Origin of the sequence: Curtobacterium sp. MCSS17_011 (genome assembly GCF_003224275.1) — a bacterium.
Taxonomy (GTDB): Bacteria; Actinomycetota; Actinomycetes; order Actinomycetales; family Microbacteriaceae; genus Curtobacterium.
On sequence record NZ_QKLE01000005.1, the window covers coordinates 52,912 to 166,530 of the forward strand.

The window sequence follows — 113,619 nt, forward strand, 5'->3', positions numbered from 1 at the left end:
CGTCGACGACCGGGAACGGGAGCGCGTCGAACGTCATCCCCCGACGCTACCGCCCGCGCCGTCGTGGCTAGGCTCGACCCGTGCAGCCCGTCACCCTCCGCACCGAACGACTGGTGCTCTCGGTCCCCGAGCTCGGCGACGCCGACGACGTGGTGGCCTACGCCAACGACCCGGACGTCATCGCGTCCACCCCGGTGCCGGTGCCGTACGGGCACGCCGAGGCACGGTACTGGATCACGGACGTCGTCGTGGCCGGCTGGGCGGCGGACAGCCGGTACGAGTTCGGGATCCGGCGCGCGGACGACCTCCGGCTGCTCGGCACGGTCGGTTTGTTCGCCTTCGCCGACGGGGCCGCCGAGATCGGGTACGCCATGCACCCGGACGGTCGTGGCTCCGGCATCATGACCGAGGCCGCCGAGCGCGTGCTGCAGTGGGCCTTCGCCGGTCCCCCCGAGGGACTCGGTCTCGTCCGGGTGCAGTGGCGCGCGATCGCCACGAACACCGCGTCGGCCGCGGTCGCCCAACGACTCGGTCTGCGGTTCGAAGGACGCACGCGGTCGAGCGTGCTGCACCGCGGCAGCCGGCACGACCAGCTGCTCGCCGCCGCGTTGCACGAAGACGACCGGTTGGACCCGACGGTCTGGCCGACGTCGTGACCGTCTCGTTCCGGGTCGTGACGGACCTGCCGGTGCCGCCGGAGCGCGCCTTCGCGCTGTCGCTCGACATCGGCGCGCACGAGCGATCGATGGCAGCGACCGACGAACGCGCCGTCGCTGGCACGACTGCCGGCATGATCGGCCTGGGCGAGACCGTCACCTGGCGTGCGCGGCACTTCGGGATCGTCTGGCGGATGACGAGCAGGATCACCGCCCTGGAGGCACCCCACCGGTTCGTCGACGAACAGGTGCGTGGGCCGTTCGCCCGGTTCCACCACGAGCACCGCTTCGAGCCGTCGGCCGACGGCACGCGCATGGTCGACACCATCACGTTCCGCGCTCCGCTCGGCCCGCTGGGCCGCCTGGCTGAGGTGCTCGCGCTGGCCAGGTACATGCCGCGGCTCATCGCCGACCGCAACGCCTCGCTCGCCGCCGAACTGCGTGCCGAGCTGCGCGCCGGGTCGGACGGCGATCAGGGCGCGGCGAGCTCCCCCAGCGCGTCGTAGGCGGCGGCGACGGCGTCGACCCGCACCCGGCCACCGGGACCCGAGGCGTCGTAGACGTCGTTCGTGATCGCGGCGACGACGGCGAACAGCGCGGCCATCGAGTCGAACGCCGACGGCGAGTCGACCGGGCAGAGGATCGCGGTGGTCGCGGGGGCGGCGATGACCGCGGCCGTCGGGTCGCCGAGGACGATGACGTCCGCCCCGGAGTCGACGCAGTGCCGGACGATCCGCTCGACCCCGGCGGTGTGCCGACGCACGGTCACCAGGACCACGAGGTCGTGCCGGTCGAGGTCGGCGACCTCTTCCCCGAGCCGCTGCCCGGGTGACGGACCGACCCGGACGTCGGACCGCACCTGCGCCAGCTGGGACCGCAGTTGCAGCGCGATCGGGTACGCGCCGCGTTCACCGAGGACGAGCACGCGGCGGGCGCGGACGATCCGACGGGCGAGCCGCGGGCGGTCCGCTCGGCCGAGCGACGCGAAGGCCGCGTCGAGGTTGCGCGCCTCGACCGCGCGCTGGTCGACGTGGGCGGCGTCCTCAGCGACCCACGGCAGGCCCGAGCCCCGTGCGGACATCAGGTTCTGACGGACCTCTGCCGCGTCCTGGAACCCCAGGGACCGCACGAGTCGCGAGACCGTTGCCTTCGAGGTGCCGGACTCGGCCGCGAGTTCGGCGGAGGTGCCGACGAGCAGGAGTTCCGGATCGTGCCGGACCATGGCGGCGACGCGTCGTTCGGCGGGCGAGAGCTGCTCCCAGACGGAGTCGATCCGGGCGCGGACGTCGGGGCCGGCGGTGCTCATGCGCGTGCCACCCGCTCGACGGCGACGGCCAGGGCGTCGAGGCCGAGGGCGATGTCCGGCGTCGACACGAACTCGTCGGGGTGGTGGCTGATGCCGTCGGGGTTGCGGAGGAACAGCATCGCCACGTCGGTCACGAGCCCGAGCGACATCGCGTCGTGGCCGGCCCGCGAGAACAGCTCCATGGGCGCTGTCTCGCCCGTCGAGACGATGCCGGCGCGGACGGCGTCCATCAGCCGGGGCGAACAGAACACCGCGGGCGCACGGTGCACTTCGGTCGGGGTGATGCTCACCCCGCGCCGTTCACCGATGAGTGTGAAGGCCTTGGTGAGTTCGTCCCAGACCTCGTCGCGCTCGTCGTCGAACTCGCCGCGCAGGTCGACGGAGAACCGCGCGAGCCCGGGGACGACGTTGACGGCTCCGGGTTCGACGGTCATCGTGCCGACGGTGCCGACCTGGTGCGAGGCCCGGCAGATGCGTTCCACCGCGAGCGCGGCCTCGGCGGCGGCGAGCAGGGCGTCGTGCCGGCGCTCGTAGGGGGTGCCGCCGGCGTGCCGGGCTTCGCCCACGGCCTCGACCGAAAACCGTCGGGCGCTCGCGATGCTCGTGACGACCCCGAGGGCCTGCCCGGCCTGTTCGAGGTACGGACCCTGCTCGATGTGCGCCTCGAGGTAGCCGACCACCGAGGCCCGGTCGACCGCGGCCTCGCCGACGCGGTCCGGGTCGAGGCCGAAGTCGGTGAAGGCCTGCCGGAGCGAGACACCGTCGCCGTCCGTCAGGTCCCACCAGGCGTCGTCCCACACCCCGGCGACGGCGGACGAACCGAGCAGGGCCTTGCCGAAGCGCGTGCCCTCTTCGTCGGAGAACGCGATGACCTCGAGCGCGACGGGCAGCGGACCGTCGGCGGTGAGCCGCGCGGCCGTGCGGATCGCCATGAGCACCCCGACGACGCCGTCGTACCGTCCGGCGTCCACCACGGTGTCCAGGTGCGAGCCGAGCAACAGCACCGGGGCGTCGGGCGTCGCGCCCGCCACCCGACCGCGCAGGTTGCCGGCGGCGTCCTGCCAGGTGGACAGTCCGGCGTCCTGCATCCAGCGCGCGACGAGGGCGTTCGCCCTGGCGTGCTCCGGCGACAGGTAGACGCGGGTGATGCGCCCCGGTTCGGCGCTGAGGGCGGCGAGCTCGTCGCACCAGCCGGCGACGAGCTGAGCGTCGGCGGTGGCCACGGCGGTCGCGCTCAGGACGGGCACGGCGCTCACGCGAGCACCTCGGCCCCGGCGGGAGCGACCGCGGCTGCGTCGTCGTGGAAGGCGTCGAGCGCTGCGTCGACCCCGCCGCCGTGCGGGACCGCGTGCCCGGCCCGACGCAGGGTGTGCTCGAGCGCGGCCAGGGTCGTGACGACGGTGTCCTTCCGGGCGTTGTGGCCCATGGTGCCGATTCGCCAGACCCGTCCGTGCAGCGGCCCGAACGAGGTGCCGATCTCGATCCCGTGGTCGTCGAGCATCGCACCGCGGACCTGGTCGCCGACGACGTCGGACGGGATCTCGACGGCGACGACGTTGTGCATCTTGTGGGCGACGTCACCGAAGACCCGGAGCCCGAGGGCCTGCACCCCGGCGAGCATCGCCCGCCCGGCGGTCTCGTGGCGGGCGACGACGACGTCGCGGCCTTCTTCGAGCAGGATGCGGGCGCACTCGTGGGCGGCGTAGAGCATCGACGCGGCCTCGGTGTGGTGGTTCAGGCGGCGGGGGCCCCAGTAGTCGAGGATCATCGCGAGGTCGAGGTAGTTCGACCGGATCGGTTCGTCAGCGACGTCGTCACCGGGTTCGCGGATGCCGGCCTCGACGCTCCGCCGCTCGTCGAGCACGGCCACGGCCCCCGGCGACAGCGTGACGGGTGCGCTGCCGGACGGGCCGCCGAGGCACTTCTGCAGCCCGGCGCTCACGGCGTCGATCCCCCAGGCGTCGACCTCGAGCGGGTTGCCGCCGACCGTGGCCGTGGCGTCGGTGTAGAGCAGGACGCCGTACCGCTCGCAGATCGCTCCGAGCTCGTCGAGCGGCTGGTTCATCGTGGTCGAGGTGTCGCCCTGCACGACCGCCAGCACCTTCGGACGGACGCGGGCGACCGCGGACTCGATGGCGGACGGCGTGAAGACCTGGCCCCAGTCGGTCTCGATGGTGTGGACCTCGGCACCCGCACGGCCGGCGATCTCGGCGAGCAGGTGCCCGAACCGGCCGAACACCGGCACGAGCACGCGGTCGCCCGGGGCGAGCAGCGACACCAGCACCGCTTCGATGCCCGCGCGCGACGTGCCGTCCACGAGCAGCGTCGCGTCGTTGCGGGTGCCGAACACGCGGCGGTAGAGCGCCTGCGTCTCGTTCATCGTGGCGGTCATCCACGGGTCGTACTGCCCGACGAGCGGCGTCGACAGTGCCCGGAGCACGCGCGGGTCGGCGTCGATCGGACCGGGCCCCATGAGGAGACGGGCGGGTGGGTTCACTGGGAGCATGCTGGTTCCTTCCGTTCCTGATCCGACGATACCGGAACGATCGTTACAGGGGTGTTTCCGCCGCGAGCACGGGCCGTCCGGCCAGCTGCCCCTCGACGCCGACCACACCGCCGTCCGCCGTGGCGATGCGACGGCCGCGGAGCCAGGTCTCGGTGACGCTGCCGCGCACGCGGAGCCCGTCGAACGCGGACACCGGGTTGCGGTGCTCGAGCCCGGCGACGTCGACGACGGACTCGGCGGACGGGTCGAACACGGCGAAGTGCGCCAGGGCAGCGGGAGCGATCACCCCGCGGTCGCGCAGCCCGACGAGGGCGGCCGGACCGGTCGTGAACAGCGGCAGCAGCGCCTCGAGCGGGATCCCTCGGCGCTCGGCCTCGGTCCACACCGCGCGGAACCCGACCTGCAGACCGGCGACCCCGCCCCAGGCCAGACCTCAGTCGTCGGTCTTCAGGTCGGCGGTGGAGGGCGAGTGGTCCGACACGACGAGGTCGATCGTGCCGTCGAGCACGCCCGCCCACAGCGCGTCGCGGTTGGCGTCGTCACGGATCGGTGGGCAGCACTTGTAGGCGGTCGCGCCGTCCGGGATCGTGCCCGCCTCGAACGACAGGTAGTGCGGACAGGTCTCGACCGTGATCCGGACGCCGTCGCCCTTCGCGGCACGGAGCATCGGCAGCGCGCCCGCGTCGGACAGGTGCAGCACGTGCACCCGCGCACCGGTCGCCCGCGCGCCGTCGATGACCTGCGCGATCGCGGACCGTTCGGCGGCGACGGGCCGGGTGGCCAGGAAGTCGGCGTAGCGGCCACCGAGCGCCCGGTGCGGCACGAGGTGCTCCGGGTCTTCGGCGTGCACGATCAACAGGGCGTCGATCCGGGCGACCTCGGCGATCGCGGCTCGGAGCTGCTCGGGGTCGAGGTGCGGGAACTCGTCGACACCGCTCGGCGCCGTGAAGCACTTGAACCCGAAGACGCCGGCGTCGTGCAGGGCGTCGAGCGACCCGAGACTCGCGGGGACCGCGCCACCCCAGAACCCGACGTCGACAGCCACCCGGCCCTCGGCACTCGCACGCTTGACGGCGAGCGCCTCGATCGTGGTCGTCGCGGGGATCGAGTTGAGCGGCATGTCGACGATCGTGGTGACCCCGCCCATCGCAGCGGCCCGGGTCGCGGACGCGAAGCCCTCCCACTCGGTGCGTCCGGGCTCGTTGACGTGCACGTGCGTGTCGACGAGCCCGGGCAGCAGCACCTGCCCGTCCGGCACGGTGTGCTCCTGCACCGTGTCGACGACAGCGTCGACCGGCAGGACGCCGGCGACCCGACCGTCGCGGACGACGACCGCGGCCGGGCGGAACGTGCCGTCGACCCAGGCGCGCTGCGCGCGGACGACCACGTCTGCCGTGTCGCCCGCCGGGAGGCCCGTCACGCGCCCGCCCCTGTGGTCGCGACCGCCGCCGAGTGGCGTTCGAAGCCCGCCAGCAGCCCCGACATCGCCTTCACCGGCGGCAGGGCGTACTCGCCGCGCTTGCCCGTGGACAACCCGAGCCGGACGAGCGACTCCGCCAGGACCGTGGCCGCCGCGACACCGTCGACGACCGGTGCCCCGATCGCCAGCGAGACCTCGGCGCAGAAGTCGGCCATGCCCGCGCACCCGAGCACGACGGCGTCGGCTCCCCCGTCGACGACCGCTCGGCACTCCTCGATCACGAGCGCACGGGCACCGGACTCGGGGTCGTCGAGCTCGAGCACCGGGATCTCGCACGCCCGGATCTCCGTGACGAGCGGGGCGAAGCCGTAGCGCTGGGCGAGCTCGTGGGCGCGGCCGGTCGTCCGCGCCAGGGTGGTGACGACGCCGAACCGGCGGCCGAGCATCGCGGCGGCGTGGAACCCGGCCTCGGCGATCCCGATCACCGGCACCGTCGCGAGCTCCCGCGCGGCGTCGAGCCCCGGGTCCCCGAAGCAGGCGACGACGAATGCGTCCACCCCGTCCTGCTCGCCGCGGGCGATCTGCTCGAGCAACCCGGGCACGGCCAGGGCCTCTTCGTAGTGGCTCTCGATCGAGGCCGGCCCCATGGTGGGCTCGACCGGTTCGATCAGCGTTCCGGGAGCGGCGACCGCACGGGCGGCGACGCCGATCGACCGCGTCATCGACGCGGTGGTGTTGGGGTTGACGACGCGGATGCGCATCGGGGTCCTTCCGGTGGAGCGAGTGGAGCCGTGGAACGGGTGACGCCGGGTGGTGACCATCGTGGCGGGGGCGGGGCGGGCCTCCCGGCCGTGGTGTGGATCTGTGGACGACCGAGCGCCGCGACCCGCCCTGTGGAGGACGGGCCGCGACGCCGGCGGTCAGGCGCGACCGACGGCCGCGCCGTCGTCGACCGAGGGGTCGTCCGCGTCGAGCACGGGCATGCTCGGCCGGGCACGCTCGAGCGCCCAGAAGACGACGAGGCCCAAGCCGCACCCGATGAACCAGCTGTAGCTCGCCAGCCACGGCAGCACGCCGAGTGCCGGGGGCAGGACCGCGCTCGCCACCGAGACCGCGCCGGTGACCACGAGGGTCCAGATGGCGTTCGGGTTGAACCCGCCGCGGTACCAGTACCGGGCGGTGCGGCTCGTGGAGTACATGTCGTCGATCGCGATGCGCTGCTTGCCGACGATGTAGTAGCCCGCGATGAGGATGCCGAACAGCGGGCCGATCAGCGCACCGAGCACCCCGAGCGTGTACAGGATCGCCTGGTCGTTGCCGTACCAGTTCCACGGGGTGAGGAGCACCGAGCCGACCGCGGCGATCATGCCACCGGCCCGCCACGAGATCTTCCGGGGTGCCACGTTCGAGAAGTCGAACGCGGGGCTGATGAAGTTCGCCACGATGTTGATGCCGACGGTCGCGGTGACGAACGTCAGGCCGCCGAGCAGGATCGCGAAGGGTGCTCCGATGGCCTGCACGGTCTCGATCGGGTCGGTGATGAGCTTGCCGAACACCGGCACCGTCGCACTGGCGCAGAGCACCGTCAGGACCGAGAAGAACAGGAAGTTGATCGGCAGCCCCCAGAAGTTGCCGCGCTTGACCGCACGGAACGACCGACCGTAGCGCGAGAAGTCACCGAAGTTCAGCATCGGGCCGGAGAAGTAGCTGACCACCAGGGCGACCGCGGACAGCATCACCGGGATCGATGCCCCGAACGACAGCGGCTCGCCGACCGACAGGGTGAACGAGATGTTGGCGATGCCCGCCTGGCTGACCAGGTAGACCGCGAGCGCGATCATCACCACGTAGACCGCCGGTCCGGCCCAGTCGATGAACCGCTTGATGGCCTCCATGCCCATCCAGAACAGCGCGCCCTGCGCCACCCAGAGGATCGCGTAGGAGATCCACCCCAGGGCCGACAGCCCGAGGAACGAGTGGTCGAGCAGCCCTGCGGACGCCGGGATGAACTTGAGGAAGATGATGTTCAGCGACTGGGCGGCGAGGAAGGTCTGCACGCCGTACCAGGCCATCGCGATGAGGCCGCGGATGATGGCGGGGACGTTCGCACCGAGCACACCGAACACCGCGCGGTTGATCACCGGGTACGGCACACCGGTGCGCTGCGACGGCTTCGCGACCAGGTTCGCGAACACCTGCACGATGAGGATGCCGACCACCAGGGCGATGAGCACCTGCCAGCTCGCGATGCCGAGGGCGAAGAGCGACCCGGCGGTGACGTAGCCGCCGACCGAGTGCACGTCGGACATCCAGAAGGCGAAGAAGTTGTAGCTCGTCCAGCGCTGCTCGCGCAGCGGGGCGAGGTCCTCGTTCGTGAGCGCCGGGTCGTACCCGGGCTTGACGACGCCGGCGCCCGCTGGGGCGGGAGCGGAGGTCGTGGTGGGGGCGTGGGGCGCGGCGACTGGTGTCGCGATGTCGGTAGCCATGGCGTCCTCCGAGGGAGTGGGAAGCGGGGCGGTGCGTGCTTGAGCACGAAGCTACGGAGCGACTTCGCCCCCGCCGTTTCCCTCGTGTAACGGTCGTGTGTCCCGCACCCCGTCCTGGAACGACCGTTCCGGAACCGGGCAGGAGACCCGCGCTGCGGCTTGCCGCATCGATGGGCACCGACCCCGCACGGACCCCGCCCCGACCCGAGCCGCGGGGACCGCCGGTGGTACGAATCGACCATGAGCAGGGGAATCAGGATCGACCACGTGGGCGTCACGGTGCCGGACATCGACGCAGCCACGCAGTTCTTCGAGGCGGCGTTCGACGCCGTCGTCCTGTACGACATGCGGCGTCGTGACGAGACGCCGAACAGCAGTTCCGAGGCGCACGGCTACCTCGGCATCCCGAGCACCATGGCGCAGGGGGCCATGCGGATGCTCGCGCTGCCGGAGGGGCCGGGGCTCGAGCTGTTCGAGTACCTGGGGCCCGAGCAGCGGAACGCCGCACACCCGTCCGACCTCGGGTGGCAGCACCTGGCGATGTACGCCGACGACCTGGACGAGACGCTCGCCCGGGTCGAGGCTGCCGGCGGTACCCGGAACTCCGACCCGCGCGACCTGCGCGGCGACGAGGCGGGGGCCGGCAACCGCTTCGTGTACACCCGCACGCCGTGGGGGTCGACGCTCGAGCTCGTCAGCTACCCGACGCCGCAGCCGTACCTGGTGTACGCGCCGCGGCCGAAGTGGGCGCCGTGGCCGATGCCGGACGACGTCTACCCGGTGCCGGCACCCGCCGTGCACTGACGACTCAGTGCCGGGGCACCTGCCCCGTCCGCCGCACGGCCCGTTCGAGCAGTTCGACGTCGATCCCGACGTGCTGCCGGGCGATCACGCCCGCCTCGGGCGCCCGCCCCGAGCACACCGCGTCCACCAGCGACTCGTGCTCGTGGAGCGCGCGGGTCTCCATCTCCGCCATGCCCTCGGCCGTGCCCCACAGGTGCGCCGGAGCGGCGATGGAGATCTGCGCCTCCAACCCGGCGAGCGCCGTCCGCAGGGCGTCGTTCCGCGCGGCGTCGATGATCGTCCGGTGCAGCACGGCGTCGGCCTGCTGCTTCTCGAGGCCAGAGGCGGCGTCGCGGAACACCTCGAGCCGTGCACGGATGAGGGCGGCGTCGTCCGGGGTGACCCGTTCCGCGGCGGCGGTCGCGAGCGCCCCGTGCAGCAGCGCGATGGCGTCGGCGGTGTCCTGGATCGCCTCCCACCGGGCGAGCAGCACCCGCCCGACGGTGTCCGAGGAGTCGTCCGGCCACTCGGTGCGGACGAACGTGCCGCCGCCCCGGCCACGACGGGTCTCGAGCAGTCCCCGTTCGACGAGCCGGGCGATCGCACCGCGCACGGTGACCCGGGCGACGCCCAGCAGGCCGGCGAGTTCGCGTTCCGGCGGCAGGTTCGCACCCGGCAGGTACTCACCCACGGCGACGGCCGTCACGAGGCGGTCCTCGACCTCGTCGACGCGCGTCTCGGTCGCACGATCGGACACACGGACCCCCTTCGCGGTGTTACGACCACGTTAAGGCAGCAGAAAAGGTATTGCGTGGGACCTTTTTCCGCTCCATGCTGACCCCCATGTCCAGCATCACCGAATCCACGATGCCGTTCCGTGACGGCGAGACCTGGTACCGGGTCACCACGCCCGACACCCCGGTCACCGGCGCGCTGCCCCTCGTCGTCCTGCACGGCGGGCCCGGCATGGCCCACGACTACCTCCGGAACCTCGCGGCCCTGGCCGACGAGACCGGCCGGACCGTCGTCCACCACGACCAGTTCGGCTGCGGCCGGAGCAGCCACCGCCCGGACGCCCCGGTCGACACCTGGCAGCCGCAGCTGTTCGTCGACGAGTACACCGCCCTGGTCGAGCACCTCGGGCTCGGCGACCACCACGTGCTCGGACAGTCGTGGGGCGGCATGCTCGGCGCCGAGATCGCGGTGCAGCAGCCCGCGGGCCTCCGGTCGCTGGCGATCTGCAACTCCCCCGCGTCGATGCAGCTCTGGGTCGACGGCGCCGCCGAGCTCCGCGCGCAGCTGCCCGCCGACGTGCAGGACGCCCTGACCCGGCACGAGACGGCCGGCACGGTCGACGACCCCGAGTACCTGGCGGCGACGCAGGTCTTCTACGAGCGGCACGTCTGCCGCGTGGTCCCGATGCCGCAAGACTTCGTCGACTCCGAGGAGCAGATGGAGCGCGAGCCGACGGTCTACCACACGATGAACGGCCCGAACGAGTTCCACGTCATCGGCACGATGCGCGACTGGACCATCGTCGACCGGCTCGACCGCGTCGCCGTGCCGACGCTCGTCGTCGCCGGCGAGCACGACGAGGCCACCCCCGCCACGTGGGCCCCGTTCGTCGAGCGGATCGCCGACGTCCGGCAGCACGTCTTCCCCGGTGCGAGCCACTGCTCGCACCTGGAGCAGCCGGCGGAGTTCCGCCGCGTCGTCGCGGCCTTCCTGGCCGCGCACGACGACGCCTGACCCGGCCACCACCTTCTCGGGAGGCGCGGGACGGACCCGCCCCGCGCCTCCAGACCGGAAGTCCCCACCCACAACGGCCGCACCCGCCTTCCCGACGACACCACCCGCTCCTCTTTCCCCAGCACCGCCCCCTGCACCCGTCCCTCCACCCGAAACGGAACCCGACATGTCGCAGCAGCACAGTGAGCTCTCCGCACAGCAGCAGCTCGAGGCCTACGGCTACAAGCAGGAGCTCAAGCGCTCCGTCTCCACCACCGACCTGCTCATCTACGGCCTGGTCTTCATGGTCCCGATCGCCCCGTGGGCGATCTTCGGCACCGTCTACAACGCCTCCAGCGGCATGGTGCCGCTGGTGTACCTGGTCGGCCTCGTCGCGATGATCTTCACCGCCCTGGCCTACGCGCAGATGGCGAAGTCGATCCCCCTCGCCGGCAGCGTCTTCTCGTACGTCGGCCGTGGCATCCACCCCACCGCCGGCTTCTTCGCCGGCTGGGCGATCCTGCTCGACTACCTGCTCGTCCCGACGCTGCTCTACGTGTTCGCCGCGGAGAGCATGGTCGGCATCTTCCCGGGCACGCCCCGCTGGCTGTGGGCGCTCGTGTTCGTCGCGATCAACACCGTCATCAACCTGGCCGGGGTGTCCTCACTCAAGCTCGCGAACCGCATCTTCCTGCTCATCGAGCTCGTCTTCGTCGCGATCTTCGTCGTCATCGCCATCGTCGCGCTGACCGGTGGCACGATCCCCGACGCGTCCTTCGGCACCGAGCAGATCTGGGACCCTGCCAAGGTGTCGGCGCCGCTCATCGCCTCGGCGCTGTCGATCGCGGTGCTGAGCTTCCTGGGCTTCGACGGCATCTCCACCCTGTCCGAGGAGTCGACCGGCCGTCGTGGCGGAGCCGGAACGGCGATGATCCTGGCGCTCGTCATCGTGGCGTTCCTGTTCATCCTGCAGACCTGGCTCGCATCCGCCCTGGCCGCGGGGCGGGACTCGTTCCCGGACAGCGAGGCCGGCAACGCCTTCTTCACCATCGTCGAGCAGGCCTCGTCGAGCGGCTGGGCGACCGCGTTCTTCGCCGTCAACGTGCTCGCCGTCGGCATCGCGAACGCCATGGCCGCACAGGCCGCGACGAGCCGTCTGCTCTTCTCGATGAGCCGCGACCGTCAGCTGCCCGCGTTCCTGCACAAGCTCAACGGCCGCCGGGTGCCGCAGAACGCGATCATCGTCGTGTCGGTGCTCTCCGCGATCCTCGTGCTGTTCTTCGTCGGGCAGATCAACACGATCTCGTCGCTCGTGAACTTCGGCGCGCTGTTCGGCTTCATGCTCCTGCACGTGTCCGTCTTCGTGCACCACGTCGTCAAGGGGAAGTCGCGCAACTGGCTGCTGCACCTGGTCGTGCCACTGATCGGGTTCCTGATCATCGGGTACGTCCTGCTGAACGCCGCGGTCGAGGCGAAGGTCGGCGGGATCATCTGGCTGATCGTCGGCGCGGCCGTGTTCCTGTACTACCGACGCACCGGCCGTTCCACCGAGGTCGGCTCCGAAGCAGAACCGACGACGGAGGACGCACGATGACCCCGGACCACCACCTGCCGAACACCCTGGGCGTCCCCGGGTTCGCAGCCGACCGCGAGCCGGTGCTGCGGATCCACCCCGGCACCGGCGAGACCATCGGCTTCGAGACCACCGACGCCGTCTACGCCGAGCTCGACCAGCACCACGACATGGCGCAGCTGCAGTCGCCGATCAACCCGGTGACCGGCCCGGTGTTCGTCGAGGGCGCCGAACCCGGCGACACCCTCGTGGTGACCATCCACGCCATCGAGCTGACCACGCACGGCTGGTCGGTGTCCCTGCCCGGCTCCGGCGCGCTGCAGCACGTGATGGGCGATCGCGTCTTCGCCCGCCGCTGTCCGGTCGTCGACGGCACGGTGCAGGTGTCCGACCGGCACCGGTTCCCCGTCCGGCCGATGATCGGGTGCATCGGGACGGCCCCGGCCGAGGGCGAGAACTCGACGATCATGCCGGCGCACCCGGAGGGCGGCAACATGGACGTCACCGAGGCCCGCCCCGGCTCGACCGTCTACCTGCCCGTCCGTGTCCCGGGCGCCCTGCTGTCGATCGGGGACATCCATGCGCTCATGGCCGAGGGCGAGTCCTCGTTCGTCGCCATCGAGGCCCAGGGCACTGCGATCGTCTCCGTCGACCTGGTCAAGGGCGGTCCGGCGCTCCGCGCACCCCGCATCGAGACCGACGACGCGTGGCTGTTCGTCGGCCTCGGCGACCCCGTGCAGGAGAGCGTCCGGCGCGGGTACGAGGACGCCTTCGCGTTCCTCGTCGACGAGCACGGCTGGATCGCCGAGGACGCCTACGCGGTGCTCAGCGCGGTCGGGGACTCGAAGCTCGGCGGGCCGACCGGCTCCACCGCCCCGGACCCGTTGCACCCCTTCGCCGCCGTCGGCGCCGTCACCCTGCACCGGGTGCCGAAGGCGGTGCTGTGAGGGTTCGCTGGGGGTGACGAGCCCTTTGTGAGCAGAAATGGTCGGGTGCCGAACGGCGACCCGACCATTTCTGCTCACGAAGCTCACGAAGCTCACGAAGCTCGCGCCGAGTGCCGAGTGCCGTGTGCCGTGTGCCGGGAACCTGCACAGGCGTGTGCACGATGATGGGCGCATGCACGACACCATCCGCTACGTCGCGATCGGCGACAGCTTCTCGGAGGGCATCGGCGACGCCGGACCCGCTCCGTTCCCCGGCTGGACCGGACGACTCGCGAGCGCGATGGCGGGAGCCTCGGACGCCCACGTCTCGTACGCGAACCTCGCGGTGCGCGGCCGACTGCTCGCCGGGGTCCTCGAGGGCCAGCTCGGGGCCGCCCTCGCGCTCGACCCGGCACCGACGCTGATCACCTTCTGCGCCGGCGGGAACGACCTGCTGCGCCCGCGCTTCGACGTGGACGCGCTCATCGGGCAGGTCGAGGCAGCCGCCGACCGCGTCGAGGCCACCGGGGCCCGCCTGGCGCTCCTCAGCCCGGCCGACCCGAGCGCCCGCCTGCCCCTCGGCTCCCTCATCAACCGCCGCGGTGACGCCTGGGCCGAAGCGCTCGGCACCCTCGCCCGACGCCGCGGTCTGCCGTTCGTCGACGTCTCCCGCGACCCGCACCTCGGCCGCGCGGAGTTCTGGTCGGACGACCGGCTGCACATGAACGCCACCGGGCACCAGCGCGTCGCCGACCTGGCGCTGCACGCGGTGCTCGACGGCCCCGCGCCGGTCGAGCCAGCGGACGCCGGTGCCGCCCGGGCCCGCCTGGGCGAGGAACTCCGCTACTACCGCGAGTACGTCCTGCCGTGGGTGCAGCGCCGGATCACCCGGACGTCGTCGGGCGACGGGCGCTCGGCGACCTACCCGACCTGGACGTCGGTGGCGTAGACCCGCGTCGTCCCACCGCTCAGCGCGTGCGCGAACTCGTCCCCCGTCGCCACGAAGCCACCCGCCTCGTACAGTCGCACCGCCCGGTCGTTGTCGCCGAGCACGTGCAGTACCACGCGTGGGTGTCCGGCAGCACGGGCGTCGTGCACGGCCTCGGACAGCAGCGACCGTCCGACCCCGCGGGCCTGCACCCCGGGGCGCACCGCGAGCAACGACAGGTAGGCGGCGTCCGCCGGGTCCGTCGACCGCCCGGTGCCGGGTGCCGTCACGAGCACGAAGCCGTCCACTGCACCGTCCGGGCCGGGAGCCACCAACCAGGCGACGTGCTCCGCCCCGAACTTCTGCCGCGCGCGCTCCCGCACAGCGGGGTCCTCGGCGGCGCCGTCACGGGCAGCCACGGCCGCGGCCCACAGGTCGATGCAGGTGTCGGTCTCGTCCGGGGTCGCAGGACGCACGACCACGGACGACTCGATCACCCGATCAGCCTACGACCGCCCGGCTCCCGATCCTGAACGACGCCCCACGGTGCTCGTCGGGCAGCCGGTCTCCGCGGCCGTGCAGCTTCTGCCGGAGCGACCCCGACCCGTACTCCTCCGGGTAGGCCCCACGGGCACGGAGCTCCGGGATCACGAACTCGATGACGTCCTCCCACGTGCCCGGGGTCACCGCGTACGCCAGGTTGAAGCCGTCGACGTCGGTCAGCTCCTGGATCTCCTGCAGCCGGTCGGCGATCGTCGCTCCCCCACCGACCGCCACCGGGCCGAGCCCGCCGATCGCCGTGTGCCGCGCCAGGTCGCGGATCGTCCACGTCGAGCCGTCCTCGCCCGTCGCCGCAGCGATGTTCGCCGCGGCGGACTGGATCGCGTTCGACTCGACGTCGCCGAGGGGCTCGTCGAGGTCCCACTGCGACAGGTCGACGCCCATCCACCCCGAGTTGAGCACCAGGGCGCCGAGCTCCGAGGCGTACGACAGGTAGTCCTCGTACTTCGCCTGGGCCAGCTCGTCGGTGGCGTCGGTGATCACGGTGAGCAGCGTGTAGACGCGGGCGGCGTACCGGTCGCGACCAGCTGCCTCCAGGGCGTCCCGGACCTTCGCGACGGTCGACGCGAGCTGCTCGAGCGTCGGTGCGCCCACGAAGACCGCTTCCGCGTTCTCCGCGGCGAAGCGGATGCCGCGCGGCGACGCGCCCGCCTGGTAGATGACGGGCGTGCGCTGCACGGACGGCTCGGACAGGTGGATGCCCGGCACGTCGAAGTGCGTGCCGTGGTGCTCGATCGGGTGCACCTTCGCCGGATCCGTGAAGACCCCCGCTTCGCGGTCGGCGACGACGGCGTCGTCCTCCCACGAGCCCTCCCACAGCTTGTAGAGGACCTCGAGGTACTCGTCCGCCACGTCGTACCGGTCGTCGTGCGACAGTTGGTCTGTCTGGCCCATGTTCCGCGCGGCACTCGGCAGGTACCCGGTGACGACGTTCCAACCGACCCGGCCCTTGGTCAGGTGGTCGAGCGTCGACATGCGTCGGGCGAACGGGTACGGGTGCTCGTACGCGGTGCCGGCCGTGATGCCGAAGCCCAGGTGCTCGGTCACCGACGCCATCGCCGACACGAGCAGGATCGGGTCGTTCACGGGCACCTGCGACCCGGTGCGGAGCGCGGCCTCGTTCGAGCCGCCGTACACGTCGTAGGTGCCCAGGACGTCGGCGATGAAGATGCCGTCGAACGCGCCCCGCTCGAGCGTCTTCGCCAGGTCCGTCCAGTAGGTCAGGTCGCGGTAGTCCCGCGATCGGTCACGGGGGTGCCGCCACAGTCCGGAGGACTGGTGCGCGACGCAGTTCATGTCGAACGCGTTGAAGCGGATCTGCCGGTGCTCGCTGCTGGTGGTCACGGGTCGAGACGCTACGTCGGACACCTCGGACCGTCACGGATCGTGACGAAGCGTGACGGTCGGCTCCGGCATCGGCCTGGAGGCCCGCCCCGCGCCCGGCGTGCCGCCCGCGCCGGGCGCGTGGCTGGTTCCAGGGCTCAGGCGCGGTCGTGGAGCGTGACGTGGTACCCGTCGGGGTCGGCGAACGTGAACGTCCGGCCGAAGGGGCCGTCGATCGGCGCCGAGACGATGCGGTGGCCGTCCGCGACCAGGGCGTCGTGGATCGCCTGCACCTCGGTCGCGTGCAACCAGATGGCGGCGCCGATGCCGGGTTGCGACACCGCGTCGAGGTCGGTGCCGGGCACCAGGTCGCGCAGGGCGAAGGCGATCGGCGTCGTCTCGAACACGACGGCGTGCGGCGGGCCGGCCTGCGAGCGGACGAGGCCGAGGTACCGCTCGTAGAACGCCTGTGAGGCATCGAGGTCGCGGGTCTGCAGTGAGATGAAGTCGGGGCCGGTGACGGGCATGGGTGCACTCCTTGATCTTCGTGTCAGTCTTCTGACACGCATCAACCTATGTCAGACTTCTGACATGCGTCAAGACGACACCGGCATCCACCTCGAGACGTCGATCGGCTACCTGCTCAAGGAGACCGCCAGCGCCCTCCGTGCGTCGATGGAGGCCGTGCTGCGCCCGCTCGGCATGACGGTGACGCACTACTCGTGCCTCGAACTGCTCGCACAGCGGCCCGGACTGTCGAACTCCGAACTCGCCCGCGGCACGTTCGTCACGAGGCAGTCCATGAACGTGCTGCTCCAGGCCCTGGAGCGGGACGGCTCCGTCACCCGGGCCACCGAGCCGTCGGTCGGCAAGGCGCTCCCGACACAGCTGACCGACACTGGGCGGCAGCGTCTGGCCCAGGCGAGTGCGGCGATCCGCGGGGTCGAACAGCGAATGCTCGCCGATCTGACCACCGACCAGCAGGCGGAGGCCCGCCAGACCTTGCGGAGCATGGTCGCATCGCTCCGGAGTGCGACCTGAGTGCTCGCGGTGTTCGTAGGCTGGGCGGATGGAAGTCGCTCTGCGGGACAGCACCCCCGAGGACCTCGAGTGGCTCGTCGAGCTCCGGGCCGTGGTGCTGCGCGACGACCTGACGCGCCTCGGGGTGTTCGACGAGACGCGTGTCCGGCAGCGGCTCCGCGACGCGTTCCAGCCGCAGCTGACCCGGGTCGTCGTGGTCGACGGCCGCGACGTCGGCTCGATCACCGTGCGGGTCGAGGACGACGTCCGCTGGGTCGAGCACTTCTACCTCGCGCCGGACATCCATGGCCGTGGAGTCGGGTCGACCGTGCTGCGCGCCGTCCTCGACGAGCCCCACGACGGCCCGACGCGGCTCAACGTGCTGGTGGGCAGCCCGCCCGTCGACTCTACGAACGACACGGCTTCGTGCTCGACACCGACGACGGCGTCGACGTCTTCATGACGCTGCGCGCGGCCGATCGAGCACCCCACGAAGTGCACTGAGCTGCTCGTCGACGACGTCGGCCATCCGGCGCTCGGCCGGTCCGGTGACCCAGGCCTCGAGGGCCAGGTGGAACAGCATCACGCACGTCTCGGCGATCACCGCCGCCTCGGACGGATCGAGCCCGCGAGCGACGAAGGCCTCGCGCGCCGCGTCCGTCAGGTCGGCACGCTTCCGGGCGTCGCGCTCCCGGAGCGAGGACTCGGACAGCACCAGTCGCCGCACCGAGCCGACCTCACCGTGCCGCCCCTCGAACCGCTCGTCGGCGACGGCGCGGAGGCCGTGCATCACGATGTCGAGCGGGTCGGTCCCGGCCGGTGCTCCCTCGATGGCAGCCCGGGCGAGATCGGGGATCTCGTCGCCGGCGAAGATCACCTCGCGCTTGTCGGCGAAGTACCGGAAGAAGGTGCGGGTCGTCAGGCCGGCCCGTGCGGTGATCTGCGGCACGGTCGTCGCCTGGTAACCCTGCTCGGCGAAGAGCTCGAACGCCGCTCGCTCGAGTCGCCCTCGGGCATCCGGAGACCAACGCATGGGTCCAGAGTACTGGTCATGACACGTCGTGTCATGGTTGTATGGGCGATGACACGTCGTGTCATGACTCACTTCGAGGAAGAGATCGGGGACACCATGTCGTCATCGGGCAACGCAGCACTCTGGACCACGTCGACCGGGCGGTTCACCGTCGGACCCGCGCCGGTCCCCCAGCCCGGCCCCGGCGAACTCGTCGTCCGTGCCGAGGCCGTCGCCGTCAACCCGGTCGACGCCGTCGGCGGGCTCTTCCGACACCTGGTGTTCCCGAGGCTGCGGTTCCCCGCGGTCCTCGGGTCGGACGTCGCCGGCACCGTGGTCGCGATCGGTGCCGGCGTCGATCGGTTCCGTGTGGGCGACCGGGTCGTCGGGCACGCGGCGGGGCAGGAGCAGCACCGGAACAGTGCTGCCGAAGGGGCCTTCCAGCACCTGGTCCTGCTGCTCGACCGGGTGACGACCCCCGTTCCGGATGCCCTGCCCGCCGAGCAGGCAGCGGTCCTGCCGCTCGCCGTCTCGACCGCCGCGGCAGGTCTCTTCGAACCGGACCAGCTCGCGCTGTCGCTCCCGACGGCCGATGCGGTCGACCGCGACGGGGTCGTCCTGGTGTGGGGTGCATCCACGAGCGTCGGCGCCAACGCCGTCCAGCTCGCCCGGGCCGCCGGGTACGCCGTGATCGGCACCGCATCGCCGAAGAACCACGCGTTCGTGCAGTCCCTCGGGGCCGAGGCCGTGTTCGACTACCGCGACGACGGTGCCGCACTCCGGATCCTCGACGCACTCGCCGACCGGGAGCTCGCCGGCACCCTCGCCTTCGGCCAGGGCTCGCTGACCCGCACGCTCCCGATCGTCCGGGCAGCCACCGGCTCCGGCCGACTCGCCTCGGCGTACCCGACGCCGGTGACGACGATCCGTGCGCGGCTCGAGCGCCGACACGGGGTCCACGTCACCGCGATCTGGGGCGGCCGCCCGACGGAGTCCGAGGTCGGCCCCGCGATCTACCGCGACTTCCTGCCCGAGGCGCTCCGCACCGGGAGGTACCGTGCCACCCCGACCGCATCCGTCGTCGGATCGGGACTCGCCACGATCCCGGACGCCCTCGCCGAGCTCCGCGCCGGCGTCTCCGCCCGGAAGCTCGTCGTCACGTTGCCCTGAGCCGCTAACGTCAGCGGTGTGACCAATGCCGACGTGCCCGACGACGAGACCTTCAGCTTCACGATGTCGAGCGGTGGCACGCCACGGGGACACCTGCAGGACCCGAGCGCCGTCACCCTGCATCTGGACCCTCGACTCCTCGGCGACGCCGCCAGGGGCAAGGAGATGTTCGCGGGGGCCGTCGAGCAGCAGCATGCGGCGCTGTTGACCTACGCCACGGCACTCCAGGTCGCCGACGGAGACGTGACGGCCCCGGCGGTGCAGGACGCGGCGACCGCGCTGCACGAGGCACTCCAGTTCCTGCCGATCGCGCACACCGTCTACGCGGGCGTCGGCTTCCCGACGGCGCGACACGACGACGCCGCGAAGGCGACGACGTCATCCTCCCCGGCCCGGGGCGAGCGCGGCTTCGGCGTCCACCCGGACATGCTCACGGCGATCCACGGGGACACCTCGCAGCGCTGGGAGCTCGCGTGCGAAGAGGACCTCCCCCTCGCCGTCGAGATCGCCGTCGCAACGGACCCGGACGCGAACATCCGGTCCGCCTTCCTGTCCGGGACCACCCGGTCGCGAACCGTCGTCCTGCTCATGGAACAGCGAGAAACCGACCCGGATGTGCTCGAACAGCTCGCGCAGCAGGGCTTCGCGAGCCCCGAACGGAAGTTCCCCCTGCCGCTCGCCGACCTCGTTCCCCGAGAGCTGGACGGCCTCTACGCGCTCCTCGGGCTCGACGACCAGGCCATCGCGCGCGCGGAGGCCCGCTGGGCACAGGCGCAGGATCGGAACGAGCGCATCAGCGTCGGTGACGCGCTGCGTGAGATCGGCGTCATCGCCTGATCGCTAGGTCGCAGCGATCGACTTGGCGTACCAGCGGTCGGAGTACGGGTCGTCGTTGAACGGGTCGACCCGGACGAAGCCGAGCCGTTCGTAGAGCGCACGGGCCTCGGCGAGCTCGGCCCGCGTGTCCAGCCGCAACGACGTCATCCCGCGTGCCCGGCAGACGTCCTCGACCTGGCGCAGGAGCGCCGAACCGACGCCCCGCCCGCGGTGTTCCGGCACCGTGAACACCTTCGTCAGCTCGCCGACGGTACCCACGAAGCGCACGCCGGCGCAGGCGACCGCGGCTCCCCCGTCGGCGGCGATGACGAACACGCCGGAGTCCCCCTGCAGGTCGTCGAAGGGCTCGTCGACCATCGCCCGGTCGACCTCGGCCGACGTCGCCGCTCGCCCGTACCACCGCGACGCGACCTCGGCCAGGTACGCCTGCACGATCGCGTCGGCCCGGGCTGCGCCGGGTCGCTCCGTCTCGAAGATCATCGCGCCCCTTGAATAGGCATACCATTCAAGCCTTCCGGGGGCCGGTCGGCGACCGACCGCTGACGGGAGGCGCGAGGCGGGCCCGCAACGGGCCTCCCGGCCGTCCGGTGCTTGCGATCGCAAGCGGCACCCGGCTCAGCGGGACGCGGTCGCCTCGCGCGCGGCGGCTTCCGCCGCGACCCAGGCGAGCATGCCGCACTTGACGCGCATGACGAACTTCGAGACGCCGTGGAAGGCGACGAGGTCCTTGAGGACGTCCTCGTCGGGCTCGCCCACGCCGCGCGATCGCATCATGGTGCGGAACTCCTCGGTCAGCGCGAGGAGCTCGGCCACGGTGCGGCCGACGGCCATGTCGGTGAGGACGGATGCCGAGGCCATCGAGATCGAGCAGCCGTCGCCCTGCCAGGCGAGCCCGGCGATGCGGTCGGTGCCGGGTTCGAGCCGCAGGCTGACGGTGATCTCGTCGCCGCACGTGGGGTTCCGCTCGAAGTGCGACGCGTCGGCGTCGGCCAGTTCGCCGTCACCGTGACGGGCCTTCGCGTGGTCGAGGATCACCTGCTGGTACAGGCTGTCGAGGGCGTTCACGCGGTCGCTCCGAAGTAGTCGCGGACCTCGGCGACGGCTGCGAGGAACCGGTCGACGTCGTGCTCGGTCGTGTAGACGTACGTGCTCGCCCGGCTCGTCGCGACGAGGCCGAGGCGGCGGTGCAGGGGCTGGGCGCAGTGGTGTCCGGAACGCACGGCGATGCCCTGCGCGTCGAGGAACTGCGAGACGTCGTGGGCGTGCACGCCGTCGACGTCGAACGACACCAGGCCGGAGCGTGGGACGCCGGCCGGCGGGCCGACCACCCGGATGCCGGGCACGGTGGCGAGGCCGTCGAGCATCCGACGGGCGAGGTGCTCCTCGTGGGCGCGGACCCGCTCCATGCCGATGCCCTGCAGGTACCGGACGGCTTCGGCGAGGGCGACGGCCTGCGACACGGGCTGGGTGCCGGCCTCGAACCGCTCGGGCGCCGGCATGAAGTCGGAGCCCTCCATCGTCACGGTCGTGATCATCGAGCCGCCGGTGCGGAACGGCGGCAGGGCGTCCAGCAGCTCGGCACGACCCCAGAGCACGCCGACGCCGTTCGGGCCGAGCATCTTGTGCCCGGAGAACGCGGCGAAGTCCACACCGAGCTGCTGCACGTCGAGGGGGCGGTGCGGCGCGGACTGGCAGGCGTCGAGCACCACGAGGGCACCGCGGGCGTGGGCGAGACCGACGACCTGCTCGACGGGTGCGATCATCCCGGTGACGTTCGAGACGTGCGAGAACGCGACGACCTTCGTGCGGTCGGTGATCAGCGCGGCGGCGTCGTCGGCGGTCCAGGTGCCGTCGTCGGCGACCGGGATCCAGCGCAGGGTGGCACCGGTCAGGGCGGCGAGCTCCTGCCACGGCACGAGGTTGGCGTGGTGTTCGGCCTCGGTCACGAGGATCTCGTCACCGACGCCCAGACGGAAGCGCTCGGCTTGGGCACCGCCGCGGCCACGGCTGGCGTTGGCCATGCCGTAGGCGACGAGGTTGAGCGCGTCGGTGGCGTTCGCGGTCCACACGACCTCGGTCGGAGCAGCGGCGCCGATGAAGCCGGCGACGGTGGCACGAGCGTCCTCGTAGGCGTCGGTGCTGAGCGCCGCGAGCGTGTGGGCCCCGCGGTGGACGGCGGCGTTGTCGTGTTCGAGGAACCGGCGCTCGGCGTCGAGGACCTGGCGCGGGCGCTCCGCCGTCGCTCCGGAGTCCAGGTACGCCAACGGCTGCCCGTTCACGTCCTGCGCGAGGATCGGGAAGTCCCGCTTGATCGCCTCGACCTCGGTTTCGGTGAGCGGCTGGTTCGGCGCCACGACTGTCACGTCTCGTCCTCCTGGTGCTGCTGTCCGGAGCAACCCGTCCATGGTGTCCGTTGTTCCCGACCACGTCCAGTCGGCACGGCGACGGCCCCGGACCGTCGTGGTCCGGGGCCGCTCACACGTCGGTCGCTACTCGTTGCCGAGCTTCTTGTCCGCTGCGTCGCGGGCGCCGTCGATCTTGTCGTCGTACTTGCCGCCGGTGGCCTTCTTGACCGCGTCGGCCACGCCGCCGAGCACCTTGTCGCTGACACCCTCGGCCTTCTCACTCTGCAGGGCGTCCTGGACCTTGCCGTCCTTCAGGAACTCCTGCGCCTTCTTCGTGATGTCGTCGAACCCCGCCATCGGCTGCTCCTCGTCTCGGTGCGGAACCCATCGCTCCGTCCTTGCGCCGACAGTAGGCCGCCCGGCCGCCGTCCGTACCGGGACGTTCGGGGTCTTCACACCATCTGGGCGCTGCGACGACGGGCGAGCACGTACCCGACGGCGACCGCGCCGGACACCGCGAGCAGCGACGGCACCAGGATGTCGGTGCCCTGCTGGGTGAACTCGACGACCAGCACGAGGGCGGTGAACGGTGCCCGCATGGTGGTGGCGAGGAAGGCCGCGGCACCGACGAACGCGAAGGCCGCAAGGCTCGGGCCGTCAGCCGGCCACAGCAGCAGCCACGCCCCGCCCAGTCCTCCGCCGATCGCCGAACCGATGGCGATCGAGGGGGTCAGCGTGCCACCGACCGCACCCGCGCCGATGGTGGCCGAGGTGGTCACGGTCCGCAGGACACCGAGCAGCAGCAGGAGGACGATCGGCGAGAGGCCGGCGAAGGACGAGTCGTCGAGCGTGCTGTTCATCGCGACGAGGCCGAGCGCCCGCCCGTTGCCGAGGATCTCCGGGAACGGGATCGCGATGAGCCCCACCATCGCGAACACGACCGGCAGCACGACAAGCAGGTGCCAGCCCTTCGGCGCGATGCCCTGCAACCGGTTGGTCAGCTTGACGAACCCGACCCCGGCGAGCCCGAGCAACGGCCCCACGACGATCGCCCAGACGAGCAGCGACGGCGTCAGGTGCATGGCGGGCACGTGGTACAGCACCTCGTCCGGGATCACGAGCCGGGCGGTGATGGCGGCGACGGCACTCGTGGCGAAGGCGGGCAGGGCGGTCGCGAAGCTGATCTCGCCGAGGAGGACCTCGACCGCGAACAGCGCACCCCCGAGTGGCACGTCGTACACGGCCGCGAGGCCGGCCGCGGCGCCGCAGGCGACGAGGATCTTCGTCTCGCGCGCCGTCAGCCCGGCACGTCGGGTGACGAGCTGTGCGAGCCAGGCCCCGACCTCGCGCGGCGCAACCTCTTTGCCGATGGACGCACCGAGCCCCACGGCCAGGATCTGGATGCCGGCGTTCGCGAGCGTCGCCAGCGCCGGCATCCGCTTGCCGTCGACGGCCGCGGTGACCGAGACGATCGAGCGCCCCCACCGACGGAGCGCCCACCAGGCGAACCCGGTCAGGACGCCGGCCGCCGTGAGCGCGAGGAACCGGTTCAGCCCGGACGATGCGTCGGCCGCCTCGAGGTGCCCGCCGAACCCGTAGCCGAAGGCGACGAACTGGATGAGCTGGAGCGCGAGCCAGACCGCGATGCCGGCGATGCCGCCGGAGACGCCCACCAGGGCGGTGACGACGGCGAGCTTGAGGGCCCAGACCGGGGTCGCGTGTCCGGAGTGCGGCATGACCGGAAGCCTAACGGGCTGCACGCACCCGATGACGGACCGCGACGGGCCCGCCGGACGTGGGACGGGCCTCCAGGCCGGGTGCCCCGGCCACCCGCCGTCAGACGGCCGTCACCCGGAACGGCACCACGCAGTCGGCCGGCATGAGCGGTGGCTGCAGGCCGACGGTGCCGAGCACCCGGCCGCTGAACACGCGCGGGCCAGACCACCAGTCGGGCCGCACCAGGTCGTGGCCGTCGCCGATGACGACGGGGTCGACGCGGTACGCCGTGGCGGGGTCGAGGTCGCGGAAGGTGACCCGGCCGGTGCCGGAGACCTCCGAGCGGCCGACGCTGGCGAGGAAGAAGACGGCCTGCTGCCGGTCCGGCGCGACCGTGCCGTACACGAGCCGCGCGTCGTCGACCTCGTCCGACCGCACCAGGTCACCGCCGTGCAGGAGCGGGCGGAGCTCGCGGTAGAGCGCGATCCACTCGGTCAGCGCGGCGGACTCGTCGGCGGTCGCCCCGGCCAGGTCCCACTCGATGCCGAGGTGGCCGACGAGTGCCGTGCCCGCACGGAAGGCGAGGTCGTGGACACGACCGGTCGTGTGGTTCCGGCCGCTCGCGATGTGCGCCCCGAGCAGCTCCGGCGGCAGGAGCTGCTGCGTCCACCGGTGCATCTGCTGGCGCTCGAGCGGGTCGATGTCGTCGGACACCCACACCCGCGCGGTGTGCTCGATGACGCCGAGGTCGACCCGACCACCGCCCGACGAGCACGACTCGATCTCCAGCGACGGGAACCGCTCGCCGAGCGTCGCCATCAACCGGTACGCGGCGAGGGTCTGCTCGTGGACCGCTGCGCCACCGCCGGTGAACCCCGCCTCGACGAGGTCGCGGTTGTGGTCCCACTTCACGGCGTCGACCGCGTACTCGCCGATGATCGCCGTCATCCGCTCGAGCACGTGGTCGAACGCCTCGGGGATCGCGAGGTTCAGCACCTGCTGGTCGCGGGACCGGGCGGGCAGCCGGCCGTCGGCCTGCAGGATCCACTCCGGGTGGGCGCGGGCGAGGTCGCTGTCCTCGTTCACCATCTCGGGTTCGAACCACAGGCCGAACTCCATGCCGAGCGCACGGACGCGGTCGACCAGCGGCCCGAGCCCGTCCGGCCAGACGTCCTCGTCGACGTACCAGTCGCCGAGTCCGGCGTGGTCGTCGCGGCGGCCACGGAACCAGCCGTCGTCGAGCACGTAGCGTTCGACGCCGAGGGCCGCGGCACGCTCGGCGAGGTCGACGAGCCGGGCCAGGTCGTGGTCGAAGTACACGGCTTCCCACACGTTGATCGTCATCGGCCGCGGCGTCGTCGGGTGCTGCGGGCGGCTGCGGAGCCAGCGGTGGAACCGGCGGGCCTGGTCGTCGAGGCCGTCGCCGTGCGCGAAGTACACCCACGGTCCCTCGTACGTGGCACCGGTGTCGAGCCGGACCTCGCCGGGCAACAGGAGCTCGCCGCCGCCGATGACCTGGCGGCCGGTGGCGAGTCGTTCGGCGTGGTGCCGGTGGTTGCCGCTCCAGGCGGTGTGGACGCCCCAGACCTGGCCGTGCGCGAAACCGAAGCCGGACTCCCCCACCGTCAGCACGGTGGCGGCGTCGGTACCGGTGCGGCCCTTCCGCCCCTCGCGCTGGTGGGTCCCGACGACGAGTTCGCGGCGCTGCGGGGTCCGTTCCTTGCCCCAGCGGCCGGCGAAGTCCAGGATCTCGCGCGCACTCGACGGGATCGGCATCGCGAGCGTCAGGTCGTCGACGGTGTAGACGCCGTCGGCGGTGTTCGTCACGCTCGCACGGGCCCGGACGAGCCCGGAACCGAGCATCTCGATCGTCACCCGGACGGCGAGCCCGGCGACGGTGTCCTCGGCGTCGGCGGTGACCGTGGTGTCGGCGACCGCGATCGACGTGACCGTGAACGCCGGCGACCAATCGGCACCGTCACGGTGACCGGCGAGCCCGGGGCGGCCACTCCAGCCCCGGTGCGGCTCGGGCAGCACCGACAGGCGGACCGGGTCGTCCATCTCGTTCGGTGCGACGGGCGCGACGTCGGCGTCGGCGAGGGCCGTCAGCGCGTCGGTGTCGAGCGGGCCGAGAGCCGCTCCCCAGTGCACGACGGCGGGGAGCGCGTCGTCGCGGCAGTCCAGGACGAGCGAGACGCCGCCTGCGGTCAGGTGGACGAGTTCGTGCGGCATGCGGGCTCCAGTCGGCGTCGTTGCACGTCAGAGCTTTCCGGTCCGGGGCCGTCCGCTGCAAATCCGGCGGCGGCGCGTCTCCGGCTGCGGCGCGGCTCAGAACCAGCGCTTGACCTTGAACACCACGTACAGGATCGCGGCGAACAGGATCATCGCGACGATCGACAGCGGGTACCCCCACGTCCAGCCGAGTTCGGGCATGTGCGTGAAGTTCATACCGTAGATGGCGGCGATGAGCGTCGGGGCGAACAGGATCGCCGCCCAGCCGGAGATCTTCTTCGTGTCGTCGTTCTGCTTCTGCGCCGCCAGGGTGGAGTCGACGGTCAGCGCGTTCTGCAGCAGCTGCCGGAACGTGTCGAGGCGCTCCACCACCCGGATCGCGTGGTCGAGGACGTCGCGGAACCGGCGCTGCATCTCGATGGGCAGGTGGTACTTCTCGGCGCCGCGGTGCAGGTTCTCGATGATGTGGATGAGGGGTCGGGCGGCGCGCTGGAAGTCGACGACCTCGCCGAACAGCTCGTACACGCGGCGGGACACCCCGGCCTCGCCCGAGAACAGCTGGTCCTCAATCTGGTTGATGTCCTCCTCGAGCCCGTCGATCACCGGCACGTAGCCGTCGACGATGGAGTCCATGAGCGCCCAGAGCTGCGCCTGCGGCCCGACGGTCACCAGGCCGGGCTTGCCGCTCATCCGCTGCAGCGCGCGGGGAACGGTCTGCTCGCCGCGGGGGTCGGCCTTCACGACGACGAGGAAGAACGTCTCACCGACGAAGGCGTGCACCTCGCCGAACGCCACCTCCTCCTGCTGGTCGTTGTACAGCGCCGGCTTGAGCACCACGAACAGCGTCGAGCCGTAGCGCTCGAGCTTCGGCCGCTGGTGCCCCTCGGCGGAGTCCTCGACGGCGAGCTCGTGCAGGCCGAGGGCCACTGCGACGTCGCCGAGTTCCTGGGCGTCGGGTTGGTGCAGGACGATGCACGCGCTGGCGCCCTGCTCGTCGAGCATCCGGAAGGTGTCGTCGAGGGACGGACTCGCGATCGGGGCGATCCGGTCGATGTAGACGGTGTTCAGTTCGACGCTCACGCGACCACCGTACGCAGGGTGGCCGGTCTCCGGCCTGGAGGCCCGTGGCACGCCCGCCATGCGTCCGGCGTCCTGCCTGAACGCGCGCTGCACGACCGTCGGCGCCGGCCGCCTACCGTGCAGGTGATCAGCATGCTGACGAAAGGGACTGTCATGAAGAGGATCTGGAAGCGCATCGCGGTGGCCGTGAGCGCGGTCGTCGCCGTCATCGGCGCGTACGTGGGGTCGGGCGCTGCCGGCGGCACGCCCATCCAGGACGCCGCCGGTGGCGCGCTGTCCGCGTCCTCGACCGCGATCGCCCCGGACGGCCCGGCCTTCTCGATCTGGAGCGCGGTCTACGCCGGGCTCATCGGCTACGCGGTCCTGCAGCTCTTCCGCACCGCGAACGACGAACGGCACGAGCGGCTGGTGGCGCCGGCGGTGCTGTCCCTGCTGCTCAACGCCGCCTGGATCCTGTCGGTGCAGTTCGGGTTCCTGTGGGCGAGCGAGCCGATCATCCTCGCACTGCTCGTCGTGCTGATCTGGACGTTCACGATCCTGCGGCGCACCCCGTCCCGCGGTGTGGTCGAGGCGATCCTGACCGACGGCACCTTCGGGCTGTACCTCGGGTGGGTCTGCGTCGCGACGGCCGCGAACACCGCCGCGGTGCTGACGGCGGCGGGCTTCCGGGGCTTCGGGCTCGGGCAGGACCCGTGGGGCGTGGTCGTCGCCGCGGTGGCCGGACTCGTCGGGGTCCTCATCGCGCTGTGGGGTCGTGGACGCCTGGCGCCGATGGCCTCGCTCGCATGGGGTCTTGCGTGGGTCGCGGTCGCCCGGTTCGAGGGGCCGCTCGTCTCCGTGCCGACGGCGGTCGCGGCCGTGGTGGCTGCGGCGGCCGTGGTCGTCGTGACGGTGGTGGTGCGTGCCCGCGCCGGGTGGTCCGGAGCGGGCGAGGGCCGGGCGACGACCCCGGGGTTCGGCCGGGCGGACTCCGTCGCGGGCTGACGGGGCTGGGGTCTGTGGCGTGAGGGCGACAGGTCTCGCCGCGCCGCCCATGTCCACCCCGCGAAAGCGACACTTCTCCGCGGATGTTCGGCGGAGAAGTGTCGCTTTCGCGATCCAGCCCGACGGGCCGTCGCGGGCAGACGGGGTCGGGGTGCGTGTCGCGAGAGCGACAGAACCCGCCGGGCCGGCCCCGTCCACCCCGCGAGAGCGACACTTCCCCGCAAATGTTCGGCGGGGAAGTGTCGCTTTCGCGATCGGGCCCGGCCTCAGCGCGCGGCCGCCACCAGGCCGTGTGCGGCGGCGACCGCGGCGTTCGTGACCCGGCCGGCGTGCACGTTCAGGCCGGCGGCGAGTGCGGGGTCGGCCTCGAGCGCGGCTTCCCAACCACGGTCGGCGATCGCGACGGCGTACGGCAGCGTGGCGTTCGTCAGCGAGATCGTGCTCGTACGCGGGACGGCGCCGGGCATGTTCGCGACGCAGTAGTACACGGTGTCGTGCACGGCGAAGGTGGGGTCGTCGTGGGTGGTCGGGTGGGAGCCCTCGAAGCAGCCGCCCTGGTCGATGGCGATGTCGACGAGGACCGATCCGGCCCGCATGTCGGCGACCATCGCGTCGGTCACGAGCTTCGGCGCGGACGCCCCGGGGATCAGGACCGAACCGATCACCAGGTCGGCGTCGCGCAGGGCCTCGGCGATGGCGTGCGCCGACGACCGCAGGGTCGTGACCCGGCCGTCGAACCGGGCGTCCAGGGCTCGGAGCCGCGGCAGGCTGATGTCGAACACGGTGACGTCAGCACCCATGCCGAGCGCCATCGTGGCGGCGTGCTCCCCCGCGACGCCGCCGCCGATGACGACCACGCGGCCCATCGGCGTACCGGGGACCCCGCCGAGCAGCAGCCCGCGCCCGCCGTTCGTGCGCATCAGGTGGAACGCGCCGACCTGCGCGGACAAGCGCCCGGCGACCTCGGACATCGGTGACAGCAGGGGCAGCGAGCGGTCCGGCAGCTGCACGGTCTCGTAGGCGATCGCCGTCGCGCCGGAGTCGATGAGGGCATCGGTCAGGGGTCGGTCGGCGGCGAGGTGCAGGTAGGTGAAGAGCACCTGGCCCGGTCGGATCATCGGGTACTCCGACGCGACCGGCTCCTTCACCTTGAGGATCAGCTCGGCGCGCTCCCAGACCTCGGCCGCAGTGTCGACGATCGTGGCGCCGGCGGTGCGGTACTCGTCGTCGGTGAAGGCCGAACCGGCACCGGCACCGGTCTGCACCAGGACCTGGTGGCCGTGCGACCCCAGTTCGGCGACCCCGGCGGGTGTGGCGGCGACGCGGTACTCGTTGTTCTTGATCTCGGTGGGGACGCCGATGCGCATGCGGACTCCTTCGTGGGCGGTGCGTTCGTCCCGTCCATTGAGCACCGGGTTCGCCGGAGACGGCACCACACCGAACATCCCGACAGCTACGGACTCATCGGTGCGACGAGATTCGGCCGAACGGGCCTCAGCGCCCGCGCAGCGACTCGCTCGGCAGTTCCCCGAAGCGGCTGCGGTAGGTCGCCGAGAAGCGCCCGAGGTGCCCGAAGCCCCACGTCCGGGCGACCTCGGCCACCGTCGTCTCGTCGAGGCCGCTGCCGACCAGGTCGGTCCGCGCACCGTCGAGTCGCACGCCGCGCAGGAGTTCCCCCGGCGTCTGGTCGAGGTGCCGACGGAGGGACTGCTGCAGCCCGCGCGGGCTGAGCCCCGCCGCCGCCGCGATGTCCGGGGTACCGATCGCTTCGCGCGCGTGCTCGTGCACGAACTCGAGCGCCCGACGCAGACGGTCGTGCTCGGGGCCGCTGCCGGACACCGTCGCACGCCACTTGCTGCGCTGCGGGAACGCCCGGATCGCCGCGGTGGCGAACGCCTCGGCGATGTCGTGCTGCACGCTCGGGCTCATCGGCCGGTCGACGTCGAGCCACGTGGCGGAGTACTTCCGCACCACCGAACGCCACAGCGCGATGCCGTCGGCCGTCGGACGGCGCATGGGCTCGAAGGCGAAGTCGTCGTCGCCGGCGACCGCCCGGACGAAGTCGCGGTCCAGGTGCACCAGGTTCAGGGCGATGTCCCGGTGGTGCAGGGCGTAGGGCTCGGCGAAGGGCAGCACGACCGGCACCCCGGCCTCGAGCTCGTGGGTCTCGCCGCCCGAGGTGATCCGGCTCGAACCGCTCCGCATCCAGGCGACCAGGAACTCGTCGTCGACCTGGCTCTCGCTCAGCAGGTCGACCATGAACCGCGACGACCGCAGCGACATCCGCTCGTCACCGACGCCGGCGAAGTCCCAGTAGGCGTTCTCGTGGGTGCGACGGACCAGTGGTGCTCGGAAGGCGTAGTCGCCCGTGAAGAACGCGAGCGCCTGGTCGACGTCGCTGCCGACCATCCGTCGGAAGTACCGCTCACCGGGCTGTTCGAGAGAAAGCACCATGCTCGAGAACTTACGACGGACCACCGACAAACTGCGTCAGGTCCTGACTCAGGGCTGCAGGATCGCCTGCCCCACGCTCTCGTCCAGGATCAGGTCCGTGATGAGCCCGGCGGCCAGCGCGCCCCGCAGCGACGCCGCCTTCGACCGCCCGGCGACGACGCAGACCCGCCGCGGCGCGCGCTTGATCGTGTCGAGGTCCGGAGCGCCGGCCCGTGCGTTCACCCCGATGTCCTTCCACGAGCCGTCGGCCCGGTAGAACACCGTCGAGACGTCCCCGACGACCCCCGCCTGCGTGAGCTCGTCGCGGTCCTCGGGGTCGAGGTACCCGCCGGAGTACACGTGCGAGGGCACCGGGGCCTGCGGGGCACCGACGCCGAACACCACGAGGTCCATCCGCTCGTGCAGGTCGAGCACACGGCGGATCGAGCGCTCCCGGAACAGGGCCTCCTTCGTCGCGGGGTCGTCGAAGAACGCCGGCACCGGGAACTGCTGCACGAACGCCCCGTAGGCCTCGCCGAACCGGCGCAGGATCTCGGACGCGTAGACGATGCCGGTGGTGCGGGTGTTCGCGGCGCCGTTGATCTGCACGATCGTCGAGCCGTGGGTGGTCTTCGGCACCAGGTAGCGGCTGACCGCGCTGACCGTGGAGCCCCACGAGATCCCGATGACCATGTTCGACTCGACGTACTGCGTCAGGATCCGGGCGGCGGACAGGGCGACCCGCTCGAGCCGGTCGACGTCGCTCGTGTGGTCCGGCACCGGGACGACGTGCGCGTGCACGCCGAAGCGCGAGCGGATGCTCCGGCTCAGAGCAGCGGCCTGGTCGAGGGGCGACCGGATCTGGATGTCGACGAGCCCGGTGTCCCTGGCGTACTTCAGCAGCCGCGACACCGAGGAGCGCGAGGTGCCGAGTTCGTCGGCGATCGCGTCCATCGTCAGGTCCTGCAGGTAGTACAGGTGGGCGGCGCGCAGCGCCTGCTGCGTGCGCATGGGCTGAGCCGCATCGCTCAAGAGTGCTCCGATCTGTCGAACGCAACCATGCACGGACGTGCAGGGCCTCTGCAACCCCTGCCGCGCCTCGTGACGGCCGTGTCGGGGCTGGACGACACGTGTGCTGCACGTTCGTGCACGGGAGTTGCCCGTCCTGTCGAACGAGCGCACGATCGATCCTGACCCCACGAACAGACGAAGGAAGCGACGAACCATGTCGAAGAAGACACAGCCCCGGAACACGGTGACCGCCCTCACCGAGCGCCCGAACGCGCAGGTCCTCGTCGTCGGCGGCGGCATCAACGGCATCGCGACGTTCCGCGACCTCGCACTCCAGGGCGTCGACGTCGCCCTGGTCGAGCGTGGCGACTACGCCTCCGGCGCCTCCGCGGCCTCGAGCCACATGATCCACGGCGGCATCCGTTACCTGGAGAACGGCGAGTTCCGCCTGGTGCGCGAGAGCGTGCAGGAGCGCAACGGCCTGATCCGGATCGCCCCGCACTACGTCAAGCCGCTGCAGACGACGATGCCGATCTTCTCGACGTTCTCCGGCATCATGAACGCCCCGCTGCGCATGCTGACGCACAAGCAGCGCTCCACCAAGGAGCGCGGCGCGATGCTCATCAAGATCGGCATGACGATCTACGACTCCTTCTCGCGTGACGGCGGTTCGGTGCCGAAGCACGTCTTCCGCACGAAGAAGGCCGCACTCGAGGACATGCCGGCCCTCAACAAGGACCTGAAGTACACGGGCACCTACTACGACGCGAGTGTGCACGAGCCCGAGCGCCTGGCCCTCGACGTCCTGAAGGACGGCCTGACCGCCGGCACCGGGACCGGCTCCGCCGCGACCGCACGCGCAACCAACTACGTCGAGGCAGCCGGCACCCGCGACGGCGGCGTCCTGCTCCGCGACCGCGAGACCGGCGACGAGTTCGTCTTCACCGCCGACGTCGTGATCAACGCCTCCGGCCCCTGGACCGACCTGACGAACGAGGCGTTCGGCGGCGAGACGAAGTTCATGGGCGGCACGAAGGGCTCGCACATCGTCGTGCACAACGACGAGCTGCTCGAGGCCACCAAGGGCCGCGAGTTGTTCTTCGAGAACGACGACGGCCGCATCGTCCTCATCTACCCGCTCAAGGGCCGGGTGCTCATCGGCACGACCGACATCGACGCCGACCCCGCGAAGCCGGTCACGACGACCGACGAGGAGATCGACTACTTCTTCGGGCTCGTGAAGCACGTGTTCCCGCAGATCGACGTCACCCGCGACCACATCGTCTACAGCTACTCCGGCATCCGTCCGCTCCCCCGCCACGAGGACACCGCCCCCGGCTTCGTGTCCCGTGACTACCGGATCGTGGACACCCAGATCGCCGGGCTGCCGAAGTCGACCGTGCTGTCGCTCGTCGGTGGCAAGTGGACGACCTTCCGTGCCCTCGCTGCACACCTGTCCACCGAGGCGACGACCAAGCTCGGCATGGGCCGCAAGGTCGACACCACCGGCATGCCGATCGGCGGTGGCAAGGAGTTCCCGACCACCGACGCCCAGCGCGCCCTGTGGATCAAGTCGCACCGCGACGGTCTGGACGAGTCCCTGGTCGAGGGGCTGCTCGAGCGCTACGGCACCCGTGCCGCCGAGGTCGTGGACGTCCTGACCGACGGCCCGGTCGAGCCGCTCGAGTCCGACCCGTCGCTCACCCGCGCCGAGGTCGCGTACTTCGCCCGCCACGAGCAGGCCGTCCACCTGGTCGACGTCGTCCTGCGCCGCACCAACCTGGCGTTCGTCGGCGGCGTCACCATCGACCTGCTCGACGAGCTGGCCGACGTGCTCGCCGAGGCGCTCGGCTGGACGACCGAGGAGCGCGCGGACGAGGTCCAGCGCACGCTCGACGTCCTGCGCGAGTCGCACGGCGTGATCGTGCCGCTGACGTCCGCATCGGCGTCGCAGCTCGCGTAGTCGACGCACGCACGCAGACGGACGGGAGGCCCGGTACCAGCTGGTACCGGGCCTCCTGTCTGCCTGCTGGTCGCGTCAGAAACGCTCGCCGGTGGGGTCGAGCGCCGTGCGGTCGATGAGCTGGTCACCGCCGACCGGCTCGCCTTCCCAGTCGACCAGGCGCCAGCCGTCGGCGAACGAGCCCTCGAGCTCGACGATGCCGGTGTTCTCGAGGTGGCGCTTCGTGCCGAAGTGGTCGGGGGTGTTCTGCGCAGCGGCGCTCGCCCACGTGCGGATCGCGGCACCGTGGCTCACGGCAGCGGCGACCGCCACCCCGGTGGCCTCGATCTGCCGCACGGCGTCGTCGTAGCGCTCGAAGAACTCGGTGCCGCTCTCGGCACCGGGCATCCGGGTCGTGCGGTCGCCGCCGGACCAGCCGTGCACGGTCGAGATGTAGGTCTGCACGGACACCGTGTCGTTCTTGCCCTGGGTGTCGCCGGCCTCGATCTCGCGCAGACCGGGCAGCACCACGGGCTCGAGGCCGAGCGAGGTCGCGAGGGGCGCCGCGGTGATCTGCGTGCGGACCATCGACGACACGAACAGTCGCTCGATCCCCCGGTCGGCGAGCGCTGTCGGCAGGGCGTCGGCCTGCTGCTGCCCGAGCTCCGTCAGCCCCGGTCCGGGCACCACGGCATCGAGGATGCCGTGCACGTTCGCGGGGGTCTGGCCGTGGCGGATGAGCAGCAGTCGCATGCCGCCACCCTACGGACCGCCGCTGACGTCAGCCCTGCCGGGTGTTCCAGCGGGGGTTCTTCTTGTTGATGACGTAGACGCGGCCGCGGCGTCGGACCACCTGCGAACCGGGGATCTGCTTCAGGGCCTTGAGGGAGTTGCGGACCTTCACGACGAGCCTCCTTGTTGAGAACGGTTTTCAGTTACAGTAGCGGACATGCGTGCTGCTGCCATCACCCTCGTCACCGCCCTGCACCAGGTCGACGCCGACCGCGTCGCCGCCCGGATCTCCGACGGGCACCGGATGCACGTCGCCGGGAGTGCCTTCGCCACCGCCCGCGCCGTGGCTGACCGGGCCGACCAGCTCGACCGGGTCTGCGGGCCCGGCGCGGGCCACGGGCTCGTCGTCACCCTGCACCCCGGAGCCGATGCCCGAGCGGTCGGCATGCTGCTCGCCAACGCGGCACGGTCCGAGACCGGCGACGACCGGGTGCTCCGGCACGTCGTCGGGGTGCTGCGCGCCGACGACGTCGCGCACCTGCTGTGGTCGGACGTCGACGACGCCTTCGTGGCCGCGGACCGGATGGCCGCACTCGTCGAGTACGCGACGGTGATCGCCCTCGACCGCATCGAACCGCTGTCCGGCCGTCGGCGTCGGGCACTCGTGTCACTGCTGCACCGGATGGCGCCCCAGGCCGTGATCGTCGCCCTGCCCGCGATCCGCAGCGCCGCCGACCTGCCGGCCTCGAACGGTGGAGCCGCGCGGGTGCTCGCCACCGGTGCCGGCTGGATGCGGGCACTGTCGAGCGGCGCGGACACCGGGCGCGAGGCCCGTGACGCCCTGGTCTCGATGCGCTACCGGGAGCCGCTGCCGTTCCACCCCGGACGACTGTCGTCCGTCATCGCCGAGGACCTGTCCGCCGGGGTGAACGGCCGCGTGCTGCGGTCGCGGGGGTTCTTCCGCCTGGCGTCCCGGCCGGACCACGTCGGCTCGTGGTCGAGCTTCGGGTCGATGCTCGCGCTCGACCCCACCGCGAACCCGTCGTGGGACGCCGACGCCCCGATCGGGCAGGCGCTGTGGTTCGTCGGCGAGCAGCTCGACGTCCAGGCGATCGAGCGGGCGCTCGACGGGGCGCTGCTCACCCCGTCGGAGCTGCTCGCCGGGCCGGACGTGTGGCGCGGCTGGCCGGACCCGTTCCCGGTGTGGCCCGCGGTGGACCCGGCGTCGGAGCACCGGCACGAGTGAGGGCGGCGGCGCGGCGGTGGGTGCGCACGCGTGTTGCGACAGAACGCGAGTCGAACGACGCGTGCATCGTCGTCTCATGCGGACGCATCCGGTGCGTGCGCAGCGTCACCGCACCGGCGACGCCTCCCGAGCAGCAGCCTCGCGCGCAGCGGCAGCCGCCGCGTCCTGCGCTGCGAACGGCAGGTCACCGAGGTCCAGGTGCGGGTTCGTGTCCTGCGTGAGCACGAGTTCCTTCGCCTCGTCCTCGGTCTCCACGGCCGGCATCGACCCGGGCAGCGGGCGCTGCGAGGACTCCTTCATGCAGAAGACACCGATCGCCCCGACGACGCTCATCGCCATCAGGAAGTACGCCGGGGCGAGTTCGTCACCCGTCGCGGTGAGCAGCGCCTGCACGATCAGGGGCGTGGTCCCACCGAACACCGCGATCGCGATGTTGTAGGCGAAGCCCATGCCGCCGTACCGCGTCGAGGTCGGGAACAGCGCCGGCAGCGACGCAGCCTGGTTCGACACCCACAGCGCGGTCATCAGCGCGAGCAGCCCGAGGCCGGCGAGCGTCGACCACTGCGCGCCGTGCCCGATGAGCACGAACGCCGGCACGACGAGCACGACGGTGGTGGCGGCACCGATCCACATCACGACGCGGCGGCCGAGGCGGTCGGAGAGCTTGCCGGTCAGCGGCAGCATCACCGCGAGCAGCAGGAGCACCGGGATCGTCAGCAGCGTGCCGTCGATGGCGGAGTACCCGAGCGAGTCGGTCAGGTACGTCGGCATGTACGAGGTCAAGGCGTAGCCCACGGTGTTCGACGCGGCGACGAGCATGATCGCGATGACGATCGGACGCCAGTGCTGACGGACCATCGCGATGACGTTGGCCGGACGCTCACCGTCGAAGGACGCACGGGACTCGGTCGCGGCCTCCTGCGCGGCCTGGGTCGCCTGGAACACCGGGGACTCCTCGATCCGCAGGCGGAAGTAGATGGCCACGACACCGATCACACCGGCCGCCAGGAACGGGAACCGCCAGCCGTACGCGGTCATCGCCTCGTCGCCGAGGGTGAGCTGCAGCACCGACACGACCGTGGCACCGAGCGCGAAGCCCAGGTAGCTGCCGAAGTCCAGGATGCTCGCGAAGAACCCGCGACGGCGGTCCGGGGCGTACTCGGTGACGAAGGTCGTCGCCCCGGCGTACTCACCACCGGTCGAGAAGCCCTGCGCGAGCTTCAGCACGACCAGCAGGATCGGGCCGAACACGCCGATCGTCGCGTACGCGGGCAGCGCCCCGATCAGGAACGTGGACGCCGCCATCATGATCAGCGTCGTCGCGAGCACCTTCTGCCGACCGATCCGGTCACCGAGGCCTCCGAACACGATGCCACCGAGCGGCCGCGCGATGTACGTCGCCGCGAACACCCCGAGGCTGAACAGGATCTGCACCGCGGGTTCGGCCGTCGGCAGGAAGACCTTCCCCATCGTGACGGCCAGGTAGCCGTACACACCGACGTCGTACCACTCCATGGTGTTGCCGACGACCATGCCGCTGACGGCTCGCCGCATCATGCTCTTGTCGACCACGGTGACGTCGCTCTCGCGCAGCCGTCGGTGCTGTCGGGGGTGGGTACTGCTGGGGTCGGAACCCATGCATCGCTCCTCGAAGAGATCGGTGGGCCGTCGGGAACCGGCCCAGAACAGCGAGCGACGTTACCGAGCAACCGAAATGTCATTGGCCGGTGATTCTCAGGGAACGGCGTGTCACCCGGACGGGGGTCACGGCCGATCGGCACCAGTCCGGCGAACCCGGAAGCTGAGTAACGACGCCGTAACATCGGCCCATGGCGATCGAACCCGAGACGAAGAACTGGACGTGGGTCATCGAGTCCGCGTGCCCCGAGTGCGGCTACGACGGCAGCGCGGTGACCGTCCGCGACGTTCCGGGCATCATCGACGAGAACACCGCCGGGTGGCCCGCGGTCCTCGAACGCGACGACGTCCGTGACCGTCCGGACGACCACACCTGGTCACCGCTCGAGTACGGCGCCCACGTGCGGGACGTGCACCGGAAGATGGCGGAGCGCCTCGAACTGATGCTCACCGAGGACGCCCCGACGTTCCCGAACTGGGACCAGGACGCCACCGCCGTCGAGGACCGATACGGCGAGCAGGACCCCGCGGGCGTCGCCGAGGAGCTCCGGGAGTCGGCCGACCGCGCGGCCCGGGCGTTCGCGGCGGTGCCCGACGAGGTGCTCGAGCGCACCGGGCTCCGGTCCGACGGCAGCGCCTTCACCGTCGCCACCCTCGCCACCTACTACGCGCACGACCCGGTGCACCACCTGTGGGACGTGCGGCGCACGCGCTAGACGTGGGGACGACCGGCCTGGAGGCGCGGTGCGGCCCCGCCCCGCGCCTCCAGGCCGCCTGCGGTCGCCCCCCTGACCCGCGCGTACCTGCCGGAACCGGGCGTACCTGCCCGAACCGGGCGTACCTGCCACGAAGAAACGACCAGGTATGCCCGAATCCACCCTCCATCGCACGCGTGATGGGAAGGATCGGGCACCGAGCCGGGGCCGTCAGGCCAGCGCGTCGAGCAGGGCACGCGCCGTCGCGGCGTCCGTCACCAGCTCGTTGACCAGCCCACCGCGCACCGCGGCGACGATGCTCGTCACCTTCGCGGCACCGACGGCGACCCCGACCGCGTGCGGCACGGTCGACAGGACCTCGCGCGAGGTCCGCACCATCCGGTCGCTGCCCGGGAACTCGATCGGCGAGCCGTCCGCGGCGTAGAAGTTCAGGCAGACGTCGCCGGCGGCACGGTCGAAGGCGACGTCCTCGACCGGGATGCCCCGGGCCAGGGCGTCCCGAGTGTGGGTCGGCGCGCCGATGCCGAGGATCGCGCCCTTCGCCCGGCTCCACAGACCGACGACGTGCTGGAACGCCGGGTCCTCGTCGAGGGTGGACCGCATCACCGGGGACGGCAGCGCCTGGGCGAACAGGAACGCCGGGATCGCGCCGGAGTGCTCCGCGGCCGTCCGGGTGATCTCGTTGGTCTGGAACCACGGCATCGGGTCGGCCTGCCCGCCCACGGTCGGGACGAGCTGAACACCGGGCATCGTCGGCATGCCTGACCGGGCGACGTCGTACACGGTGCGGCCGGACGACATCAGGACGGCGTCGCCGGGAACGAGACCCATGCCCTCGACCGCGGCGGCCAGCGGTGCAGCCAGGTCGGCGCCGAGCGTGGCGGCATGGGTGACCGCGGCGAGGTGCACGGCGCGGAGCCCGAGCACGACCTGCAGTCGTTCGGCGAGCGCGACGGTCTCGTCCTGGAACGGGTCGACGACCTCGATGCGGACGAGTCCGGCCTTGCGAGCCTCGGCCACGAGCCGCGAGACGGTCGGGCGCGAGACACCGAGGCGCGAGGCGATCTCGACCTGCGTGGCGTCTTCGAGGTAGTACATCCGCGCCGCCTGGTAGACGGTGTCCAGCGGGAACCGGGTGCGGGCTCCGTCCGGGGTGGGGGTCTCGGCCGACATGGTGCGATGCTACCGCCACGCGCAACGCAGAAATTGTGTGCTGGACAGATGTCCACGGCCGTCGCAGACTGGTTCTGAAGCGCCCGGAACCTCGGGGCGCGGGAGGAGCACAGACATGACGTACCGTCTCGTGATCGGGTCCGACGACGCCGGGTTCGACTACAAGGAGATCATCAAGGCCGACCTGCTCGCCGACGACCGGGTGTCCGACGTGCGGGACGTCGGCGTCGACGCGGACGGCCACACCGCGTACCCGCACGTCGCCGTCGACGCCGCACGGCTGGTGGCGAACGGCGAGGCCGACCGGGCGATCCTGATCTGCGGCACCGGACTCGGTGTAGCGATCAGCGCCAACAAGGTGCCGGGCATCCGTGCCGTCACCGCGCACGACTCCTACAGCGTGGAGCGGTCGGTCCTGTCGAACGACGCCCAGGTCCTCTGCATGGGGCAGCGTGTCGTCGGCATCGAGCTCGCGCGGCGTCTGGCGAAGGAGTGGCTCGGCTACACATTCGACACCTCCAGCGCGAGTGCCGACAAGGTGAACGCGATCTGCGAGTACGACGGCAGCGCTCCCGCCGGCGTCGACGCACAGGCGTAGAGCCCGCGCAACGCCCAGCTGCCTGTCGGGGGCCGGACGTACCGTACCCACGACTCCAATGCTCCACGAGGGGAACCCGATGAAGAAGTCAGCCTGGCTGCCAGCCGTCATCGCACCGGTCGTCGTCGCCGGCGCCGTTGCCGCCCCGATGATCGCGAACGCCGCGAACGACCCGATCGCGGGGACGAACCCCAGCGCCGCGGCCGTCATCGCCAGCATCGCGAAGTCGTCGGACGCCCAGTACTCGGGCAAGCTCTCGCAGACGAGCGCGCTGGGCCTCCCCGAACTGCCCACCGGGTCCGGCGGCTCCTCGCTCGAGGGCGACGCCTCCGACGTGCTCGGGCTGCTCACCGCGTCGCACACCGCCCGTGTCTACGTCGACGGCCCCGACAAGCAGCGCATCCAGCTGACGCAGCAGCTCGCCGAGCAGGACGTCGTCCGCAACGGCTCGGACGTCTGGACCTGGGACTCGAAGGAGCGCTCGGCCACGCACGTGACCCTGCCGAGCGACACCGCGAAGGACCTGCAGGACGGCACGACCACACCGGCCGACATCGCCCGGCAGGCCATCGACGCGATCACCCCGACCACCACCGTGTCGAAGCCGACCGAGGTCAGCGTCGCCGGACACGACGCCTGGCAGATCACCCTGACGCCGAAGTCGTCCGACACCCTCGTCGGAGCCGTCCGGCTGGCCGTCGACCAGCAGACCGGACTCCCGCTCCGCGCGAGCGTCCAGGCCGCAGGCGCGGACGACCCCGCGGTGCAGGTCGGGTTCACGAGCCTCGACTACGGCGCCCCGGCGGCCAGACTCTTCGACTTCACCCCGCCGTCGAACGCGAAGGTGACCGAGAAGGACCTGGCCGAGGCCGGATCCCACGCGAAGGGCGAGCACGGCGACCACCGTGGCACCCCGAGCGGTGACGAGCCGACCTTCACCGGCACGGGCTGGAGCACCATCGCCGAGCTCCCCGCCGGCACGGTCGACCGGTCCGGGCTCGAGGGCGAGGGCGAGGCATCCCGTCTGCTCGACCAGCTGACGAAGCCCGTCGACGGCGGCCGTGCAGTGCAGACGTCGCTCGTCTCGGTCTACCTGACCGACGACGGCCGCGTGCTCGCGGGTGCCGTCCCGGTCGCCTCCCTGGTCGACGCCGCGAAGTGAGCGCGGACGACCACGAGGCGAGCTCAGCCGACCACCAGGCGAGCACGGCCGGTGCGGCGCCCGACCTGGCGATCCGCACCACGGGCCTCCAGAAGGTGTTCCGCAAGCAGCGCGCGGTCGACGGGATCGACCTGGCGGTGCCGCGCGGCGCGGTGTTCGGGTTCCTCGGGCCGAACGGTTCCGGCAAGACCACCACGATCCGGATGCTGCTCGGGCTCTCGAGCGCGAGCGGCGGCACCATCGAGCTGCTCGGCGAACCGATGCCGAAGGCGCTGCACGACGTCCTGCCCCGCGTCGGCGCGCTCGTCGAGGGACCGGCCTTCTACCCGTACCTGTCCGGCCGGGCGAACCTGCAGCGCTTCGACGCCGCCGACCCCACGTCGGACCCGCGCACCCGCAAGGCCCGCGTGGCCGGTGCCCTCGACCGCGTCGGGCTGACCCACGCGGCCGACAAGAAGGCGCACGCGTACTCCCTCGGCATGAAGCAGCGGCTCGGTCTCGCGAACGCCCTGCTGTCACCGCGCGACCTGCTGGTGCTCGACGAGCCGACGAACGGCCTCGACCCGCAGGGCACGCGCGAGGTCCGCAACCTCATCCACTCCCTGGCCGACGACGGCACCACGGTGTTCGTGTCGAGCCACCTGCTGGCCGAGATCGAACAGGTCTGCACGCACGCGGCCGTCATGCGGACGGGCAAGATCGTCGCGCAGGGCCCCCTCGACGAGCTGCGCGCAGCCGGGGCCCGGACCGTGACCGTGCGGACGCCCGACATCGGGCAGGCCGCTACCGTCCTCACCCGGCTCGGGCTCACCCCGCGGCACGACGGCGGGGCGGACGTGCTGGTGGCCGACCTGCCGAACGCGCTGCTGCCCGAGACGATCACCGCGGAACTCGTGCGCGCCGACGTCCGGGTGCGCGGCCTGACGGTGGGCGGCGGCACCCTCGAAGACCTGTTCGTCGCACTCACCGGAGAGGGATTCGATGTCGCAGCCTGACGCGGCCGTGCGCGACCTGCCCGTCCGCCGCCGGCAGCGCCCGTTCGCACTGCTCGGTTCCGAACTCGCGCTGGTGTTCCGGCGTCGCCGCACCTGGGCGATGCTCGGGGCACTCGCGCTCGTGCCGATCCTGATCGCGGTCGCCGTGAAGCTCACCACCGACGGCAACGACGGCGGGCCGGCGTTCCTCGGCGACATCACCAACAACGGCCTGTTCGTGGCGTTCACCGCACTGACCGTGTCGATCCCGCTGTTCCTGCCGCTGACCGTCGGCGTGGTGGCCGGTGACACCGTCGCGGGCGAGGCGAGCCACGGCACGATCCGATACCTGCTCGTCGCACCGACGGGCCGCGTGCGGTTCGTCCTGGTGAGGTTCGCCGGTGCGGTCGCGTTCTGCCTGGCCGCCACGCTGCTGGTGGTGCTGGTCGGTGCCGCGATCGGTGCCGTGCTGTTCCCGATCGGCCCCGTCACGCTGCTGTCCGGCACCCAGGTGGGCGGTTGGTCGTACGCCGGCCGTGCCCTGCTGCTCGCGTTGTACGTCGCGATGTCGATGCTCGGGCTCGTGGCGATCGGCATGTTCACGTCGACGCTGACGAACGTGCCGGTCGGCGCGATGGCCGCGACGGTCGTGCTCGCCGGGGCGTCGCAGGTGCTCGACCAGCTCCCCCAGCTCAACTGGCTGCACCCGTACCTGTTCTCGCACCAGTGGCTCGGGTTCGGCGACCTGCTGCGCGACCCCATCTCGTTCGACTCGTTCGGTTCGAACGCGGTGCTGCAGCTCGGGTACGTCGTGGTGTTCGGGGCGCTGGCGTACAGCCGGTTCGCCTCTAAGGACATCCTGAGCTGACACGGCAGGGGCCCGGCACGAAGGTGCCGGGCCCCTGCAACGATCAGCTCGTTCAGCTCGCTCAGCTCGCGGGCGACGCCGATCCGCCGGCCATCGTCTCCGTGTCGGTCCCCCGGGCATCGGCGTACCGGTCGCGCAGGTCACGGGCCTTCTCGGAGCGGTACCAGTCGAGCCGCGCCCCGGTCTCCACCGTCTGCATGCCGATCACGACCTTGCCGCGGGACTTCATCTCCGCCAGGTCCTCGTACGCCTCGACGATGTACTCGAACGGGTAGAAGCCCGAGATGAGCACCTGCACGCGACGGTCCTGAACGGCTTTCGCCAGCAGGGTGAGCAGCTCGCGGGTCTCCTCGTCCTCGGCGGGTGCGCGGAGGAACCGGACCTCGATGTCACGGCGTTCCTCGGACGACACGAACCGCTCCTGCCCGACGCCGAGACGCTCGGCCAGCACCTCGGCGTTGCTCTCGCCGTGGTTGTCGATGAACGCGGTGATCGGCCGGCCCTCGGCGATGTCGCGGATGCGGTCCTCCTCGCCTTCGCCGTAGGCGACGGGCAGCGTGCCGATCTGTCGCAGGTAGTCGTGGTTGCGCGGGCTGCCGAGGGCGATCACGGTCGCGCCGGCGTCGTGCGCCAGCTGACACTCGATGTGCCCGACGCCGCCCGCTGCCGCGGTGATCACGACGGTGTCCTGCGGTCCGAGCCGCAGCGAACGGACGACCGACACCGCGGTGCAGCCCGCCAGGTACAGGCCGCCGGCGACCTCCCACCCGACGTGCTCCGGCTTCTTGATGACGGCGCCGCGCGGCACCGCGATCCAGGTGGCGTGGGCGCCGCCGGTCGGCGCGTGCCCCATCACCTCGTCGCCGATGCGGAGGTCCTTCACGCCGTCGCCCCGCGCGCGGACGATGCCGGCGAAGTCGACGCCCTGGTGTGCGGGGAACTCGAGGTCGACGTGGTCGCGGAGCTTCCCCTCGCGCAGGAACCGCTCGATGTGGTTCAGTCCCGCGGCCACGATCTCGACGACGATCTCGCCCGGTCCGGCCTCGGGCTTCTGCTGGGGGACGAGCTCGACGACGTCGAAGTCGCCGTACCGGTCGTACTGCACTGCACTGCCGACTCGCATGGGTGCTCCTTCGCTCCAGGTGTGCGTCCGTGCTACTCGGTGTTCCCGCACGCAACCCGAAGACGTGGGGTACCGCGGCTGTGGACGTGACCAGACGGCGGACTGGAGGCCCGTGGCGACGCCGCCACGGGCCTCCAGTCCGCCGTCACGCGCGTCCACCGCGCGCGCGTGGGGACCGGGCTCAGTGCCTGCCGGCGGCAGCGATGACGGCGCGGACCGTCTCGGGGTCGAGACGGAACGCCCGCCGGTCGGCGTCGCCCCGGGGCACGCGGACCGGTGTCGACCAGACGGAGCCGTCCGCGGCGACGTCGACGACGAGTGCGCCGCTGTCGACGACGGCCGATTCCTCGTCGTACGGGCCGATGACGTCGGTGTCGTTCGCGACACCGGGTGCGACGAGGACCGGGACGCCGGCGAGCGACCCGGCGAAGTGGTGGTGGTAGTGGCCGGCGAGGACGACCCGCACGTCGGAACCGCGGATCACGTCGGCGAGCGCCTCGGGGTTCTGCAGGCGGAGGGCCTCGTGCAGCTCGGTCGGGGCGGGCAGCGGTGGGTGGTGCAGGACGACGACGGTGCCGTGCGGGGCATCGGCTGCGCCACTGCCGGCGCCCTCGGCCAGAGCTGTGCGCAGGTGCTCGAGCGCCGTGTCGCTGAGCTCGCCGTACCCGGCACCCGGGACGCTCGTGTCGACGGTCAGGATCCGACGCCCGTCGACGACCGACTGCCCGGAGACCGGGACCGTCGGCGGCAGGTACTCCATCGTGTGCACCAGCGCCGTGCCGCCCTGGCCCAGGACGTGCCCGTTCGCCAGGACCTGCCGGAAGCCCTCGCGCAGGTCGTGGTTGCCGGGGACCGCGACGAAGGCCGCTCCGTGCCGCTCCGCCCAGCCGCCGACGCGGTCCCGCACGGTCGCGTAGGACTCCGGGCTGCCGTCCTCGGAGACGTCGCCCGAGACCACCACCAGCCCGATGCCGGGCACCTCGTCGACGTGGGCGAGCAGGCGTTCGAGCGCGGCCGTGGTGTCGACCGTGCCCTGGTGCAGGGCGCCGTCGCCCGTCAGGTGGGTGTCGGAGAGGTGGAGGATGCGGAGGGTCCCGGCTGCTGGCGGCTGCATGCGTCCACGGTAGCCACGGCCCCCGTCAGTCCGGCGCTTGGTGAGCAGGAATGGTCGGGTCGCGCCGGCGGACCCGACCATTCCTGCTCACGAAGTCCGCGTCCGACCGTCAGTCCGGTGCTGCGGCCAGCTGGTCCTCGAGGTTGAAGACCTCGGGCAGCACCCGCGCGGTCTGGTCAGCGCGCCCCGTGGCCCCGGCGAAGAGGTCCTGCATGTGCGCCTCCCACGCCGCGGCCACCTCGGACGCGGCGAGTGCCGCATCCGCATCGGCCACCGAGTCGGTCTCGTAGTACCCGATGAGCAGCCCGTCGTCGTCGAGGAACAGCGAGTAGTTCCGCCGCCCCGCCGCCGCGATCGCCCGGAGCATCGCCGGCCACACGGCGGCGTGCCGCTCGCGGTAGGCGTCGAGCAGCTCGACCTGCACCTGCAGCCGGAAGCAGACGCGGGTCACCGGCCGGCCTGTTCGCGGCGACGCTGCTCGGCGTCGTGGACGGTGCGCTCGTCGGCGGTGCGGACCGTCCCGGTGACCGTCGTGACGGTGCCGTAGCGCTCGGCCTCGATCGCCTCGAGGGTCTTGCCCTGGGTGCGCGGTGCCCAGATCGTGCCGACCAGGAACGACAGCGCGAGGAGCCCGAGGATCAGACCGCCGAGGGCCCGCAGCCCGATGTCCGACAGCAGCAGCGGGAACCAGATGCTCAGCAGGCCGACCATGACGCGGGCGGCCAGGAACAGCACGCCCTGGGCGCTGGCGCGGTACCGGGTGGCGAAGAGCTCGCTCGTCCACAGGCCGTAGAACGCCTGCGCGCCGATGCCCGACGAGATCCCCCACGCCACGGCGAAGAACAGCAGGGTGCCGAGGTTCGCGGGCGCGTAGATGAGGACGGCCCACGCGATGATCGCCAGCACGGCCCCGGCGGCGTAGAGCGCGCGGCGGCTGACGCGGTCGGCGTACCGCATGAAGCCGAAGTACGTCGCGGCCACGGTGCAGCCCCAGACCAGGATCTGCAGTCCGTACTGCTCCGTGACGCTCGTGACCCCGGTCGCCGCGTACACCCGGGGCTGGAAGATGCCGGCCTGCCCGGCGACGGTGTTCCAGAGCGCGTAGACGCCGAACAGGAACAGCATCGCGGTCAGGTTCTTCCGGCGGCTGAACAGCTGCGTGATCCCGTGGAAGAAGTTCGCCGTGCCGGTGGCGGCGCGCTCGTCCTTCCAGATCGCCGACTCGGGCAGCCCGCGGCGGAGCCACCAGACGACGGCGGCGACGACGAACAGGTGGGCGAAGATGAGGCGGCTCCCGAGCAGGCCGAGCGGTGCCGCGGCGATCGCCAGGGCGAATCCGACCATCGGCCCGATCGACCACGCGAGCTGTGCCGTGCCGACGTGGGCCGCACGCTTGTCCGCGGGGGCCTGCTCGGCGATGTACGTCCAGCTCGCCGGCACGCCCGCACCGACGGCGATGCCGGTCAGGATGAAGCCGACCAGGAGCATGCCGTAGCTGCCGGCGAACACGGCGAGCAGGATGCCGAGCATGTAGAGGAGCAGGTCGTACGTGTAGATGAACTTCCGTCCGTACCGGTCGCACAGCGGTCCGCCGACGATCGCGCCGACGGCGGCACCGAAGGCGTTCGCCGACAGGCTCGCGAGCAGGCCGACCTCGAGGTCGCCGATCCGGAACTCGGCCTGCCAGAGGCTGAGGCTCGTGGCGATCGCGATGATCGACCCCGACTCGATGTAGTTCGACATGGCCACCGAGACGGTGGCCTTCCAGCCCGTGGTGTTCCGGGCTCCGATGCGGACCGCCATTGGTCCTCCGTTCGCGTGTTCGTCGGTGAATCGTTTCAACGGGACGACGAGGACGATAGCGCTCCGGTGTGCGCGCTGGCAAGAGCGGGTTCGCCGGGCTGGGTCCTCGCACCGTGCGGGGGCAGTCGACGCGACCGCCCCACGGACGCCAGGCCCGGCACCGGCGCGCCCCGCGCCTCCCGTCCGCGTTTTCCACAGATCACGGCGCGGGCCGACCGCGCGGACCGCGCCGATGCCAGGATGGCCACATGGCGGTCAGTGTGCGAGAGGTGGCAGCGCTCGCGGGCGTGTCCCTCGGCACGGTGTCGAACGTGCTGAACCGCCCCGACAAGGTCGCGCCCGGCACGGTGGAACGCGTGCAGTCGGCGATCGCGACGCTCGGGTTCGTCCGCAACGACTCCGCGCGACAGCTCCGGGCAGGGCGCAGCTCCACCGTCGGGCTCATCGTGCTCGACGGCGGCAACCCGTTCTTCACCGACGTCGCCCGGGGCGCCGAGGACGCCGCGATGGACAACGGCCTCGCGGTGCTGATCGGCAACTCCGACGAGTCGACCGACCGCGAACGCACCTACGTCGACCTGTTCGAGGAACGCCGTGTCGCCGGGCTCCTGATCTCCCCCGCCGGTGACGACCTGTCCCGGCTCGCGCGGCTGCGTGACCAGGGCACCGCCGTGGTGCTGGTGGACCGTCGCGCCGACGACGAGCACTTCGCCTCGGTCTCGGTCGACGACATCGCCGGCGGCCGCATCGCGGTCGAGCACCTCGCGGCGATCGGCCGCACCCACATCGCCTTCGTCGGCGGGCCGTTCGGCATCCGCCAGGTCGCCGACCGGCACGCCGGAGCGCTCGCTGCCGCACAGGCCGCGGGCATCCGGCTCGAAGCCCTGCCGACCACCTCACTGTCCGTGCTCGAAGGGCGTCGCATCGGCGAGGCGATCCAGGCCCGACCGGCGGACGAACGCCCGGACGCCGTCTTCGCCGCCAACGACCTGCTCGCGGTCGGGCTCGAACAGGCCTTCATCATGCGCGGCACCATCGCGGTTCCCGAGCAGATCGCCATCGTCGGCTACGACGACATCGCCTTCGCCGAGTCCGCCGTCGTCCCGCTGACGTCGGTGCGGCAGCCCGCGCAGGACCTCGGGCGCCGCGCCATCGAGCTCCTCACGAAGCAGGTCGAGCAGGGGCAGGACATCGACCTCGAGCACTTGGAGTTCACGCCGGAGCTCGTGGTGCGGCAGTCCTCCGTCGCCGACGCGTAGGACACTGTCCGGACAGGGCGCCCCCGCCGCCTACGATCGGAGCATGGTGCATGTCCCCCGGCGCGACGGTCCGCCGAGCGTGCACCACGTCGCAGCCCGGGCCGGGGTCTCGCTCGCCACGGTCTCGAACGTCCTGAACCACCCCGAGCGGGTCGCCGACGCGACCGAGGCACGGGTGCGCGACGCGATCGACGAACTCGGGTACACACCGAACCGCAACGCCCGGGCGCTGGTGTCCGGCAGCACGCGCGCGATCGGCCTGGTGGTGATGTCGCTGCGGAACTCCCTGTTCAGCGACATGGTCAACGGCGCACAGCTGGCCGCGCGGGAACGCGGCTTCACCCTGCTGATCGCCAGCAGCGAGGACGACCTGCAGGCACAGGGCGAACACCTCGCCTACCTCGAGAGCGCCCGGGTGTCGGGGATCCTGCTCGCCTCGATGACGGAGTCCCGCGACCAGGTCGAGGTCGCGCGGCGCCACGGCCGACCCGTCGTGTACGTCAACCACGAGCCGACCGGACTCGACGCGTGCGCGGTGGTCGTGGACAACGAGCAGGCCGGGTTCCTGGCGACCGCGCACCTGATCGAGCGCGGCTGCCGACGCATCGGGTTCGTGAGCGCCCGTCCGGACCTGCAGCCCGTCGACCGGCGACGGGCCGGCGTGCTGCGGGCCGTCGCGGCGCACCCGGGGGTCGAGCTCGTCGACGTCGACGCCGGGGACATCGACCCTCCGGGCGGCACCGACGCCGGGCTCCGCATCGCTCGGATGCCCGACGACGAACGCCCCGACGGGGTGCTCGGGGTGACCGACCTGCTCGCGATGGCGGTCGTCTCGGAGCTCCGAGCCGCCGGGATCCGCGTCCCCGAGGACATCCCCGTGTCCGGGTGCGACCACAACTCCGTGGCGTGGGGCGGTGCGGTGCCGCTGACCTCGGTGACGATGCACGGCTCGGAGATGGGTGCGGCCGCGGTGGAACTCCTGCTCGAGGAACTCACGGACCCGATGCACGTGCACCGGACCGTCGTGCTCGGCAGTGAGCTGGTGCCGCGCGAGAGCACGCTCGGTCGCGAGGGTGCGGCCGCAGCAGCCGCCGCGGGCACGAGACCGAGTGACCCGAGGCGCACCGAGGCCTGACCGGCGGCGGACCAACCCGCCAAAGCGACACATCCGCAGGTGGCCACGCCGTCCGGTCCGCCAGAGCGACAGATCGGCGCAGACGTTCGGCGGCACACTGTCGCTTTCGCGGGCCACGTGCAGCGGGCCACGTGCAGCGGGCCGCGGGCAGCGGGCCACGTGCAGCGGGCCACGTGCAGCGGGCCGCGGGCAGCGGGCAGCGGGCAGCGGGCCGGCGCCCACGAGGCGAAGCAGGCCCGCGGACCCCATCGGGCGCCGGGCGCGGGAGGCGCGGGGCGGAGCTGGCACGGGCCTCCAGGACGGCGGGTGGCGCGACCACTGCACGCCCTGCGGGATCGCGTAACGAAATCGGCACAGCGATTGACACGCTTCAATCTGCGTGGTTCCATCCTGATTGAAACGTTCTAAAACGCAGTAACCGGACCCCGCGACGGCGCGGGATCCGGGTCCGTTTCACCCGGGGTACCCCAGCCCCGGGCCTTACGAGGAGGTAAGGAATGTCAGTTCGTTCCATGACCAAGCGCGTGATCGCCATCGGCGGCGCGACGGTCCTGATCGGCGGGCTCGCAGCGTGCTCGTCCGGCGGCTCCGCCGACGAAGGCGGCGGCAACGTCGAGATCACCTACCAGGCCGACAACGCACCGGCGACCGCGGCCACGGCGAAGCCCCTCATCGAGGCCTTCGAGAAGGCCAACCCCGACATCACCGTCAAGTTCGACACCCGCCCCCAGGGCACCGACGGCGACAACCTGATCAAGACCCGGCTGTCGACCGGCGAGGCCGCCGACGTCTTCAACTACAACTCCGGCTCGCTCATGCAGGCCCTCAACCCGGACAACACCCTGGTGGACCTCTCCGACGAGAGCTGGGCCGGCGACGTCGACCCGCAGTTCACCAAGGTCGTCAGCACCGACAAGGGCATGTACGGCGCCCCGTTCGGCACGAGCTTCGCCGGTGCGGTGCTCTACAACAAGAAGGTCTACGACGACCTCGGGCTGAAGGTCCCGACCACCTGGGACGAGTTCATCAGCAACAGCGAGGAGATCAAGGACGTCGGCGACGTCGCCCCGATCATCCAGACCTACGGCGACACCTGGACCAGCCAGCTGTTCGTCCTCGGCGACTTCGCGAACATCACCGCACAGGACGAGAAGTGGGCGGACGACTACACCGCCAACAAGGAGTCCTACGCCGACGAGCCCGCACTCGCCGGGTTCGAGCACCTCGCCGAGGGCAAGGACAAGGACCTGTACAACGAGGACTACGCCTCGGCCACGCAGGCGAACGGCTTGAAGATGCTGGCCGACGGCACCGGCGCGCAGTACCCGATGCTCACGAACGCGATCTCGGCGATCCAGCAGGACTCCCCCGACGCGGTCGAGGACATCGGCGCGTTCGCCCTGCCGGCCGAGGACGCCGCGGACACGAACCTGACGATCTGGGAGCCGAACGGCCTGTACATCCCGAAGACCACCACGGGTGACAAGCTGGCGGCGGCGAAGAAGTTCATCGCCTTCGCGAACTCGTCCGAGGGCTGCCAGGTGCAGAACGACACCGGCACCCCCGGTGGACCGTACGTCATCTCGACCTGCTCGCTGCCGGACGACGTGCCCCCGATGATCGACGACCTGCAGCAGTACCTGGACGACGGCAAGGCGAGCCCGGCGCTCGAGTTCCTGTCCCCGATCAAGGGCCCGAACCTCGAGAAGATCTGCGTGCAGGTCGGCTCGGGCATCACCACCGCGGCCAAGGGTGCTGACCAGTACGACGACGACGTCGTGCAGCAGGCACAGCAGCTCGGCATCAAGGGCTGGTGACCGGCGTGACCGCGACCCTCACGACGGCGGTGGCCCCGCCGCAGACCCGCAAGGCCGGCCGGCCCGGACCAGCGCGCAAGCGGATGCGCTCGTTCTACCCCGCGTGGTTCTTCATCCCGGCGATCGCGCTGTACGTCGTGTTCTTCGCGGTCCCCACCTTCGCCGGGTTCTACTTCTCGCTCACCCGCTGGACGCTGTTCGACCAGACCTTCATCGGCTTCGACAACTTCGTCCGGTTCTTCCAGGACCCGCAGCTCGTCTCCGGGTTCGTGCACACCTTCCAGTACGGCTTCGTGACGAGCGCGGCGAAGGTGGTCCTCGGACTGGCCCTCGCCCTGCTCCTCACGTCGCCCGTGCTGGGGCGCGGCTACCTGCGGGCGGTCGTGTTCTTCCCGGTGCTCGTGTCGACCATAGGCATCGGCATCACGTTCAAGGCGCTGATGGACCCGTTCCACGGGATCATCAACGGTGTGCTGGGTTCGGTCGGCCTGCCCACCCCCGGGTGGCTGACCGACCCGGCGCTCGCGCTGTGGAGCGTCGCCGCGGTGGACGTCTGGAAGGGCGTCGGCATCGCGACGCTCATCTTCATCGCCGGCATCGTGGCGATCCCGCAGGAGTACTTCGAGGCGGCACGGGTCGACGGCGCGAGCGCGTGGTCGATCTTCCGGAACATCACGTTGCCGCTGTCCCGCCCCGCGATGGGCACCGTCATCATCCTGTCGCTCATCGGCGGCCTGCGGTCGTTCGACCTGATCTGGGCGATGACCGGCGGCGGGCCGGGATTCACGAGCGACGTGATCGCGAGCGTGATCTACAAGCAGTACCAGGCCGGGTTCTACGGCCTGTCCACCGCCGGCAACGTGGTGCTCTTCGTCGTCGTGACGGCGATCATGGTCCCCATCTCGTGGCTCCTCAACCGCAAGGAGGCGGACCTGTGACCGCCATCACCACCCCCGGAACCGGTCACGCGCCTGCGTCCGGCAGCCGCCGCCCCACACCGGCGAGCCGGAACCGCCACCCCGGACGCGCCCGCCGGTGGATCATCGGCTCGATCGCCATCGTCGTCAGCTTCGTCGTGTTCCTGGTGCCGTTCGTGTTCGTCCTGCTCCAGGCGGCGAAGAACCCGGCCGAGGCGAACCAGCTCGGCTTCAGCCTGCCGACCGACTGGCAGCTGTGGCAGAACCTGCAGGCGGTGTTCCAGAGCGGCGACGGCGGCATCCTCCGCGCGTTCTGGAACAGCGCCCTGCTCACCGTGGGCAGCGTCACCGTGATGGTGGTGTTCTCCGCGATGGTCGGGTACGTCCTGCAGCGGCGACCGAGCCGGTGGAACGGCCTGATCAACTTCTTCGTGCTGGCGGGGCTCATCGTGCCGCCGGCGATCGTGCCGACCATCTGGGTGCTGCAGGGGCTCAACCTGTTCAAGACCATGGGCGGGATGATCCTGATCGAGGCGACGTTCGGCCTGTCCTTCTGCATCCTGCTGTTCCGGGCGTTCGTCGCGACGATCCCGAAGGAGCTCGACGAGGCCGCCGTGCTCGACGGCGCCGGCCCGATCCGCCTGTTCTTCGGGGTGGTGCTGCCACTGCTCAAGCCGGTGATCATCACGGTCGTGCTCGTGCAGTCGGTGACGGTGTTCAACGACTTCACCAACCCGCTGTACTTCCTGCCGGGGTCCGAGAACGCGACGGTGCAGCAGACGCTCTACGCGTTCCAGAGCCAGTCCGTCAGCCAGCTGAACCTGCTGTTCACCGACGTGCTGCTCATCACGATCCCGCCGCTGATCCTCTACGTCTTCTTCAACCGTCAGATCGTCGCCGGCATGACCAGCGGCGCCGTCAAGGGCTGACCGCCCACCCCGGCCTGGAGGCGCGACCCGCCTCCGCCACACCGCCCGCCCGGGCGCACGGCCGGGCCAACGACCCCGCACCGGTCGACGACGACCGGTCGCGTGAAAGGACCACCACATGACCACCTGGACCGCACCGTTCATCGCGGCCGACACCGACCTCGGCAGCGCCCCGATCCTGCGTCGGGAGTTCACCCTCGACGACGGGCACGGCGCCGTCACCACCGCCACCCTCGACGTCAGCGCACTCGGCGTCGTCGAGGCCTGGCTCGGCGGACAGCGCGTCTCCGACCACCTGCTCGAACCGGGGTGGACGAGCTACGAGTGGCGCATCCGCGTCGTGTCCCACGACGTCACGCCACACCTCGTCGACGCGGCACCGGACGAGCCCGCGGTGCTCGCGCTCATCGTCGGCAACGGCTGGGCCGCCGGACGCCTGGCCTGGGGCGGCGGTGGCGGCTGGTACACGGACGAGCGCGCCGGGTTCGCCGAACTCCGGATCACCTTCGCCGACGGGCACGAGCAGCGCGTCACGACCGACACCGACTGGCAGGCCCTGTCGAGTGCGATCACCGCGGACCAGCTCTACGACGGGCAGGACGTCGACGCCCGACTCCGTGACGGCTCGTTCCTGACGCCCGGCGAGGTCACCGTGCCCAGCGTCGACGGGCACCAGGGGCGGACGAGCACCGTGCACACGGTCGACATCGGCGAGCGCGAACTCGTCGCCGACACGGTGCCGCCGGTGCGTCCGCTCGCCGAGATCGCCCCGGTCGAGATCTGGACGAGCCCGTCGGGAGCGACCCTGGTCGACTTCGGCGTGAACCTGGTCGGCTGGGTCCGGGTCACCGCGACCGGCCCGGCCGGCACGGTGCTCACCCTGCAGCACGCCGAGGTGCTCGAGCACGACGAGCTCGGCACCCGTCCGCTGCGCACCGCGAAGGCGACGGACCACTTCACCCTGCGCGGTGACGACGAGCCCGAGACGTTCGAGCCCCGCTTCACGTTCCACGGGTTCCGCTACGCGCAGGTCGACGGGTTCCCGGGCACGCACGACGAGCTCCGCGCCGCGGTCACCGCCGTGCAGGTCGGCTCGGACCTCACCCGCACCGGCACGTTCGCCTCGAGCCACGAACTGCTGAACACCTTCCACGACAACGTCATCCGGGGCATGCAGGGCAACTTCCTGAGCGTGCCGACGGACTGCCCGCAGCGCGACGAGCGCCTCGGCTGGACGGGCGACATCGCCGCGTTCGCCCCGACGGCCTCGTACCTGTTCGACACGCGGACCTTCCTGGCCGACTGGCTGCGCGACGTCTGGCTCGAGCAGCAGCACGCCGACGGGGTCATCCCGTTCGTGGTGCCGGACGTGCTGAAGTACTCCCCCGCCGAGGACTTCGGCAAGCCCGACGCGACCGCCGTCTGGTCGGACGCCGGCGTCTGGGTGCCCTGGACCCTGTACCAGGCGTACGGCGACACCGTGGTGCTCGAGGAGCAGTTCGACTCGATGGCCGCACACCTGCGCCGGGTCCGTGACCACCTGTCCCCGGAGGACCTGTGGGACACCGTGTTCCAGTTCGGCGACTGGCTCGACCCGGACGCCCCGCCCGAGGCCCCGGCCGACGCGAAGGCCGACAAGGGCGTCGTCGCGACGATCTGCGCCTACCGGTCCGCGACGATCGTGGCGGACGCGGCGGAGCTGTTGGGTGGTCACGAGGCGGAAGCGGCGGAGTTCCGGGAACTCGCCACGCGCCTCCAGGCCGGGTTCCGCACCCACTACCTGCAGGACGACGGGCGGATCCTGTCGGACGCGACCACGGTGTACACGCTGGCGATCGTGTTCGGGATCCTGTCCGAGCAGGAGCAGGCCGTGGCCGGCGACCGTCTCGCCGAGCTGGTCGAGGCGTCCGGGTACCGGATCTCGACGGGCTTCGCGGGGACACCCTTCATCACCGATGCGCTGACGCAGACGGGTCACCTGGAGGACGCCTACCGGCTGCTGCTGCAGACGGAGTGCCCGTCGTGGCTGTACCCGGTGACGATGGGCGCGACGACGGTGTGGGAGCGGTGGGACTCGATGCTGCCGGACGGCACGATCAACCCGGGTGAGATGACCTCGTTCAACCACTACGCACTCGGTGCCGTGGCGGACTGGATGCACCGGGTGGTGGGTGGCCTGTCGCCGCTGTCGCCGGGGTACGAGTCCGTGCTCGTCGCCCCGCAGCCGGGCGGCGGTCTGACCTGGGCGGAGACCTCGCTCGACACCGTGTACGGGCACGTCGCGGTGCGGTGGGAACTCGTCGACGGCGAGTTGCTCGTCCGCGCGACCGTGCCCGAGGGCGTCTCGGCCGTGGTGCGACTGCCGGGCGTCCCCGACGAGCGCCTCGGAGCGGGGACCCACGACCTGCGGGCGCCCGCGGCGGTCCCCACCGCGTAGGGCCCTGGTCCGCAAAACACCGGTGTTCGCACGTCGAACCCCCGAACGCGCGTGTTCACCCCGTGAACACCGGTGTTTTGCGGTCCGGCCCCACCCCACCCCACACCACGACGGTTGCGGCAGACCGCCGCGCGCCGTACTGTATGAAACGATTCAATCGCACACGAGGAAGTGACACGATGACATCGACCCCGAGCTTCGCCGGCATCGCCGACCAGCTGGCACGACAGCAGATCGAGCTGCCCAGCTGGGCCTTCGGCAACTCCGGCACCCGCTTCAAGGTGTTCAGCACGCCGGGCACCCCGCGCGACCCCTACGAGAAGATCGCCGACGCCGCCCAGGTGCACCGGTACACCGGCCTCGCCCCCACCGTCGCGCTGCACATCCCGTGGGACCTGGTGGACGACTTCGCCGACCTCAAGCGCCACGCCGAGGAGCACGGGGTGTCGCTCGGCACCGTCAACTCGAACACGTTCCAGGACGACGACTTCAAGTTCGGCGCCCTGACCCACGTCGACGAGACGATCCGGCAGAAGGCGATCGACCACCACCTGCGTTGCATCGACGTGATGGACGCCACCGGCAGCCGCGACCTGAAGATCTGGCTCGCCGAGGGCTCGAACTACCCCGGGCAAGAGGACATGCGCTCCCGCCAGGACCGCCTGCACGAGTCGCTCTCGACGATCTACGACCGCCTCGGCGCCGACCAGCGACTGGTGCTCGAGTACAAGTTCTTCGAGCCGTCGTTCTACCACACGGACGTCCCCGACTGGGGCACCAGCTACGTGCAGACGGCGGCACTCGGGCCGAAGGCGATGGTCTGCCTGGACACCGGGCACCACGCCCCCGGTACGAACATCGAGTTCATCGTGATGCAGCTCCTGCGCCTCGGCAAGCTCGGTTCCTTCGACTTCAACTCGCGCTTCTACGCCGACGACGACCTGATCGTGGGCGCCGCGGACCCGTTCCAGCTGTTCCGGATCCTGGTCGAGGTCATCCGCGGCGGCGGCTACGACAACCCCGACGTGGCGTTCATGCTCGACCAGTGCCACAACGTCGAGGACAAGATCCCCGGCCAGATCCGCTCGGTGCTGAACGTGCAGGAGATGACGGCCCGCGCGCTGCTCCTGGACCGCGTCGCGCTCACCGCCGCGCAGGAGGCCCATGACGTCCTCGGCGCCAACGAGGTCTTCATGGACGCGTACCAGACCGACGTCCGGAAGGACCTCGCCGCGTGGCGCGAGACCCGCGGCCTGCCGGCGAACCCGATGCGTGCCTACCTGGAGTCCGGGTACCAGCAGTCGATCGCGGCGGACCGCGTCGGCGGCGTCCAGGCCGGCTGGGGCGCGTAGGAACATGACGAACACAGTGGAGGCACGGGTGGACCCCGAGGCGCACGACACCGACGCAGACACCACGATCAAGGCGCTCATCGCGCGCTCGAACGCGCTCGGCTCGGATCCGCGGATCACGAACTACGCGGGCGGGAACACCTCCGCCAAGGGCACCGACACCGACCCCGTCACGGGCGAACCCGTCGAGCTGCTCTGGGTGAAGGGCTCCGGGGGCGACCTCGGCACCCTCACCCCGGCGGGCCTCGCGGTCCTGCGCGTCGACCGGGTCCGGGCGCTCCGGGACATGTACGCATCAGACACAGGCCCGGGCGTCGAGCGCGAGGACGAGATGGTCGGCGCCTTCGACTACACGCTGCACGGCAAGGGCGGAGCCGCGCCGTCGATCGACACCGCGATGCACGCCCTCGTCGACGCCGCCCACGTCGACCACCTGCACCCCGACGCCGGGATCGCCATCGCCACGGCGGCGGGCGGCCCGGCCCTGACCGAGCGCATCTTCGGCGACAGGGTCGTCTGGGTGCCGTGGCGCCGACCCGGGTTCCAGCTCGGGCTCGACATCGCCGCCGTCCAGCGCGACCACCCCGAAGCCATCGGCACGATCCTGGGCGGCCACGGGATCACGGCCTGGGGGGCCACGAGCGACGAGGCCGAAGCGAACTCCCGCTGGATCATCGACACCGCCGAGCAGTACCTCGCGGCGAACGGTGCCGCCGACCCGTTCGGCCCCGTCCGCCCCGGGTACGAAGCCCTGCCCACCGAGGAACGCCGTGCACGCGCCGCCGCCCTCGCCCCGACGATCCGGGGCATCGCCGGACACGACAAGCCCGTCGTCGGGCACTTCACCGACACCGACGTCGTGCTCGAGTTCCTGGCGAGCGAACGTGCCGAAGAACTCGCGGCCCTCGGCACCAGCTGCCCGGACCACTTCCTGCGCACCAAGGTCAAGCCGCTCATCCTCGACCTGCCCGCAACGGCCTCCGTCGACGAGCAGACCGACCGCCTGCACGAACTGCACGAGCAGTACCGCGCGGACTACCGGGCGTACTACGACCGCTACGCAGACGAGACGAGCCCCGCGATCCGCGGCGCCGACCCGCTCATCGTGCTGGTCCCCGGCGTCGGCATGTTCTCGTACGGCAAGGACGCCCAGACCGCCCGCGTCGCCGGCGAGTTCTACGTCAACGCGATCACCGTGATGCGCGGCGCCGAGTCGGTCAGCACCTACGCCCCCATCGACGAGGCCGAGAAGTTCCGGATCGAGTACTGGGCCCTCGAAGAGGCGAAGCTGCAGCGGATGCCCGCACCCAGGAAGCTCGCGACGCGCATCGCCCTGGTCACCGGGGCAGCGTCCGGCATCGGCAAGGCGATCGCGAAGCGCCTGGCTGCCGAGGGCGCCGCCGTCGTCATCGCCGACCTCGACCTCGAGAAGGCCACCGCTGCGGCGGCGGAGATCGGCGGCCTCGACCAGGCCATCGGCGTCGCCGCGAACGTGACGGACGCCGCCGCGATCGAGCAGGCCATCCAGCAGACCCTGCTGCACTTCGGCGGCCTCGACCTCGTGGTGAACAACGCCGGGCTGTCGCTGTCCAAGAGCCTGCTCGAGACCACCGAACAGGACTGGGACCTGCAGCACGACGTGATGGCGAAGGGCTCGTTCCTGGTGTCGAAGGCCGCGGCGAAGGTGCTCATCGAGCAGGGCCTGGGCGGCGACATCGTCTACATCTCGTCCAAGAACTCGGTGTTCGCCGGGCCGAACAACATCGCGTACTCCGCCACGAAGGCCGACCAGGCCCACCAGGTGCGGCTGCTCGCGGCCGAACTCGGCGAGCACGGCATCCGTGTCAACGGCATCAACCCCGACGGCGTCGTGCGCGGCTCCGGCATCTTCGCGAGCGGCTGGGGCGCCAACCGAGCCAAGACGTACGGCATCGAGGAGCAGGACCTCGGCGCGTTCTACGCGCAGCGCACGATCCTGAAGCGCGAGGTCGTGCCCGAGAACGTCGCGAACGCCGTCTACGCCATCTGCACCGACGACTTCTCGCACACCACCGGCCTGCACGTGCCCGTCGACGCCGGTGTCGCCGCGGCCTTCCTGCGGTAGCGACGACCAACGAACACCGAGCAGGAGCAGAGCATGCACACCAGCGGCAGCGTCGCCGCGGTCGACCTCGGGGCCACCAGCGGCAGGGTGATCGTCGGCCACGTCGACCCCGACGGGGTCCGGATGGACCACGTCGCGCGGTTCCCGAACGGCCCCGTCACCCTGCACGAGGGCGACGCCGACACCGGCCGCGACGTCCTGCACTGGGACGTCGTCGAGCTGTACCGGCAGGTGACCGAGGGGCTGCGGCGCGCGTTCGCCGAGCACCCCGCGATCGCCAGCATCGGCATCGACTCGTGGGCGGTCGACTACGGCCTGCTCCGCGACGGCCGACTGCTCGGGCTGCCGTCGCACTACCGCGACGACCGGCACCAGGGCGGTGTCGTCCCCGTGCACGACCGGATGGCCGCCACCGAGCTGTACACCCGGAACGGCCTGCAGCACCTGCCCTTCAACACCCTGTTCCAGTGGGCTGCCGACCCGTCGCTGCAGCTCGCGCAGCGTGCGCTGCTGGTGCCCGACCTGCTCGGGTACTGGCTGACGGGGGTCGAGGCGGCCGAGCGCACGAACGCCTCGACGACCGGGGCCCTGAACGCGACCACCCGTGGGTGGGACCCGGCGGTGCGGGCTGCTGCGGGCCTCCCGGCCGGGTTGCTGCCCACGCTGCGCGACCCGGGCGACCGACTCGGCCCCCTGTTGCCGTCCGTCGCCGAGCTCGTCGGCGGGCGGGCCGACGTGACGCTGGTCGGCTCCCACGACACCGCGAGCGCCGTCGTCGCGGTCCCCGCGACGGAGCCGGACTTCGCCTACATCTCGTCGGGCACGTGGTCGCTCGTCGGCGTCGAGCTCGACGCGCCCGTCCTGTCGGACGCGGCGCGACGCGCGAACTGCACGAACGAGGGCGGTGTCGACGGCCGGGTCCGGTTCCTGAAGAACGTGTCCGGACTGTGGCTGCTGTCCGAGAGCGTCCGCACCTGGGAGCGTGGTGGCGACCACGTCGACCTGGAGGCCCTGCTCGCCTCCGCCGCGGCCGTCACCGCGCCGGTCCCCGTCTTCGACCCCGCGGACGAGTCGTTCACGGCACCCGGCGACATGCCGGCGCGGATCGCCGCGTGGTGCGCGGCGCACGGGCTGAGTGCACCCGCGTCGCGCGCGGAGTTCGTCCGGAGCATCCTCGAGTCGCTCGCGACGGCGTACGCCGAGACCCTGCGCACCATCGCCGACGTGACCGGCAAGGCCATCCGGGTGGTGCACGTCGTGGGCGGCGGCTCGCAGAACCGCTTGCTCTGCCAGCTGACCGCGGACCGCACCGGCCTGCCGGTCGTGGCGGGTCCGGTCGAGGCCACCGCACTCGGCAACGTCCTGGTGCAGGCGCGTGCCGCTGGACTCGCGGGCCTCGGAGGGGCTTCACTGGAGGCACTCCGCAGCATCGTCGCACGGAGCGTCGAGCCCGTGCGGTACACACCCTCGGCGTCGTCGCGCGCCGATCCCGATCGATCCCCCGTCAGGAGCCACGCATGACCACGACCGACGACCAGCACCGGATCGACCCGGCGACCGGGGCACCGGCACCCGCGACGGGGTCCGCGTCCGCCGCTCGCACGCGGGTCAAGCGGCAGCTGCCGACGGTGCGGGACCTCGCGCCGCTCATGCAGTTCAAGAAGCCTTCGCTGCCGGGTCGGCGTCAGCGCCTCGAACAGGCCTTGACGATCTGGGACCTCCGCGACATCGCCGCCTGCCGCACCCCGAAGGCCGCGTTCGACTACACCGAGGGCGCGGCCGAGGCGGAGATCTCCCTCGCCCGCGCGCGGCAGGCGTTCGAGGACATCGAGTTCACCCCGGCGATCCTGCGGGACGTGTCGCGGGTGGACACCTCGCGCCAGGTGCTCGGGGCACCGGTGTCGTACCCGTTCGGCATCGCGCCGACGGGCTTCACGCGGATGATGCAGACCGAGGGCGAGCGGGCCGGTGCCCGGGCCGCCGGACGTGCCGGCATCCCGTTCTCGCTCTCCACGATGGGCACCACCGCGATCGAGGACGTCCGCGACGCCAACCCGCACGGGCGCAACTGGTTCCAGCTGTACATGTGGAAGGACCGCGAGAAGTCGATGGCGCTGGTCTCCCGCGCCCAGCAGGCCGGCTTCGACACCCTGCTCGTCACCGTGGACGTCCCCGTCGCGGGCGCGCGGCTGCGGGACAAGCGGAACGGGTTCTCGATCCCGCCGCAGCTGAGTGCCCGGACCGTGGTGAACGCGATCCCGCGACCGTGGTGGTGGTTCGACTTCCTGACCACCGAGCCGCTGGCGTTCGCGTCGCTCGACCGCTGGTCCGGCACCGTCGGCGAGCTGCTCGACCACATGTTCGACCCGACCGTCACCTACGAGGACCTCGCCTGGATCCGCGACCAGTGGCAGGGCAAGGTCGTCGTGAAGGGCGTGCAGTCCCTGGCGGACGCCAAGCGTCTGGCGGACATGGGCGTCGACGGGATCACGCTGTCGAACCACGGCGGCCGGCAGCTGGACCGGGCGCCGGTGCCGTTCCACCTGCTGCCCTCCGTGGTCAAGGAGGTCGGGAAGGACACCGAGGTGCACCTCGACACGGGCATCATGTCCGGCGCCGACATCGTGGCTGCCGTTGCCCTCGGCGCGAAGTTCACGATGGTCGGCCGTGCCTACCTCTACGGGCTGATGGCCGGTGGCGAGGCAGGGGTGGACCGGATGATCCAGATCCTGTCCGAGCAGATCGAGCGGACCATGCGGCTGCTCGGGGTGGCCTCGCTCGACGAGCTCGAGCCGGGGCACGTGACGCAGCTGCAGCGGTTGCAGCCGATCCCCCGGGCCTGAGCAGGCGGCACGCCCCGCGTTGCACCGTGCACGTTCGACGGTCGGACACCGGGCGTTCGTCGGTCGATTTCCGTGACACCCCCCGAACGGGTCACAAATGATGCAAGATGTCCGTGGACGTGTCAACGAAACCCTCGGCATCCGGCCGGCTGATGCGTCCGTCCTCCCCGCATCCTGCGCCCGAGCATCCACGAGGAGCCCGACATCTCGACCCGAAGCACGTGCACGCCCTCGCGCGGCACGACCCCACGGAACACGTCCACAACCGCGGCCACCCGAGGGGGTACCCGATGATCCGCCACCGCGCGATCCTGGCGGTCGCGACCGCCGGCGCCCTGGTCCTCGGCGTCCCCACCGCCGCCTCCGCCCGCACCTGGTGGGGCTGGGACGGCGAGCGCCGCTGGCACAACGCCCCGGTGGACCCCACCCCGACGCCGGCCCCGGACGAGACGGAGACCCCGGCCCCCACCGACGAGTGGACCCCGGATGCCGAGCCCGAGCAGGACTCCGCGCCGATCGAGGACTCCGCACCCGTCGCCGAGCCCGCGCCCGAGGCAGAGGCAGAGGCAGAACCCGAGTCAGACGCAGCGCCCGTGGCGGATGCCTCCCCCACTGACCTCGCGGACCTGTCCGCGATCGCACCGGACGCCTCGTTCGTCGAGGACTTCACCAAGAACGCCGTCACCGGCCTGGTCTCGTCGCTCTACCCGCAGTCGTGGCAGGCCTACCCCGACGGCACCTCGGGCATCTACGCGCCGAGCAAGACCGTGTCGGTGCACGACGGCGTGATGGACGTCGCCCTCGGCACCGGTGCCGGAGCGGCCGGCACCTTCGGCTCCTCCGACGGCGCCTGGGACCACGTGGGCGGCTCGTTCTCGGTCCGTGCGAAGGCGACCGGCGGCGACGGCAACGGCGCGGCCTTCATGCTGTGGCCGACGTCGAACGTGTGGGCCGACGGCGAGATCGACTTCCCCGAGGGCAACTTCGAGGACAGCCCCTCGGTGTTCCACCACTCGATGACCCCGGGCAAGGAGGCCGAGCGCGTCCAGCTCGGCACCGGTGTCTCGTGGCGCGACTGGCACACCTACAAGGTCGACTGGGTTCCCGGCGAGTCCGTCACGTACAGCGTCGACGGCAAGGTCCTCGGCACGATCACGCACGACGTGCCGACGACCCCGCACCGCTTCATGTTCCAGGTCGGCAGCTGGGGCGAGAAGGGCAACCTGCTCATCGACTGGGTCTCGACGACCGAGTAGCGTCCGCAGGTCCACCCGATACGGACGGGAGGCCCGGTGCCAGCTGGCACCGGGCCTCCCGTCTGTCCGTGGCCACGTTGCGGGCGTCGCCAGGTGGGGCCGTCCGTGACCGGGCCGCTCGGGGCGTCGAGGAACCGCGCCGATCAGAAGAGCGCGTTGAGGTCCGCGGAGTCCACCCCGGAGACCAGTGAGTCGTCGGTGGCGGTGGTCGGGAGTTCGGCCGCGGCCTGCCGAGCGGCGGAGTACGCGGCCGTGGAAGGTCGCGGCTCTGGTCGAAATCGTGTTCACCTCTCGATCCCAGCGGTCCGAGCGCTGACGAGCTGGCTGATTCCGGAGGACGCGGTGGGACCGCTCAGCTCTCGGGGCGAGGAGACCTGCGTGGGTTCAGCAGGTCTCCGTCCCACGTCAGGTCGTCGCGCTCGCGGACCTCGAACGCCTCGAACCGGTCGTCGTCGAGCACGCCGTCGACGAGCGCGCGCGATCCGGCGACGATCGTCGAGTCCCAGTCCTCCTCGGCGGCGACGACCCACGCGTGGTCCTCCGGCCAGATGAACGTCGTGTGCGGCGCCACCTGGTCGTGCCGCCCGAAGCTCTCCCAACCCGGGACCGCACGCTGTGCCCACGACGGATCGGCGAGCTCGTCCAGGGTCGCGCTGAAGAGCCAGGTGTCCCGCCCGGGCCACGCCATCAACCGCCGCGCGCGTCGTACCAGGTGCCGGTAGCGTTCGGCCGACGGCGGCTCGCCCGTGCCCTCCCATGCTCCGACGACCAGGTCTCCGGGGATCGATGTGGCGTTCCGCAGGTGCGTGGTGATGACGGCGAGGTCCTGCGGGTCGAACCACCCGTCGTCCGACTGGTCGACCCTCCAGCCGTCGGCCCACGACGTCGCGTGCTCGTCGTCGGTCAGGCGTCGCCACTGCACGAGAGGGTGCATCACGCGGTGGTTGCGGCGAGCGACCTCCGCCCATCGCCAGCGGGTGTGCTCGACGTCCGGGTGGGAGCCCCACTCGTCCGTGGTGTCGAGGTCCGCCCGGTGCGCGCCGACCAGGTGCAGCAGGCGTGCGTACGCCTCGAACCCGGTGCCGGCCACCCCGCCGACGCTCGCCCTGTTCCCGGCACGCGCGACGAGCCAGTCGCCCCGCGATGCCTCGCTCAGCAGGCGCATCGTGCTGCTGCTCAGGGCTTCTCGTCGACGAGGGCGATGAAACGGCTGCCGATGCCCTCGACCTCGCGCCGCGTCAGGCCGGCAGTGGGCTCGGGTGCCTGGTACGGGGCGTGGTAGTCGCACATCAGGTAGTCCCACTCGGGCCACCACTTCTTGGGGCGCGCCTCTTCGTCGAAGCCGCAGACCACGCACTCCAGGCGCGTCCAGACCTTCTTGGTGCCCGTGCGGTTGGCGCGGGACTGCACGAGCCAGGCGGGCGGGTCCTGCTCGATCGCGTCGAGCTCCGCTTCACTCAGGCGCGACGGGATGCCGTGGCGGGTCGCCATCTCGAGGGGGATGTCGAGCCGGACGGCGGCTTCGCGGCGGGAGAGCATCCGTCCAGGGTAGGTCCTGCCACTCCCCACCTCGAACTGTGATGTCGGGAACCCGCCAGTGACCGCTCCCACGTCTGGCGAGACTGGCTCGGAGCTCCCCAACGGCGAGTGCGTCATCAACCTCCCGTCCGCCGCTCATCATGAGCTCCCAGTGGTTCTACGGCCTCGGCGGCGCGCTCCACCCGTCGCGGCTCGCCGGCATCGACGAGGAGTGGTACCGGTAGTGAGAGGGGCTCCGACCGCGGACTTTCCTCGAGCGGGCAGTCCGTGTATGGTCTCGATCACTGAGGTAAAAGGCGCCGCGACTGCGACGCACCAGCACGCGGCATCGAACGAGTCGCCACTTCTTCCCTCGAAGGAGTGCGCCATCATGTCCCCCAGTCCCGATCTCACCACCGGGCACGTGCCTGCCGGTGGCTCGTCGCCTCGTCTGCGCGACGCCTGGATCGCCCTCGCCGGGCTGTCCGCGGTGTTCCTGTTCGAGATGCTCGACAACTCCGTGCTCAACGTCGCCCTGCCGACGATCGGCCGCGACCTGGGCTCGTCGACGACGGGCCTGCAGTGGGTCTCGGGTGCCTACTCGGTCGCCTTCGGAGGGCTGATGCTGCTCTTCGGCGCCGTCGCCGACCGCATCGGACGCCGTCGGGTCATGCTCGCCGGGCTCGTCTTGCTGGCCCTGGCCAGCCTCGCCACGGCGGTGGTCACGTCGACCGAGCAACTGATCGCCGTGCGGGGAACGATGGGCGTCGCCGCGGCGATGACGACGCCCGGGTCGATGGCGCTGGCGTTCCGCCTCTTCGACGACGAAGGTCTCCGGGTGCGGGCGCTCACCGTCATCTCGACGGCCGGGCTCGTGGGCCTGGCCATCGGTCCGACCGTCGGCGGGTTCGTGCTCGCCGTCGCCCCGTGGCAGGTGCTGCTGCTGGCCGACGTGCCGATCGCGGTCCTCGCGCTCGTCGGCATCCGGTTCGGTGTCACCCGCGACGAGGCGGCAGGGCTCCGTCGCGATCCGGTCGACGTGGTCGGAGCGCTGCTCGGCACCGTGACCACGGCTGGAGCGCTCGTGGCGCCGACGATCCTGGTCGAGTCCGGAGCCGCCGGCTGGTGGGGGTGGGGCGTCCTCGCGCTCGCCGTCGCCTGCGGGGTGGGGTTCGTCGCCCGCGAGCGGACCGCGCGGCACCCGCTGATCGACCTGCACCTGCTCGCCCGACCACTCGTCTCGAGCGGCCTCGCTTTCAAGGCCGCGTCGGGTCTGGCCGTCGCCGGACTGTCGTACCTCGTGACCCTGCAGCTGCAGTTCGCCTGGGGGTGGTCGCCGGCCCTGGCCGCGGTCGGGACGCTGCCGCAGGTGGTCGTGTTGCTCGTCGGTGGCCGCTTCGTCGGGCCGTTCGTGCAACGGGTCGGCCTGGGCCGCGCCGCCTGGATGAGCGCCGTCTCGGTCGTCTCCGGTCTCGCGGTCTTCGGCGCCCTGAGCCGGTACGGGTACCCGTGGGTGCTCGTCGCGCTCGTGCTCGTCGCCGCCGGCATGCGGGTCGTCGGCGTCGTCGCCGGCGCGTCGGTCCTCACGGGCCTGCCCGCGGACCGCACCTCCGTCGGAGCGGCGCTCGTCGACACCTCGAGCGAGCTCGCGGGCGGTGCCGCCGTTGCCGCGGCGGGGACCATCGTCGCCGCCTTCGTCGCCGGGAGCATCACCACGACCACCTGGACCGCCGCCCGGATCGAGGGCTTCCAGGACGCCCTCACCGTCGCCGGCCTCGGCCTCGCCGCGGTCGCAGCACTGCTCGTCGTGCTCGGCATGCTCCGAGCCCGCCCACCGTCGAACCGGAAGACGGAGCCCCGGCCGAACCTGCCGACAGCACCCCTGCACACACCGACCGGACCACCATCACCGAGGAGACCTCCCGTGCCTGACACCATCGCCCTTCCCCGCCCGCCGTTCGATCCCGAGTTCGTGCCCTTCCTCACCGCCATGGACACGCGAGGCCGCTTCCACCTCACGACCCAGATGCTGCCGCAGATGCGACAGCTGGACATGACGGAGGCGCAGCTCGACGAAGGGCTGCGTGCTCGCGGCCTCGAACGGAGCAGCATCACGATCCCGGGGCACCGCGGCGACCCGATCGACCTCGCCGTGATCCAACGCACCGGCCGTACCGGTACAGCTGCCCTGGCCTACGCGATCCACGGCGGCGGCATGGTGTTCGGCCACCACCTCGGCAACCTCGACTCCTACGACGAGTGGCTGCTGGTGCACGACGTCGTCCTGGTCAGCCCCGGCTACCGTCTGGCGCCGGAGCACCCGGACCCGTACCCGGTCGAGGACTGCTACGCCGGTCTCGTCTGGGCAGCCGAGCACGCCGACGAACTCGGCATCGACCCGGAGCGCATCGTCCTCGTCGGGCAGAGCGCCGGGGCCGGTCTCGCCGCCGGCACGGCCCTCCTCGCCCGCGACCGACAGGGGCCCTCCGTCATCGGCCAGGTGCTCGTGAGTCCCGTGCTCGACGACCGTGACGCGACCCTGTCGGCTCGGCAGTTCGACGGTGTCGGGGTCGCCGACCGGGAGATGACACGGTTCGGCTGGGACGCCTACCTCGGTGACCGGCGTGGTGGCGAGGACGTGTCGATCTACGCTGCACCCGGGCGCGCGACCGACCTCACCGGGCTCCCGTCCGCGTACATCGACTGCGGCAGCACCGAGGTGTTCCGCGACGAGACCGTCGCCTACGCCAGCTCGCTGTGGGCGGCAGGGATCCAGGCGGAACTGCACGTGTGGCCGGGAGCGTTCCACGGATCGATGAGCATGATGCCCGACGCGACGCTGTCGCAGCGGGCCGTGCAGGCCCTGCGCGAGTTCACCGGGCGCCTCCTCGGCCCGGCCGTTTGACGGCGGCCCCGGCACGAGCGGATCGCGGCGCTCGTGCCGGCACCGGGCTGCAGCATCAACCAGATCCGATCCAGGGACGAGCGCCACGACGACTACCGGCCACGCCTCACCGTCGAGCCGCACGTGCCGGAGCCCGGGCAGCAGAGCTTCGCCGTCATCGGACGCGACGACGGGCATGACGATGGTGTCCGCTGCCTGCTCCTGTGCAGCGATTTCGATGACAGGAGGCCAGGACGTCGTGAGCACCTCGGCGGCCTGCCCCTCGGACCCGCCGTGCTCGTGAGCTCTGCGTCGCGCACCTCGACATCCGCCCGCTCGACGCCTCACGGTCACGGTCACGGTCACGGTCACGGTCACGGTCACGGTCACGGTCACGGTCACGGTCACGGTCACGGTCACGGTCACGGTCACGGTCACGGTCACGGAAGGAGCATCGTTCTGTTGATGCAGACGCGGAGGCGTATGGTGTCTTGATGTCGAGACGAATTGTCTCGACAACTTGGCGTCCTTCACCGAGCTCGCCCTCGTCACCGTCGACAGGAGATCCCCATGTCCGATTCCGCAGCAGCAGACGCACACACGAACGTCGTGCCGCAGTCCACCCAGGCCTCGACCTGGGGTGAGCAGATCACGTCCGGTCGCTTCTCCGGCCAGACCGTCATCGTCACCGGGGCCGCATCCGGCATCGGTCGCGCCACCGCGTCACGCGTCGCCCGAGAAGGTGGACGAGTGGTGGCAGTCGACATCACCGTCGACCGTCTCTCCGGCCTGCTCGAGGAGCTGCCCGACGCGGACATCGTGCCCGTTGGGGGCGACATCACCTCACAGGCGGACGTGGACGCGATCCTCGCAGCCGCCGGTGAGCGGATCGATGCCCTCGCCAACGTCGCCGGTATCGCCGATGACTTCTCCCCGCTCGACGAGACCAGCGACGCCGTGTGGGAGCGCGTGATGGGCGTGAACGTCACCGGCACCTTCAAGCTGACCCGTGCCGTGCTGCCGGTCATGCTCGAAGCCGGTCGCGGTTCCGTCGTCAACGTCGTCAGCGGAGCAGCTCTCCTCGGCAGCGCCTCCGGCGCGGCGTACACCGCGTCCAAGCACGCCGTCCTCGGTCTGACCCGGTCCTCGGCGTTCATGTACGCGCAGCGCGGGCTGCGCGTCAATGCCGTCGCCCCTGGCGCGGTCGCAACGAACATCGGCTCGTCCTCGACGCTCTCGGAGAAGGGTCAGGAGCGATTGGCGCCGTTCTTCGCTCTGTTGCCCAGCATCGCCGCTCCGGCCGAACTCGCTGCGTCGATCACGTTCCTGCTCAGTGACGACGGCGTCAACATCAACGGCGCCGTGCTCTCCAGTGACGGCGGCGTCTCCGTCCAGTAGCGCGGAACGCAACCGACCGCCGTCCGCGTCGAGTCGAGGGCCGGGATGCAGTCAGGATGGCTGCATGGGCAAGAGCACAGGACGATTCCGGAACGAAGAGACGCGCCTTGCGATCCTCGATGCGACGCGGACGGAGCTGGCGAGCCGCGGATGGGACAAGCTCTCGTTCGAGCGCGTCGCCGCGGTCGCCGGCGTCGGCAAGCAGACGCTCTACCGGTGGTGGCCCACCAAGACAGCCCTGGTGTCGGAGATGGTCACCGAAGGCGGGATCCTGCCGGTCGGGCCCGTCGAGGTCACCGACGACGTTCGCCGGGACGTCACGGCGTGGATGATCGCCGTCGGCCGCGTGCACGACGATCCCGACGCGGCTGCCGTGCTGCAGGCCGTCGTCGCGGCCGTCGCGGAGGATGCCGACCTCTCCGCCCAGTACGACGACCGGATCACCACGGTCGCGCGCACGCGGCTCAGGGAGCGGCTGCAGCGCGCTGTCGACGCCGCGGACCTTCCACCCGACCTCAAGATCGACGTCGTGACGCAAGTGTTCATGGCGATGGTCCTCTGGTGCCTCGTCACCCGCCGACCACTCGATCAAGCGCTCATCGCGGACCTCGTCACGACCACCTTGCAGAAGCCGTGATGCCGACTTCGCCACCCCGTCCTTGACATTGCTCAACCATCTGGCATAGTTGACGGTCGTCAACCATCCGGATGCAGCGTGGCATCCCCCTCGCCCGCCCTGGAGTCCCGATGTCCCGTCCCGAAGCCGCAGCCGCACCGCTGCACCCGACCGAGCCCGGCGCCATGTCGCACCGGCAGGTCCTCGAAGCACTCTCCGGGCTCCTGCTCGGCATGTTCGTCGCGATCCTCGCGTCGACCGTCGTCAGCACGTCCCTTCCGAAGATCATCGGTGACCTCGGCGGCGGCGAGAGCGCCTACACGTGGGTCGTCACCTCGACGCTCCTCGCGACGACCGTCTCGACGCCGGTCTGGGGCAAGCTCGCCGACCTCTTCAACCGCAAGCTGCTCATCCAGCTCTCGCTCGTGATCTTCGTCCTCGGGTCCGCGCTGGCGGGCTTCTCGGAGAACCCCGGCACGCTCATCACGTTCCGCGTCGTGCAGGGCCTCGGCGCCGGTGGTCTCACCGCCCTGAGCCAGATCATCCTCGCCGACATCATCAGCCCACGTGAGCGCGGACGCTACGGCGGGTACTTCGGAGCCGTCATGGCGGTCGGCACCGTCGGCGGCCCGTTGTTCGGCGGGCTCCTCACGGACAGCCTCGGTTGGCGCTGGAACTTCTTCGTGGGCGTGCCCTTCGCGGTCGCGGCGATCATCCTGCTGCAGCTCACCCTGAAGCTCCGGACCCTCCCGGAGCGCAAGGTCTCGATCGACTACCTCGGCATCACGACCATCGCCGGTGGTGTCTCCCTCCTGCTCATCTGGGTCACCCTCGCCGGGAAGAACTTCGACTGGGTCTCGCCGACCTCGTTCGTGATGGTGATCGGTGCAGCGATCCTGCTCGCGGCCACCGTGTTCATCGAGCTCCGCGCGAAGGAGCCGATCATCCCGATGACGCTGTTCCGGAACCGCACGTTCACGATGGCGGTCATCGGATCGATCGCCGTCGGCATCGCGATGTTCGGCGCGACCGTCTACCTGGCGCAGTACATGCAGCTCGCCCGTGGCGCGACCCCGACCCAGTCGGGCCTGCTGACGATCCCGATGATCGCTGGTCTGCTCATCGCCTCCACCGTCGGTGGCAGCCTGGTCACGAAGACGGGCAAGTGGAAGCCGATCATGCTCATCGGGTCGATCGCCCTCGTCGTCGGACTCGGCCTCATGGGGACGATCGCGTACGACACGCCCTACGTCGTCGTCGCGGTCTACATGTTCGTGATGGGGTCGGGCGTCGGCCTGGTCATGCAGAACCTCGTCCTCGTCGTGCAGAACACCACCGAACCTGCCAACATCGGCGCCGCGTCTTCGGGGGTCGCGTTCTTCCGCTCCCTCGGTGGCGCGATCGGCGTCTCCGTCCTCGGCACCGTCCTCGGGACCCGAGTAGCCGATGCCATCAGCGACAAGCAGGACGCGTTGACCAAGGCGATCACCGCGCTGGGCGAGAAGGGCGCAGCGGTCGCGAAGGAGCTGTCGTCCGGCAGCATCCCCGCCGTCAGCTCACTGCCGAAGGGTGTGCGCCAGATCATCGAGTCGGCGTACGGCCAGGGCGTGGCAGAGATCTTCCTCATCGCAGCCCCGATCGCGATCCTGCTCGTCCTGGCGATCGCGTTCATGCCGAACGTGCCGCTCACCACGAAGACCGTCGCCGAACGTTCCACCGACGCCGGGCCCGCAGCCGGTGCGGCCGAGGACTTCGCCGGCATCGGAACCGTCACCGGCTCCAACCCGACGGTCGGAGACGGCGACTCCCCGGCACGGGAAGCGCGTCGTGCTCGACGCTGACGTGACGGCCGAGGATGGAACGCCGGCCGCGGTGGAAACCGCGGCCGGCGCGACGACCACGGACACCGACAACGCGTTCATCCGCATCGAACGGCAGTTCATGGCGATCTTCGCACTGTCCCGCCACAGCTTGCGCGAGCAGGCGGCGCAGATGGACCTGCAGCCCGTGGGGTACCGCGTGCTCGTCGAGCTCGTGGTCATCGGCAGCAGTGGTGCGGGTGACCTGGCGGAAGCGCTCGGCATCGACAAGGCGGCGCTCAGCCGGCAGCTCAGCCACCTGGAGTCGCTCGGGCTCGTCACACGGGAACGCCACGTCGAGGACCGACGAGCGGTCGTCATCCGTGCGACCCCGATCGCGATCAACCGTATCCAGAGCATCCGCGACAGTGCACGCAGTGCGTTCCGGGAGCGGCTCGGCTCGTGGCCGCACCACGATCTCGAGGAACTCGCGCGTCTCCTCGCCGGCCTCCTGTGACGTCTCCGGTCGGCCTGCGCGAGCGGAAGCGGGCGGCGACTCGACAGCGGATCATCCACGCCGCACAGGTCGGCAGCCTCGAGCACGGTCTCGAGGGGGTGACGATCGAAGGCATCGCGCGCGATGCCGACATCTCTCCACGCTCGTTCTTCAACTACTTCTCCAGCAGGGAAGCAGCCATCGTGGGCCTTCAGCCGGCCGCGGAGCGCACGCTCACCGACGACGAGATGGAGCAACTGCCTGCTGACATCGCCGCGGCGGTGTCGTGCGTCGTGCTCGACGCCCTCGGGAACCAGGTCGCCGACCCCGAAGACGAGCTCAGGCGTGAGGTGTTCCGCCGGTACCCTCAGCTCCTCGACGAGTACCAGTCCTTGTGGAAGGCGTCGATGCAGAACGCCACGGTGTCCGTTGCGCGGCTGCTGCAACGGCGCGGTGTCGCGGCACAGCAATGCAATGCGATCGCGTTCACGCTCGTCTCGATGTGCGTCGCGACCATCCGGACGATGCTCGTCGCGGGGACACCCGTCGATGCGGACAACCCAGCCGGCGACGTCACGGTCGACGCGGTCACCGACGCCGTACGCGCGGTGTCGGCCGTCTTGAGCAGCAGTTCCTGACCGTCGCTCGGCCCGCGAGCGGAGGGCGTTGACGGCACCCCGATGAACGGTGCCTCGTCGGACTCGGAAGACCAGCGGCCCCGCCGCTGTCCCCACAGGCGGACGAGCCGCCGCTACTCCCCCTCGTCCGAGCAGCCCGGCAACGCCGCGATCTCCGTGCACCCGTACTCGCTCCATCTGCCCTGGCCGTAGGTGTCGTAGGCCGCCGTCGACGCGACGGTGGCCCCTGCGCCACCCGTCAGGACGAAGTACGGGGTCGGATCGCCCTCAGTCGTCCACCGGACCCATTGGAGCGAAGCCACCTCGCCCGCTTCGCTCGCGTCCATCAGACACTGCAGGCTCTCGGCCGGGAGCGCACCGTCGTTCTCGAGCTCGACCTCGCCGCAGTCGGTACCGCTCGGGTTGCTGACCCACACGGGCGCATCGGCGAGTGTGCGGGCCGACGCGATGGGGTCAGCGAGCTGCTCACTGCATGCCGACAGGAGCGGCAGCGCGGCCAGCGCGAGTCCGGCGGCAGCGAGGACGAGGGGCTTCTGCACAGGACGAGCATGGCTCGACGAGCCGCCCCGCCGGGTCACGGTCCGACAACATGTCGAGCGCTGGCGACCTGACGCCCGGTGGTCCACCTGAGACGGCCCGGAGGCCCGTTGCCAGCTGGCACCGTCCCGCCAGGCACGGCCGTCACCCCGCTGGCGCGGAGCGCCGGTACCAGCTGGTGGCGCCCACCTCTTGTCCGCCCTTGATCGCACCCGGTCGTGGCGGACGCGCCGTCACCGACCGTGGTCAGTGACTGTCGGTCATCCCACTGCCGACGTACGAGGAGTCCACCGTGTCGTCGGTGAGCGCGCAGTTGTAGACGGCGTACGGGTCGGTGTGCCCGTCGTCGAAGGTGAAGGGGTAGATGAGCTGGTAGGTCCCGTCACTGCCCGTGTACCCCGACGGGTTGTCCGTGAACGTCAGGGTGACCCCGGCGTCTGCGGCGCCCTTGCTGCACTCGTCGTAGATGTGCTGCGCGAGCGCCGACGTCTCGGACCCCTGCGACGGGGACGACGACGGAGCCGACGGAGTCGCGGCGTCCGTCGCGGTCGGAGACGGGGACGGGACCGGGGTCTTGTCCCCGGTCGTCGCCGTGGTTTCGGACGGCGACGGAGTCGGGGCGCTCGCTGCGCAACCGGTGAGGGCGGCGGCCATGATGCAAGCGGCCACCGCGGTGACGCTGAGGCGGGTCCGGGTGTTCATCGGTGTTCTCTCCTTCGGTCGGAGCAGGGTCGCTCACTGAGAGATGTCGTGAGACGGCCGATCCTGACAGGGTCCCGGTGCCGGCCAGGCGGGCGGCCTGACGCCCGCTCGTCCACCCGAGACGGACGGGAGGCCCGGTGCCAGCTGGCACCGGGCCTCCCGTCCGCCCTGTGGTCGCGTCGACGACGCGTCAGGCTCCCCAGGGCCAGTACGTCTGGCAGGTCTCGGGGCCGCTGTTCGTCGAGCCACAGACCTCCACCGGCCCCCAGAGCGCGAAGGCGACTCAGCCGCCGCTGCGCTCCCGACGGCGCATCCGCAGGGTGCCGATCCCCTGCACGATGAACACGACACCGCTCGCGACGACCAGGACCGCGATCAGGATCCGCGCGACGGACACGTCGCCCAGCAGCAGTGGGGCGACCGAGACACCGATGAAGACGGCGCCCATCACGATGACGACGACCGGGTTCTGGGCGACGAAGAACCGCCGCCCACCGTTCGCTTCAGCGAGCGCGCGGTCACGCGCACGCGGGACGGCGTCGGGTGACCGACCCGCGCGGCGATCTGCACGCCGTCGCCGACTGCGCAGGACCAACCACACCGCCGCACCGATGACGACGGCCGCTCCGATCGCGATCCACTCGACGAGCTGGAAGAACCCGAAGACGATCACCAGGACGAACCCGACCGCGACGCCCACGAACATGTCGGTGGTCATCCGGTCGGTCCGGCCGTCGCCACTCGTGACGTAACCGGGGCGGCGTTCGTACGGATCGTGCTCGTCCACGGCCGGTCCGTCGACCCGTTCGGTTCCCATGCTCCGAACGACCGACGGGGCTGGGGGCCCGTCCGGGTCAGCCCACTCGTTCCCCCGGCTGCTCGGCCCGCGCAGCGGACGTCGGACGCCCTGGGCGACCCTGGGGCGCCCGAGCACGCCACTTCGGGAGGGCTTCAGCGCCGCTCAGGCTGGGAGGCATCGCGCTGTTCGACGGTCCAGATGCCTCGCAACGCGGTCAGCAAGCGCTCGATGTTGCGGAGCGCTCGTCGGGTCTCCCACACCGAGTAGGCGCAAATGCCCACGAACACGACCAGGATCAGCCACCAGAACGGGCTGATGGTGGTCGCAGCCCAGATCGACAACGCCGCGAACAGCACCACCATGATCGGGACCAAGAACCGGTTGTTGCGGTACCGCTTGCGGGTCGATTCGAGCTCTCGGGTCCACACGACGTGGTCGACGTGGGCCGGGAGGTCGCCGGTCCGCACTGCACGCTGGATCGCTGCTGCCGTCTCCGTCCCGCCCGCACGACGGCGACGGTACGCGATGAGGAAGCCGAAGAAGGTCGTCATCAAGACCGCGTAGACGAGCGAGGAGGCAGCCCGGGCCACCAGGGCCTCGCGGCTCGGGTTCGACACGAGACCGATGGCGAAGTAGAGGCCGCCGACCAGGACGAACAGGATGGGCAGCAATGCTGGCAGGGGCAGTGAACGGAAGCGGTCCATCGTCGTTTCTCCTGATTGTTCGAGTGATCCTCGCTCTGATCACCCTGCCGACGTCGCCCGGGAGCCCCCTGAGCACGAGGACGACCCCGCCTGAGGGGCCGCCGCGTCTCGGCCCGCCTAGGGTGAACGGGTGACGCACGACGGATCAGCACGGGCAGCACTCGCGGCGGTCGCGGCGAGCGGGTGGGGGAACGCCGGGCCGCTCGTCGAACCGGGCGGCACGACGTCACCGCGACGGGCCGCGGTCCTGATGCTCTTCGGCGCGCTCGACCACACCCCGAGCGACCGACCGGCGGCAGCACCCGGGGTCCCCCGCGACCTCGACGTCCTCCTCCTCGCCCGCGCCACGACCCTGCGCGCGCACGCCGGCGAGGTCGCGTTCCCCGGTGGACGCATCGACCCCGGCGACGCGGACGCCGTCGCCGCCGCACTCCGCGAGGCGCAGGAGGAGACGGGGCTCGACCCCGCCGGCGTCGAGGTGCTGGGCACCCTGCCGGCCGTGCCCCTGGCGTTCTCGAACCACCTGGTCCGGCCCGTCATCGGCTGGTGGCGCGACCCCTCACCGATCCGCGTCGTCGACGAGCACGAGTCGGCGGCGGTGTTCCGGGTGCCGGTGGCCGACCTGCTCGACCCGGCGAACCGCGGCGTGACCGTGCTCCGCCGCAGTGGTCAGGAGTGGCGCGGACCGGCGTTCACGGTCGAGGCAGACGGGGACGAGCACCTGGTGTGGGGCTTCACCGCGATGCTGCTGGATGCACTGTTCGACCGACTCGGCTGGACGGAACCGTGGGACCGGAGCCTCGAGGTGCCGCTGCCCGACTGAGCACCGGGAACGACAACGGGTCGGCCCGCACCGCGTCGACCGCGTGGGCCACGGCCCCGATGACGACGACGTCGGCCCCGAGCGACGACGCCACGAGTTCGGGGACCGGGTCGAAGTGCCCCTTCGCCAGGAGGTCGCGGGCACGGTCGATCACGGCGACCGCGGGCTGGGCGATCGCGCCGGCGACCACCACGCGGTCGATGTCGAGCAGGCTCGCGAGCAGGATGCAGACCCGGGCCAGGCGGTCCCCCAGGCGGTCGACGATGGTGCGAGCGACCGGATCGCCGCTCCGCGCGGCGGCGAACACCAGGGCCGCGTCGGCGGCGAGCGCGGCGCCTGCGGGGATGTGCCCGGCGGCGACGGCATCGGCCACGAAGGTGCGGGCGACGGCGCCGATGCCGTCGGACGACCCGACGCCCTCGACGAGTTCGAGCACCCGCATCTCGCCCGCTCCGCCGTGGGCACCGCGCAGCAGGACCCCGTCGACGACGAGGCCCGCGCCGAACCGCTCGCCGGACAGCAGCGCGGCGAACGAGGCGTCACCGGATGACGGCCGCTCGGCGAGCGCGGCGAGGTTCGCGTCGTTCTCGACCAGCACCCGCCCGTCCGGCACGGCGTCGGCGAACCCCGGGTTCATCCGGACCCAGAAGCCACCGTCGTCGGGCGAGGCACCGGCGGCGTCGACCGGCGCCGGGATGCCCACGACGGTGACCAGGACGCGGGCGCGGTCGATGTCGGCCGAAGCGAGTGCGGCGGCCACGGTGTCGGCGAGGACCCCGAGCCGCACGGGCACGTCAAGGCCGGACGCACCGAGCGCCCCCTCGGCACGACCCAGCACCGTGCCGCGCAGGTCGGCGACGAAGGCCGTGACCCGGTGCTGGCCGGCGTCCACACCGACGACGACCCCGGCGACCGTGTCGAGCTCGTAGCGACGGGCGGGGCGTCCCATCCGGTACTCCCCCGCGGCGCGGGCGTCGTCGAGCTCGCGGAGCCAGCCGAGCCGCACGAGTTCCTCGGCCGCTCCTAGCACGGTCGACCGGGTCAGGCCGGTGGCGTCGATCGCCTCGGTCGCGGTGAACGCCGACGAGTCGAAGGCGTACGCGAGCAGCGTCTCTGCGCTCGTTCCACGGGGTGGCGGCATGTCGTGACCCTATCGCGCGACGAGTTCCTTGCGGAATTAGATTTTCTCGCTACATTTAGTTCCGCGGGTGGCATCGGAGCCACCCGCGGGACGGAACGGCAGGGACGCCGGGTCCGGACGGACGGAGACGACGTGCAAGCACACGCCACCGCCAGGAGCGCAGCATCGGTCAGCCGACGCGGGTTCCTGCTCGGAGCGGGCGGCATCGCAAGCGGGCTCGCGCTCGCCGGATGCGCCCCGATCGGGTCCTCGAGCGCCAAGCCGGAGACCATCACGTTCTACGTGTCGAAGCCCGAGGTCATCGGCTACTTCGACGACGTCATCGCGCAGTTCCACCAGACCCAGTCGAAGGTCCGGGTCGTGCGCGACTCGACCTCGAGCATGTCCGCGAACTTCGTGCGGAACCGGCCACCGGACCTCGGCTGCTGGAACTACAACTTCTCGGTCGTGCCGTTCGTCGAGCACGGCGCGCTGACCGACCTGTCCGACCTGCCGCAGGCCGACACCATCAATCCCGACCTGTGGCCGCTCATGGAGCAGACCGCCGACTACCCCGGCCGGAAGAGCGCCCTGCCGTACTCGGTGACCGCGGCGTCGGTGATCTACAACAAGGCGCTCTTCGCGCAGCAGGGGCTCGAGGTCCCGACGACGTGGAGCGAGTTCGCCGACGTCTGCGAGCGCCTGACCAGGGCCGGCATCGCGCCGATCTACGGCACGTTCAAGGACAACTGGACGATCGCCCAGGGCATGTTCGACTACTCGATCGGCGGCATGATCGACACCCCGGCGACCTTCGAGGCACTCCGGCGCGAGGGCACGAACGTCGGCAAGGGGTCCGCCGTCTCGTTCGAGCGCGACCTGCGGAAGCCGATGGAGCGCATGGTGCAGCTCCGCGCCTGGCACCAGGACGGCGCCGCGAGCCGCGGGTACGGCGACGGCAACCTCGCCTTCGCACAGGGCAAGGCGGGCATGTACCTGCAGGGACCGTGGGCCCTCGGCGAGATCGCCAAGACCACGAAGGACATGAACCTCGGCACCTTCCCGCTGCCCGTCACCGACGACCCGGCCGACCGGAAGGTGCGCGTGAACGTCGACCTCGCGCTCTGGATCCCGGAGGCGTCGCGCAAGCAGGAGGCCGGCCGTGAGTTCCTGTCGTTCCTGATGTCCAAGCGGGTCAACGACGAGTACAACGCGGACAACAACGGCTTCGGCGTGCGCAAGGACGCTCCCCCGGCGTCGAACCCCGCCCTCCGTGGCATGCAGTCGTACTACGACGACGCAGCCTTCTACCTCGGCGCCTCGCAGCTCATCCCCGCCGAGATCCCGGTCGCGAACTACGCGCAGTCGATCGCCTTCGGCGGCGACCCGCAGCGCCAGCTCCGCACCCTCGACGCCGACTGGGCGCGTCTCGCGCTCCGCACGGCCGCGTAAGGAGACGTCCCAATGGCAACCACGACCACCGAATCCATCACGACGGCGGACCGCCGCCGCCGTGGCGGAGCCGCCACGGGCCTCCAGGCCGGAGGACGGAACGGACTGCGGGACGGACGCCGGAAGCCCCGCGTCGACCCGCTCTTCCTGGCGTTCCTGCTGCCCACCCTGGTGCTCTTCACGCTCGCCATCACGCTGCCGGCGGTGATGGGCATCGTGCTGAGCTTCACGAACTCCGTCGGCTTCGGCGAGTTCCGCTTCACCGGGCTCACCAACTACGTCGCGGTGTTCTCCGACCCCGCGATCCTGCAGGCGTACCTGTTCACACTCGGGTTCTCGCTCGTCACCGTGATCGTCGTGAACGCGATCGCGTTCCTGCTCGCCATCGCGCTGGCGTCGAAGATCCGCGGCAAGATCGCCCTGCGTGCGGTGTTCGTGCTGCCGATGGTGATCTCGGGCATCGTCATCGCCTACGTGTTCTCGTTCCTGTTCGCGAACAGCCTGCCGGCCTTCGCCACCGCGATCGGCTTCGGGCCGCTCGAACAGAGCATCCTGGCGAACCCCGACCTGGCCTGGCTGGCGATCGTGGTCGTCACGGCCTGGCAGGCGATCCCGTCGACGCTCCTCATCTACATCGCCGGCGTCCTCTCGATCCCCGGCGAGGTGTACGAGGCAGCAGCCCTCGACGGTGCCAGCGCGTGGCGGCAGCTCATCTCGATCACCGCACCGCTGACGGCGGGCTACATCCTGATCAACCTGGTCATCGGGTTCAAGAACTTCCTGAACTCGTACGACATCATCGTCGGCCTGACCGACGGCGGCCCCGGCACCTCGACCACCAGTGTCGCGATGTCGATCTTCAAGGGCTTCAACGGCGGCGACTACGCCTACCAGATGGCGAACGCCACGATCTTCTTCGTCATCGCGGTCGTCATCGCCGTGATCCAGCTGCGGGCGACCCGCGGGAAGGCAGCGCTCTGATGTCCCTGCAAGCACCCCTGCGACCGGGGACCACCGCGACCGGCAGCATCCGTTCCGTCGACGCCGACCGGTCCTCCGGCTCGGGCAAGGCCGGCCGCGGTCGTTCCAACTGGCCCGTCACCGTCGTCCTCGTGCTGTGTGCGCTGTCGGTGCTCGTGCCGCTGTACGTCACCCTGACGATGGCGTTCAAGACCACCGGCCAGGCCGTGGACGGCAACGCGTTCTCGCTGCCGGCACCGTTCAGCGTCGACGGCTTCGTGCAGGCGTGGCAGCTGACCGACTTCCCGCGGGCGTTCGGGGTCTCGGTGTTCGTCGCCGCGATCACCGTCGTCGGCACGATCCTGCTCGCCTCGTTCACGGCCTACGCGATCGCCCGGAACTGGGACCGACGACTGTTCCGCTGGTCGTTCTTCTACCTGCTCGCGGCGATGTTCCTGCCGTTCCCGGTGCTCGCACTGTCGCAGGTGAAGCTCACCGGACTCGCGCACCTGGACAACCCGCTCGGTGTCGCGATCCTGCACGTCATGTTCCAGCTGTCCTTCAGCGTGCTGCTCTTCACGGCCTTCCTCCGGTCGATCCCGGCGGAGCTGGAGGAGAGTGCACGCATCGACGGTGCGAGCACGGGGCAGGTGTTCTGGCGACTCGTGTTCCCGCTGCTGGCACCGATGAGCGCCACCGTCGGCATCTTCGCGTTCCTCGCGTCCTGGAACGACTTCGTGATGCCGTCGCTGATCACCTCCGACCCGGCGCTGCAGACCCTGCCGGTGCTGCAGCAGATGTTCCAGACGCAGTTCAGCAACAACTACAACGTGTCGTTCGCCTCGTACCTGATGGCGATGGCCCCGGCGATCATCGTCTACCTCGTCACTCAGCGGTGGGTGATGGCCGGCGTGACCCAGGGCGCCATCAAGTGACCGACACCGCCGGTGCGGGCCCGACCGCGATCGCCGGTGCAGGCCCGACCGACACACACCCCTCGAATCCCTCGACCCACGAAAGGCCCGACGTGACCGACACCCTCGCCCAGCCCGCCGCCACCACGAACGACGAGACCTGGTGGCGCCAGGCCAGCGTCTACCAGATCTACCCCCGCTCGTTCGCCGACGCGAACGGCGACGGCCTCGGCGACCTGCCCGGCGTCACCGAGCGGGTACCGTACCTGGCCTCGCTCGGCATCGAGGCCGTCTGGCTCAGCCCCTTCTACCCGTCCGCCCTGGCCGACGGCGGCTACGACGTCGATGACTACCGCGACGTCGACCCGCGCCTCGGCACGCTCGACGACTTCGACCGGATGGTCGAGGCACTGCACGCCGCCGGCATCCGGGTGATCGTCGACGTCGTCCCGAATCACACGAGCGACCGGCACGAGTGGTTCCGCAAGGCGCTCGCAGCGCCCAAGGGCTCCCCCGCCCGCGACCGCTACGTGTTCCGCGACGGCAGCGGGCCGTCCGGCGAGGACGCCCCCGCCGACTGGATCTCGATCTTCGGCGGCCCCGCCTGGACCGCCGTCGGTGACGGCCAGTGGTACCTGCACAGCTTCGCGAAGGAGCAGCCCGACCTGAACTGGGCGAACCGCGAGGTCCGTGACGACTTCCTGCACACCCTGCGCTTCTGGTCCGACCGCGGCGTCGACGGCTTCCGCATCGACGTGGCCCACGGCCTGGCGAAGGACCTGGGCGAGACCCTGCCGACCTGGGCCGAGCTCGCCGAGATGCCGAAGGACGGCACGCACCCGCTCTGGGACCGCGACGACGTGCACGAGATCTACGCCGAGTGGCGGACGGTCTTCAACGAGTACACGCCGGCCCGCACCGCGGTCGCCGAGGCCTGGGTTCCCGCCCACCGCCGCGCCCGCTACGCCAGCGCCGAGGGACTCGGTCAGGCGTTCAACTTCGACCTGCTCGAGGCCGACTTCGACGCCGGCCAGTTCCGCACGATCATCGAGTTCAACCTCGGCCTCGCCGAGCAGTCCGGCTCGTCGACCACGTGGGTGTTCTCGAACCACGACGTCGTCCGGCACGCCACCCGCTACGCCCTGCCGCCCCGCGCTGGCGGCACCGACAAGCAGGGCAGCGCCTGGCTGCTCGCCGGCGGCTCGCAGGACGCGCTCGACCGGTCGCTCGGCCTGCGCCGCGCACAGGCCGCCACGCTGCTCGAGCTCGCCCTGCCCGGCTCGGCCTACCTGTACCAGGGCGAGGAGCTCGGCCTGCACGAGGTCGGCGACATCCCGGACGCCGACCGCCAGGACCCGGCGTTCTTCCGCAACCCGGGCGTCGACGTCGGTCGTGACGGCTGCCGCGTGCCGATCCCGTGGACGCGCACCGGCTCGTCGTTCGGCTTCGGCCCGGACGGCTCGCACCTGCCGCAGCCGGCGTGGTTCGCCGACTCCAGCGTCGAGGCCGAGGACGCCGACCCCGACTCCACGCTCAACCTGTACCGGAAGGCGCTCGGCCTGCGTGGCCAGCTGCAGTCCGAGGAACAGCTCGAGTGGATCGAGACCGGCCGCGACGACGTGCTCGCGTTCCGTCGGCCGAACGGTTGGACCAGCGTGACGGTCTTCGGGGACGAGCCCTTCGCGCTGCCGGCCGGCGAGCTGCTGCTCGCCTCGGCGCCCGTGGTCGACGGCGCCCTGTTGGGCGTGGGGACGGCCTGGTTGCGTTCCTGACGCGACCCACGCCGTGGGCGCGACCGGATGACGGACGGGAGGCGCGGTGCCAGCTGGCACCGCGCCTCCCGTCCGTCGGAAACGGGCGTACCTGCCGGAAACGGGCGTACTGGGTCGAAAGTTCCGACCAGGTACGCCCGTTCTCGCATCCCATCGCGGCCGTTCTGGGAAGAAAGTCCCGGTAGGGTCACCGCATGAGCGGGGCGAGCATCAGCGTGCAGGACTTCGTGATGCGGTTCGGCGACCGCAACGTGGTCGACGGGCTGTCGTTCGACGTCGCCCCCGGTGAGACGTTCGGGCTGCTCGGCAGCAACGGCTCCGGCAAGACCACGACGATCCGGGCCCTGCTCGGCATCACCAGCCCGACGGCGGGCACGCTGACGATCGACGGCCGCCCCTACCGACCGGCCACCGGCGGCATCGGCTACCTGCCGGAGGAGCGCGGGCTGTACCGCAAGGAGTCCGTCATCGACGTGATGACCTACTTCGGGCGCCTGCGCGGGCTCCGCGGTGCCGAGGCGACCGCGTGGAGCATGGACTACCTGGCACGGGTTGGTCTCGCCGACCGTGCGAAGCTGCGCGTCGACAAGCTGTCCGGCGGGCAGCAGCAGAAGGTGCAGCTCGGCATCACGATCATGGACCGGCCGCGGCTGCTCATCCTCGACGAGCCGACGAAGGGGCTCGACCCGGTGAACCGGCGGCTCCTGCTCGACCTGGTCGACGAACGGAAGGCCGACGGCGCGACCGTCGTCCTCGTGACGCACCACATGGACGAGGTCGAGCGGCTCTGCGACCGCATCCTGCTGCTCAAGGACGGCCGGGCCGCCGCCTACGGATCCGTGCCCGACGTGCAGGACGCCTTCGGCGGCGCGGTCGCCCGAGTGGGCCTCGACGGCCCGGTGCCGAAGTCGCCGCTGTACCGGCTCGCGCGCCACGAAGGACACGTGGCCTACCTCGTCCCGACCCAGGCCGCCGCCCCGGACGGCGCGGACGTCCTGGCAGAACTCGTCGCGGCCGGGGTGCACGTCACCGCGTTCGAGATGCGCCGGATCCCGCTCGACGAGATCTTCGTGCAGGTCTACGGGCACGACGCCCTGGCTGCTGCATCCTCGGACGGAGCGGCGGCATGAGCAACCTCGGCGCGGTCGTCCGGTTCGAGTTCGTCCGCGCGGTCAAGAAGCCCGCGTTCTGGATCGGCACCCTCGCGCTGCCGGTCGTCATCGTGGTCGTCTCGTTGCTCGTCGGCATCGGGCAGGCCGCCGGCACCAACTCCGTGCTGTCCGGGTCGTCGGCCACGAAGACGCCGTTCCACTACGTCGACGAGTCCGGGCTGGTGTCCGAGTCCATCGCCGCGAAGTGGGGCGGGACCCCGTCCACCGATGCCGCCGCCGACCGCGCCGCCGTGCGGTCCGGCGACCTCGACGCGTTCATCGCGTTCCCGCCGTCGCCGTCGACCACCGCCATCCGGGTCGACGCCACCGACCGCGGACTCTTCGCCAACGGGGTCTGGTCGTCGCTCGCCGAACGGGTGCTCGAGCAGAGCGTCGCCGCCTCGGTCGACGACCCCGAGACCGTGCAGCTGCTCCGCAATCCGCCCGCCACCGACGTCACCACCTACGCCGACGGCCGGGTCGCGCCGGGCTGGTTGTCCGTCGTGCCGCCGTTCCTGTTCGTCGCGGCGTTCTTCGGGCTCGTCATCCTGCTCGCCGCCCGGATGGTCACCGTCGTGGTCGAGGAGAAGGAGAACCGCATCTCCGAGATGATCCTGACCACGGTGACCGCGGGCGACCTGATCCGCGGCAAGGTCATCGCCATGCTGCTCGTCGGTTTCGTGCAGGTCAGCGTGTTCGTCGTGCCCGGCCTGGTCGGGCTGCTCGTCGCCCTGCCGCTGGTGTCGTCGCAGCTCGGCGGGCTGACCGTCGACCCCTGGCGGATGGTGACCGGGGCACTACTGCTCGTCGGCGGGGTGCTGCTCGCCTCGGGGCTGTTCGTCGCCGTCGGTGCCGCGGTGCCGTCGATCAAGGACGCCTCGGCCCTGCAGTCGGCGGCGATCTTCGCGCTGATCATCCCGCTCTACGCGGCGTTCTTCGTGATGACGACCCCGACGTCGCCCGTGGCGCAGTTCTTCACGTACTTCCCGACGTTCACGCCGATCACCGCGATGGTGCGGAACGCCGTCGGTGCCCTGACCGTGACCGAGTCGATCGTCTGCATCGTCGAGGTGTTCGTCGTCGCCGGGCTGCTGCTGTGGTTCGCGGAGTACCTGTTCCGGCACTCGGTCGCGCAGTACGGATCGAAGGTGACGCTGCGGCAGGTGCTGTCGTGGCGGCGGGGGCGGCGGGGCTGACCTCGCCGGTCGTCGCCGCGCGGCGTCAGACGCGGACGGGCGCCTCGTCGAGGTCCCACGACGGGACGGCGTGCCGCTTCCATCCCTGGCGCAGGGTGTTCGCCGCACGGTCGAACTCGACCAGGACGTCGATGTGCGGGCGGACGAGCATCTGGATCTGCAGCCCCTCGAAGACCGCGAGCAGCTGCGTCGCTGCCTGGTACGCGGGGATGCCGGCCTCTTCCGCGCCCTTGTCGAAGTCACGCTGCAGCCCGACGGTCAGCTGCTCGGCGTACTCCTCGAACCGCTTGCGGAACAGTTCGGCGAACCCGGACTCCGAGCTGGCCACGGTGATCAGCCCCGCGAGCACCCGGACGAGCCCGGGGTCCGCGACGTCCTCGGCGAGGGTCAGGCGGACGTGCTCGATCGTGCACGCCGGCGGGTTCTTCCGCCTGGTCCCCCGCAGCTGGGACCACCGGTCGTAGGTGACCAGGAGCAGGGCGTCCCAGGTCGGGAACAGCCGCTCGACGGTCTCGAGCGGGATGCCCGCGACGTCGGCGATGACCGCCGCGTCCACGTCGTCGAACGGGTGCAACCGGTAGGCGCGGATGGCCGCGCGCACCGTGCGTTCTGCGAGGGACTCGTCGTCCTCGACGCGTTCGCCGTGCAGGGATTCCATCCGACCATTGCAGCGCATTCCGGGCCGTTTGTCTCGTCCCAGAGCGGGGGCCGTGCTCCCGGCCGCGTCAGCGCGCCGCCACCAGAGCGGTCAGCCGACGGTGACGGGCGCCGCCGGCGGGCGGACCCGCTGGCGCATCCACACGAAGAACCCGGTCAGGGTGAACACGCCGTAGAAGACGTACATCAGCCCGGAGGCGTAGTACCCGGCGGAGAACAGCAGCGGCACGCCGACCAGGTCGACCGCCACCCAGATGAGCCAGAACTCGACCCACCCCTTCGCCATGCCGTAGGTGGCGAGCAGCGAACCGACAAAGATCCACGCGTCGCTCCACACCGGCTCGTACGACCCGAGCGCGCGGAAGACGGGGGTCAACAGGGCGGTGCCGCCGACCATCCCGACGACGAGCAGCAGACGGGTCCGCCAGGAGGCCCAGCGCGGATCGATCACGGTCGTCGCGTCCTCGGGGCGGTGCGTCCACCGGTACCAGCCGTAGATGCTCACGATGATGAACATGACCTGACGGCCTGCCTGCCCGAGCAGGTTGACGGGGTTCGGGGTGTCGAAGAGCGCCCCCATGAAGACGGTGAAGAGCAGGGCGTTGCCGACCAGTCCGACCGGCCAGGCCCAGACCTTGCGACGCATGCCACCCAGCGCACTGAGCAGCCCGAAGACGTTGCCGATCACCTCGCGCCAGAGCACCGTCTGGTCGCCGATGACGATCTGCGCGTCGAACAACCAGCGCACGATGTCCATGGGCCCTCCTCGTTTCCGGACGGTGCAACGGCGCTGTGCCTACCGGCATTCCTTCTGTGATCGCTCTGCGCACGCGAAGCGGACGCTCAGAAGATCGGGGTACAAAACGTGTCCTCCTTGTCGGGGACAAAAATGACCCCCGTTCTGGGTTCACGTGAACGCTCGTTCTCGCTTGTCCGCACTTTGGGGGACAGGTAACGTCGACACCAGAGCGAGTCCAGCCCGCCCGAGCAGCAGCACATGCGCTCCGGGGCCCGGCGACCGTTCTCGGCACCGGTCAGCCGCGACCCCTCCAACCACGGGTCGATGACAACCTCCCCACCGGACAAGACGCCCGAATGTCCCCGGTGGGCTTCAGCGTGCCCGGAGCACGCAGGAACGGATCCACCCCATGCACAAGATCGTCACCGGTGCCATCGCCGGCGCAGCAGGCGTCGCACTCCTCCTCGGCGGTGCGGGCACGTTCGCCCTCTGGAACGCCAGCGCCTCGAGCGCCGCGTCCGCCGTGAGCGCCGGCACGCTGACGCTGAGCGCCAACAACGACGGCGCCTGGACGGACATCACGAACGGTCGTTCCACCGCGATCGACCCGACGAAGGCCCTGATGGTCCCGGGCAACACGTTCCAGTTCACGCAGACGCTGAACATCGGCGCGACCGGACAGGACCTCAAGGCGAACCTGACCTACGCCAACCAGAGCATCACCGGCGACGCCGCGCTGCTCGCCGCCACGACGAAGACGCTGGCCGTCACCTCGACGAGCGCCTCGGTGGTGCAGTCCTCGTCGAACGCGAACACCTTCGTGGTCTCGCCGTCCTCGTCCACGTCGACCGTCAAGGTCGTCTTCACGGTGACGCTCCCCGCGTCGGCGACCACCGGTCAGGGCGGCTCGATCAACCTCAGCGCGCTGGCCTTCACGCTCACCCAGACCGCGATCGGTTCCTGATCCACCGATCGCACCCCACCGACCACGACGACCAGGAGCAGGCACATGACCGCCACACCGCGGACGACGGGACGCCACCGCGCAGCCCGACGGCACCGCTGGGTGTGGCCGGTCGCGCTCGGCCTGGTCGTCGCGGTCGGAACGGCGCTCCTCGGCACCGGCGGCACGTACGCGCTCTGGAACGGGACTGCCAGCACGGCCGCCACCACGGTGCGCTCCGCCACGGCGACCGTCAGCGTCGGCAGCACCACGGCGATGAACACCGCGGCGCTCGGGCCGGGTACGAGCACCACCGGCACCTTCACGGTGCGGAACACCGGGTCGGTCCCGCTGTCGATGCGCGTCACGACGACGGCCTCGAAGTCGTCCGTCGCGGCGGCGACCGGTGAGCTGACCCTCCGCCTCGTGATGGTGTCCTCGGCCGCGAAGTGCGTGCCCGGGCTGACCGGCACGAGCGGGCGGCTCGCCACCTTCGACACCGGCACCGCGTCCTTCACCCTGCCGGCCGGGGTCAGCGGCATCGCGTGCCTCGAGATGACCCTCGACGCCGACGCCCCGCAGACGGTCGCCGGTGCCACCACCGACTTCACCCTCACCGTCACCGGAACGCAGGTCTCCGCATGAACCGCCGCCTCCGGCTCCTCGTCGCCGTGCTCCTCACCGCCGTGTTCGTCGGCGGCACCTCGAGCGCCGCGTGGGCACTGTGGAGCGCGTCGGGCACCACCGCAGCGAGCACCACGGTCGGCACGGTCACGGCGTCGATCAGCGGCACGAGCGCCCTCACCACGGCGTTCTCGTCGAGCGTCACCTCGACGACGAAGCCGATCACCCTGACCGACTCGGGCACCCTCGCCGGCACCGCCACCACCACGGTCTCCGTCGTGTCCGGCAGCTCGACCGCACTCGCCAAGGCCGTCACCGTCGTCGCCTGGCCGGTCGCCTCGACCGCGGGCTGCACCACGAGCACGGCCGTGGGCAGCGGATCCGTCACCGGCACCTGGGCGTCGCTGCCGAGCATGAGCGCGAAGCTCGCCGCCGGCGCCTCCGCCGTCTGGTGCACCCGCAGCACCCTGCAGTCGTCGGCCCCGGCCGGCTCGACCGCCAAGGTGAACGTCAACCTCACCGTCACGAGCGGCACCTGGACCTCGGGCGTCGTGGCGGGCGGCTTCACCCTGACCACCCCGGCCGCGGTCGTCGACACGACCGCCTCGCTGGTCTGCACCGACCACGGCGGCTGGTACGTCGAGATCCGGTGGGACGCCGCGAACCGCCCGGTGGACACCTGGTACGGGGCCTTCGTCGGCTCGACGCCGGTCGGACAGAAGGCACAGGACTACTCCGCGTTCATCACCATCGCACCGACGGACGTCCCCGCGAGCGCCGGCACGGCGGGCACGCTGACCGTCACCGTCAAGGTGCTCGACAGCGCCGGCAACCCCACGAGCACCGTCGCCGGCGCCGGCAAGGTCACGCTCTTCACGCAGGACAACGGGGCGGCGATCCGGTGCGGCGCATGAGCACCCCCACCCCGCGCTCCGGCTGGCGCGCCGTCGTCCACGCCGTCGTGCTCGGTCTCAGCACCGGACTCCTGATGCTCGTCGCTGCCCTGGCGGTCGTGCTGATCGTCGTGCCGAAGGCCACGGGCTCGATGCCGCTCACCGTCCTGACGCAGTCGATGGAGCCGACCCTGCCCCCGGGGACGCTGCTCGTGGTCCGCCCGACCCCGGTCGACGACATCCGGGTCGGCGACGTGGTCACCTACCAGATCGTGTCCGGCCAGCCCGCGGTCGTCAGCCACCGCGTGGTCTCGGTGTCGTCGTCGTCGAACGGCGAGCGGACCTTCGTGCTCAAGGGCGACAACAACGCCCAGGCCGACCCGGCGCCGGTCACCGCCGTGCAGATCCGTGGCGTGGTCTGGTACTCCGTGCCGGAGATCGGCATCGTCAACCAGGTCGTCAACGGGTCGCGGAGCTGGCTCGTCCCCGCGGTCGCCGGCGTGCTACTAGCGTACGGGGCGGTCATGATGACCGCGGGCTTCGTCAGCGCCGCACGTCGTCGCCGCGCCGGCACCAACCGCGCCGACACCAGCCGCGCCAGTACCAGCCACGGACGACGCAGCGCAGCGCACCACGTCGAACGGACCACCACCGAGACGACGACCCCCACCCGGTCTAGGCTCGGTGGACGTGACGGACGGAGTGCAGCGGGCGCGGGAGCTCCTCGACGCAGCCGCTCGACGGCTCCGCGCCGCGGACGTCCCCGACGAAGCACTCGGCGAGTACGTGCAGCCGAAGGCCGTCCTCGGGATCCGTCGTGACCCGACGATGCGACCACTCGGCCGGGTGTGGCGGGTCGGGGCGCTCCTGATCGGGTCGTCCTCCGAGACCGCCGGCCGTGTCTGGGCCACCGGGTCGATCACCCGCGTCACCGAACCCGGTCGGTCGCAGTACCAGTCGGTCTCCGCCGAGGTCCGTCGCGCATACCGTGCCGCCGCCGCGAAGGGGCACTTCGGCGCCGGTGACACGGTGAACCACGGTGCCGTCCCGATCCCCGTCGACGACACCCTGGTCGGCGCCGAGGGCGTGCTCTTCGTCACCGACGACGTGCCGTCGGTCCGGTGGTCCCCGACGGCTGGCGCCGCCGTCCCCCTCGCCGACTACCTGGCCGACCGCGTCGGCCTGCTCGTCGATCCCCCGCGGGGCGCGACCGACTGACGCGGCCACGGAATCGCACGGTGCGGGGGTTCGTCATGCGGTGCCGGTTCACCCCACCCGTGCGAACTTGCCCGCCCCGTGCCCCGCCACGACCCCGCACCGAGCCACTTCCACCGCCCCGACCCACGAACTCAGCACCGTGCGGCCCGCCCTGCATCCCGCACCGTGCGTCCGCGGCACCCGGCCACCCGCACCCCGAACCGGCCACCCGCACCCCGCAGCCCGTCCGCCGGACGCGATCCGGGCCTCCAGGCCGACCGGACCGGCCACGCGCCTGTCGCGACGTCACCCGGTCCCGATAGTGTCGGAACGTGAGCAACGAGGCATTCGACGACCGCTACGAGCTGCGCGAGTTCGCGCCCGGGACGGACGACAAGGGGGCACCGAACGCCGAGACGGCAGCGTGGATGCAGGCCGTCGGGATGGGCTTCCACGAAGCCGACCCGGACGCCGATGGCGCAGCCCGCATGGCGTCGTACTTCATCGCCGACGAAGAGACGTTCCTCGGGGTCTACGTGCGCGAGCCGTTCCCGGGGTCCGTCGACGAGACGTGGCCGGCCGGCACCTTCACGTGGTTCCGCAAGGCGCTGAGCTGGGGCGACGGGTCCTCCGTCGACACCCAGGCGATCTCCGCGGTCACCGTCCGCCCGACCGAGCGTCGCCGCGGCATCCTGCGCCGGATGATGACGCACGCGCTCGAGCGCGGGGTCGCCGAGGGGTACGCCGTCGCGTCGCTGACCGCGTCCGAGGGCACCATCTACCGCCGCTTCGGCTTCGGCTGCGCCATCCGCGAGCGTGCCGTGCACGTGCGCCGCGAGCGCGCGCTCCCCCTGCTCGCCCCGACCTCCGGCACGGTGTCGGTCGTCACGCCGCAGTGGCTGGCCGACGGCCCGGGCAAGGCGGTCTTCGACCGGTTCCACGTCCGCACCCCCGGCTCGATGGTCCGCAACACCGGCACCTGGCCGGTCGCGTTCGGCCTGCTCGGCCACGACGGGCAGAAGGCGAAGGACGTCCGTGCGGCGGTGCACCGTCCCGACGGCTCCGACGAGGTCGACGGTTACGTCACCTGGCGCGTCAAGGAGGACCGCGGTTCCGACACCGCGCTCGAGATCGTCGACCTGGTCTACGCGGACGACCAGGCCTACACCGCCCTGTGGGAGTTCCTGCTCTCGATCGACCTCAACGACGTCGTGAAGTACAACCGCTCCCGCCTCGACGACCCGATCGTCGCCGCGCTCGGCGACAACCGTGCGTACGACGTCGACCACGAAGAGGACCACGTCTGGCTGCGTGTGCTCGACGTGCCGGCGGTGCTGGCCTCGCGGCCGTTCGCCGTCGACGGGTCCCTGACACTCGGGGTCACCGACGCACTCGGCTTCACCACCGGCACGTACCGCCTCGACGTCCAGGAGGCCCGTGGCACCGTCACGCGCATCGCCGACGACGTCGACGTGGCCGGGTCCGACGTCCAGCTCGACGTCGCGGAGCTCGGTGCGCTGCTGATCGGCTCGGTCTCCCCCGTCACGTTGGCCGCCGCGGGACTCGTCCGCGCTGCGGACCCGGCGTCGGTGGCGCTGCTCCGCGCGATGCTGCTGCCGCCGCGGACGCCGCACGGCATCACGTACTTCTGATGCGTCGCCCGGGTGGTGCGGCGCGCGGGCTGATGCTCGGTGCGAGGTCGGCCGCTCGGAGAGAGGTTGTTCCCCCGAACGGGGTGAACAGCCTCGCACCGTGCGAGGGCCGGGCGCGGCCGGCAACCGCCCCGCCGCGGCCCTACGCCCGGCGGCGCACCCGCGGGTCGACGAACGCGTAGACCACGTCGACGATCACGTTCGCCGTGACGATCAGCAGCGCCGAGAACAGCGTGAAGCCGACGACCACCTGCAGGTCGAGCGTGTGCACCGCGTCGATGAGCAGCGCGCCGAGGCCCTGCATCGAGAACACCTTCTCGGTGATGACCGCACCACCGAGCAGCGACCCGAGGTCGAGCCCGAACAGCGTCACGACGGGCAGGATCGCGGTCCGGAGCCCGTGCCGCACGACGACCTGGCGCTCGCGCAGTCCCTTGGCCCGGGCGGTCCGGACGAAGTCCTGGGACATCGACTCGAGCATCTCGCCGCGGGTCAGCCGGGCGTAGATCGCAGCGCTGATGAAGGCCAGCACGCACCACGGCAGGATCAGGTGGGTGAACCAGCCGACCGGGTCGTCACCGAAGGCCACGTAGCCGCTCGTCGGCAGGATCCCCAGGACGAAACCGAACAGCAGGATGCCGAGCAGCCCGACCAGGTACGCCGGGGACGAGACACCGGCGACCGCGACCGTCATGACGGCGCGGTCGACGAAGGTGCCCCGGCGCAGCGCCGAGACGGTGCCGCCGAACACCCCGGCGACGAGCCACAGCACGGCGGCTCCGACGGCGATCGAGGCGGTGACGGGCAGGCGCGCGAGGATCAGCTCGGTGACGCTCTCGTGCAGCTGGAACGAGTAGCCGAAGCACGGCGCCGCGCACTCGATGACGCTGTTGCCGCTGCCGAAGGTCCGGCCGGTGAAGATGCCGGCCAGGTAGGCGCCGAACTGTGCGAGCCAGGGCTTGTCGGTACCGAGGAACGCCTGGACCTCTCGCAGCCGGTCGGGCGTGCAGGGCTTGTCGCAGATCGCTCGGGCCGGGTTGGTCGGCAGGAGCATGAAGAGCGCGTACGTGATGGCCGCGACGACGAGCAACACGACGGCGGCCCCGAGCACGCGGATCGCGAGGAACCGCAGGGTGGCGGCGTTCACGCGGTACCCCCTCGCGGGTCGAGGGCGTCGCGCAGGGCGTCACCGAGCACGTTGAAGGCGAGGGTGATGAGGAACAGTGCGGCTCCGGGGAACACGAGGTACATGGGATCGGTCTGCACCCAGCCGATGGCGTCGCCGATGCTGCGACCCCACGACGGCGTCGGCGGGTTGACGCCGACGGCCAGGAAGGAGAGCGCGGCCTCGGCACCGATCATCGACGGGATCGAGATGGTGGCGTAGACGGTGATCGTCGCGGCGAGGTTCGGCAGCAGCTGCGTGCGGATGACGTGCCAGCGTCCGGCGCCCATCGCGGTGGAGGCGACGACGTAGTTGCGGCTGACGAGCGACAGCGTCTGCCCCCGCACCACACGGGCCACGGCCGGCCAGCCGAAGAACCCGATGACGAGCACGACGAGCACGGGCTTCGGGAACGACGACGGCACGATCGCGGTGAGGGCGATCATGAACACGAGCGACGGGAACCCGAAGATCACGTCGACGACCCGCGAGAGCACCCGGTCGTACCAGCCGCCGAAGAACCCGGTCGTGACGCCGACGAGGACGCCGATGACGATCGACACCAGGGTCGCGGCGAGTCCGATGCCGAGCGAGGTCCGCGCACCGTAGGTGACGATCGAGAACAGGTCGCGCCCGGTCAGGGGCTCGACGCCGAACCAGTGCTCGCCGCTGATGCCGCCGCCGGCACCCCGGGGCGCACCGAACGAGTTGAGTGCGTCGATGTCGTACGAGTACGGATCCTGCCCGGACGCCTTGGCGATGAGCGGGGCCGCCACGGCGACCACCAGGAACACCGCGATGACGACGGCCGAGGCCACCGCCCAGCGGTCCTGCCGCACCCGTCGCACGACGGCACGGAAGCCGGTCGTGCGGCCGGACGGTGCGACCTGTCGGTCGACGACGTTGGCCGTCACGAGGCCACTCCTTCCCACGCGCGCCACGCCTCGCGGCGAGCGGCCTGTCGCACGGGATCGGCGACGGGTGCTGCGGCGAGGAGCATGCGCGTGTAGTCCTGTTGCGGGTCGTCGAGCACGGCGTCGGTGCTCCCCCGCTCGACGACCCGGCCGTCGCGCAGCACGATCACCTGGTCGGCGAGCTGGCGGACGACGGCGAGGTCGTGGCTGATGAGCAGCATGCCGAAGCGGAACTCCTGCTGCAGCCCGGCGAGCAGGTCGAGCACGGCGGCCTGCACCGTCACGTCGAGTGCCGAGGTCGGTTCGTCGGCGATGAGGAGTGCCGGCCGCAGCGCGAGCGCACGCGCGACGGCGACACGCTGCCGCTGGCCGCCGGACAGCTGGTGCGGGAACCGCTCGGCCCACGTCGGGTCGAGCTGCACGGCGGTCAGCAGTTCGCGGACCCGCTCGGCGCGGTCGGCTGCCGAGTCGGTACCGTGCACGAGCAGCGGTTCCGCGATGCTCCAGCCGATGGTCTGCCGCGGGTTGAGCGACGACGCAGGATCCTGGAACACGATGCCGACCCGGCTGCGCAGCTCACGCAGTCGTCGTCCGTGAGCGGTGCGCAGGTCGCTGCCGTCCACCTCGACCGAGCCGGCGACGACGGGCACCAGGCCCGCGAGCGCACGTCCGATCGTGGACTTGCCGGAACCGGATTCGCCCACCAGGCCGACGGTCTCGCCGGTGTGCAGGTCGAGGTCGATGCCGGACACAGTCGGTCCGCCTCGGCGCGAGTACCGCACGGCGACGTCGCGCAGGCGCGCCACCGACGGCCGGGAGGCGCGGCTCGCCGCTGCGGGGCCCGCCTGCGCCCGTCCGAGACTCGCCGCTGCGGACAGATCGCGGCCTTCGGAGGCCGCATCCGGTCCGGCAGGCCGAGTCTCGGGTGACGCGACCGGAGAGGCGGAGCCGGCCCGTGCCTCCAGGCTGGGGACGGCCGCGAGGAGCTCGCGCGTGTAGTCGGCGGTCGGGCGGGCGAAGACCTCGGCGACGGTGCCGTGCTCGACCGGGTCGCCGCGGCGCAGCACCAGCAGGTCGTCCGCCACGTCGGCGACCACGCCCATGTCGTGGGTGATGAGCAGCACGGCGAGGGAGCGCTCGCGGCCGAGCCGCCGCAGCAGGTCGAGGATGCCGGCCTGCACGGTGACGTCGAGCGCGGTCGTGGGCTCGTCAGCGAAGAGTGCGACCGGGTCGCCGGCCAGTGCCATCGCGATCATCGCGCGCTGGAGCTGCCCGCCGGACAGTTCGTGCGGGTAGGCCTTCCGGATGCGCTCCGGGTCGGTGAGCCCGGCGTCACGGAGCAGTTCGTCGACGCGTGCCCGGACCCCGGCGCGGTCGAGCCCGGTCGGGTGTGCCCGGACGGCCTCGGCGATCTGCGTGCCGATCGAGAGGACCGGCGTGAACGAGTTCATCGGCTCCTGGAACACCACGCCGATGCCCGCACCCCGGACGGCGCGGACCGTCTCGACGGGGGCACCGATGAGTTCCTCGCCACGGAACCGGGCGCTGCCCGACACCGAGGCCTGCGGCGGCAGGAGCCCGAGCACGCTCATGGCGCTGACGGACTTGCCCGAGCCGGACTCCCCCACCAGGGCGAGGACCCGGCCGGGCGTCAGGTCGAAGGAGACGTCACGGACGACGGGCTCCGCGTCGCCGAACGCGACGCGGAGCCCCTCGACCTGCAGGATCGGGTCGGTCACTGCTCGAGCGAGACCTTGAGGTAGTTCGGGTACGCGGGGAAGTCCGCGATCTGGAAGTTCTGCACGTTCGAACCGGCGAGGAAGGACTGCTTCGCGTAGATCAGCGGCACGACCGGAGCGTCGGCCATGATCATCTGGTCCGCCTGGGCCCAGAGCTTCTGCGCGTCGTCCTGGTCGACCGTGGAGCTCGCCTTCGCGATGAGGGCGTCGACCTCGGGGTTGCTGTACTTCGAGACGTTGTAGCCACCGCCACCGATCTGCGACGAGTCGTACAGGGGCTGCAGGTTGGCGTTCGCGCTCGGGAAGTCCGGCTGCCAGCTCGACAGCGACAGGTCGAAGTCCGTGCCGTTGGTGGTCGCCTGGGTGAAGGAGTCGTAGTCGAGCGGCTTGAGCGTCACGGCGATGCCGGCACGCTTCAGGCCGGACTGCAGCGCCTGGGCCTGGGCGAGGTAGGTCGGGTCGTTCTGCGTGACCAGGGTCAGCTTCAGGCCCGTGACGCCGGCCTCCTCGAGCAGCTGCTTCGCCTTGTCGACGTCGCCGGTGGCCTTCGTCTTGTACAGGTCGTAGTCCTGGCGGCCGGCGATGCCCGGGGTGATGAGCGTCGAGGCGTACGAACCGGCGATCGCGCCGCCGGCGGCGATGCGGAAGGACTTCCGGTCGACCGCGTACTGCAGCGCCTGCCGGACCTTGAGGTCCTTGAGCTCACCGCGCTGCGTGTTGATCGCCATGTAGCTGATCGGGCCGGCCTTCGAGGTGGCCAGCCGGTCCTGGGCCGCCGGGTTGCTGCGGACCTGGTTGAGCTCGGCAGCACCAAGGTAGATGGCGCCGAACGAGTTCTTGGCGTCCCCGTTGTCCGCGATCAGCGTCTGCGTCACCGTGGACTGGTCCTGGCTCTCCTTGAAGACGATCTTCGACGGGCCGGCGGTGCGGACCTCGTCGGTCTTCGCGCTCCAGTTCTCGTTGCGCACGAGCGTGACCTGCGAGCCCTGCGTGTTCGACTGCACCTGGTACGGACCGGACGCGACCGGCTTCAGGTCGTACGCGCCGGTGTCCTTGCCGTCACCCTCGGGCACGGGGGTGAACGCCGGCATCGACGCGAGCCACGGCCAGTCTCCGTACGCGTCGTTCAGCTTGAAGACGATGGTCTTGTCGTTCGGGGTCTCGATGCTGTCGAGCGACTTGCCGTCGAACGGGCCCTTGTAGTCGGCGCCGCCCACCAGGAGCGACTTGTGGTAGCTCAGGCCACCGCTCAGGGTCGGCGCGAACGAACGCTCGATGCCCCACTTGATGTCCTTCGTGGTGATCGGCGTGCCGTCCTGGAACTCGACGCCGTCCTTCAGCGTGTAGGTCCAGGTCTTGCCGTCGTCGCTCGAGACCCCGGTGTTGGTCGCCAGGTCGGGGACGACCTTCGCCGTCTTGCCCGGCTCGACGTCCCAGGTGGTGAGCCGACGGGCGACGAGGCCCAGCGATGTGATGCCGAGGCTCTGGCTGGTCGCGGGGTCGAGGTGGAACGAGGTCTGCGGCGTCAGGATGTTGAGCGTGCCGCCCTTGGCCGTGCCCTCGGCGCCGTCGTCGGACGAACCCCCACCCGAGCAGCCGGTCAGCACCAGGGCTGCTGCTGCGGCGACGGCCGCGGTGATCGTCAGGCGGTTGGGGCGTCTCATGACGGTGCTGCTCCTCGGGGAAGGGGGTCGCGATCGCGGTGGCGGTCGCTGCGGCGGCGGAACGGTTCACCCGCCGGGCGGCGTCCATCCTGACACCGCGACGGTGGCCCGTCCGAATCTCGCGCGCCTCGGACGACGCACGACGAAACATTGCAAGCGCCGCACGCCGTCCCGCTATTCCCGATGCGTTCGCGCAGCAGCGCGTCAGCGGTCGAAGAGCCCACCGAGGAAGTCGTTGCCGAGGTTCGATGCCTGCTCACCGAGACCGGACGCCTGCTCGCCGAAGCCCGCGGCCTGCTCGCCGAACCCGCCGAGGAGCTGCTCGCCCTGACCGAAGAGTCCCTCGACGCCACCACCGAGGTCGCCGAGCCCGAGGTCGCCCATGCCCGAGGCGATGCCCTCGAAGTCCACCCCCAGGTCGGCAGCGCCGGCCAGGACCGGACCGGCGGCGGCGCTCAGCACCGCTCCCCCGGCGACCGCGGCGGCGAGGCCGCCGAACGCCATCGCGCCGGCACCGACCGCTGCGCCACCGGCGAACGCACCGCCGCGGCCCCGGCCGTCGCCCGAGCGGCCGGAACCGCCGAGGACCCGTCGGACCAGACCCGGACGCGACATCTCACCGCGGGTCATCGCGCGGGCCATGCCGCCCGCGGAGTCGTCACGCAGGTGCTCGTGGGGCGGGAGCTCGGAGTTCAGGCGGTCGCGGACCTGCTGGCGCTGCGCGGGGGTGAGCCGCGCGAAGGCGTCGTGGTGGACCTGCTCGAGCTGCTCGGGCGACGAGGTCCGGAGCAGGTAGTCGTACTTCGCCAGGGCGACCTTGTCGGCGTCGGCCCCGTGCTGCGGCGTGCCAGCGTGCTGCTGCGGCTGCCCGTACCGGGGCTGCTGCGGCTGGCCGTGCTGCTGCGACGGCTGCTGGCCGTACTGCTGCTGCTGGTTCCGGTCGTCACCGGTCAGCTTGTCCGCGGCGCTGCGCACCATGCCACGCCAGTCGGTCCCGCCCTGCTGTGATCCGGCGCCGGGCGCGGTTCCCCCCTGCCCACGCTTCTGGAGCTGCTTGTCGATGACCTTGGAGGCCATGCCGATGATGCGGTTGAGGTTCGCCATGCCCCGACCTTTGTGTCCTCACATGTGAACACCCGGCGCTGCTCCGGTGCGACACCCGGACAACGCATCCTGATCCCCTGGGAACCGGCGCGCTCAGGACAGGATGCGCGCGAGGAACGCGTTGCGGAACCGCCCCGTGGGGTCGAGGTCGCGGGCGAGCGCGGCGAAGTCGGACAGCCGCGGGTACGCCTCGTGCAGCCGCTCCGCGCTCGCAGCGGAGACCTTGCCCCAGTGCGGCCGCGGGTCGAACGGCGCCAGGACGTCCTCGATCCGGGCCACCGCCGCGGCCACGGCGGCGGGGTCGCGGCGGAACGTGAAGTGCAGGCCGACCGACTGCCGACCGGACGACGGCGCGAGCCAGGCGGTGTCGGCCGCGATGGTGCGGACCTCGGCGGCGATGAGGATGGGGGCGAAGAGCGACGCGAGCGGTCGGAGCGCCTCGAGCGCCTCCACCGCCGAGGCAGCGGGGATCAGGTACTCCGCCTGGATCTCGGCCCCGGTCGACGGGGTGAACGAGGACCGGAAGTGCGGCAGCCGCTCAGACCACGGCCCCGGTACGCCGCCCTGCTCGGTGACCCCGGCGGGGTCGTTCTCCCCCGGGTGCACCGGGCCCGAGGCCGCACGGGCTCCCAGGGCCACGAGGTCGACCGACGGTGCGGCCTCGTCGACACGGTGCTTCACCCAGACCTGCCGGGCACCGCGGTCGTCGAACGACGTGAACATCGACACCGAGTACGCGTCGGCCATCACCTGGTCGAACTGCTCGGCGACGGCGTCCCACGGCAGGTCGAGGTGCACCGTCGTGGCGACCTGGAACGTCGGTTCGATCGCGAGCTCCACCGCGGTGACGACGCCGAGCGCGCCGATCCCCACCCGGTGGGCGTCGAGCAGCCCGTCCAGCGACGAGGCGTCGACGTGGTCGAGTGCGCCGGAGGCGCGCACCACGTCGAGGCCGACCACCGCCTGCGCGAGCGACGGGTTCCGCACACCGGAGCCGTGCGTTCCCGTGGCGACGGCCCCGGCCGTGGAGATGTGCGGCAGGGACGCGAGGTTCCCGAGTGCCCAGCCACGGGCCTCCAGACCGGCCGCGACCTGGCTGTGCGTCATGCCGGCCGCGACCCGGACCACGCGACGCGATGTGTCGATGTCGAGCACGGGCGACAGGTCAGACAACGAGACCTGGACGGCGTCGGTGTCGGCGATGGTGTTGAACGAGTGTCGCGAGCCGAGCGCCGTCAGGCGCGGCGTCGAGGCGACGAGCTGCTGGAGCTCGTCCACCGACGTCGGCCGGGCCAGGGCCGAGGCGCGGTAGGTGACGTTGCCCGCCCAGTTGGTGCGGGTGCGCTCGGCCGCGATCACGTCGTCCATCGTGGGTCCTGACTCCTCTAGAAGCCGCGATCGAGACGGTGCCACGTCTGCTGGAGACGCAGCTCGTCGCGGAACCCGCGTGCGGTGGTGTGCTCGTCGATGACCAGGAACTCGGTGCCGACCATGGTCGCGAAGTCCTCGACGACCTGCAGGCCGACCGCCGTCGTCATCACGGTGTGGTGCGCGGCGCCGGCGGTGAGCCAGGCCTCGGCGGCGACGGGGAACGACGGCCGGGGTTCCCAGACCGCGCGGCCCACGGGCAGCTTCGGCAGGGCCTCGGTCGGGGGCACGACGTCGACGACGTTGGCGGTGAGGCGGAAGCCGTCGCGGGTGTCGGACAGCGCGACGACGACGGCCTCGCCGGAGTCGGCGGTGAAGACCAGGCGGACCGGGTCGTCCTTGCCGCCGATCCCGAGCGGGTGGATCTCGAGCGTCGGCTTCGTGGTGGTGAGCGTCGGCGAGACCTCGAGCATGTGCGCACCGAGGATCTTCTCGGCGCCCGGGGTGAGGTCGTAGGTGTAGTCCTCCATCAGGGAGGCACCACCGGGCAGGCCGGCACCGGCGACGTTCATCGCGCGGACCAGGACCGCCGTCTTCCAGTCGCCCTCGGCACCGAAGCCGTAGCCGTCGGCCATCAGGCGCTGCACCGCCAGACCCGGCAGCTGCTTGAGCGAGCCGAGGTCCTCGAAGTTCGTGGTGAACGCGGCGCTGCCGTTCTGCGCGAGCAGGGTGCGGAGGCCGATCTCGATGGCGGCACCGTCGCGGAGCGCGGCGTGCCGTTCGCCGCCGGCGCTGCGGAGTGACGGGTCGACGTCGTAGTCGCGCTCGTACGTGGCCACGAGCGCGTCGACCGCCGCCGTGTCCGCTTCAGCGGCCTCCACCGCTGCCGCGAGCTCGTTGACGGCCCACGTGTTGACCTGCACGCCGAGCTCGATCTCGGCCTCGGTCTTGTCGCCCTCGGTGACGGCGACGTAGCGCATGTTGTCGCCGAAGCGGGTCAGCTTCAGCTCGCGGACGGCCGCGGCACCGGCGGCGGCACGGGTCCAGTTCGCGACGCGCTGCTGGACGCGGGGGTCCGAGACGTGGCCGACGGCCGTGGCGTGCCGGACGCCGAGGCGGGCCAGGGCGTAGCCGAACTCCCGGTCGCCGTGCGCGGCCTGGTTGAGGTTCATGAAGTCGAAGTCGATGTCCGCCCAGGGCAGCGTGACGTTCGCCTGCGTGTGCAGGTGCAACAGCGGCTTGGTCAGCGCCTGCAGGCCGCCGATCCACATCTTGGCCGGGCTGAACGTGTGCATCCACGTGGTGACACCGATGACCTTGTCGTCGGCGCTCGCCTCGATGAGCGCCCGGCGGATGCCGTCGGCGTCCTTGAGCACGGGCTTCCAGACGAGCTTCACCGGCAGGTGCCCGGCGAGTTCCGCGTGGACGGCCTTGCTCTGCTCCTCGACCTGGCGCAGGGTCTCCTCGCCGTAGAGTCCCTGGGAGCCGGTGAGGAACCAGACCTCGTAGCTGTCGAGCGTGGCCTGGGGGTCGACGGTGGTGTCCTGCGTCATCGCATGGCTCCTTCGGGGTTCTGTCCGTAGACGTTCTGGTAGCGATCGAAGAGTCGATCGATGTCTGCTCCGGGGATCGGGACGATCTCGCCGCCCTGCTTTGCGATGTGCACGGTCCGCGCCACGTCCTCGCACATCACGGCCGCCTTGACGGCGTCCTTCGCGTCCTTGCCGATCGTGAAGACGCCGTGGTTCTGCATCAGGACCGCGCGGCTGCGGTGGCCGCTCAGGGTGTCGACGATGCCGTGACCGATCGAGTCGTCGCCGATGATCGCGAACGGGCCGACCGGGATGGGCCCGCCGAACTCGTCCGCCATCGCCGTGATGACGCAGGGGATCTCCTCGGCGCGGGCGGCCCAGGCCGTCGCGTACGTCGAGTGGGTGTGCACGACGCCGCCGACCTCGGGCATGTTCCGGTAGACGTAGGCGTGCGCCGCGGTGTCGCTGGACGGGCCGTGCTCGTTGCCCCACCCCTCGGCCGGCACACCGTCGAGGGTGCAGACGACCTGGTTCTCCGGCGTCAGGTCGTCGCTCGACACCCCGCTCGGCTTGATGACGAACAGGTCCGTGCCCGGCACGCGCTCGGAGACGTTGCCGCCGGTCCAGATCACGAGGCCGTAGCGGACGAGTTCACCGTGCAGTCGCGCGACACGCTCCCGCGTCGTCGCCACCGCCTGGCGTGTGGTCTCGTCGATCGCGTCCGTCATCGGGTCACTTCCTCTGTCTGGAGGCGCGGGTCGGCGCCGTCGGTCTGCTCGGTCGGTCCTGTGGTCGCGCCGGGGCGGGTCGCCGCCGCAGCGACGTCCTGCACGGGCAGTGCGGCCCGGTATCGCTCCAGGTACGTCTGGAACCCGGCGACGTCCGCCGGCTCGGGTTCGGCCACGTGCACGGCGTCCCCGCCGAACACCGTGTCGGACAGGTAGTCGGCGAGCTGCTGGTCGGTGTGCTCGAGGTAGGCGGCCAGCACGGCGATCCCCCACGCGCCGCCTTCCCCCGCGGTCTCCTCGAGCGCGATCGGCACCCGTAGGGCCGCTGCGAGCAGCCGCTGTGGGCTGCCGGGCGTCCGGAAGAGCCCGCCGTGTGCGGTCATCCGGTCCACCTGCACCTGTTCGCCGTGCAGCACGTCCATCCCGATCGCCAGGGTCGCGAAGGCGCCGTGCACCTCGGAGCGCACCAGGTTGCCGAGGGTGAAGCGCGCGCCGGGGGTGCGGAGCAGCAGGGGCCGACCGTCCTCGACGTGGGTGACGGGTTCGCCGGCCAGGTAGTTGAAGGAGAGCAGGCCGCCCGCATCGGGGTCGGTGTCGTCGGCGACGGCCTCGGCGAGCAGCGTGGCGTAGACGTCGTCGATGCCGATCGCGGTCGTGCCGGTCCGCTCGCCAGAGGCCTCGGCGAAGCGCCCGAACACCCGGGCCCAGCTCGCGATCTCGCTCGCGCCGTTGTTGCAGTGCACCATCGCCACGGCGTCGCCGGCCGGGGTGGTGACGACGTCGAGCTCCTCGTGCGCGGTGGTCAGCGGCTGCTCGAGCACGACCATCGCGAAGATGCTCGTGCCGACACTGACGTTCCCGGTGCGTGGGGCGACGGCGTTCGTCGCGACCATGCCGGTACCGGCGTCGCCCTCGGGCGGGCAGAGCGGTGCGCCGGGTTCGAGGGTGCCGGTCGGGTCCAGCCAGGTCGCGCCCTCAGGGGTCAGCTCACCGGCTTCCGCGCCCGCGACGAGGACCTCGGGCAGCAGGGACCGCAGGTCCGGCACGCCGATCAGGTCCTGTGCGGTAGCGAGCATGGCATGGTCGAAGTCCTTCGCGCCCGGGTCGCCGGGGCCGCTGTCGACGGGGCCGCCCTCGATCGGGAACATGCCGCTCGCGTCGCCGACGCCCAGGACGTTCCGCCCGGTCAGGCGGCGGTGCACGTAGCCGGCCAGGGTCGTGACACCGGCGATCTCGGCCACGTGCGGCTCGTCGTCGAGGACCGCCTGGTACAGGTGTGCGATCGACCAGCGCAGCGGGATGTTGAACCCGAGGGCCTCGCTGAGGCGTTCGGCGGCGGGGCCGGTGGAGGTGTTCCGCCAGGTGCGGAACGGCACGAGCAGCTCGCCCGCGGCGTCGAACGCCAGGTAGCCGTGCATCATCGCGCTCACGCCCACGGCGCGGTACGTGGTCGGAGTGACGCCGTACTGGGACTCGACGTCGGCCACCAGGGCGGCGTACGCGGCGCGGAGTCCGGCCTCGACGGACTCGAGGGAGTAGGTCCATCGGCCGTCGACGTACTCGTTCTCCCACTCGTGGGAGCCGGCCGCGATCGGCACGAGGTCTTCGTCCACCAGACAGGCCTTGATGCGGGTGGAGCCGAGCTCGATCCCGAGTGTGGTGCGGCCGTCCACGATCCGCTGTCGGCGGTCGTCGCCCATGCGTTCCTCCAGAACCTCGTCGTCCCCAGTGAGCGCTCACATCCTGGCACGTGAGCGCTCACTCATGCAACGCCGCGGCGCGCCGCCCGTCCCGCCAGCCCCGCTCGCCCCGCCGGTCGAGACACCCCGCTCAGTTCCGCCGACCGGTCGCGAACCGTCGTCCAGAGCATCTTCAGCCGACCGTTCCTGACCGGTCGACGTCCCACGCGCGACAGGTCGTGACCGTTGGGCGCACGCGAGCGACGACGAAGTTCGACCCATTGCCGCCTCGCACTCGCGCAAGTCCCGACCACCCGCCACCTCGCACCCGCGCATGCCGGGTCGCCGGACCCGTGCCACTCCGAACGGCGGCGCCCAGGACGGTCAGGACACCCCGTTGCCTCCCCACCGCGCGGTCACGAACTGTCGGCTGGAGGTGCGCCGATCGACGATCCGTGACCGCTCGACGACGGTTGACGGGGTGTTGTGACCGCTCGACGACCGGCACCGGCACCGCGCACCAGCGCCGACCTACGCGCCCACGGTGCTCTCGCGGATGACGAGCGACGGGGTCACGGCCGCCGACGCCGCGGTGCCGCCGTCGATCAAGGCGAGGAGCGCCTGCCCCGCGACGCGTCCGAGCTCCTCGAGCCGCAGGTCCACCGTGGTCAGCGGCGGCCTCGAGGCGAGCGCCATCACGTCCCAGTCGTCGAACCCGGTCACCGCGACGTCTCCGGGCACCGAACGCCCGAGCTCCCGCAGCCGGTCGCACACTCCCCGGGCGATCTGGTCGCTGCCGCAGACGATCGCGTCGACGTCGGGCGACTCCCGAGCCAGCACGTCCACGGCCTGCCGCCCCCATCGCTCCGACCACTCGCCGTACAGGGGTTCGGTGACCAGGTGGGACCCGAGCACCGACGTGGCACCGGCCACCCGGCGCACGGCGGACCGGTGCCGCGCCGGCCCGGTCACGATCGCGACCCGCTGCCGCCCGAGCGAGCGCACGTGCGAGGCGACGAGTGCCGAGCCGGCGGCGTCGTCGAGGGTGACCGACACGTCGCCGTCGTCGGTCGAGGGTGTGAAGGCGTAGACGACGGGGATCGACACGTCGATCGGGGGCCGGGCGTCGGCGGAGCGGCCGGTGACGATGATGCCGTCGACGCCGCGGGCCGCCAGGGAGCGCAGGTAGTGGGCCTCGCGCACGTGGTCGTCGCGGGTGTCGCACAGCAGGACAGCCATCCGCCCGGCGGACAGGGCGTCCTCGGCGCCGAGCAGCACCGGGATCGAGAACCGGCCGAACGAGTCGGTGGTGATCATGCCGACGGTGTAGGTCCGCCCCGACGACAGCGCACGGGCCCGGGCATCGCCGACGAACCCGAGCTTCTCGGCGGCTTCCTTCACGCGCAGCCGGGTGGCGTCCCGCAGCTGCCCGGTGCCGTTCAGCGCCTTCGACGCGGTGCCGATCGACACCCCGGCGAGCGCCGCCACGTCGGTGATCCGGATCGGCTGACCGGTGCGTTCGAGCGTCACGGCAACCACCTTTCCGACGATCAGGACGTGCCGATGACCTTACACAAAACCGCCGGGATGCCCTTGCGCGGCGTGCACCCCGTGTCGTAACGTCCACCGCAGAAACCGTTTTCCGGATGCTCGAACCACTCGGACGGCTCCAGTCACATCGCAAGGAGGCGACATGACCACCACGCTCGCGACCGATCGCGGCGCGCACACCGCGACCCCGGTCCTCCCGACCGCCGACGCACACCTCACGCTCCGGCCGCTGCCGACCGGCGACGCCCGGATCACCGGCGGCTTCTGGGCGCTCCGGCAGGAGCGCAACGGCCGTGACGCCGTCCGCAGCGGCTACCAGCAGCTGGAGACGGCCGGCAACTTCCGCAACCTCCGCATCGCCGCCGGGTTCGAGGAGGGCGAGGCCGTCGGCCCGATCTTCATGGACTCCGACGTGACGAAGTGGCTCGAGGCCGTGGCGTGGGAGTACGGCCGCGCCCCCGCCGAGGACCTGCTCGACCTGCAGCGCGAGGTCACCGCCCTGTACGCCCAGGCGCAGGCCGACGACGGGTACCTCGACTCCGTGCAGCAGGTCCGGGGGAAGGGCGAGCGGTACACGGACCTCAAGTGGAGCCACGAGATGTACTGCGCCGGGCACCTGTACCAGGCGGCCGTGGCCCAGCACCGTGCGACGGGTGACACCGGGCTGCTCGACGTCGCGGTCAAGAACGCCGACCACCTCGTCCGCACGTTCGGTGACGGCACCGCACCGGACGGCACACCGAAGACCCGTGACGTCGACGGTCACCCCGTCGTCGAGATGGGCCTGGTGGAGCTGTACCGCGAGACCGGCAACCGCGACTACCTCGACCTGGCGCACTGGTTCGTCGACGCCCGCGGGCACGGCATCATCGAGCGCGCCGGCGGCGAACCGACGTACTTCTCGGACCGGGTGCCGAGCCGGCAGGCCACGACCGTCGAGGGCCACGCCGTGCGCGCCGTGTACCTGGCGGCCGGTGCCGTGGACGTCGCGATCGAGACCGGGGACACCGAGCTCCTCGCCGCGAGCGAGACGCAGTTCGCGGACATGATGGCGACGAAGGCCTTCATCACCGGCGGACTCGGGGCCCGCTGGGACTGGGAGGCGTTCGGTGACCCGTACGAGCTGCCGACCGACCGCGGCTACGCCGAGACCTGCGCGGCCATCGGCGGGGTGCAGTGGGCCTGGCGGCTGCTGCTCGCCACCGGCAAGCCGGTCTACGCCGACGCGATCGAGCGTTTGCTCTACAACGCGTTCCTCGCCGGGGTGAGCCTGGCCGGCACCGAGTACTTCTACGTGAACCCGCTGCAGCAGCGCGACCACGCCCACCAGGACGAGAACCGCTCCCCCGCCCACGGGCGTCGCGGCTGGTTCGACTGCGCTTGCTGCCCGCCGAACATCATGCGGACCTTCGCGAGCCTCGACGGCTACCTGGCGACCGCGACCGACGGCGGGTTGCAGATCCACCAGTACGCCACCGCGGACCTCGGCCCGGTGCGGGTCGAGACCGCCTACCCGCACGACGGCCGCGTCCGCGTCACGGTCGCCGAGGACGGCCCGCTCGCCCTGGGCCTGCGGATCCCGTCCTGGTCGGACACCACGACCGTCACGGGTCCGGACGGGTCCGCGAACCCCGCAGCTGGCACGCTGCACGTCGTCGAGCGCGAGTGGTCGGCGGGTGACACGGTCGAGCTCGTCTTCGACACGACGCCGCACCGCTACGTCGCCGACGCCCGCATCGACGCTGCCCGCGGGCAGGTCGCGATCGAGCGCGGCCCGCTGGTGTACGCGGTCGAGCAGGCGGACCAGCAGGGCTTCACGGTCGACGACCTGACGGTCGACGCGGACGCGCCGATCACCGAGGAGCGCCGCGACGACCTGCTCGACGGCGTCGTCACGCTGCTGATCCCGGGGCACGCCCCGGCCGAGCACGTGCAGCCGGCCTGGCCGTACCAGCGTCTGGACGGGCCGGGAGGCGCGACCACGGCCCCCGACGCGACCAGCGTCGACGACGTGGCCGGTCCGCAGGGCGCCACCACGGGCCTCCAGGCCGGTCGCGACGTCACCGCGACCGCGGTCCCGTACTACGCGTGGGCCAACCGGGGAGCGGCGCCGATGCGCGTCTGGCTCCCGCTGGCGCGGTGACCAGCGTGGACCGCCGAGCGTTCCTCGTCGGCGGCGTCGCCGGCGGGGCCGCCCTCGCCCTGGCCGGGTGCTCCGGCACCCTGCCGAAGGTCGTCGCGGAGCCCGCGAGCTTCGGGAAGAACGCGACCGGCACCGTGCAGGTGTGGTGCCGGTCGGCGACCCAGGCCGGCCTGACGTCGGCCGTCGCCGGGTTCAACAAGGCGAACCCGGAGCTGCAGGTCCAGCTGACGCCCGTGCCGGACGCGCAGTACGTGACGAAGCTCGCGACCGCGATACGCGGTGGTGAGCCGCCGGACGTCGTCGACATCGACGACATCAACTCGCAGTTGTTCATCTTCCGCGAGGCGTTCGCCGACCTGACCGACGTGGTCGAGGACCTGGACTACTTCGACGCGATCTCGCCGGGGCACCTGCGCCTGCTCGAGTACCACGACCGGTACTACGGCCTGCCCTACCTGGCCGACAACTCGCAGCTGTTCGTGAACACCGAGCTGTTCGAGCGCGCGGGCCTCGACGTCGAGGAGTCGACGAAGGACCTGTCCACGTTGCTCGACGCGGCGAAGGCCATCCGGAAGCTCGACGACGACGTGTACGGCTGGTCGATCTCCGGCAACGCCGCCGGCATCATCGGCTTCGTCACGCAGCCGCACGTCTGGGCGACCGGGGTCGACATGATGACCGGCGAGGTGGGCTCCCAGCGGGCGAACATCACCGGCAACGAGGCCCTCGAACGGATGCTCGAGTTCTACCGGCAGCTGTGGAAGGACGGTGTGCTGTCGAAGGCGACGTACTCCGACGCCGGCACCACGTGGGGTGCCGACTTCCGGGCCGGCAAGGTGGGGATCTTCCCGACCTCGTACGGGGCGACCGTGCCCGCCGCCACCAAGGCGATGCGGGCGAAGATGCAGACGGTGCTCATCCCGTCGTGGGACGGCCAGCGGTCGTTCTTCGACGGCGGCGACAACATGTGCATCCCGAACGGGGCGGCGAACCCGTCCGGTGGGTGGGCGTTCATGCAGTACGCGAACGGGCTCCAGCAGCAGCAGGCACTGCCGGACGGCGGGTACTTCCCCACCCGGTCGGACGCCGCCACCCCGGAGTACCGCAAGCGGTTCCCGCTGGCGTACGGGCCGCTCGACGCCATCGAGAAGGGCTACGCACCGCGGACGCTGGCGTACAACCTGCTCAACAACCAGCCGTCGTCGCCGTACTTCGCGATGTTCCGCGAGGCCGTGTTCGGGTCGGGGAGCGCCGCCGCCATGCGGACGGCGCAGTCCGACTACCAGCGGATCCTCGACCAGGTGCAGGCCTGAGCCCGCCTGCTCCGCTCGTCTCGCTCGTCTCGCTCTTGTTGATGCACAGAGAGGTGCACGCATGTCGACCATCTCCACCCGGCGCCCCACCGGCCGGACCGGCGCGGGCCGCGCCACCGTGGGCCGCGGCCCGGGGCGCGGCGGCTCCGTCCGGACCCGCAACTCGCTCACCCACCCACCACGCGCCGGCGCCGTCCTCGTCGCCCCGGCGATCCTGTTCGTCGCCGTCTTCGTGCTCGTCCCGCTCGTGTTCGCGCTCTACATCTCGTTCACGAACTGGCCCCTGATCGGCCCCTACCGGTTCATCGGGCTGCAGAACTACCTGACGCTGTTCCAGGACCCGACCTTCGTGCACGCGATCGGCTACACGCTGCTGTACACGGCCATCGTGACCCTGCCGATCCTGGCGCTCGGGTACTTCCTGGCCGTGCTCGTCCGGGCACGCCGCCGCGGCAGCACGATCCTGCGGACGGTGTTCTTCCTGCCGTACGTCGTCGGCCTGACGACCCTGTCGTTCATGCTCGTGCTCGAGGCGCAGCCGAACTCCGGGGCGGTCAACATGGTGCTCCGCTGGCTCGGGATCACCGACGGCAGCACCGCGTGGCTCGTGAACGGTCCGCTGGCGACGCTGCTCATCTGCGTGCTCGTGGTCTGGGCGGTGTCCGGGCTGACGATGGTGCTGCTCATGTCGGCGATGCAGGGTGTCCCCGACGAGGTCTACGAGTCGGCGCAGCTCGAGGGGGCGTCCTGGTGGCAGACCGAACGCCTCATCACGTTCCCGATGATCCGCTCGACCGTCGCGCTGAGCGTCATCATCTCGGTGATCGGCTCGCTGCTCGCGTTCAACCAGTTCTACATCCTGACCCAGGGCGGGCCGGGCACCGAGACCACCACGATCGTGAACGCGATCTACAACCGCGGGTTCGTGAACCTGCAGCTCGGGGCCGCGACCGCCCAGTCGATCGCCCTCGTCGTGGTGATCGCCGCCGTGACGGTGTTCCAGTTCTGGGCACTGCGAGAGAAGGACTGACGCCATGAGCACGACGACCTCCCGTGCGGCCCTCGCGGCGCCGGACCTGTCCACCAGGACCCTGACCACCACGGGCGACGGCCGACGCCGGCGCCACCAGCAGGGCAGCGTCCAGCACCCGCGCGACACCACCGTGAAGCGCACCCTGTACGCGATCGCCGGCATCGGGTCCGCGCTCGTGTTCGGCGTCCCGCTCATCTGGTCGATCCTGCGGGCGTTCCAGTCCGAGGCCGTCATCACGCAGGCCCCGGACCCGGCGACGTTCTTCCAGCTCGGGTGGCAGAACTTCGCCGCCGTCTTCGCCTCGTCCTCGCACCTGCTCACCGGCGTCGTGAACTCGCTCATCGTCTCGATCGCCACGGCGGTGCTGACCGCGGTGATCGCGACGATGGCCGGCTACGGGTTCGCCCGCTTCCGGTTCCGGGGCGCCGGGCTCGTGTTCGGTCTGGTGCTGCTGACGATGATGGTGCCGTTCCAGGCCATCCTCACGCCGCTCTACCTCGAGATGAACGCCATGGGGCTGACGAACTCGCTGCTCGGGCTCGTGCTGTTCTACACGACCGTGAACCTGCCGTTCGGGGTGTTCGTGATGCGCAACGCGTTCGAGTCGATCCCCACCGAGCTCGAGGACTCGGCCTTCGTCGACGGGGCCTCGCGCTTCCGGGTCGTCGTGTCGGTGCTCCGCCCGCTGCTCCTGCCCGGGGCGGCGACCGCGGCGCTCTACGCGTTCCTGGCGTCGTGGACGGAGTTCCTCGGAGCCCTGACGTTCCTGACGAAGGACTCGCTGTACACGCTGCCGGTCGCGCTGCTCAACCTGCAGACCGGGGCGTACGGGCAGGTGTCGTACGGCAACCTCGTCGCCGGTTCGGTGGTGGCGATGATCCCGTGCATCGCGCTGTACGTCGGGTTGCAACGGTTCTACGTCGCCGGGCTGTCGTCCGGGGCGTTGAAGGGCTGACGGTCGGGTCAGCCCGGGGTCGCGCGCGGCCTCGCACCGTGCGCGGCCCCTCGGCCGGTGCGGGGTTGGCCGCTCGGTGCGGGGTTGGCCGCTCGGTGCGGGACTGTAGCGCCGCACCGAGCGATCAACCTCGCACCGGCCGCACAACGCTGCACCGTGCGCCGCGGCCCCACGCACGGATGGACCTCGCACCACCCGCACACCGCCGCACCGTGCGCCCTACGTGCTGCGTCGCACCACCAGCTCGGGCGCGAGCAGCGTCTCGTCGCGGGGCTCCCCCTCGACCAGGGCCCGCACGGTGTCGAGCACCCGCTCCCCCATGGCCCGGAAGTCCTGCCGCACGGTGGTCAGCGGCGGTGTGAAGTGCGCGGCCTCGGGGACGTCGTCGAAGCCCACGACCGCGATGTCGTCGGGCACCCGCAGCCCCTCGTCGGCGAAGGCGTGCAGCACGCCGAGCGCCATCTGGTCGTTGCCCGCGAAGACGGCGTCGACCGTCCCCACGTCGATGTGCCGTGCGGCCGCGAAGCCGCTCGCCGGGGTCCAGTCGCCCTCGAGCACGACCGGTTCGAGCCCGGCGTCCTGCATGATCCGCAGGTAGGTGGCGCGGCGCACCTCGGACTCCTGCGACACGTGCGGCCCGGCGATGTGCACGATCCGGCGGTGCCCGCGGTCGAACAGGTGCTGCATGACGAGCGAGGTGCCGGCCGCCTGGTCGATCGCGACGGCGGCGACGCTCGGCGCGACCGGGGTCCGGACCGCGTCGCGCTGCACGGCGTTCGACACCACGACGGGCACCGTGACCGGAACGGTGAGCGAAGCGAGGGCGTCGAGCACCCGGTTGTCGGCGGCGACCAGCACGATCGCGGCGACGTCCTGCGCGAGCAGCGTGGTGAGCGCCCCGGACAGGTCGGACGGCCGCGGCTCTTCCGGCAGGGTCGACAGCAGCACGTGGTAGCCGGCGGAGCGCGCGGCCCGTTCGAAGCCGATCGAGGTGCTCGACGGGCCGTACAGCGCGTCACCGGCGGTGATGATGCCGAGCGCCCTGCTCCGCCCACCGGCGAGCGCCCGGGCGGCGGCGCGGGGCCGGTACCCGAGCTCGGTGACGGCGTCGGTGACCTGCGTCCGGTACTGCTCGCGGACGGTCGGGTCGCCGTTGATGACACGCGAAACGGTCTGATGGGAGACACCGGCGCGTTCGGCGACGTCGAAGATCGTCGGGGCCTTCCGGCGCTTGCCGCCCCTGCCCTCGGGGGCGGTCGTGGTGCTCACGTGGCCAACCGTACCGCTCGGTCCGGCCGCCGCGGCAAGATCACGAAACGGCGGTGTTGAGTTGACACCCCGTCACGGAACCCACAAGATGTGAGCGCTCACACGAGCGCATCCCACGGGGCACAGCAGCCCCGGCACCCGACCGCGTCGAGGACGACGCGAAGGAACAGAGGTACTTCGATGATGAAGCGCAGGATCATCGCGGGCGTCGCAGCCGTCGGCATCGCGATCTCGCTGGCCGCTTGCTCGGCCGGCGGCCGTGCGTCCACCGATGGTGGCGGCAGCGGCGACAACAAGGGCGCCCTCGTCGGCGTCGCCATGCCCACCAAGGTCTCCGAGCGGTGGATCAAGGACGGCGACGCCGTCAAGAGCGACCTCGAGAAGGCCGGTTACAAGGTCGACCTCGAGTACGGCGACAACAAGGTCCAGCAGCAGGCCCAGCAGGTCAGCAACATGATCACCAAGGGCGCGAAGGTCCTGATCATCGCGTCGATCGACGGCGGCGCACTCTCCGACCAGCTCGACGCCGCCGCCAAGGCCGGCATCAAGGTGATCTCCTACGACCGCCTGCTGACGGGCAACAAGAACGTCGACTACTACGTGTCGTTCGACAACGAGAAGGTCGGCGTCGACCAGGCGAACAGCCTGCTCACCGGCCTGGGCGTGCTCGACGCCGACGGCGAGAAGACCGGCGAGAAGGGCCCCTTCAACATCGAGGTCTTCGCCGGCTCGCTCGACGACAACAACGCCGGGTTCTTCTTCAACGGCGCGATGAAGACGCTCAAGCCGTACCTCGAGGACGGCACGCTGAAGATCCAGTCCGGCCAGGACTCGCTGTCCCAGGCCGCGACGCAGCAGTGGGACCCGGCGACCGCCAAGGCCCGCATGCAGAACCTCGTCGCCAAGTCCTACTCGGGCGGCACCACGCTCGACGGCGTGCTCTCGCCGTACGACGGGATCTCGATCGGCATCATCTCGGCGCTGCAGGGTGCCGGCTACGGCACGAGTGACCGTCCGCTCCCGACGGTGACGGGCCAGGACGCCGAGGCCGCCTCGGTCAAGTCGATCATCGACGACCAGCAGTACTCGACCATCTACAAGGACACGCGGAAGCTCGCGAAGCAGTCCGTGACCATGGCCGAGGACCTGCTCACCGGCAAGGAGCCCGAGGTCAACGACACCAAGAGCTACGACAACAAGGTCAAGGTCGTCCCGACCTTCCTGTTCCAGCCGACGGTCGTCACGAAGGACAACTACAAGGAAGTCCTCGTGGACTCGGGGTACTACACCGAAGCCGACCTGAAGTAGTCAGGCCCATCTCACGGACCGGAGGCGCGGTGCCAGCTGCGCACCGCGCCTCCAGTCCGTCTCCACCAGCGCGCCCACGCGCGCACGACGGAAAGGCGTCCACATGGCGGACACCATCCTCGAGATGCGGGACATCACCAAGACGTTCCCCGGCGTCAAGGCCCTGCAGGGCGTCTCGATCGAGGTCGAGCGCGGCCAGGTCCACGCGATCTGCGGCGAGAACGGCGCGGGCAAGTCGACGCTCATGAAGGTGCTGTCGGGTGTCTACCCGGCCGGCTCCTTCGACGGCGAGATCCTGCTCGACGGCGAACCCGTGCGGTTCGCGAACATCAACGACTCCGAGGCTGCGGGCGTCGTCATCATCCACCAGGAGCTGGCGCTCAGCCCCTTCCTGTCGATCGCCGAGAACATCTTCCTCGGCAACGAGCAGTCCAAGGGCGGCTTCATCGACTGGAACAAGACGAACCTGACGGCCGCCGAGCTGCTCAAGCGCGTCGGCCTGAAGGACAACCCCGTCACCAAGGTCGTCGACCTCGGTGTCGGCAAGCAGCAGCTCGTCGAGATCGCGAAGGCGCTCTCGAAGGAGGTGAAGCTCCTCATCCTCGACGAGCCCACCGCCGCGCTGAACGACGACGACTCCGCGCACCTGCTCGAGCTCATCCGCTCGCTGCAGGCCGAGGGCATGACGGCGATCATCATCAGCCACAAGCTCAACGAGATCAAGGCGATCGCGGACAAGGTCACGATCATCCGCGACGGCAAGACGATCGAGACGCTCGACATGCGGGCCGACGAC

At 71.2% G+C, this 113,619-nt stretch carries 104 protein-coding genes and 1 pseudogene (2 of these 105 cut by a window edge); 55 read left to right on the top strand and 50 right to left on the bottom strand.

The window, feature by feature from the left end:
- Window positions 1-37 carry the beginning of a dipeptidase gene (locus DEJ17_RS05365; protein WP_110892418.1) on the bottom strand. 1,001 nt of this gene lie to the left of the window's left edge, so only the first 37 of its 1,038 coding nucleotides appear in the window; its start codon is at window positions 35-37; its stop codon lies off the left edge, out of view.
- A gap of 43 nt (window positions 38-80) precedes the next feature.
- Here DEJ17_RS05365 and DEJ17_RS05370 point away from each other — a divergent pair, with 43 nt between their 5' ends.
- Both DEJ17_RS05370 and DEJ17_RS05375 read left to right on the top strand, forming a co-directional pair.
- Entirely contained in the window at window positions 81-656 is a 576-nt protein-coding gene (locus DEJ17_RS05370) for a GNAT family N-acetyltransferase (RefSeq protein WP_110892419.1), read from the top strand.
- Window positions 653-1,162: an SRPBCC family protein gene (locus tag DEJ17_RS05375; protein ID WP_110892420.1), complete on the top strand. Its 510-nt coding sequence runs from the start codon at window positions 653-655 to the stop codon at window positions 1,160-1,162. Before DEJ17_RS05370 ends, DEJ17_RS05375 begins: the two co-directional genes overlap by 4 nt.
- Here the strand turns inward: DEJ17_RS05375 and DEJ17_RS05380 are convergent.
- The 6 genes and pseudogenes from DEJ17_RS05380 to DEJ17_RS05405 all read right to left on the bottom strand — a co-directional run bounded on the left by DEJ17_RS05380 (window position 1,129) and on the right by DEJ17_RS05405 (window position 8,374).
- Window positions 1,129-1,962, bottom strand: coding sequence for a MurR/RpiR family transcriptional regulator (locus DEJ17_RS05380; RefSeq protein ID WP_110892421.1), 834 nt, complete (start codon window positions 1,960-1,962; stop codon window positions 1,129-1,131). The two genes, DEJ17_RS05375 and DEJ17_RS05380, sit on opposite strands and share 34 nt — an antisense overlap.
- On the bottom strand, window positions 1,959-3,218 hold the full coding sequence (locus tag DEJ17_RS05385) for an allantoate amidohydrolase (RefSeq protein WP_110892422.1): 1,260 nt from the start codon (window positions 3,216-3,218) through the stop codon (window positions 1,959-1,961). The genes DEJ17_RS05380 and DEJ17_RS05385 overlap by 4 nt, the downstream gene beginning before the upstream one ends.
- Entirely contained in the window at window positions 3,215-4,468 is a 1,254-nt protein-coding gene (locus tag DEJ17_RS05390) for an alanine--glyoxylate aminotransferase family protein (protein ID WP_110892423.1), read from the bottom strand. The genes DEJ17_RS05385 and DEJ17_RS05390 overlap by 4 nt, the downstream gene beginning before the upstream one ends.
- 43 nt (window positions 4,469-4,511) lie before the next feature.
- Window positions 4,512-5,888: pseudogene (gene allB, locus DEJ17_RS05395) on the bottom strand (allantoinase AllB).
- Complete coding sequence (locus DEJ17_RS05400) at window positions 5,885-6,649, bottom strand: aspartate/glutamate racemase family protein (RefSeq protein WP_110892424.1); 765 nt, start codon at window positions 6,647-6,649, stop codon at window positions 5,885-5,887. Before DEJ17_RS05400 ends, allB begins: the two are co-directional and overlap by 4 nt.
- Before the next feature lie 159 nt (window positions 6,650-6,808).
- Window positions 6,809-8,374 carry an NCS1 family nucleobase:cation symporter-1 gene (locus tag DEJ17_RS05405; RefSeq protein ID WP_110892425.1) on the bottom strand — a complete coding sequence of 522 codons (1,566 nt, stop codon included), beginning with the start codon at window positions 8,372-8,374 and terminating at the stop codon, window positions 6,809-6,811.
- A gap of 240 nt (window positions 8,375-8,614) precedes the next feature.
- Between DEJ17_RS05405 and DEJ17_RS05410 the strand changes: the two genes are divergently transcribed.
- Window positions 8,615-9,178, top strand: a complete 564-nt coding sequence (locus DEJ17_RS05410) for a VOC family protein (RefSeq protein WP_035808811.1) — start codon at window positions 8,615-8,617, stop codon at window positions 9,176-9,178.
- 4 nt (window positions 9,179-9,182) lie between these two features.
- On the opposite strand, the gene DEJ17_RS05415 is transcribed toward DEJ17_RS05410, so the two are convergent.
- Window positions 9,183-9,914 (bottom strand): FadR/GntR family transcriptional regulator, encoded by a 732-nt coding sequence (locus tag DEJ17_RS05415; protein WP_110892426.1) that lies wholly within the window; start codon window positions 9,912-9,914, stop codon window positions 9,183-9,185.
- A gap of 86 nt (window positions 9,915-10,000) precedes the next feature.
- On the opposite strand from DEJ17_RS05415, the gene DEJ17_RS05420 reads away from it, so the two are divergent.
- From DEJ17_RS05420 to DEJ17_RS05435, 4 genes are all read left to right on the top strand, one after another.
- Entirely contained in the window at window positions 10,001-10,906 is a 906-nt protein-coding gene (locus DEJ17_RS05420; RefSeq protein ID WP_258366670.1) for a proline iminopeptidase-family hydrolase, read from the top strand.
- Window positions 10,907-11,072: 166 nt separating this feature from the next.
- The gene (locus DEJ17_RS05425) at window positions 11,073-12,479 is read left to right on the top strand and encodes an APC family permease (RefSeq protein WP_110892428.1); all 1,407 of its coding nucleotides are present in this window, start codon (window positions 11,073-11,075) and stop codon (window positions 12,477-12,479) included.
- The gene (locus DEJ17_RS05430; protein ID WP_110892429.1) at window positions 12,476-13,405 is read left to right on the top strand and encodes an acetamidase/formamidase family protein; all 930 of its coding nucleotides are present in this window, start codon (window positions 12,476-12,478) and stop codon (window positions 13,403-13,405) included. The genes DEJ17_RS05425 and DEJ17_RS05430 overlap by 4 nt, the downstream gene beginning before the upstream one ends.
- Window positions 13,406-13,577: 172 nt before the next feature.
- Window positions 13,578-14,333, top strand: coding sequence for an SGNH/GDSL hydrolase family protein (locus DEJ17_RS05435; RefSeq protein WP_258366671.1), 756 nt, complete (start codon window positions 13,578-13,580; stop codon window positions 14,331-14,333).
- Here the strand turns inward: DEJ17_RS05435 and DEJ17_RS05440 are convergent.
- The 3 genes from DEJ17_RS05440 to DEJ17_RS05450 all read right to left on the bottom strand — a co-directional run bounded on the left by DEJ17_RS05440 (window position 14,306) and on the right by DEJ17_RS05450 (window position 16,723).
- Window positions 14,306-14,809, bottom strand: coding sequence for a GNAT family N-acetyltransferase (locus DEJ17_RS05440; protein WP_110892430.1), 504 nt, complete (start codon window positions 14,807-14,809; stop codon window positions 14,306-14,308). The genes DEJ17_RS05435 and DEJ17_RS05440 overlap by 28 nt on opposite strands.
- A gap of 4 nt (window positions 14,810-14,813) precedes the next feature.
- Entirely contained in the window at window positions 14,814-16,217 is a 1,404-nt protein-coding gene (locus DEJ17_RS05445; RefSeq protein WP_220033613.1) for an LLM class flavin-dependent oxidoreductase, read from the bottom strand.
- 137 nt (window positions 16,218-16,354) lie between these two features.
- On the bottom strand, window positions 16,355-16,723 hold the full coding sequence (locus DEJ17_RS05450) for a VOC family protein (protein ID WP_110892431.1): 369 nt from the start codon (window positions 16,721-16,723) through the stop codon (window positions 16,355-16,357).
- Between the two features lie 64 nt (window positions 16,724-16,787).
- Between DEJ17_RS05450 and DEJ17_RS05455 the strand changes: the two genes are divergently transcribed.
- Both DEJ17_RS05455 and DEJ17_RS05460 read left to right on the top strand, forming a co-directional pair.
- Window positions 16,788-17,237 carry a MarR family winged helix-turn-helix transcriptional regulator gene (locus tag DEJ17_RS05455; RefSeq protein WP_110892432.1) on the top strand — a complete coding sequence of 150 codons (450 nt, stop codon included), beginning with the start codon at window positions 16,788-16,790 and terminating at the stop codon, window positions 17,235-17,237.
- Window positions 17,238-17,265: 28 nt separating this feature from the next.
- Entirely contained in the window at window positions 17,266-17,679 is a 414-nt protein-coding gene (locus tag DEJ17_RS05460; RefSeq protein ID WP_309146737.1) for a GNAT family N-acetyltransferase, read from the top strand.
- Here DEJ17_RS05460 and DEJ17_RS05465 read toward each other — a convergent pair.
- Window positions 17,674-18,249, bottom strand: a complete 576-nt coding sequence (locus tag DEJ17_RS05465; RefSeq protein ID WP_110892433.1) for a TetR/AcrR family transcriptional regulator — start codon at window positions 18,247-18,249, stop codon at window positions 17,674-17,676. The genes DEJ17_RS05460 and DEJ17_RS05465 overlap by 6 nt on opposite strands.
- Before the next feature lie 63 nt (window positions 18,250-18,312).
- On the opposite strand from DEJ17_RS05465, the gene DEJ17_RS05470 reads away from it, so the two are divergent.
- A complete protein-coding gene (locus DEJ17_RS05470; RefSeq protein ID WP_258366672.1) occupies window positions 18,313-19,398 on the top strand; it encodes a zinc-binding alcohol dehydrogenase family protein in 1,086 nt (361 codons plus the stop codon).
- An 18-nt stretch (window positions 19,399-19,416) separates the two neighbouring features.
- Window positions 19,417-20,235: a hypothetical protein gene (locus DEJ17_RS05475; RefSeq protein WP_110892434.1), complete on the top strand. Its 819-nt coding sequence runs from the start codon at window positions 19,417-19,419 to the stop codon at window positions 20,233-20,235.
- A gap of 3 nt (window positions 20,236-20,238) precedes the next feature.
- On the opposite strand, the gene DEJ17_RS05480 is transcribed toward DEJ17_RS05475, so the two are convergent.
- The 7 genes from DEJ17_RS05480 to DEJ17_RS05510 all read right to left on the bottom strand — a co-directional run bounded on the left by DEJ17_RS05480 (window position 20,239) and on the right by DEJ17_RS05510 (window position 27,608).
- Window positions 20,239-20,715 (bottom strand): GNAT family N-acetyltransferase, encoded by a 477-nt coding sequence (locus tag DEJ17_RS05480; protein ID WP_110892435.1) that lies wholly within the window; start codon window positions 20,713-20,715, stop codon window positions 20,239-20,241.
- Between the two features lie 135 nt (window positions 20,716-20,850).
- Window positions 20,851-21,300 (bottom strand): Fe-S cluster assembly sulfur transfer protein SufU, encoded by a 450-nt coding sequence (sufU, locus tag DEJ17_RS05485; RefSeq protein ID WP_110892436.1) that lies wholly within the window; start codon window positions 21,298-21,300, stop codon window positions 20,851-20,853.
- Window positions 21,297-22,589 (bottom strand): aminotransferase class V-fold PLP-dependent enzyme, encoded by a 1,293-nt coding sequence (locus DEJ17_RS05490; RefSeq protein WP_110892437.1) that lies wholly within the window; start codon window positions 22,587-22,589, stop codon window positions 21,297-21,299. The genes sufU and DEJ17_RS05490 overlap by 4 nt, the downstream gene beginning before the upstream one ends.
- 135 nt (window positions 22,590-22,724) lie before the next feature.
- Complete coding sequence (locus tag DEJ17_RS05495) at window positions 22,725-22,937, bottom strand: Rv0909 family putative TA system antitoxin (protein ID WP_110892438.1); 213 nt, start codon at window positions 22,935-22,937, stop codon at window positions 22,725-22,727.
- Between the two features lie 95 nt (window positions 22,938-23,032).
- Complete coding sequence (locus tag DEJ17_RS05500) at window positions 23,033-24,316, bottom strand: chloride channel protein (RefSeq protein WP_110892439.1); 1,284 nt, start codon at window positions 24,314-24,316, stop codon at window positions 23,033-23,035.
- A gap of 100 nt (window positions 24,317-24,416) precedes the next feature.
- Complete coding sequence (locus DEJ17_RS05505) at window positions 24,417-26,528, bottom strand: alpha-galactosidase (RefSeq protein ID WP_110892440.1); 2,112 nt, start codon at window positions 26,526-26,528, stop codon at window positions 24,417-24,419.
- 96 nt (window positions 26,529-26,624) lie between these two features.
- Window positions 26,625-27,608 carry a magnesium and cobalt transport protein CorA gene (locus DEJ17_RS05510; protein ID WP_110892441.1) on the bottom strand — a complete coding sequence of 328 codons (984 nt, stop codon included), beginning with the start codon at window positions 27,606-27,608 and terminating at the stop codon, window positions 26,625-26,627.
- Between the two features lie 153 nt (window positions 27,609-27,761).
- On the opposite strand from DEJ17_RS05510, the gene DEJ17_RS05515 reads away from it, so the two are divergent.
- Entirely contained in the window at window positions 27,762-28,592 is an 831-nt protein-coding gene (locus DEJ17_RS05515) for a TspO/MBR family protein (RefSeq protein ID WP_110892442.1), read from the top strand.
- Between the two features lie 266 nt (window positions 28,593-28,858).
- Here the strand turns inward: DEJ17_RS05515 and ald are convergent, their stop codons facing one another.
- The 3 genes from ald to DEJ17_RS05530 form a co-directional block, all read right to left on the bottom strand.
- Window positions 28,859-29,959, bottom strand: a complete 1,101-nt coding sequence (gene ald / locus DEJ17_RS05520; RefSeq protein ID WP_110892544.1) for an alanine dehydrogenase — start codon at window positions 29,957-29,959, stop codon at window positions 28,859-28,861.
- Between the two features lie 127 nt (window positions 29,960-30,086).
- On the bottom strand, window positions 30,087-31,046 hold the full coding sequence (locus DEJ17_RS05525; RefSeq protein ID WP_146239637.1) for an AraC family transcriptional regulator: 960 nt from the start codon (window positions 31,044-31,046) through the stop codon (window positions 30,087-30,089).
- A 48-nt stretch (window positions 31,047-31,094) separates the two neighbouring features.
- Complete coding sequence (locus DEJ17_RS05530; RefSeq protein ID WP_110862278.1) at window positions 31,095-32,036, bottom strand: sugar-binding transcriptional regulator; 942 nt, start codon at window positions 32,034-32,036, stop codon at window positions 31,095-31,097.
- A gap of 214 nt (window positions 32,037-32,250) precedes the next feature.
- Here DEJ17_RS05530 and DEJ17_RS05535 point away from each other — a divergent pair, with 214 nt between their 5' ends.
- On the top strand, window positions 32,251-33,999 hold the full coding sequence (locus tag DEJ17_RS05535; RefSeq protein WP_110892444.1) for a glycerol-3-phosphate dehydrogenase/oxidase: 1,749 nt from the start codon (window positions 32,251-32,253) through the stop codon (window positions 33,997-33,999).
- A gap of 75 nt (window positions 34,000-34,074) precedes the next feature.
- Here the strand turns inward: DEJ17_RS05535 and DEJ17_RS05540 are convergent, their stop codons facing one another.
- Both DEJ17_RS05540 and ykgO read right to left on the bottom strand, forming a co-directional pair.
- A complete protein-coding gene (locus DEJ17_RS05540; RefSeq protein ID WP_110892445.1) occupies window positions 34,075-34,731 on the bottom strand; it encodes a histidine phosphatase family protein in 657 nt (218 codons plus the stop codon).
- Window positions 34,732-34,759: 28 nt separating this feature from the next.
- A complete protein-coding gene (gene ykgO / locus DEJ17_RS05545; RefSeq protein WP_071247691.1) occupies window positions 34,760-34,882 on the bottom strand; it encodes a type B 50S ribosomal protein L36 in 123 nt (40 codons plus the stop codon).
- Window positions 34,883-34,927: 45 nt separating this feature from the next.
- Here ykgO and DEJ17_RS05550 point away from each other — a divergent pair, with 45 nt between their 5' ends.
- Window positions 34,928-35,956, top strand: coding sequence for a GTP-binding protein (locus DEJ17_RS05550; RefSeq protein ID WP_110892446.1), 1,029 nt, complete (start codon window positions 34,928-34,930; stop codon window positions 35,954-35,956).
- A 105-nt stretch (window positions 35,957-36,061) separates the two neighbouring features.
- Here the strand turns inward: DEJ17_RS05550 and DEJ17_RS05555 are convergent, their stop codons facing one another.
- The gene (locus tag DEJ17_RS05555) at window positions 36,062-37,594 is read right to left on the bottom strand and encodes an MFS transporter (protein ID WP_110892447.1); all 1,533 of its coding nucleotides are present in this window, start codon (window positions 37,592-37,594) and stop codon (window positions 36,062-36,064) included.
- Between the two features lie 191 nt (window positions 37,595-37,785).
- On the opposite strand from DEJ17_RS05555, the gene DEJ17_RS05560 reads away from it, so the two are divergent.
- Window positions 37,786-38,310 carry a DinB family protein gene (locus DEJ17_RS05560; protein WP_110892448.1) on the top strand — a complete coding sequence of 175 codons (525 nt, stop codon included), beginning with the start codon at window positions 37,786-37,788 and terminating at the stop codon, window positions 38,308-38,310.
- A 210-nt stretch (window positions 38,311-38,520) separates the two neighbouring features.
- On the opposite strand, the gene DEJ17_RS05565 is transcribed toward DEJ17_RS05560, so the two are convergent.
- Window positions 38,521-39,483 (bottom strand): sugar-binding transcriptional regulator, encoded by a 963-nt coding sequence (locus DEJ17_RS05565; protein ID WP_110892449.1) that lies wholly within the window; start codon window positions 39,481-39,483, stop codon window positions 38,521-38,523.
- Between the two features lie 115 nt (window positions 39,484-39,598).
- On the opposite strand from DEJ17_RS05565, the gene DEJ17_RS05570 reads away from it, so the two are divergent.
- From DEJ17_RS05570 to DEJ17_RS05585, 4 genes are all read left to right on the top strand, one after another.
- Window positions 39,599-40,081 carry a ribose-5-phosphate isomerase gene (locus tag DEJ17_RS05570; protein WP_110892450.1) on the top strand — a complete coding sequence of 161 codons (483 nt, stop codon included), beginning with the start codon at window positions 39,599-39,601 and terminating at the stop codon, window positions 40,079-40,081.
- Between the two features lie 79 nt (window positions 40,082-40,160).
- Entirely contained in the window at window positions 40,161-41,243 is a 1,083-nt protein-coding gene (locus DEJ17_RS05575) for an outer membrane lipoprotein carrier protein LolA (protein WP_146239638.1), read from the top strand.
- Window positions 41,240-42,238 (top strand): ABC transporter ATP-binding protein, encoded by a 999-nt coding sequence (locus DEJ17_RS05580; RefSeq protein WP_375342557.1) that lies wholly within the window; start codon window positions 41,240-41,242, stop codon window positions 42,236-42,238. Before DEJ17_RS05575 ends, DEJ17_RS05580 begins: the two co-directional genes overlap by 4 nt.
- The gene (locus DEJ17_RS05585) at window positions 42,225-43,085 is read left to right on the top strand and encodes an ABC transporter permease (protein ID WP_110892452.1); all 861 of its coding nucleotides are present in this window, start codon (window positions 42,225-42,227) and stop codon (window positions 43,083-43,085) included. The genes DEJ17_RS05580 and DEJ17_RS05585 overlap by 14 nt, the downstream gene beginning before the upstream one ends.
- A 61-nt stretch (window positions 43,086-43,146) precedes the next feature.
- Here DEJ17_RS05585 and DEJ17_RS05590 read toward each other — a convergent pair whose 3' ends face one another.
- The 4 genes from DEJ17_RS05590 to DEJ17_RS05605 all read right to left on the bottom strand — a co-directional run bounded on the left by DEJ17_RS05590 (window position 43,147) and on the right by DEJ17_RS05605 (window position 47,125).
- Window positions 43,147-44,208 carry an NADP-dependent oxidoreductase gene (locus DEJ17_RS05590; RefSeq protein ID WP_110892453.1) on the bottom strand — a complete coding sequence of 354 codons (1,062 nt, stop codon included), beginning with the start codon at window positions 44,206-44,208 and terminating at the stop codon, window positions 43,147-43,149.
- A gap of 181 nt (window positions 44,209-44,389) precedes the next feature.
- Window positions 44,390-45,322 carry a metallophosphoesterase gene (locus DEJ17_RS05595; RefSeq protein ID WP_110892546.1) on the bottom strand — a complete coding sequence of 311 codons (933 nt, stop codon included), beginning with the start codon at window positions 45,320-45,322 and terminating at the stop codon, window positions 44,390-44,392.
- A 109-nt stretch (window positions 45,323-45,431) separates the two neighbouring features.
- Window positions 45,432-45,773 carry an L-rhamnose mutarotase gene (locus tag DEJ17_RS05600; protein WP_071405041.1) on the bottom strand — a complete coding sequence of 114 codons (342 nt, stop codon included), beginning with the start codon at window positions 45,771-45,773 and terminating at the stop codon, window positions 45,432-45,434.
- Window positions 45,770-47,125 (bottom strand): MFS transporter, encoded by a 1,356-nt coding sequence (locus DEJ17_RS05605; RefSeq protein ID WP_220033614.1) that lies wholly within the window; start codon window positions 47,123-47,125, stop codon window positions 45,770-45,772. Before DEJ17_RS05605 ends, DEJ17_RS05600 begins: the two co-directional genes overlap by 4 nt.
- A 248-nt stretch (window positions 47,126-47,373) precedes the next feature.
- On the opposite strand from DEJ17_RS05605, the gene DEJ17_RS05610 reads away from it, so the two are divergent.
- The 11 genes from DEJ17_RS05610 (at window position 47,374) to DEJ17_RS18020 (ending at window position 63,174) form a co-directional block, all read left to right on the top strand.
- Entirely contained in the window at window positions 47,374-48,384 is a 1,011-nt protein-coding gene (locus tag DEJ17_RS05610) for a LacI family DNA-binding transcriptional regulator (protein ID WP_110892454.1), read from the top strand.
- A 43-nt stretch (window positions 48,385-48,427) separates the two neighbouring features.
- Entirely contained in the window at window positions 48,428-49,519 is a 1,092-nt protein-coding gene (locus DEJ17_RS05615) for a LacI family DNA-binding transcriptional regulator (protein WP_110892455.1), read from the top strand.
- A gap of 497 nt (window positions 49,520-50,016) precedes the next feature.
- Window positions 50,017-51,336 (top strand): ABC transporter substrate-binding protein, encoded by a 1,320-nt coding sequence (locus tag DEJ17_RS05620; protein WP_110892456.1) that lies wholly within the window; start codon window positions 50,017-50,019, stop codon window positions 51,334-51,336.
- Window positions 51,337-51,341: 5 nt separating this feature from the next.
- Window positions 51,342-52,274: a carbohydrate ABC transporter permease gene (locus DEJ17_RS05625; RefSeq protein WP_253183710.1), complete on the top strand. Its 933-nt coding sequence runs from the start codon at window positions 51,342-51,344 to the stop codon at window positions 52,272-52,274.
- A gap of 101 nt (window positions 52,275-52,375) precedes the next feature.
- Window positions 52,376-53,182, top strand: coding sequence for a carbohydrate ABC transporter permease (locus DEJ17_RS05630; protein ID WP_258366682.1), 807 nt, complete (start codon window positions 52,376-52,378; stop codon window positions 53,180-53,182).
- Window positions 53,183-53,300: 118 nt separating this feature from the next.
- Window positions 53,301-55,619, top strand: coding sequence for a family 78 glycoside hydrolase catalytic domain (locus DEJ17_RS05635; RefSeq protein WP_110892457.1), 2,319 nt, complete (start codon window positions 53,301-53,303; stop codon window positions 55,617-55,619).
- A 179-nt stretch (window positions 55,620-55,798) separates the two neighbouring features.
- Complete coding sequence (gene rhaI, locus DEJ17_RS05640) at window positions 55,799-56,971, top strand: L-rhamnose isomerase (protein WP_110892458.1); 1,173 nt, start codon at window positions 55,799-55,801, stop codon at window positions 56,969-56,971.
- A gap of 4 nt (window positions 56,972-56,975) precedes the next feature.
- Complete coding sequence (locus DEJ17_RS05645) at window positions 56,976-59,075, top strand: bifunctional aldolase/short-chain dehydrogenase (RefSeq protein WP_110892459.1); 2,100 nt, start codon at window positions 56,976-56,978, stop codon at window positions 59,073-59,075.
- Between the two features lie 33 nt (window positions 59,076-59,108).
- Window positions 59,109-60,596, top strand: coding sequence for a rhamnulokinase family protein (locus tag DEJ17_RS05650; RefSeq protein ID WP_110892460.1), 1,488 nt, complete (start codon window positions 59,109-59,111; stop codon window positions 60,594-60,596).
- Window positions 60,593-61,918, top strand: a complete 1,326-nt coding sequence (locus DEJ17_RS05655; protein WP_181421063.1) for an alpha-hydroxy acid oxidase — start codon at window positions 60,593-60,595, stop codon at window positions 61,916-61,918. Before DEJ17_RS05650 ends, DEJ17_RS05655 begins: the two co-directional genes overlap by 4 nt.
- A 290-nt stretch (window positions 61,919-62,208) precedes the next feature.
- A complete protein-coding gene (locus DEJ17_RS18020) occupies window positions 62,209-63,174 on the top strand; it encodes a glycoside hydrolase family 16 protein (RefSeq protein WP_258366673.1) in 966 nt (321 codons plus the stop codon).
- Window positions 63,175-63,526: 352 nt separating this feature from the next.
- On the opposite strand, the gene DEJ17_RS05665 is transcribed toward DEJ17_RS18020, so the two are convergent.
- Both DEJ17_RS05665 and DEJ17_RS05670 read right to left on the bottom strand, forming a co-directional pair.
- Complete coding sequence (locus DEJ17_RS05665; protein WP_110892461.1) at window positions 63,527-64,339, bottom strand: hypothetical protein; 813 nt, start codon at window positions 64,337-64,339, stop codon at window positions 63,527-63,529.
- Between the two features lie 11 nt (window positions 64,340-64,350).
- Window positions 64,351-64,713 carry a hypothetical protein gene (locus DEJ17_RS05670; protein WP_110892462.1) on the bottom strand — a complete coding sequence of 121 codons (363 nt, stop codon included), beginning with the start codon at window positions 64,711-64,713 and terminating at the stop codon, window positions 64,351-64,353.
- A 370-nt stretch (window positions 64,714-65,083) separates the two neighbouring features.
- On the opposite strand from DEJ17_RS05670, the gene DEJ17_RS18025 reads away from it, so the two are divergent.
- The 6 genes from DEJ17_RS18025 (at window position 65,084) to DEJ17_RS05715 (ending at window position 72,523) form a co-directional block, all read left to right on the top strand.
- The gene (locus DEJ17_RS18025) at window positions 65,084-67,597 is read left to right on the top strand and encodes an MFS transporter (protein WP_258366674.1); all 2,514 of its coding nucleotides are present in this window, start codon (window positions 65,084-65,086) and stop codon (window positions 67,595-67,597) included.
- 549 nt (window positions 67,598-68,146) lie between these two features.
- Window positions 68,147-68,974: an SDR family NAD(P)-dependent oxidoreductase gene (locus DEJ17_RS05695; RefSeq protein ID WP_110892463.1), complete on the top strand. Its 828-nt coding sequence runs from the start codon at window positions 68,147-68,149 to the stop codon at window positions 68,972-68,974.
- Between the two features lie 64 nt (window positions 68,975-69,038).
- Entirely contained in the window at window positions 69,039-69,611 is a 573-nt protein-coding gene (locus tag DEJ17_RS05700) for a TetR/AcrR family transcriptional regulator (protein WP_110892464.1), read from the top strand.
- A 110-nt stretch (window positions 69,612-69,721) separates the two neighbouring features.
- Window positions 69,722-71,431: an MDR family MFS transporter gene (locus DEJ17_RS05705; protein WP_375342558.1), complete on the top strand. Its 1,710-nt coding sequence runs from the start codon at window positions 69,722-69,724 to the stop codon at window positions 71,429-71,431.
- On the top strand, window positions 71,418-71,906 hold the full coding sequence (locus DEJ17_RS05710; RefSeq protein WP_110892465.1) for a MarR family winged helix-turn-helix transcriptional regulator: 489 nt from the start codon (window positions 71,418-71,420) through the stop codon (window positions 71,904-71,906). The genes DEJ17_RS05705 and DEJ17_RS05710 overlap by 14 nt, the downstream gene beginning before the upstream one ends.
- Window positions 71,903-72,523, top strand: a complete 621-nt coding sequence (locus DEJ17_RS05715) for a TetR/AcrR family transcriptional regulator (protein WP_181421064.1) — start codon at window positions 71,903-71,905, stop codon at window positions 72,521-72,523. Before DEJ17_RS05710 ends, DEJ17_RS05715 begins: the two co-directional genes overlap by 4 nt.
- A 113-nt stretch (window positions 72,524-72,636) precedes the next feature.
- Here the strand turns inward: DEJ17_RS05715 and DEJ17_RS05720 are convergent, their stop codons facing one another.
- The 4 genes from DEJ17_RS05720 to DEJ17_RS05735 form a co-directional block, all read right to left on the bottom strand.
- Window positions 72,637-73,062: a hypothetical protein gene (locus DEJ17_RS05720; protein ID WP_110892467.1), complete on the bottom strand. Its 426-nt coding sequence runs from the start codon at window positions 73,060-73,062 to the stop codon at window positions 72,637-72,639.
- A 244-nt stretch (window positions 73,063-73,306) separates the two neighbouring features.
- Window positions 73,307-73,762, bottom strand: a complete 456-nt coding sequence (locus DEJ17_RS05725; RefSeq protein WP_110892468.1) for a hypothetical protein — start codon at window positions 73,760-73,762, stop codon at window positions 73,307-73,309.
- Between the two features lie 283 nt (window positions 73,763-74,045).
- Complete coding sequence (locus DEJ17_RS05730; RefSeq protein ID WP_110892469.1) at window positions 74,046-74,579, bottom strand: hypothetical protein; 534 nt, start codon at window positions 74,577-74,579, stop codon at window positions 74,046-74,048.
- Between the two features lie 134 nt (window positions 74,580-74,713).
- The gene (locus DEJ17_RS05735; protein ID WP_146239639.1) at window positions 74,714-75,265 is read right to left on the bottom strand and encodes a hypothetical protein; all 552 of its coding nucleotides are present in this window, start codon (window positions 75,263-75,265) and stop codon (window positions 74,714-74,716) included.
- A 130-nt stretch (window positions 75,266-75,395) separates the two neighbouring features.
- On the opposite strand from DEJ17_RS05735, the gene DEJ17_RS05740 reads away from it, so the two are divergent.
- Window positions 75,396-76,088, top strand: a complete 693-nt coding sequence (locus DEJ17_RS05740; RefSeq protein ID WP_258366675.1) for a CoA pyrophosphatase — start codon at window positions 75,396-75,398, stop codon at window positions 76,086-76,088.
- Here the strand turns inward: DEJ17_RS05740 and DEJ17_RS05745 are convergent.
- Complete coding sequence (locus DEJ17_RS05745; protein ID WP_110892471.1) at window positions 76,000-77,229, bottom strand: ROK family protein; 1,230 nt, start codon at window positions 77,227-77,229, stop codon at window positions 76,000-76,002. The two genes, DEJ17_RS05740 and DEJ17_RS05745, sit on opposite strands and share 89 nt — an antisense overlap.
- 132 nt (window positions 77,230-77,361) lie before the next feature.
- Between DEJ17_RS05745 and DEJ17_RS05750 the strand changes: the two genes are divergently transcribed.
- The 6 genes from DEJ17_RS05750 (at window position 77,362) to DEJ17_RS05775 (ending at window position 84,653) form a co-directional block, all read left to right on the top strand.
- Window positions 77,362-78,660, top strand: a complete 1,299-nt coding sequence (locus tag DEJ17_RS05750) for an ABC transporter substrate-binding protein (RefSeq protein WP_110892472.1) — start codon at window positions 77,362-77,364, stop codon at window positions 78,658-78,660.
- Between the two features lie 12 nt (window positions 78,661-78,672).
- A complete protein-coding gene (locus DEJ17_RS05755) occupies window positions 78,673-79,641 on the top strand; it encodes a carbohydrate ABC transporter permease (RefSeq protein WP_181421065.1) in 969 nt (322 codons plus the stop codon).
- Complete coding sequence (locus tag DEJ17_RS05760) at window positions 79,641-80,555, top strand: carbohydrate ABC transporter permease (protein ID WP_071405176.1); 915 nt, start codon at window positions 79,641-79,643, stop codon at window positions 80,553-80,555. The genes DEJ17_RS05755 and DEJ17_RS05760 overlap by 1 nt, the downstream gene beginning before the upstream one ends.
- A 92-nt stretch (window positions 80,556-80,647) precedes the next feature.
- Window positions 80,648-82,306 carry a glycoside hydrolase family 13 protein gene (locus DEJ17_RS05765; RefSeq protein WP_110892555.1) on the top strand — a complete coding sequence of 553 codons (1,659 nt, stop codon included), beginning with the start codon at window positions 80,648-80,650 and terminating at the stop codon, window positions 82,304-82,306.
- Window positions 82,307-82,500: 194 nt separating this feature from the next.
- Entirely contained in the window at window positions 82,501-83,436 is a 936-nt protein-coding gene (locus DEJ17_RS05770) for an ABC transporter ATP-binding protein (protein ID WP_110892473.1), read from the top strand.
- Window positions 83,433-84,653, top strand: coding sequence for an ABC transporter permease (locus DEJ17_RS05775; RefSeq protein WP_110892474.1), 1,221 nt, complete (start codon window positions 83,433-83,435; stop codon window positions 84,651-84,653). The genes DEJ17_RS05770 and DEJ17_RS05775 overlap by 4 nt, the downstream gene beginning before the upstream one ends.
- A gap of 25 nt (window positions 84,654-84,678) precedes the next feature.
- Here DEJ17_RS05775 and DEJ17_RS05780 read toward each other — a convergent pair whose 3' ends face one another.
- Complete coding sequence (locus DEJ17_RS05780) at window positions 84,679-85,311, bottom strand: TetR/AcrR family transcriptional regulator (RefSeq protein WP_110892475.1); 633 nt, start codon at window positions 85,309-85,311, stop codon at window positions 84,679-84,681.
- 90 nt (window positions 85,312-85,401) lie between these two features.
- Window positions 85,402-86,067 carry a nicotinamide riboside transporter PnuC gene (gene pnuC / locus DEJ17_RS05785; protein ID WP_071404263.1) on the bottom strand — a complete coding sequence of 222 codons (666 nt, stop codon included), beginning with the start codon at window positions 86,065-86,067 and terminating at the stop codon, window positions 85,402-85,404.
- A gap of 391 nt (window positions 86,068-86,458) precedes the next feature.
- Here pnuC and DEJ17_RS05790 point away from each other — a divergent pair, with 391 nt between their 5' ends.
- The 6 genes from DEJ17_RS05790 (at window position 86,459) to DEJ17_RS05815 (ending at window position 91,358) form a co-directional block, all read left to right on the top strand.
- On the top strand, window positions 86,459-87,013 hold the full coding sequence (locus tag DEJ17_RS05790; protein ID WP_110862326.1) for an alternate-type signal peptide domain-containing protein: 555 nt from the start codon (window positions 86,459-86,461) through the stop codon (window positions 87,011-87,013).
- A gap of 45 nt (window positions 87,014-87,058) precedes the next feature.
- Complete coding sequence (locus DEJ17_RS05795; RefSeq protein WP_110892476.1) at window positions 87,059-87,637, top strand: TasA family protein; 579 nt, start codon at window positions 87,059-87,061, stop codon at window positions 87,635-87,637.
- Window positions 87,634-88,530, top strand: a complete 897-nt coding sequence (locus DEJ17_RS05800; protein ID WP_110892477.1) for a hypothetical protein — start codon at window positions 87,634-87,636, stop codon at window positions 88,528-88,530. The genes DEJ17_RS05795 and DEJ17_RS05800 overlap by 4 nt, the downstream gene beginning before the upstream one ends.
- Window positions 88,527-89,330 carry a signal peptidase I gene (locus DEJ17_RS05805; RefSeq protein WP_258366676.1) on the top strand — a complete coding sequence of 268 codons (804 nt, stop codon included), beginning with the start codon at window positions 88,527-88,529 and terminating at the stop codon, window positions 89,328-89,330. Before DEJ17_RS05800 ends, DEJ17_RS05805 begins: the two co-directional genes overlap by 4 nt.
- Window positions 89,296-89,727: a hypothetical protein gene (locus DEJ17_RS05810; protein WP_110892479.1), complete on the top strand. Its 432-nt coding sequence runs from the start codon at window positions 89,296-89,298 to the stop codon at window positions 89,725-89,727. Before DEJ17_RS05805 ends, DEJ17_RS05810 begins: the two co-directional genes overlap by 35 nt.
- 311 nt (window positions 89,728-90,038) lie before the next feature.
- Window positions 90,039-91,358 carry a GNAT family N-acetyltransferase gene (locus DEJ17_RS05815; RefSeq protein ID WP_110892480.1) on the top strand — a complete coding sequence of 440 codons (1,320 nt, stop codon included), beginning with the start codon at window positions 90,039-90,041 and terminating at the stop codon, window positions 91,356-91,358.
- Window positions 91,359-91,500: 142 nt separating this feature from the next.
- Here the strand turns inward: DEJ17_RS05815 and DEJ17_RS05820 are convergent, their stop codons facing one another.
- The 10 genes from DEJ17_RS05820 to DEJ17_RS05865 all read right to left on the bottom strand — a co-directional run bounded on the left by DEJ17_RS05820 (window position 91,501) and on the right by DEJ17_RS05865 (window position 104,781).
- Window positions 91,501-92,505, bottom strand: a complete 1,005-nt coding sequence (locus tag DEJ17_RS05820; RefSeq protein WP_027466175.1) for an ABC transporter permease — start codon at window positions 92,503-92,505, stop codon at window positions 91,501-91,503.
- The gene (locus DEJ17_RS05825) at window positions 92,502-93,437 is read right to left on the bottom strand and encodes an ABC transporter permease (RefSeq protein ID WP_110892481.1); all 936 of its coding nucleotides are present in this window, start codon (window positions 93,435-93,437) and stop codon (window positions 92,502-92,504) included. The genes DEJ17_RS05820 and DEJ17_RS05825 overlap by 4 nt, the downstream gene beginning before the upstream one ends.
- Window positions 93,434-95,176 (bottom strand): ABC transporter ATP-binding protein, encoded by a 1,743-nt coding sequence (locus DEJ17_RS05830; protein WP_110892482.1) that lies wholly within the window; start codon window positions 95,174-95,176, stop codon window positions 93,434-93,436. The genes DEJ17_RS05825 and DEJ17_RS05830 overlap by 4 nt, the downstream gene beginning before the upstream one ends.
- Entirely contained in the window at window positions 95,173-96,840 is a 1,668-nt protein-coding gene (locus DEJ17_RS05835; RefSeq protein ID WP_110892483.1) for an ABC transporter substrate-binding protein, read from the bottom strand. Before DEJ17_RS05835 ends, DEJ17_RS05830 begins: the two co-directional genes overlap by 4 nt.
- Window positions 96,841-97,044: 204 nt before the next feature.
- The gene (locus tag DEJ17_RS05840; RefSeq protein WP_110892484.1) at window positions 97,045-97,944 is read right to left on the bottom strand and encodes a cation-transporting ATPase; all 900 of its coding nucleotides are present in this window, start codon (window positions 97,942-97,944) and stop codon (window positions 97,045-97,047) included.
- Between the two features lie 93 nt (window positions 97,945-98,037).
- Entirely contained in the window at window positions 98,038-99,312 is a 1,275-nt protein-coding gene (locus tag DEJ17_RS05845) for a D-arabinono-1,4-lactone oxidase (protein ID WP_110892485.1), read from the bottom strand.
- A 17-nt stretch (window positions 99,313-99,329) separates the two neighbouring features.
- Window positions 99,330-100,865, bottom strand: coding sequence for an L-arabinose isomerase (araA, locus tag DEJ17_RS05850; protein WP_110892486.1), 1,536 nt, complete (start codon window positions 100,863-100,865; stop codon window positions 99,330-99,332).
- The gene (locus tag DEJ17_RS05855) at window positions 100,862-101,572 is read right to left on the bottom strand and encodes an L-ribulose-5-phosphate 4-epimerase (RefSeq protein ID WP_110892487.1); all 711 of its coding nucleotides are present in this window, start codon (window positions 101,570-101,572) and stop codon (window positions 100,862-100,864) included. The genes araA and DEJ17_RS05855 overlap by 4 nt, the downstream gene beginning before the upstream one ends.
- Window positions 101,569-103,272: a xylulokinase gene (locus DEJ17_RS05860; protein WP_110892488.1), complete on the bottom strand. Its 1,704-nt coding sequence runs from the start codon at window positions 103,270-103,272 to the stop codon at window positions 101,569-101,571. Before DEJ17_RS05860 ends, DEJ17_RS05855 begins: the two co-directional genes overlap by 4 nt.
- A gap of 510 nt (window positions 103,273-103,782) precedes the next feature.
- Window positions 103,783-104,781: a LacI family DNA-binding transcriptional regulator gene (locus tag DEJ17_RS05865; protein WP_110892489.1), complete on the bottom strand. Its 999-nt coding sequence runs from the start codon at window positions 104,779-104,781 to the stop codon at window positions 103,783-103,785.
- Window positions 104,782-104,944: 163 nt separating this feature from the next.
- Here DEJ17_RS05865 and DEJ17_RS05870 point away from each other — a divergent pair, with 163 nt between their 5' ends.
- From DEJ17_RS05870 to DEJ17_RS05885, 4 genes are all read left to right on the top strand, one after another.
- Window positions 104,945-106,945: a glycoside hydrolase family 127 protein gene (locus tag DEJ17_RS05870; RefSeq protein ID WP_110892490.1), complete on the top strand. Its 2,001-nt coding sequence runs from the start codon at window positions 104,945-104,947 to the stop codon at window positions 106,943-106,945.
- Window positions 106,942-108,258 (top strand): sugar ABC transporter substrate-binding protein, encoded by a 1,317-nt coding sequence (locus tag DEJ17_RS05875; protein WP_258366677.1) that lies wholly within the window; start codon window positions 106,942-106,944, stop codon window positions 108,256-108,258. Before DEJ17_RS05870 ends, DEJ17_RS05875 begins: the two co-directional genes overlap by 4 nt.
- A 61-nt stretch (window positions 108,259-108,319) precedes the next feature.
- Window positions 108,320-109,288, top strand: coding sequence for a carbohydrate ABC transporter permease (locus DEJ17_RS05880; RefSeq protein WP_110892492.1), 969 nt, complete (start codon window positions 108,320-108,322; stop codon window positions 109,286-109,288).
- A 4-nt stretch (window positions 109,289-109,292) separates the two neighbouring features.
- Window positions 109,293-110,246: a carbohydrate ABC transporter permease gene (locus DEJ17_RS05885; RefSeq protein WP_027466164.1), complete on the top strand. Its 954-nt coding sequence runs from the start codon at window positions 109,293-109,295 to the stop codon at window positions 110,244-110,246.
- Window positions 110,247-110,465: 219 nt separating this feature from the next.
- Here the strand turns inward: DEJ17_RS05885 and DEJ17_RS05890 are convergent, their stop codons facing one another.
- Entirely contained in the window at window positions 110,466-111,515 is a 1,050-nt protein-coding gene (locus DEJ17_RS05890; RefSeq protein WP_110892493.1) for a substrate-binding domain-containing protein, read from the bottom strand.
- Between the two features lie 180 nt (window positions 111,516-111,695).
- Between DEJ17_RS05890 and chvE the strand changes: the two genes are divergently transcribed.
- Together chvE and mmsA are read left to right on the top strand one after the other, a co-directional pair.
- Window positions 111,696-112,823: a multiple monosaccharide ABC transporter substrate-binding protein gene (chvE, locus tag DEJ17_RS05895; protein WP_110892494.1), complete on the top strand. Its 1,128-nt coding sequence runs from the start codon at window positions 111,696-111,698 to the stop codon at window positions 112,821-112,823.
- Window positions 112,824-112,926: 103 nt separating this feature from the next.
- Window positions 112,927-113,619: the 5' end (the start) of a multiple monosaccharide ABC transporter ATP-binding protein gene (gene mmsA / locus DEJ17_RS05900; RefSeq protein ID WP_110892495.1), read on the top strand. Its footprint extends 861 nt past the window's final position; only the first 693 of its 1,554 coding nucleotides appear in the window; it begins with the start codon at window positions 112,927-112,929; its stop codon lies beyond the right edge, outside the window.

Excerpts from the sequence above, each read along its gene's own strand:
- DEJ17_RS05835 (WP_110892483.1), bottom strand. The coding sequence starts at position 96,840 with ATGAGACGCCCCAACCGCCTGACGATCACCGCGGCCGTCGCCGCAGCA.
- DEJ17_RS05795 (WP_110892476.1), top strand. The coding sequence starts at position 87,059 with ATGACCGCCACACCGCGGACGACGGGACGCCACCGCGCAGCCCGACGG.
- DEJ17_RS05450 (WP_110892431.1), bottom strand. The coding sequence starts at position 16,723 with ATGCCCGTCACCGGCCCCGACTTCATCTCACTGCAGACCCGCGACCTC.
- DEJ17_RS05500 (WP_110892439.1), bottom strand. The coding sequence starts at position 24,316 with ATGCCGCACTCCGGACACGCGACCCCGGTCTGGGCCCTCAAGCTCGCC.
- DEJ17_RS05845 (WP_110892485.1), bottom strand. The coding sequence starts at position 99,312 with ATGGACGACGTGATCGCGGCCGAGCGCACCCGCACCAACTGGGCGGGC.
- DEJ17_RS05400 (WP_110892424.1), bottom strand. The coding sequence starts at position 6,649 with ATGCGCATCCGCGTCGTCAACCCCAACACCACCGCGTCGATGACGCGG.
- DEJ17_RS05430 (WP_110892429.1), top strand. The coding sequence starts at position 12,476 with ATGACCCCGGACCACCACCTGCCGAACACCCTGGGCGTCCCCGGGTTC.
- DEJ17_RS05620 (WP_110892456.1), top strand. The coding sequence starts at position 50,017 with ATGTCAGTTCGTTCCATGACCAAGCGCGTGATCGCCATCGGCGGCGCG.
- DEJ17_RS05775 (WP_110892474.1), top strand. The coding sequence starts at position 83,433 with ATGAGCAACCTCGGCGCGGTCGTCCGGTTCGAGTTCGTCCGCGCGGTC.
- DEJ17_RS05730 (WP_110892469.1), bottom strand. The coding sequence starts at position 74,579 with ATGGGAACCGAACGGGTCGACGGACCGGCCGTGGACGAGCACGATCCG.
- DEJ17_RS05425 (WP_110892428.1), top strand. The coding sequence starts at position 11,073 with ATGTCGCAGCAGCACAGTGAGCTCTCCGCACAGCAGCAGCTCGAGGCC.
- DEJ17_RS05535 (WP_110892444.1), top strand. The coding sequence starts at position 32,251 with ATGTCGAAGAAGACACAGCCCCGGAACACGGTGACCGCCCTCACCGAG.
- DEJ17_RS18020 (WP_258366673.1), top strand. The coding sequence starts at position 62,209 with ATGATCCGCCACCGCGCGATCCTGGCGGTCGCGACCGCCGGCGCCCTG.
- DEJ17_RS05575 (WP_146239638.1), top strand. The coding sequence starts at position 40,161 with ATGAAGAAGTCAGCCTGGCTGCCAGCCGTCATCGCACCGGTCGTCGTC.
- DEJ17_RS05585 (WP_110892452.1), top strand. The coding sequence starts at position 42,225 with ATGTCGCAGCCTGACGCGGCCGTGCGCGACCTGCCCGTCCGCCGCCGG.
- chvE (WP_110892494.1), top strand. The coding sequence starts at position 111,696 with ATGATGAAGCGCAGGATCATCGCGGGCGTCGCAGCCGTCGGCATCGCG.
- DEJ17_RS18025 (WP_258366674.1), top strand. The coding sequence starts at position 65,084 with ATGTCCCCCAGTCCCGATCTCACCACCGGGCACGTGCCTGCCGGTGGC.
- DEJ17_RS05505 (WP_110892440.1), bottom strand. The coding sequence starts at position 26,528 with ATGCCGCACGAACTCGTCCACCTGACCGCAGGCGGCGTCTCGCTCGTC.
- DEJ17_RS05480 (WP_110892435.1), bottom strand. The coding sequence starts at position 20,715 with ATGATCTTCGAGACGGAGCGACCCGGCGCAGCCCGGGCCGACGCGATC.
- DEJ17_RS05435 (WP_258366671.1), top strand. The coding sequence starts at position 13,578 with ATGCACGACACCATCCGCTACGTCGCGATCGGCGACAGCTTCTCGGAG.
- DEJ17_RS05465 (WP_110892433.1), bottom strand. The coding sequence starts at position 18,249 with ATGCGTTGGTCTCCGGATGCCCGAGGGCGACTCGAGCGAGCGGCGTTC.
- DEJ17_RS05880 (WP_110892492.1), top strand. The coding sequence starts at position 108,320 with ATGTCGACCATCTCCACCCGGCGCCCCACCGGCCGGACCGGCGCGGGC.
- DEJ17_RS05860 (WP_110892488.1), bottom strand. The coding sequence starts at position 103,272 with ATGGGCGACGACCGCCGACAGCGGATCGTGGACGGCCGCACCACACTC.
- pnuC (WP_071404263.1), bottom strand. The coding sequence starts at position 86,067 with ATGGACATCGTGCGCTGGTTGTTCGACGCGCAGATCGTCATCGGCGAC.
- DEJ17_RS05460 (WP_309146737.1), top strand. The coding sequence starts at position 17,266 with ATGGAAGTCGCTCTGCGGGACAGCACCCCCGAGGACCTCGAGTGGCTC.
- DEJ17_RS05470 (WP_258366672.1), top strand. The coding sequence starts at position 18,313 with ATGACTCACTTCGAGGAAGAGATCGGGGACACCATGTCGTCATCGGGC.
- rhaI (WP_110892458.1), top strand. The coding sequence starts at position 55,799 with ATGACATCGACCCCGAGCTTCGCCGGCATCGCCGACCAGCTGGCACGA.
- DEJ17_RS05555 (WP_110892447.1), bottom strand. The coding sequence starts at position 37,594 with ATGGGTTCCGACCCCAGCAGTACCCACCCCCGACAGCACCGACGGCTG.
- DEJ17_RS05735 (WP_146239639.1), bottom strand. The coding sequence starts at position 75,265 with ATGGACCGCTTCCGTTCACTGCCCCTGCCAGCATTGCTGCCCATCCTG.
- DEJ17_RS05560 (WP_110892448.1), top strand. The coding sequence starts at position 37,786 with ATGGCGATCGAACCCGAGACGAAGAACTGGACGTGGGTCATCGAGTCC.
- DEJ17_RS05515 (WP_110892442.1), top strand. The coding sequence starts at position 27,762 with ATGAAGAGGATCTGGAAGCGCATCGCGGTGGCCGTGAGCGCGGTCGTC.
- DEJ17_RS05695 (WP_110892463.1), top strand. The coding sequence starts at position 68,147 with ATGTCCGATTCCGCAGCAGCAGACGCACACACGAACGTCGTGCCGCAG.
- DEJ17_RS05670 (WP_110892462.1), bottom strand. The coding sequence starts at position 64,713 with ATGCTCTCCCGCCGCGAAGCCGCCGTCCGGCTCGACATCCCCCTCGAG.
- DEJ17_RS05420 (WP_258366670.1), top strand. The coding sequence starts at position 10,001 with ATGTCCAGCATCACCGAATCCACGATGCCGTTCCGTGACGGCGAGACC.
- DEJ17_RS05455 (WP_110892432.1), top strand. The coding sequence starts at position 16,788 with ATGCGTCAAGACGACACCGGCATCCACCTCGAGACGTCGATCGGCTAC.
- DEJ17_RS05855 (WP_110892487.1), bottom strand. The coding sequence starts at position 101,572 with ATGACGGACGCGATCGACGAGACCACACGCCAGGCGGTGGCGACGACG.
- DEJ17_RS05665 (WP_110892461.1), bottom strand. The coding sequence starts at position 64,339 with ATGCGCCTGCTGAGCGAGGCATCGCGGGGCGACTGGCTCGTCGCGCGT.
- DEJ17_RS05405 (WP_110892425.1), bottom strand. The coding sequence starts at position 8,374 with ATGGCTACCGACATCGCGACACCAGTCGCCGCGCCCCACGCCCCCACC.
- DEJ17_RS05870 (WP_110892490.1), top strand. The coding sequence starts at position 104,945 with ATGACCACCACGCTCGCGACCGATCGCGGCGCGCACACCGCGACCCCG.
- DEJ17_RS05700 (WP_110892464.1), top strand. The coding sequence starts at position 69,039 with ATGGGCAAGAGCACAGGACGATTCCGGAACGAAGAGACGCGCCTTGCG.
- DEJ17_RS05725 (WP_110892468.1), bottom strand. The coding sequence starts at position 73,762 with ATGAACACCCGGACCCGCCTCAGCGTCACCGCGGTGGCCGCTTGCATC.
- DEJ17_RS05595 (WP_110892546.1), bottom strand. The coding sequence starts at position 45,322 with ATGCAGCCGCCAGCAGCCGGGACCCTCCGCATCCTCCACCTCTCCGAC.
- DEJ17_RS05605 (WP_220033614.1), bottom strand. The coding sequence starts at position 47,125 with ATGGCGGTCCGCATCGGAGCCCGGAACACCACGGGCTGGAAGGCCACC.
- DEJ17_RS05380 (WP_110892421.1), bottom strand. The coding sequence starts at position 1,962 with ATGAGCACCGCCGGCCCCGACGTCCGCGCCCGGATCGACTCCGTCTGG.
- DEJ17_RS05410 (WP_035808811.1), top strand. The coding sequence starts at position 8,615 with ATGAGCAGGGGAATCAGGATCGACCACGTGGGCGTCACGGTGCCGGAC.
- DEJ17_RS05635 (WP_110892457.1), top strand. The coding sequence starts at position 53,301 with ATGACCACCTGGACCGCACCGTTCATCGCGGCCGACACCGACCTCGGC.
- DEJ17_RS05885 (WP_027466164.1), top strand. The coding sequence starts at position 109,293 with ATGAGCACGACGACCTCCCGTGCGGCCCTCGCGGCGCCGGACCTGTCC.
- DEJ17_RS05565 (WP_110892449.1), bottom strand. The coding sequence starts at position 39,483 with ATGTCGGCCGAGACCCCCACCCCGGACGGAGCCCGCACCCGGTTCCCG.
- DEJ17_RS05590 (WP_110892453.1), bottom strand. The coding sequence starts at position 44,208 with ATGCGAGTCGGCAGTGCAGTGCAGTACGACCGGTACGGCGACTTCGAC.
- araA (WP_110892486.1), bottom strand. The coding sequence starts at position 100,865 with ATGACGCAGGACACCACCGTCGACCCCCAGGCCACGCTCGACAGCTAC.
- DEJ17_RS05610 (WP_110892454.1), top strand. The coding sequence starts at position 47,374 with ATGGCGGTCAGTGTGCGAGAGGTGGCAGCGCTCGCGGGCGTGTCCCTC.
- DEJ17_RS05615 (WP_110892455.1), top strand. The coding sequence starts at position 48,428 with ATGGTGCATGTCCCCCGGCGCGACGGTCCGCCGAGCGTGCACCACGTC.
- DEJ17_RS05840 (WP_110892484.1), bottom strand. The coding sequence starts at position 97,944 with ATGGCGAACCTCAACCGCATCATCGGCATGGCCTCCAAGGTCATCGAC.
- DEJ17_RS05755 (WP_181421065.1), top strand. The coding sequence starts at position 78,673 with ATGGCAACCACGACCACCGAATCCATCACGACGGCGGACCGCCGCCGC.
- DEJ17_RS05790 (WP_110862326.1), top strand. The coding sequence starts at position 86,459 with ATGCACAAGATCGTCACCGGTGCCATCGCCGGCGCAGCAGGCGTCGCA.
- DEJ17_RS05780 (WP_110892475.1), bottom strand. The coding sequence starts at position 85,311 with ATGGAATCCCTGCACGGCGAACGCGTCGAGGACGACGAGTCCCTCGCA.
- DEJ17_RS05760 (WP_071405176.1), top strand. The coding sequence starts at position 79,641 with ATGTCCCTGCAAGCACCCCTGCGACCGGGGACCACCGCGACCGGCAGC.
- DEJ17_RS05525 (WP_146239637.1), bottom strand. The coding sequence starts at position 31,046 with ATGGTGCTTTCTCTCGAACAGCCCGGTGAGCGGTACTTCCGACGGATG.
- DEJ17_RS05550 (WP_110892446.1), top strand. The coding sequence starts at position 34,928 with ATGCGTGCTGCTGCCATCACCCTCGTCACCGCCCTGCACCAGGTCGAC.
- DEJ17_RS05705 (WP_375342558.1), top strand. The coding sequence starts at position 69,722 with ATGTCCCGTCCCGAAGCCGCAGCCGCACCGCTGCACCCGACCGAGCCC.
- DEJ17_RS05495 (WP_110892438.1), bottom strand. The coding sequence starts at position 22,937 with ATGGCGGGGTTCGACGACATCACGAAGAAGGCGCAGGAGTTCCTGAAG.
- DEJ17_RS05530 (WP_110862278.1), bottom strand. The coding sequence starts at position 32,036 with ATGCGCACGCAGCAGGCGCTGCGCGCCGCCCACCTGTACTACCTGCAG.
- DEJ17_RS05570 (WP_110892450.1), top strand. The coding sequence starts at position 39,599 with ATGACGTACCGTCTCGTGATCGGGTCCGACGACGCCGGGTTCGACTAC.
- DEJ17_RS05650 (WP_110892460.1), top strand. The coding sequence starts at position 59,109 with ATGCACACCAGCGGCAGCGTCGCCGCGGTCGACCTCGGGGCCACCAGC.
- ald (WP_110892544.1), bottom strand. The coding sequence starts at position 29,959 with ATGCGCATCGGCGTCCCCACCGAGATCAAGAACAACGAGTACCGCGTC.
- DEJ17_RS05655 (WP_181421063.1), top strand. The coding sequence starts at position 60,593 with ATGACCACGACCGACGACCAGCACCGGATCGACCCGGCGACCGGGGCA.
- DEJ17_RS05390 (WP_110892423.1), bottom strand. The coding sequence starts at position 4,468 with ATGCTCCCAGTGAACCCACCCGCCCGTCTCCTCATGGGGCCCGGTCCG.
- DEJ17_RS05805 (WP_258366676.1), top strand. The coding sequence starts at position 88,527 with ATGAGCACCCCCACCCCGCGCTCCGGCTGGCGCGCCGTCGTCCACGCC.
- DEJ17_RS05540 (WP_110892445.1), bottom strand. The coding sequence starts at position 34,731 with ATGCGACTGCTGCTCATCCGCCACGGCCAGACCCCCGCGAACGTGCAC.
- DEJ17_RS05645 (WP_110892459.1), top strand. The coding sequence starts at position 56,976 with ATGACGAACACAGTGGAGGCACGGGTGGACCCCGAGGCGCACGACACC.
- DEJ17_RS05770 (WP_110892473.1), top strand. The coding sequence starts at position 82,501 with ATGAGCGGGGCGAGCATCAGCGTGCAGGACTTCGTGATGCGGTTCGGC.
- DEJ17_RS05800 (WP_110892477.1), top strand. The coding sequence starts at position 87,634 with ATGAACCGCCGCCTCCGGCTCCTCGTCGCCGTGCTCCTCACCGCCGTG.
- DEJ17_RS05745 (WP_110892471.1), bottom strand. The coding sequence starts at position 77,229 with ATGCCGCCACCCCGTGGAACGAGCGCAGAGACGCTGCTCGCGTACGCC.